The organism is Njordella calcicola (genome assembly GCF_056494125.1).
Map to the genome: position 1 here is coordinate 6,228,521 of NZ_CM151396.1, position 115,343 is coordinate 6,343,863.

General features: G+C 51.6%; 108 protein-coding genes, 1 tRNA gene and 1 pseudogene (1 of these 110 cut by a window edge). 79 read left to right on the forward strand and 31 right to left on the reverse strand.

Annotation, left to right across the window (positions count from 1 at the left end; all coding sequences use genetic code 11):
- Positions 1–140: 140 nt before the first annotated feature.
- From SH302x_RS23970 to SH302x_RS23980, 3 genes are read right to left on the reverse strand one after another with little or no spacing between them, the layout of a single operon-like run.
- Positions 141–365 (reverse strand): hypothetical protein, encoded by a 225-nt coding sequence (locus tag SH302x_RS23970; protein WP_479365403.1) that lies wholly within the window; start codon positions 363–365, stop codon positions 141–143.
- Positions 362–619, reverse strand: coding sequence for a hypothetical protein (locus SH302x_RS23975; protein WP_479365404.1), 258 nt, complete (start codon positions 617–619; stop codon positions 362–364). Before SH302x_RS23975 ends, SH302x_RS23970 begins: the two co-directional genes overlap by 4 nt.
- A 6-nt stretch (positions 620–625) precedes the next feature.
- On the reverse strand, positions 626–1,549 hold the full coding sequence (locus SH302x_RS23980; RefSeq protein WP_479365405.1) for an exonuclease/endonuclease/phosphatase family protein: 924 nt from the start codon (positions 1,547–1,549) through the stop codon (positions 626–628).
- 215 nt (positions 1,550–1,764) lie between these two features.
- On the opposite strand from SH302x_RS23980, the gene SH302x_RS23985 reads away from it, so the two are divergent.
- Together SH302x_RS23985 and SH302x_RS23990 are read left to right on the forward strand one after the other, a co-directional pair.
- A complete protein-coding gene (locus SH302x_RS23985) occupies positions 1,765–2,061 on the forward strand; it encodes a hypothetical protein (protein WP_479365406.1) in 297 nt (98 codons plus the stop codon).
- A gap of 97 nt (positions 2,062–2,158) precedes the next feature.
- Complete coding sequence (locus SH302x_RS23990) at positions 2,159–2,992, forward strand: DNA adenine methylase (RefSeq protein ID WP_479365407.1); 834 nt, start codon at positions 2,159–2,161, stop codon at positions 2,990–2,992.
- Here SH302x_RS23990 and SH302x_RS23995 read toward each other — a convergent pair.
- From SH302x_RS23995 to SH302x_RS24010, 4 genes are all read right to left on the reverse strand, one after another.
- Positions 2,989–3,915 (reverse strand): hypothetical protein, encoded by a 927-nt coding sequence (locus SH302x_RS23995; RefSeq protein ID WP_479365408.1) that lies wholly within the window; start codon positions 3,913–3,915, stop codon positions 2,989–2,991. The two genes, SH302x_RS23990 and SH302x_RS23995, sit on opposite strands and share 4 nt — an antisense overlap.
- The gene (locus tag SH302x_RS24000; RefSeq protein ID WP_479365409.1) at positions 3,912–4,322 is read right to left on the reverse strand and encodes a hypothetical protein; all 411 of its coding nucleotides are present in this window, start codon (positions 4,320–4,322) and stop codon (positions 3,912–3,914) included. The genes SH302x_RS23995 and SH302x_RS24000 overlap by 4 nt, the downstream gene beginning before the upstream one ends.
- Positions 4,323–4,468: 146 nt before the next feature.
- Complete coding sequence (locus SH302x_RS24005) at positions 4,469–5,149, reverse strand: hypothetical protein (RefSeq protein ID WP_479365410.1); 681 nt, start codon at positions 5,147–5,149, stop codon at positions 4,469–4,471.
- Positions 5,150–5,217: 68 nt separating this feature from the next.
- On the reverse strand, positions 5,218–5,601 hold the full coding sequence (locus SH302x_RS24010) for a hypothetical protein (protein WP_479365411.1): 384 nt from the start codon (positions 5,599–5,601) through the stop codon (positions 5,218–5,220).
- 493 nt (positions 5,602–6,094) lie between these two features.
- On the opposite strand from SH302x_RS24010, the gene SH302x_RS24015 reads away from it, so the two are divergent.
- From SH302x_RS24015 to SH302x_RS24115, 21 genes are all read left to right on the forward strand, one after another.
- Positions 6,095–6,427: a hypothetical protein gene (locus SH302x_RS24015; RefSeq protein ID WP_479365412.1), complete on the forward strand. Its 333-nt coding sequence runs from the start codon at positions 6,095–6,097 to the stop codon at positions 6,425–6,427.
- A gap of 95 nt (positions 6,428–6,522) precedes the next feature.
- Positions 6,523–6,921 (forward strand): hypothetical protein, encoded by a 399-nt coding sequence (locus SH302x_RS24020; protein WP_479365413.1) that lies wholly within the window; start codon positions 6,523–6,525, stop codon positions 6,919–6,921.
- On the forward strand, positions 6,918–7,145 hold the full coding sequence (locus SH302x_RS24025) for a hypothetical protein (protein ID WP_479365415.1): 228 nt from the start codon (positions 6,918–6,920) through the stop codon (positions 7,143–7,145). Before SH302x_RS24020 ends, SH302x_RS24025 begins: the two co-directional genes overlap by 4 nt.
- A 210-nt stretch (positions 7,146–7,355) precedes the next feature.
- Positions 7,356–8,147 (forward strand): PD-(D/E)XK nuclease-like domain-containing protein, encoded by a 792-nt coding sequence (locus SH302x_RS24030; RefSeq protein ID WP_479365416.1) that lies wholly within the window; start codon positions 7,356–7,358, stop codon positions 8,145–8,147.
- Positions 8,147–8,989, forward strand: coding sequence for a hypothetical protein (locus SH302x_RS24035; RefSeq protein ID WP_479365417.1), 843 nt, complete (start codon positions 8,147–8,149; stop codon positions 8,987–8,989). Before SH302x_RS24030 ends, SH302x_RS24035 begins: the two co-directional genes overlap by 1 nt.
- Positions 8,990–9,028: 39 nt before the next feature.
- Entirely contained in the window at positions 9,029–10,030 is a 1,002-nt protein-coding gene (locus SH302x_RS24040; protein ID WP_479365418.1) for a coiled-coil domain-containing protein, read from the forward strand.
- Between the two features lie 15 nt (positions 10,031–10,045).
- Positions 10,046–10,276 carry a carbon storage regulator gene (locus tag SH302x_RS24045; RefSeq protein ID WP_479365419.1) on the forward strand — a complete coding sequence of 77 codons (231 nt, stop codon included), beginning with the start codon at positions 10,046–10,048 and terminating at the stop codon, positions 10,274–10,276.
- Positions 10,239–10,586 carry a hypothetical protein gene (locus SH302x_RS24050; protein ID WP_479365420.1) on the forward strand — a complete coding sequence of 116 codons (348 nt, stop codon included), beginning with the start codon at positions 10,239–10,241 and terminating at the stop codon, positions 10,584–10,586. The genes SH302x_RS24045 and SH302x_RS24050 overlap by 38 nt, the downstream gene beginning before the upstream one ends.
- A complete protein-coding gene (locus SH302x_RS24055) occupies positions 10,583–10,819 on the forward strand; it encodes a hypothetical protein (RefSeq protein ID WP_479365421.1) in 237 nt (78 codons plus the stop codon). The genes SH302x_RS24050 and SH302x_RS24055 overlap by 4 nt, the downstream gene beginning before the upstream one ends.
- A 73-nt stretch (positions 10,820–10,892) precedes the next feature.
- On the forward strand, positions 10,893–11,693 hold the full coding sequence (locus SH302x_RS24060) for a hypothetical protein (RefSeq protein WP_479365422.1): 801 nt from the start codon (positions 10,893–10,895) through the stop codon (positions 11,691–11,693).
- Complete coding sequence (locus SH302x_RS24065) at positions 11,680–12,027, forward strand: hypothetical protein (protein ID WP_479365423.1); 348 nt, start codon at positions 11,680–11,682, stop codon at positions 12,025–12,027. The genes SH302x_RS24060 and SH302x_RS24065 overlap by 14 nt, the downstream gene beginning before the upstream one ends.
- Before the next feature lie 5 nt (positions 12,028–12,032).
- Positions 12,033–12,105, forward strand: a tRNA-Met gene (locus tag SH302x_RS24070).
- Positions 12,106–12,263: 158 nt separating this feature from the next.
- Entirely contained in the window at positions 12,264–12,497 is a 234-nt protein-coding gene (locus tag SH302x_RS24075; protein WP_479365425.1) for a hypothetical protein, read from the forward strand.
- Complete coding sequence (locus tag SH302x_RS24080) at positions 12,497–14,347, forward strand: DNA cytosine methyltransferase (protein WP_479365427.1); 1,851 nt, start codon at positions 12,497–12,499, stop codon at positions 14,345–14,347. The genes SH302x_RS24075 and SH302x_RS24080 overlap by 1 nt, the downstream gene beginning before the upstream one ends.
- Positions 14,341–14,502 carry a putative quorum-sensing-regulated virulence factor gene (locus tag SH302x_RS24085; RefSeq protein WP_479365428.1) on the forward strand — a complete coding sequence of 54 codons (162 nt, stop codon included), beginning with the start codon at positions 14,341–14,343 and terminating at the stop codon, positions 14,500–14,502. Before SH302x_RS24080 ends, SH302x_RS24085 begins: the two co-directional genes overlap by 7 nt.
- A gap of 222 nt (positions 14,503–14,724) precedes the next feature.
- Positions 14,725–15,813: a phage Gp37/Gp68 family protein gene (locus SH302x_RS24090; RefSeq protein ID WP_479365430.1), complete on the forward strand. Its 1,089-nt coding sequence runs from the start codon at positions 14,725–14,727 to the stop codon at positions 15,811–15,813.
- On the forward strand, positions 15,810–16,415 hold the full coding sequence (locus SH302x_RS24095; RefSeq protein WP_479365432.1) for a hypothetical protein: 606 nt from the start codon (positions 15,810–15,812) through the stop codon (positions 16,413–16,415). The genes SH302x_RS24090 and SH302x_RS24095 overlap by 4 nt, the downstream gene beginning before the upstream one ends.
- Positions 16,412–16,810: a DUF1064 domain-containing protein gene (locus SH302x_RS24100; RefSeq protein WP_479365433.1), complete on the forward strand. Its 399-nt coding sequence runs from the start codon at positions 16,412–16,414 to the stop codon at positions 16,808–16,810. Before SH302x_RS24095 ends, SH302x_RS24100 begins: the two co-directional genes overlap by 4 nt.
- A 4-nt stretch (positions 16,811–16,814) precedes the next feature.
- Entirely contained in the window at positions 16,815–17,087 is a 273-nt protein-coding gene (locus tag SH302x_RS24105; RefSeq protein ID WP_479365435.1) for a hypothetical protein, read from the forward strand.
- 13 nt (positions 17,088–17,100) lie between these two features.
- Positions 17,101–17,937 (forward strand): hypothetical protein, encoded by an 837-nt coding sequence (locus tag SH302x_RS24110; protein WP_479365437.1) that lies wholly within the window; start codon positions 17,101–17,103, stop codon positions 17,935–17,937.
- Entirely contained in the window at positions 17,921–18,535 is a 615-nt protein-coding gene (locus SH302x_RS24115; protein ID WP_479365439.1) for a hypothetical protein, read from the forward strand. The genes SH302x_RS24110 and SH302x_RS24115 overlap by 17 nt, the downstream gene beginning before the upstream one ends.
- A 55-nt stretch (positions 18,536–18,590) precedes the next feature.
- Here the strand turns inward: SH302x_RS24115 and SH302x_RS24120 are convergent, their stop codons facing one another.
- Positions 18,591–19,265: an SHD1 domain-containing protein gene (locus SH302x_RS24120; protein WP_479365440.1), complete on the reverse strand. Its 675-nt coding sequence runs from the start codon at positions 19,263–19,265 to the stop codon at positions 18,591–18,593.
- 55 nt (positions 19,266–19,320) lie between these two features.
- Positions 19,321–20,013 carry a hypothetical protein gene (locus SH302x_RS24125; RefSeq protein ID WP_479365441.1) on the reverse strand — a complete coding sequence of 231 codons (693 nt, stop codon included), beginning with the start codon at positions 20,011–20,013 and terminating at the stop codon, positions 19,321–19,323.
- 741 nt (positions 20,014–20,754) lie between these two features.
- Between SH302x_RS24125 and SH302x_RS24130 the strand changes: the two genes are divergently transcribed.
- The 32 genes from SH302x_RS24130 to SH302x_RS24285 all read left to right on the forward strand — a co-directional run bounded on the left by SH302x_RS24130 (position 20,755) and on the right by SH302x_RS24285 (position 57,148).
- Positions 20,755–21,210 (forward strand): DNA-directed RNA polymerase subunit alpha C-terminal domain-containing protein, encoded by a 456-nt coding sequence (locus SH302x_RS24130; protein WP_479365442.1) that lies wholly within the window; start codon positions 20,755–20,757, stop codon positions 21,208–21,210.
- Positions 21,211–21,312: 102 nt separating this feature from the next.
- Positions 21,313–21,984, forward strand: coding sequence for a hypothetical protein (locus SH302x_RS24135; RefSeq protein WP_479365443.1), 672 nt, complete (start codon positions 21,313–21,315; stop codon positions 21,982–21,984).
- Positions 21,981–22,487 (forward strand): hypothetical protein, encoded by a 507-nt coding sequence (locus tag SH302x_RS24140; protein ID WP_479365444.1) that lies wholly within the window; start codon positions 21,981–21,983, stop codon positions 22,485–22,487. Before SH302x_RS24135 ends, SH302x_RS24140 begins: the two co-directional genes overlap by 4 nt.
- Positions 22,484–23,314, forward strand: a complete 831-nt coding sequence (locus SH302x_RS24145; RefSeq protein WP_479365445.1) for a hypothetical protein — start codon at positions 22,484–22,486, stop codon at positions 23,312–23,314. Before SH302x_RS24140 ends, SH302x_RS24145 begins: the two co-directional genes overlap by 4 nt.
- A gap of 3 nt (positions 23,315–23,317) precedes the next feature.
- On the forward strand, positions 23,318–23,671 hold the full coding sequence (locus SH302x_RS24150) for a hypothetical protein (RefSeq protein WP_479365447.1): 354 nt from the start codon (positions 23,318–23,320) through the stop codon (positions 23,669–23,671).
- A gap of 7 nt (positions 23,672–23,678) precedes the next feature.
- On the forward strand, positions 23,679–24,392 hold the full coding sequence (locus tag SH302x_RS24155) for a hypothetical protein (protein WP_479365448.1): 714 nt from the start codon (positions 23,679–23,681) through the stop codon (positions 24,390–24,392).
- On the forward strand, positions 24,393–24,632 hold the full coding sequence (locus SH302x_RS24160) for a hypothetical protein (RefSeq protein WP_479365449.1): 240 nt from the start codon (positions 24,393–24,395) through the stop codon (positions 24,630–24,632). It abuts the gene before it with no gap.
- Positions 24,629–25,489, forward strand: a complete 861-nt coding sequence (locus tag SH302x_RS24165) for a hypothetical protein (protein WP_479365450.1) — start codon at positions 24,629–24,631, stop codon at positions 25,487–25,489. Before SH302x_RS24160 ends, SH302x_RS24165 begins: the two co-directional genes overlap by 4 nt.
- Before the next feature lie 32 nt (positions 25,490–25,521).
- Positions 25,522–26,115: a hypothetical protein gene (locus SH302x_RS24170; RefSeq protein WP_479365451.1), complete on the forward strand. Its 594-nt coding sequence runs from the start codon at positions 25,522–25,524 to the stop codon at positions 26,113–26,115.
- Between the two features lie 9 nt (positions 26,116–26,124).
- A complete protein-coding gene (gene terL / locus SH302x_RS24175; protein WP_479365452.1) occupies positions 26,125–27,555 on the forward strand; it encodes a phage terminase large subunit in 1,431 nt (476 codons plus the stop codon).
- Positions 27,543–28,121, forward strand: coding sequence for a hypothetical protein (locus SH302x_RS24180; protein ID WP_479365454.1), 579 nt, complete (start codon positions 27,543–27,545; stop codon positions 28,119–28,121). Before terL ends, SH302x_RS24180 begins: the two co-directional genes overlap by 13 nt.
- A 3-nt stretch (positions 28,122–28,124) precedes the next feature.
- Positions 28,125–28,868: a hypothetical protein gene (locus tag SH302x_RS24185; protein WP_479365456.1), complete on the forward strand. Its 744-nt coding sequence runs from the start codon at positions 28,125–28,127 to the stop codon at positions 28,866–28,868.
- Positions 28,869–29,100: 232 nt separating this feature from the next.
- The gene (locus SH302x_RS24190) at positions 29,101–29,331 is read left to right on the forward strand and encodes a hypothetical protein (RefSeq protein ID WP_479365458.1); all 231 of its coding nucleotides are present in this window, start codon (positions 29,101–29,103) and stop codon (positions 29,329–29,331) included.
- 243 nt (positions 29,332–29,574) lie between these two features.
- Positions 29,575–31,164 carry a phage portal protein family protein gene (locus tag SH302x_RS24195; protein ID WP_479365459.1) on the forward strand — a complete coding sequence of 530 codons (1,590 nt, stop codon included), beginning with the start codon at positions 29,575–29,577 and terminating at the stop codon, positions 31,162–31,164.
- Positions 31,165–31,187: 23 nt separating this feature from the next.
- On the forward strand, positions 31,188–35,345 hold the full coding sequence (locus SH302x_RS24200; protein WP_479365460.1) for a sigma-70 family RNA polymerase sigma factor: 4,158 nt from the start codon (positions 31,188–31,190) through the stop codon (positions 35,343–35,345).
- The gene (locus tag SH302x_RS24205; RefSeq protein ID WP_479365461.1) at positions 35,338–37,941 is read left to right on the forward strand and encodes a hypothetical protein; all 2,604 of its coding nucleotides are present in this window, start codon (positions 35,338–35,340) and stop codon (positions 37,939–37,941) included. Before SH302x_RS24200 ends, SH302x_RS24205 begins: the two co-directional genes overlap by 8 nt.
- An 80-nt stretch (positions 37,942–38,021) precedes the next feature.
- Positions 38,022–38,405, forward strand: coding sequence for a hypothetical protein (locus SH302x_RS24210; RefSeq protein WP_479365463.1), 384 nt, complete (start codon positions 38,022–38,024; stop codon positions 38,403–38,405).
- Between the two features lie 36 nt (positions 38,406–38,441).
- Positions 38,442–38,654: a hypothetical protein gene (locus SH302x_RS24215; protein WP_479365464.1), complete on the forward strand. Its 213-nt coding sequence runs from the start codon at positions 38,442–38,444 to the stop codon at positions 38,652–38,654.
- Positions 38,655–38,719: 65 nt separating this feature from the next.
- Positions 38,720–40,243, forward strand: coding sequence for a hypothetical protein (locus SH302x_RS24220; RefSeq protein WP_479365466.1), 1,524 nt, complete (start codon positions 38,720–38,722; stop codon positions 40,241–40,243).
- Between the two features lie 86 nt (positions 40,244–40,329).
- On the forward strand, positions 40,330–41,022 hold the full coding sequence (locus SH302x_RS24225; RefSeq protein ID WP_479365467.1) for a hypothetical protein: 693 nt from the start codon (positions 40,330–40,332) through the stop codon (positions 41,020–41,022).
- 87 nt (positions 41,023–41,109) lie between these two features.
- On the forward strand, positions 41,110–42,156 hold the full coding sequence (locus SH302x_RS24230) for a hypothetical protein (protein ID WP_479365469.1): 1,047 nt from the start codon (positions 41,110–41,112) through the stop codon (positions 42,154–42,156).
- Positions 42,157–42,170: 14 nt separating this feature from the next.
- Complete coding sequence (locus tag SH302x_RS24235; RefSeq protein ID WP_479365470.1) at positions 42,171–42,677, forward strand: phage protein Gp36 family protein; 507 nt, start codon at positions 42,171–42,173, stop codon at positions 42,675–42,677.
- 4 nt (positions 42,678–42,681) lie between these two features.
- Positions 42,682–43,377 (forward strand): hypothetical protein, encoded by a 696-nt coding sequence (locus tag SH302x_RS24240; RefSeq protein WP_479365472.1) that lies wholly within the window; start codon positions 42,682–42,684, stop codon positions 43,375–43,377.
- Positions 43,378–43,395: 18 nt separating this feature from the next.
- Positions 43,396–43,800, forward strand: a complete 405-nt coding sequence (locus SH302x_RS24245) for a hypothetical protein (protein ID WP_479365473.1) — start codon at positions 43,396–43,398, stop codon at positions 43,798–43,800.
- Positions 43,793–44,209, forward strand: coding sequence for a hypothetical protein (locus SH302x_RS24250; RefSeq protein ID WP_479365475.1), 417 nt, complete (start codon positions 43,793–43,795; stop codon positions 44,207–44,209). The genes SH302x_RS24245 and SH302x_RS24250 overlap by 8 nt, the downstream gene beginning before the upstream one ends.
- A 94-nt stretch (positions 44,210–44,303) precedes the next feature.
- Positions 44,304–46,781, forward strand: a complete 2,478-nt coding sequence (locus SH302x_RS24255) for a hypothetical protein (RefSeq protein WP_479365476.1) — start codon at positions 44,304–44,306, stop codon at positions 46,779–46,781.
- Positions 46,781–49,207 (forward strand): hypothetical protein, encoded by a 2,427-nt coding sequence (locus tag SH302x_RS24260; RefSeq protein ID WP_479365477.1) that lies wholly within the window; start codon positions 46,781–46,783, stop codon positions 49,205–49,207. Before SH302x_RS24255 ends, SH302x_RS24260 begins: the two co-directional genes overlap by 1 nt.
- A gap of 362 nt (positions 49,208–49,569) precedes the next feature.
- A complete protein-coding gene (locus tag SH302x_RS24265) occupies positions 49,570–50,286 on the forward strand; it encodes a hypothetical protein (protein ID WP_479365479.1) in 717 nt (238 codons plus the stop codon).
- Positions 50,287–51,094: 808 nt separating this feature from the next.
- Complete coding sequence (locus SH302x_RS24270; protein WP_479365481.1) at positions 51,095–52,342, forward strand: DNA methyltransferase; 1,248 nt, start codon at positions 51,095–51,097, stop codon at positions 52,340–52,342.
- 250 nt (positions 52,343–52,592) lie between these two features.
- A complete protein-coding gene (locus SH302x_RS24275; protein WP_479365482.1) occupies positions 52,593–53,036 on the forward strand; it encodes a hypothetical protein in 444 nt (147 codons plus the stop codon).
- 177 nt (positions 53,037–53,213) lie between these two features.
- Positions 53,214–54,749 carry a hypothetical protein gene (locus tag SH302x_RS24280; protein WP_479365483.1) on the forward strand — a complete coding sequence of 512 codons (1,536 nt, stop codon included), beginning with the start codon at positions 53,214–53,216 and terminating at the stop codon, positions 54,747–54,749.
- Entirely contained in the window at positions 54,746–57,148 is a 2,403-nt protein-coding gene (locus SH302x_RS24285) for a hypothetical protein (protein WP_479365484.1), read from the forward strand. Before SH302x_RS24280 ends, SH302x_RS24285 begins: the two co-directional genes overlap by 4 nt.
- Here the strand turns inward: SH302x_RS24285 and SH302x_RS24290 are convergent.
- Positions 57,120–57,977 carry a hypothetical protein gene (locus SH302x_RS24290; protein WP_479365485.1) on the reverse strand — a complete coding sequence of 286 codons (858 nt, stop codon included), beginning with the start codon at positions 57,975–57,977 and terminating at the stop codon, positions 57,120–57,122. The genes SH302x_RS24285 and SH302x_RS24290 overlap by 29 nt on opposite strands.
- Before the next feature lie 54 nt (positions 57,978–58,031).
- Here SH302x_RS24290 and SH302x_RS24295 point away from each other — a divergent pair, with 54 nt between their 5' ends.
- The 4 genes from SH302x_RS24295 to SH302x_RS24310 all read left to right on the forward strand — a co-directional run bounded on the left by SH302x_RS24295 (position 58,032) and on the right by SH302x_RS24310 (position 62,070).
- Positions 58,032–58,592, forward strand: a complete 561-nt coding sequence (locus tag SH302x_RS24295; RefSeq protein ID WP_479365487.1) for a hypothetical protein — start codon at positions 58,032–58,034, stop codon at positions 58,590–58,592.
- Positions 58,582–60,240: a hypothetical protein gene (locus SH302x_RS24300; RefSeq protein WP_479365489.1), complete on the forward strand. Its 1,659-nt coding sequence runs from the start codon at positions 58,582–58,584 to the stop codon at positions 60,238–60,240. Before SH302x_RS24295 ends, SH302x_RS24300 begins: the two co-directional genes overlap by 11 nt.
- Before the next feature lie 136 nt (positions 60,241–60,376).
- The gene (locus SH302x_RS24305) at positions 60,377–61,015 is read left to right on the forward strand and encodes a hypothetical protein (RefSeq protein WP_479365490.1); all 639 of its coding nucleotides are present in this window, start codon (positions 60,377–60,379) and stop codon (positions 61,013–61,015) included.
- Positions 61,016–61,491: 476 nt separating this feature from the next.
- Positions 61,492–62,070, forward strand: coding sequence for a hypothetical protein (locus SH302x_RS24310; protein WP_479365492.1), 579 nt, complete (start codon positions 61,492–61,494; stop codon positions 62,068–62,070).
- A gap of 19 nt (positions 62,071–62,089) precedes the next feature.
- On the opposite strand, the gene SH302x_RS24315 is transcribed toward SH302x_RS24310, so the two are convergent.
- From SH302x_RS24315 to SH302x_RS24335, 5 genes are all read right to left on the reverse strand, one after another.
- The gene (locus SH302x_RS24315; protein WP_479365494.1) at positions 62,090–63,067 is read right to left on the reverse strand and encodes a DUF5677 domain-containing protein; all 978 of its coding nucleotides are present in this window, start codon (positions 63,065–63,067) and stop codon (positions 62,090–62,092) included.
- A 128-nt stretch (positions 63,068–63,195) separates the two neighbouring features.
- Positions 63,196–63,699 carry a hypothetical protein gene (locus SH302x_RS24320; protein ID WP_479365495.1) on the reverse strand — a complete coding sequence of 168 codons (504 nt, stop codon included), beginning with the start codon at positions 63,697–63,699 and terminating at the stop codon, positions 63,196–63,198.
- Positions 63,700–64,219: 520 nt separating this feature from the next.
- Complete coding sequence (locus SH302x_RS24325; RefSeq protein WP_479365496.1) at positions 64,220–64,723, reverse strand: hypothetical protein; 504 nt, start codon at positions 64,721–64,723, stop codon at positions 64,220–64,222.
- A 227-nt stretch (positions 64,724–64,950) separates the two neighbouring features.
- Entirely contained in the window at positions 64,951–65,388 is a 438-nt protein-coding gene (locus tag SH302x_RS24330) for a DUF4339 domain-containing protein (protein WP_479365498.1), read from the reverse strand.
- Positions 65,389–65,436: 48 nt separating this feature from the next.
- A complete protein-coding gene (locus SH302x_RS24335) occupies positions 65,437–66,186 on the reverse strand; it encodes an energy transducer TonB (RefSeq protein WP_479365499.1) in 750 nt (249 codons plus the stop codon).
- Positions 66,187–66,460: 274 nt separating this feature from the next.
- On the opposite strand from SH302x_RS24335, the gene SH302x_RS24340 reads away from it, so the two are divergent.
- Complete coding sequence (locus SH302x_RS24340) at positions 66,461–68,851, forward strand: TonB-dependent receptor (protein WP_479365501.1); 2,391 nt, start codon at positions 66,461–66,463, stop codon at positions 68,849–68,851.
- A gap of 72 nt (positions 68,852–68,923) precedes the next feature.
- Here the strand turns inward: SH302x_RS24340 and folP are convergent, their stop codons facing one another.
- Positions 68,924–69,775 (reverse strand): dihydropteroate synthase, encoded by an 852-nt coding sequence (folP, locus tag SH302x_RS24345; RefSeq protein ID WP_479365502.1) that lies wholly within the window; start codon positions 69,773–69,775, stop codon positions 68,924–68,926.
- A 146-nt stretch (positions 69,776–69,921) separates the two neighbouring features.
- On the opposite strand from folP, the gene SH302x_RS24350 reads away from it, so the two are divergent.
- Positions 69,922–71,175, forward strand: coding sequence for a BaiN/RdsA family NAD(P)/FAD-dependent oxidoreductase (locus tag SH302x_RS24350; protein ID WP_479365503.1), 1,254 nt, complete (start codon positions 69,922–69,924; stop codon positions 71,173–71,175).
- A 136-nt stretch (positions 71,176–71,311) separates the two neighbouring features.
- Complete coding sequence (miaA, locus tag SH302x_RS24355) at positions 71,312–72,292, forward strand: tRNA (adenosine(37)-N6)-dimethylallyltransferase MiaA (RefSeq protein WP_479365504.1); 981 nt, start codon at positions 71,312–71,314, stop codon at positions 72,290–72,292.
- Positions 72,293–72,329: 37 nt separating this feature from the next.
- On the opposite strand, the gene SH302x_RS24360 is transcribed toward miaA, so the two are convergent.
- Complete coding sequence (locus tag SH302x_RS24360) at positions 72,330–73,049, reverse strand: response regulator transcription factor (RefSeq protein WP_479365506.1); 720 nt, start codon at positions 73,047–73,049, stop codon at positions 72,330–72,332.
- Positions 73,050–73,347: 298 nt separating this feature from the next.
- On the opposite strand from SH302x_RS24360, the gene SH302x_RS24365 reads away from it, so the two are divergent.
- Both SH302x_RS24365 and SH302x_RS24370 read left to right on the forward strand, forming a co-directional pair.
- On the forward strand, positions 73,348–73,938 hold the full coding sequence (locus tag SH302x_RS24365; RefSeq protein ID WP_479365507.1) for a sigma-70 family RNA polymerase sigma factor: 591 nt from the start codon (positions 73,348–73,350) through the stop codon (positions 73,936–73,938).
- Positions 73,922–75,823 carry a protein kinase domain-containing protein gene (locus tag SH302x_RS24370; protein ID WP_479365509.1) on the forward strand — a complete coding sequence of 634 codons (1,902 nt, stop codon included), beginning with the start codon at positions 73,922–73,924 and terminating at the stop codon, positions 75,821–75,823. Before SH302x_RS24365 ends, SH302x_RS24370 begins: the two co-directional genes overlap by 17 nt.
- A gap of 63 nt (positions 75,824–75,886) precedes the next feature.
- Here the strand turns inward: SH302x_RS24370 and SH302x_RS24375 are convergent, their stop codons facing one another.
- Genes SH302x_RS24375 through secG form a run of 5 tightly spaced genes read right to left on the reverse strand, consistent with a single transcriptional unit; the run spans position 75,887 to position 78,862 of the window.
- Positions 75,887–76,450 (reverse strand): flavoprotein, encoded by a 564-nt coding sequence (locus SH302x_RS24375; protein ID WP_479365510.1) that lies wholly within the window; start codon positions 76,448–76,450, stop codon positions 75,887–75,889.
- Positions 76,451–76,468: 18 nt separating this feature from the next.
- Entirely contained in the window at positions 76,469–76,732 is a 264-nt protein-coding gene (locus SH302x_RS24380) for a DNA-directed RNA polymerase subunit omega (RefSeq protein WP_479365511.1), read from the reverse strand.
- Positions 76,717–77,319 carry a guanylate kinase gene (gene gmk, locus SH302x_RS24385; protein WP_479365513.1) on the reverse strand — a complete coding sequence of 201 codons (603 nt, stop codon included), beginning with the start codon at positions 77,317–77,319 and terminating at the stop codon, positions 76,717–76,719. The genes SH302x_RS24380 and gmk overlap by 16 nt, the downstream gene beginning before the upstream one ends.
- Positions 77,316–78,206 carry a YicC/YloC family endoribonuclease gene (locus SH302x_RS24390; RefSeq protein WP_479365515.1) on the reverse strand — a complete coding sequence of 297 codons (891 nt, stop codon included), beginning with the start codon at positions 78,204–78,206 and terminating at the stop codon, positions 77,316–77,318. Before SH302x_RS24390 ends, gmk begins: the two co-directional genes overlap by 4 nt.
- Before the next feature lie 17 nt (positions 78,207–78,223).
- Positions 78,224–78,862: a preprotein translocase subunit SecG gene (gene secG, locus SH302x_RS24395; RefSeq protein ID WP_479365516.1), complete on the reverse strand. Its 639-nt coding sequence runs from the start codon at positions 78,860–78,862 to the stop codon at positions 78,224–78,226.
- 284 nt (positions 78,863–79,146) lie between these two features.
- Between secG and SH302x_RS24400 the strand changes: the two genes are divergently transcribed.
- The 4 genes and pseudogenes from SH302x_RS24400 to SH302x_RS24415 all read left to right on the forward strand — a co-directional run bounded on the left by SH302x_RS24400 (position 79,147) and on the right by SH302x_RS24415 (position 85,048).
- Positions 79,147–80,325, forward strand: coding sequence for a right-handed parallel beta-helix repeat-containing protein (locus SH302x_RS24400; RefSeq protein WP_479365517.1), 1,179 nt, complete (start codon positions 79,147–79,149; stop codon positions 80,323–80,325).
- A gap of 157 nt (positions 80,326–80,482) precedes the next feature.
- A pseudogene (locus SH302x_RS24405) lies at positions 80,483–81,436 on the forward strand (Rpn family recombination-promoting nuclease/putative transposase); the annotation flags it as partial.
- 241 nt (positions 81,437–81,677) lie between these two features.
- A complete protein-coding gene (locus SH302x_RS24410) occupies positions 81,678–83,711 on the forward strand; it encodes a DUF1588 domain-containing protein (protein WP_479365519.1) in 2,034 nt (677 codons plus the stop codon).
- Positions 83,712–83,713: 2 nt separating this feature from the next.
- Positions 83,714–85,048 (forward strand): DUF1552 domain-containing protein, encoded by a 1,335-nt coding sequence (locus SH302x_RS24415; protein WP_479365520.1) that lies wholly within the window; start codon positions 83,714–83,716, stop codon positions 85,046–85,048.
- Between the two features lie 52 nt (positions 85,049–85,100).
- Here SH302x_RS24415 and SH302x_RS24420 read toward each other — a convergent pair whose 3' ends face one another.
- A complete protein-coding gene (locus tag SH302x_RS24420; protein ID WP_479365521.1) occupies positions 85,101–86,501 on the reverse strand; it encodes an undecaprenyl-phosphate glucose phosphotransferase in 1,401 nt (466 codons plus the stop codon).
- 369 nt (positions 86,502–86,870) lie between these two features.
- Between SH302x_RS24420 and SH302x_RS24425 the strand changes: the two genes are divergently transcribed.
- From SH302x_RS24425 to SH302x_RS24440, 4 genes are all read left to right on the forward strand, one after another.
- Entirely contained in the window at positions 86,871–87,611 is a 741-nt protein-coding gene (locus SH302x_RS24425; protein ID WP_479365523.1) for an ABC transporter ATP-binding protein, read from the forward strand.
- An 83-nt stretch (positions 87,612–87,694) separates the two neighbouring features.
- Positions 87,695–90,559 (forward strand): Gldg family protein, encoded by a 2,865-nt coding sequence (locus tag SH302x_RS24430; RefSeq protein ID WP_479365524.1) that lies wholly within the window; start codon positions 87,695–87,697, stop codon positions 90,557–90,559.
- Positions 90,560–90,660: 101 nt separating this feature from the next.
- Complete coding sequence (locus SH302x_RS24435; protein WP_479365526.1) at positions 90,661–92,625, forward strand: DUF4340 domain-containing protein; 1,965 nt, start codon at positions 90,661–90,663, stop codon at positions 92,623–92,625.
- A gap of 33 nt (positions 92,626–92,658) precedes the next feature.
- Entirely contained in the window at positions 92,659–93,138 is a 480-nt protein-coding gene (locus tag SH302x_RS24440; protein WP_479365528.1) for a hypothetical protein, read from the forward strand.
- Here the strand turns inward: SH302x_RS24440 and SH302x_RS24445 are convergent.
- Genes SH302x_RS24445 through SH302x_RS24455 form a run of 3 tightly spaced genes read right to left on the reverse strand, consistent with a single transcriptional unit; the run spans position 93,133 to position 95,932 of the window.
- Positions 93,133–93,888, reverse strand: a complete 756-nt coding sequence (locus tag SH302x_RS24445) for a response regulator transcription factor (protein WP_479365529.1) — start codon at positions 93,886–93,888, stop codon at positions 93,133–93,135. The genes SH302x_RS24440 and SH302x_RS24445 overlap by 6 nt on opposite strands.
- A complete protein-coding gene (locus SH302x_RS24450) occupies positions 93,881–94,855 on the reverse strand; it encodes a sensor histidine kinase (RefSeq protein ID WP_479365530.1) in 975 nt (324 codons plus the stop codon). The genes SH302x_RS24445 and SH302x_RS24450 overlap by 8 nt, the downstream gene beginning before the upstream one ends.
- A gap of 54 nt (positions 94,856–94,909) precedes the next feature.
- Positions 94,910–95,932, reverse strand: a complete 1,023-nt coding sequence (locus tag SH302x_RS24455) for a ThiF family adenylyltransferase (protein ID WP_479365532.1) — start codon at positions 95,930–95,932, stop codon at positions 94,910–94,912.
- 265 nt (positions 95,933–96,197) lie between these two features.
- Between SH302x_RS24455 and SH302x_RS24460 the strand changes: the two genes are divergently transcribed.
- Complete coding sequence (locus SH302x_RS24460; protein WP_479365533.1) at positions 96,198–97,178, forward strand: glycosyltransferase family 2 protein; 981 nt, start codon at positions 96,198–96,200, stop codon at positions 97,176–97,178.
- Here the strand turns inward: SH302x_RS24460 and SH302x_RS24465 are convergent.
- Complete coding sequence (locus tag SH302x_RS24465; RefSeq protein WP_479365534.1) at positions 97,175–99,391, reverse strand: protein kinase domain-containing protein; 2,217 nt, start codon at positions 99,389–99,391, stop codon at positions 97,175–97,177. The two genes, SH302x_RS24460 and SH302x_RS24465, sit on opposite strands and share 4 nt — an antisense overlap.
- Before the next feature lie 16 nt (positions 99,392–99,407).
- Here SH302x_RS24465 and SH302x_RS24470 point away from each other — a divergent pair, with 16 nt between their 5' ends.
- Positions 99,408–99,539, forward strand: coding sequence for a hypothetical protein (locus SH302x_RS24470; protein WP_479365535.1), 132 nt, complete (start codon positions 99,408–99,410; stop codon positions 99,537–99,539).
- Between the two features lie 73 nt (positions 99,540–99,612).
- On the opposite strand, the gene SH302x_RS24475 is transcribed toward SH302x_RS24470, so the two are convergent.
- Positions 99,613–102,330, reverse strand: coding sequence for a TolC family protein (locus tag SH302x_RS24475; RefSeq protein WP_479365536.1), 2,718 nt, complete (start codon positions 102,328–102,330; stop codon positions 99,613–99,615).
- 562 nt (positions 102,331–102,892) lie between these two features.
- Between SH302x_RS24475 and SH302x_RS24480 the strand changes: the two genes are divergently transcribed.
- From SH302x_RS24480 to SH302x_RS24495, 4 genes are all read left to right on the forward strand, one after another.
- Entirely contained in the window at positions 102,893–105,412 is a 2,520-nt protein-coding gene (locus SH302x_RS24480) for a U32 family peptidase (protein ID WP_479365538.1), read from the forward strand.
- Between the two features lie 436 nt (positions 105,413–105,848).
- Positions 105,849–107,339: a DUF3375 family protein gene (locus SH302x_RS24485; protein WP_479365539.1), complete on the forward strand. Its 1,491-nt coding sequence runs from the start codon at positions 105,849–105,851 to the stop codon at positions 107,337–107,339.
- 46 nt (positions 107,340–107,385) lie between these two features.
- Positions 107,386–108,033 (forward strand): DUF4194 domain-containing protein, encoded by a 648-nt coding sequence (locus SH302x_RS24490; RefSeq protein WP_479365541.1) that lies wholly within the window; start codon positions 107,386–107,388, stop codon positions 108,031–108,033.
- Complete coding sequence (locus SH302x_RS24495) at positions 108,030–111,491, forward strand: ATP-binding protein (protein ID WP_479365542.1); 3,462 nt, start codon at positions 108,030–108,032, stop codon at positions 111,489–111,491. Before SH302x_RS24490 ends, SH302x_RS24495 begins: the two co-directional genes overlap by 4 nt.
- 58 nt (positions 111,492–111,549) lie before the next feature.
- On the opposite strand, the gene rimI is transcribed toward SH302x_RS24495, so the two are convergent.
- On the reverse strand, positions 111,550–112,068 hold the full coding sequence (gene rimI / locus SH302x_RS24500) for a ribosomal protein S18-alanine N-acetyltransferase (RefSeq protein WP_479365544.1): 519 nt from the start codon (positions 112,066–112,068) through the stop codon (positions 111,550–111,552).
- A gap of 158 nt (positions 112,069–112,226) precedes the next feature.
- Between rimI and queA the strand changes: the two genes are divergently transcribed.
- A complete protein-coding gene (gene queA, locus SH302x_RS24505; RefSeq protein WP_479365546.1) occupies positions 112,227–113,303 on the forward strand; it encodes a tRNA preQ1(34) S-adenosylmethionine ribosyltransferase-isomerase QueA in 1,077 nt (358 codons plus the stop codon).
- A gap of 21 nt (positions 113,304–113,324) precedes the next feature.
- On the opposite strand, the gene SH302x_RS24510 is transcribed toward queA, so the two are convergent.
- Together SH302x_RS24510 and SH302x_RS24515 are read right to left on the reverse strand one after the other, a co-directional pair.
- A complete protein-coding gene (locus SH302x_RS24510; RefSeq protein WP_479365547.1) occupies positions 113,325–114,143 on the reverse strand; it encodes a 3'-5' exonuclease in 819 nt (272 codons plus the stop codon).
- Positions 114,144–114,211: 68 nt separating this feature from the next.
- On the reverse strand, positions 114,212–115,343 hold the 3' portion of the coding sequence (locus SH302x_RS24515; RefSeq protein WP_479365549.1) for a cysteine desulfurase family protein. It continues 44 nt past the right edge of the window; 1,132 of the gene's 1,176 nt are visible here — the last part of the coding sequence; its start codon lies beyond the right edge, outside the window — the gene reads right to left on this strand; it ends in the stop codon at positions 114,212–114,214.

The following is a 115,343-nucleotide window of genomic DNA, read 5'->3' on the forward strand; positions in this document are numbered from 1 at the left end:
TGAGGAATGACCGGGCGCTTGTTGATGTGAGCTTTAGTAATAATACAGTTGGCTTACGGAGTGTCAACATGCGTGCATCCGCCAAACGGGAATTCGATTGCTTCGCTGGGTGGCTGTGTCGAACTACCCGGCACGCAACGTTAGTTGGCGTCTGCTATTCGTACATTTTCGGAAGTGCCAAGTATTCTCAGCCCTAACTTCTCGAGGTCCAGCATCACCTGGCGCTTGAATCGATCGAGCAGCAGCTCACAAGCCTGCTCTGGTGTGTAGTGATCGCCAAGCCATTGATCATTGGCGTAATCCTCCAGAAGCAATTGAAGCGTTTTCAGTTTCAATTCACCATCGATTACAGCGGTAAAACTCATTGCTCCTCCATGTCGTCTATTAGTATCAAATGCCGAGCAGCTTCTTGGAGATGCGATTCGAGAAGCACAGCCTCGTCATCTATTTGCTGAATAGCGATTGCCCATCGAAAAAGCGAACCATAGGGGACATCTAATGTGTTGCTGATTCCGCGCGCCTGCTGGATCAAGACTTCTGGTACGCCAACCAGGGAGATCGACACTGTCCCGCAGTGCTTTGCAACACGTTCGATACGCTTTCTGATCTTTGGGTCCATGGTCCCTTACTTCACTATTGTCAGCACTGGCCTGTGATCACTTGTGGTCTCATCGTCAGGGAAATCGCCAGGCCGCACAATGTTCTCGACTTCGATGTCCCACTCTCTGGCACCGTTGGCCACGAAGACAAAGTCCAGCATCGAGTCAGGGTAGTCGTCCACTCCATCTTTGTTCCGATCGGCCCAGTTGGTATCGATCCATTCTTTAGGCTGCTTCCATTCGAAGATTCTATCTCGCAGCATGATTGAGAAGGCTTCATTCCCGGTCTTCGTGATGAAGGAATAGTCCATGTTGTAATCGCCCACGGCGATCACTGGCAAAGTCTGGTTACGTGCCCAGTCCACTAGCGTTTGTGCTTGTAATGACCGGTAGTCGGCATTGCCACGCGCTAGATGGTTATTCATGACGTAGAACTTGCGGCCGCTGAACACTTCCTCAAGCAGAACTATCAACGGTGCTCGGTGCCCTGGCTTTGCAAGATCCACATCATTGAACTCCTTCAACTCGATTTTTCGAACTCCTTGGAATTTGGTCATGTCCCAAGTAATCACTAAGCGGTCGTTGTTCCCGGTTGTTCCCGCAGCTCCAATGCATCCATCGAAAAAGAACTTGAACCGATCAAGGCTTTTGGAAGGAACCTCAGACAGTGCGACGATTCCAAAATCCAACTGCGACCGCATCTCCGTTAACTGCTGCATGATCACGTCTGGATCACTTCCATCTGACTCGATGTTCCATGCGAGAATCGTGATAGGATTCGTTGAGGCGGAAGACTCGACCACCATCGAAATATCCAAGGTGGGACCGCTCGTATCAGTCACGGTCACCGTTGGGCTTGGCTTTGGCTCCTTGGCCCAAGGTGATTTGAATTTGACGTTATCGCATCCGACAAGTAGGGCCAGCGAAAGGCACAGGACTAAGTTTCTCATTTTGCGCATTGTATCAAACGGTACTGGTTACCCATGACCTGGTAGTGAGTAGCTAGACCAGGAGCAGGGTGGAGGTTTTGTGGGTAATCGCAGCCTAAATATGAAAGCAGCAGGTTTCCGTCAAAACAAAATTTTCTCAGGTGTGACCAGACTTGTCAAAAGGCCGATCAAAATCGAGTCAATCGAGAATATCAACGTCTGTCTTGGGGGGCATCATGTATCAAGTAAACTGGCTGGATCAGCAGGGAAAAGATCAGTTTGTGCGATCGGCGTCTTGGAAGTTTGCCAGTGAGATGGCCAAACAGCTCCAAGCCGAGGGGAACCAGAAAGTCACGCTTACGGCCATCCGTCGCGACGTCTATGAAGTTAATTTACGAACCATGCAAACCTGGGAGATCGCCCGTAATAGGCTGCTGAGCCGGGTAACTGCTGAGATAAAAGAGTTCCTGTCGGACAACCCTGACGTGTCGCTGCTGATCGTGCCACCGAAGCCAAGACGAAAGACCGGTTAAGCGAACACAATAGTCGAGGTTGATACGTTCATCTAGACTACGGAGCGCTGATCGAGTATAAGCTGCGCATATAATTGACTTTGAATAGGAGCTTAGAATGCTGAATAAAGAACAGTTTGTGAAGAATAGCCATCCACTGAAGTGGCATGGGGGGAAAAGCTACCTTGCCTCATGGATAATCAGTCAATTTCCAGTTCACACTCACTATGTCGAGCCGTATTTTGGAGGAGGCGCGGTTTTGCTGTCCAAGCCCGCGCGGTTTATTGAAAAACATTCGGAGGTAGTGAATGATGTTAATGGCGATTTGATCAATTTCTGGTCAGTTCTCAAGGACGACGGCATGTTCCAAGAGTTCTGCCGCCAAGTCAACTTGACGCCATTTTCGGAAGAGCTTTGGGAAAGCACCCTTAACGATAACTCCACTGCCCCTTTACAACGCGCGTTAAATTTTTTCATTCGATATCGCCAATCGCGACAGGGCTTAGGTAGCGACTTCGCCACTTTATCAAAAACTCGAACCCGTCGCGGCATGAATGAGCAAGTATCCTCGTGGCTATCGGCGATCGATGGATTGGGAGATGCACATGAGCGATTAAAGCGAGTGGTGCTTCTTAACACCGATGCGTTACAAGTGATTAAAAAGGAAGATACCGAGTGCACATTTTTCTACCTTGATCCACCATACTTGCACTCTACACGCACCGCTATCGATTGCTATGAGCATGAGATGTCGGTTATTGCCCATCAGGCATTGCTTGAGACATTAGCTCACATCAAGGGGAAGTTCCTGCTTAGCGGTTACCCAAGTGACTTATACGAGTCATATCGCAGTCGTTGCGGATGGCAATTAGACACCGTTGTAATTGACAACAAAGCAAGCAGCAGGAAGGTAAAGCTGCAAAAAATTGAATGCTTGTGGAGAAACTATTAAGCCGCTTTAGCGCGGGGAACATTGAAAATTGGTCGAAGTGACTTCACTAGTTCTCCCACCACAGGCTTAAGAAGATTTTTGTTTGGCAATTGCAAGTATTGGAACTGCAATTCGCCTGCTGGCTTCCAATAAGTGCTAAGCATTGCATTCTTAATCGGAGTTCCCGCATGTATTTCAAGCGACTCCCTAAGAGTTTCACTACCTTGAATATATAAATGACGCTCGCCTTCTTTTAGCGAGAAAACTCCCAAGCTAGGAGGAACGTTTAATACTTCTTCTTCATCGAGTAGGACGGTGTTTTCGAAAGCAGGAAGGGATGCCGGTACATTCGCCTTTTTATACCCTCCTGCCTTACGTATTCGAAGCAATGCCCAGCGGTAATCAAACCAAGTGTAGCCCGGAGTAATCTTCCGAACTCTCTCAAAGAAAACTGCCGAAATCTCTGGATCACTAAGCAAGAAGTCAACGCTCGCGCCGGTCTCATATCGCAGTTTTGAAGCAGTGAACTCACAAGAAAATGCGATCCTGTTAAAAATGCCACTGTCCCAAGTGAAACGCTTTGAATCGAGATCTTTAAGCAAATTCGCCTTCCTAGCATTAAGCAGAATCAAGTTAGCTTCACGAATTTGCGAAACTGTAGTGAGTCCGCATTCCGCCATGAGGGCATCATTGTACCCCTTGTCCGCTACGTAAAAGTCAACCGAACGTCTATCGCCATGTCGGGCCCTAACTGCGAGAAAACATTTGATCAAAAAATCTGGCGCTACAGTAGGTTTGTCTTTGGTTGTTCGGCTGTGATGTAAAAGTTGCTGATATTGATTCTGATCTTTCAGCGCTCCAAAATATCCGTGCCCGGGAGTCACGCGACCGACGATCTCAGAACCTAGAACTTGGCTAATTGCGTAATGGTTTAGTTCAGTCATGACTGATCTCCGCTTCGGTAGTTGCGGATGCGATGAAAAACACCTTCTATAATGACACCGATTTCTCCCTGATCGGTCCCCTTCCCCATTCTATGCAGAAAATCTGCCAGTTCGCTTATTTTTTTCAAATCTTGAGCGGATTCTTTGGAACCGTAACTATGAAGCAAATGGACTTGCTCTGACACAACTTCCTCGGATTCCTCGTTATACCAAGCGCCTTGGCTCGTTATTAGCGTCGCCCCTCCAAACAGTTTTGTAAGAAGTCGAATCCCTGCATCCAACCACATTTGGCTGTCTAATAGATCGGTACTATGCTTGTCCTTCGTCGGGATAAACAACACAACTAGAAAAGGATTCGAGAGATCGGACTCAATTACTTTTGCGTAATCAACATCTGGAGATGTCATTGTAGACTTTCTAATTTTGCTTGGCTTCTAGGCTTCTGGTGACTTTTAGCAACTTTTTCTGCCGCTCATTGACTTCGGCTTCGTACCTCCTCCTTACTCCGCTTTCTCATGTAATTCCATCAGACTGCTATTCTTGCCTCTACGGCTCACTTCTGCTTCAGCAGCCGCTCGATCTCTGCCAGCGCCTCTGGGTAGTAGTCCGGGTGACGCTGGAGGTAGCCCTGAAGTAGAACTAAAAAACGTTCTGCCTCGGCAATACTGCCGCGGTCTTCCAAAATGTGTTTCGAAATTTCGATTGATTGATCAATGTCCCGCTTGGCAATCATGGATTGCAACCAATTCTTCTCATCTGGAGACACTTCAAAAGCAATATTCTCAGCGTAAATACTCCGCGGAGATTCGAAATCCGCCTCTAGAATTCCCGTGTGCAGCGTCATTGATTCATTAGGGTTGATTCCTCCCTTAATTCGTATGGGAATAGAGGCAACCGAATCGGGCAACGGTCTATCCGTTCTGCGATACCGCACAAACAGCGTCATGGATTCCTGTACCGACTTAGACACGTTCAAAACCTGTAGATCGATGACCGTCCCTGTGCTAGGCCGCCTATTGGAATCAATCAATCCAATATGATGATAGGCTTGCTCGATCTTGCACCACGGATCGCCAACAGGTGCGCTTTGCTTGGTCGGTTCTGCAGATACAGCTTTAGGCTCGGCAGCTTGATTAGGGTTAGGCTTATCTGAGGCAACTTGCAGTTGAAACAACACGAACCCGGCGACACACAATAATGCAATCGCGATTCCTGCGACTAGCGGCAGCGGCATCGATCTCGCCTGAGGATCAGACTCAATTGCTTTGTTTATCTTTGGCGGAAGCTTTGGGCTTTGCGCGTTCACTCTTTTTTGCCCCGCTTTGGCTGTGCTAACTCAGTAATGTGCTTGGACTGCGTTTTGCCTTGCTGCCGCTTAGCGTGACCTTCGGCAAGTGCGTTTTTCTTGGCGGTCGATCTGGGCTTGAGCTGGCCGATAGGTATTGGCGTTCCAAGTTCGGCCGCGCTACGCGATTCATCTGCTTTCGCCACAAACGATCTTAATGCCTTCATGGCTGTTAGCGCGCTTGCCCAATTGTAGCAAGCGAGTTGATCACCCTCTTGCGATCTCGCAACGCTAGCCGCAATCTGCATTTTACTTGCAAACTCTGCGAGATCTGCAGCGAGCGACTCGAACTGAGACGCGGAAACCGCAACTGTTACTTTTGCTTCTGGGATACCTGCCATGCTCAAAATGTAGCCACCGCGAAAAAAGTTTCCAGACGTAACCCTGCATTAAATAATGACTTACGTGCAATCACACGCGATACGCTTTTCATTTACTTGCAATCTATATTGCATTTACTAGTGATTGCGGTAATATTCCATCATCATGGTTACACGAATCAACAAATCGAGCAAAACACGGGTAAGTCGGGAATACCTCCTGATGTGGCGTTTGGCCAGGCTTTTGGGCCGTGGCGGAATGCGAACTATCGAGCGTGCAATCAACGGCGACTCGAAAGCTCTTAATCGAATTGAGCGGTTGGCTTACACGCCGCGGAAGCGCCCCGCAATTGTCGCCTGGCTGGAAAACGTCAGGGCCAATGTCGGGCAGTTAACGGAATGAACACGGATTTTCAACATCACCAGACCGGACGTTTGTTGATGTGAGCCCGGCGCAGCAGCGGTTCCTGCTGCAATTCAATGGTGGTTTCGCAACAGTCAGAGGGAGCGACAGATGTCGTACGACAAGTTTCTAGAAGTGGAAAGCGACTTGAATGACCAGCTCGCTTCCTTGTTGGCTAGTTGCAGAGAAATGGTCGCATTGCATCACTTTTGCGAGACGACCAAGGCGAGGCAAGTCACGGTTGATCCCGTTTGCCAGCCGCACATCGGCGGCTGCCTTGAGCATGGCTTTGCTGGCGATGCGATGGTCGAGATGGCGATCGATTATGTCGATTCGCGAGCTGGCCTGACTACTGAGGAGAACTGGGAGTTAATTTCGCAGGTCCATGTATGGGCTGCGTGGGTGGATGCTTTAGCAATTCAGAGGGAGGTGCGTTGTGCTTAATCGCGACGAAGTGGCAAGAGTGAGCTGGGACGATGACGTGCGGAATGCCAATGAGCTTATCCGCGTATTGCAAACCTACCTCGAAGGTGAAGACCTTGAGTTCACTACGGGAGATCGCCATAGCGTTGACTGGCAGCCGGTTGAGGAAGTGGCTGACATCCGCACGGGCAGATGCTTCCGGATCGGATCACGACGGGGGGTGTACTGTGCGCGTTGAGGTAGTAGTCACATTTGCTGGAGAAACCTTTTACGTTCCGGAATGCTCGGGCAATGTAGCTAAGCAATCGCTGATGCAGTTGCTCAATGCTTCGGGTGCTATGCCTTACTGGTTACTGGCCCGTGCGATGGATGTCATTGATAGAGGCATTCGTCGGCGAGACGTCGGTGTAATTGACTTCCAGAAGATCAATGGCGGTTCGGTAATGGTCAGTTTCGTTAGTCAAGCGGAGGCGATTGCTTCCATCCTTAAAGCTAGAGCGGGGATAGCGGCATGAGCGATTTGAATGATGGCGGGCCAGCGTTCCCGGAATCTGGCGAACGTGGTAAGTCGGCAAGTGGTGAAGGTATGTCGCTCCGCGATTACTTCGCAGCCAAAGCAATGCAAGGTTCATTGGCGTGCAGCGACGCTGTTCATGACATCGATTTGTTTGCCAAGCTGTGCTACACGTTTGCGGACGCAATGCTGAAGGCGAAAGCTAAAAGCGAGGATGCGGCATGAGCGGCGAATACAAAACTCCAACAATGGACGACCTGAAGAATGGGCCAATCGCTTGCGAGGCAAGGGACTTCGATGATCAATCTTGGGTCGCGTGTATTTTGACATATGTGTACCAGAGCAAGGTGAACCCATTTGTTTGCGTTCACGACAATGGTTTTATTTGCGGCTACGCCCAATGCCGAATCGAGGAAAGCAAAGAAGGAACTAAAGATGAGTGAGGCAATGAACTATCACGATCGGCAAGAGTTGTCGTCGACGCAAGTTGCGGCATACCTAAACGACAAAGTGGAATGGTATCACCAGTACGTCGTCAAGGATTGGGAACGCTTCCAACCGACTGCAGCAATGAAGTTAGGGACAATGATTCACGAGATGATTGAGCGTGGAGGACCAGACGCAATCAAACTGACTCCAAGGCCTGATGGCTTGGACTTGCGCACCAAGGCAGGCAAGGCATTCTACGAAGAAATGGAGGCGTCTGGGTTCTCGATTGTGACCAAGGATGAATACCGCGCTGTTCAAACAATGTGGAGTCATCTACGTCTGAATGATTTCACTCGTGGCCTGATTGAGTGTGGCCAAAAGGAAGTAGAGCACTACTGGCACGATGCGGAGCTGGGGCACTGTCGTTGCAAAATCGACGTCGTTTTAGGCTCGTACATGGCCGACTGGAAAACGACAAGTTGCAAGAGCGAGAGGTCGTTTGTAATGGATGTTGTCGAACGATCATACGATGTGCGGCTAGCGTTATATCGTCGCGGATTTCGTGATAAGTACGGCACTAACCCGCTGATTTACGTTGTGTCGATTCGAACAGGCGGTGGGTATCAAGTGATGCCCTACCGATTGGATGAAGATTGGCTTGATGACGCAGAAGCCAGACTTTTGATGACGGTGGATGAAATGCGTCGTTTCAATTTGGAAGAGTTTGTCAATCAAAGCCCACAGTTGCTTACGCAGCCGAAGTGGGCTCCACAGTTTCAATTCGAGGAAGCGATTTAATGAGTACAGGAATTATTGATTCACCAGCACCGGCAAACGCAATGATCGCCGCTCAAAGCCAGGGCCATGCCGTGCAATTAGCGGCGGCAGTCTTGGACAAGCAAGTGATGACCGCGAGGCAGTTTCCTCGGTCTGTATCGCGCTTCAAACAAGAGGCTGAGGACTTGTTGTCGATTGACGTTGAGACCGCTCGCAGCGCTGAATACAAAAAGCCAGTTGGCGGCGGCTTTGTCAGCGGTCCATCGGTACGGCTCACAGAGATTGCTTCTATGTGCTGGGGCAATTTGCAAGTGAAGCTTGACGATCCCGTTGTGACAGAGACTAGCGTTACAGTAACGGCTACTGCTTGGGATTTAGAGAAGAACGTCACGCAACCGGGGCTAGCATCTACGTCCATCATAGGCAAGTACGGTCGTTACGCCCAGCACTTGATCGAGACAACTGTCTCAGCGACGGCTTCTAAGGCTCGTCGCAACGCAATTCTAGCGGTGATTCCTCGGGCGTACATTCAAGACCTGCTCGAGACCGCAAGAAAGATTGCGGAGAAGAACCAAGAGCCTTTGGAAGTGGTCCGAAAGAAGATGCTTGAATTCTTCTCTTGTTCACATCGAGTAAGCAGCGAACAAGTGTGCGAGTTCTTAAGCGTCAAAGGCGTTGACGATATCACGCAAGCTCACGTGGCCGAACTGCGTGGTGTCGTGACCGCCATCCAAGAGGGCGAGCCGGTGGAAGCTTTCTTCGGTAAGGCTGAGAGTAAGGCTGAGATCGCCAAGCGAAAGCTGGAAGAGCGCAAGGCCAAGGAATCGGAAGCTACGTCCAAAACAGACGTAGAAACCAAATAGTTACCTGTTTAGTTGTTGTTTTATCGAGGGAGTATCAAGGTGAGCACTGTAATTGAATCCGAAGCTACTGCGACCGTGGATTCTATGCCGGTCGTCATGCCCGTAAGCGAGACCGTGATCGCGAACATGCGAAACAGGTTTGCAGGCCTGAAGGCAGACGACTCGAAGGGTTACGAGAATGTTCGGCAAGGCATTGCGACCTGCCGAACGGCTCGCGTCAACATCGAAAACAAACGGGTGGAGCTTAAGGCCGATGCTCTGGCCTGGGGCCGAAAGGTGGATGCGGAAGCAAAACGACTCACGGCATTAATTGAGGAGATCGAGGAACCGTTGAAGTCAGAAAAGCTTCGGGTGGACACGGAGAAGGAGCGAGCCCGGCGCGAAAAAGAAGAAGCCGAGCGTCGCCGACTCGAAGAAGAGATCCGCCAGCGAAAAGAGGCTGAAGAAGCACGGATACGAGCTGAGCGTGAAGCGGCCGAAGCGGAAGCTCGCAAACTACGTGAAGCGGAAGAGGCTCGCTTGGCTGAAGAGCGCAAAGCCTTGGAAGCTGAACGCGCCAAGCTGGCCGAAGAACAAAGGATCCGCGAAGAATCCGAACGCGTGGCTCGCGAAGAGGCTGAAGCTAAGCAGCGAGCAATTGATGAGGAGAATCGCCGCCAAGCCGAGGCCCTAGCAGTTGAACGTCAAAAGCTGCAACAAGAACGCGAACGGCTGGAACGCGAAGAATTTGAACGGCAGGCAGTGATCCGGGCGGAGCAGGAAGCCAAGCAGCGCATCGAGCGCGAAGCTCTGGAAAAGGCCCATCGTGAAGCAGAGTTGGCGAGATTGGAACAAGAGCGACTTCAACGAGAAGAAGCTGAACGCAAACGCGTTGAAGCAATGCGACCGGACGTGGAAAAGATCAATGCGTTTGCAATGACAATACGCGACTGGGCGGGACTGATGCCAGCCGTTGAGAGTACGGAGGCAATCGACTTGGTTATTCATTCGGTCAATCAGTTGGAGCTGATTGCGCAAAGTTTTGAATCATTCACGGCTTAGGCCACGGAGTTAGGAATGTTAGTGCTTGGAAGGCGTATTGATGAGTCCGTTGTCATCGGCGGGAATATTACTGTGATGGTGTTGGAAATTCGCGGGGACAAAGTGCGGTTGGGATTCGATGCGCCTGCTGGCGTGTCGATCGATCGCGAAGAAGTCCATCTACGCAAGCTCCTTGAACAAGGTCATCAGTCCGATGGAGGGTCTACGGATGGAACAGCTTCAGTTGTTCACCGAAGTGCGACATGACGGCCACATTGACTATGTTCCCAACATCGTCAGGCATGATGACAAGCAAACCGCACACTTAGGTGCCAAGCATATAGCACCAAAGTTGGCAGGCTTACGAATGCAGTTTATCGAGTCGCTGCGAGCGCGTGGAGGCCCGAGTACTGCCAATGAAGTCGCGCAGGGCAAAGAGTCCTTGCGTAAGCGTTACAAGGAATTGCTAGATGCCGGCTTCATCCAGGAGATGGGGCTAAAGAAGTGTTCGGTTTCTGGCAGCATGGCAACTTCGTATTGGCTGAGCAGCTCGGCCGCAGGGAAAGGTGAAACATGACCTCGATGGAAAAGCAATGGGCAGAAGAGACGGCAGATGTTCAAAAGGATCTGTGCAAGGAGCTGGGTCAAGAGGTCGCTGACTTGATTTATCAAAAGTACACAAGGCTTCCTGTCATGTGCGTGGCCGGGGTTTTGATGCAATTGGTGCTTTCGTATTGCGAAGCCAAAGGTGTTTGTGTGATTTGTTTTCTGAGGTCGTTTTTGCGGGCAGTTCGCCCAGGAGGGAATTAACTAGGGCAGGTTTTCGGATTAAGGAGCGGCAGCGGTTGTCGCATTACTAAACCACAAAAAGGATTAAGTTGAAATGTTAAAAGAATTATTCGATTCGATGGTTGATCACTTCACAGCCGAAAGGCGATTGTTCCCGCAAGAAGTGGCTACGCTGAGTAAGCGTAGAAGGCTGTTCTGGGACTCTAGCAAAAATGAGACGTTTGTAGTCGCAAAAGAGTATTCTGACGCCCGGCACAAGTTGCTGTCATTGGAGTCGCTCATTACGTATGCGCAAGCCAAGCGGCCTATGTCTCAACGGGACATGGCCTTCGAAAGTATTGCCTATGTTGGCGAGAAGCAAATTGTGTTTGAGGCGGTCGAGCACGATGAAGCTGTAGTCGTGTCGATGGCATTACAGCATGATCCGGTGTTTGCATTACTCCAGAAGTTGCAGTCACGTCCTTCAGTGTCACAAGCTGAAGCAATCAAGCATCTTCGCACAGTCTTAAGCGTATCCCCTAGTTCATTGCGTGCCCTGGATGCCGTTCGCAAATTGAAGATTGCGACAAACAGTGAGCATGAAAGCGAGCAAGGGAATGTCATCGCGAAGCTCGGTAAGTCGGTCACCCAGAACGCTTCTGGCGTTGATACGCTTCCAGAGTCGATCGATGTCCCAACATCAGTGTTCCTCGGAATAGGGGGAGCTTCCTTCGATGTCCGCTTGTATTTGTCCGTGGACTTTAACAACCCTGGCTACTTTCTGTTCGAGCCCAGCGAGAGCGACCTGTTTGCGGCCGTTGATGCCTGCCGCAAAGAGATTGTACGGACTCTTGAGGACGCCTTTGCTGATCATGGCATCGCAGTTTATGAAGGAGATTACTGTGTCACATGTTAGCAAATTGGACTTGGAAGATCTGCACAAGCTCGACGATGGCTTGCTGGCAGAAGCTTTCAAAGCAAATCTTCGAGCGCTGATCAGCGACCTTTACGATCGCCCAAACGATGATCGAACGAGGAAGTTAACTTTGGTGTTGTGCTTTGAGCCAGAAGCTAACCGCGGCGACTTAGATAGAGTCAAGCTCGAGTACAAGGTGACGCATAACATTGCAGGCCATGAAGGTCGCGAGTGCGTCTTAACACCTAGAAAGCTAGGTCGCGATCTAGAGCTGATGTTTGCAAATGAGGGGACTGATGCACGTCAACCTCATTTACCGCTGGATGATGAGTAGTTTAACGCGGGGTAGAGCAGAGGTCAGCTCGCTAGGCTCATAACCTGGAGGTCGCCAGTTCGAATCTGGCTCCCGCTATTTAGTAGTTCTTGGCCGGGCTACTGATGCCTTGTCGGCTTGTTGTCGGCAAGGCTTTTTAAATCCTGTTTAAGACGACTTCAAGGAGCGAGTGAATGATGAGTGTCAGTGATTGTGTAAATAGGATCCAGGAGTGTTTTGGGAAGTGCAAGTTTCTCGTGATAACTGGCGCTCTGGTCCGCGTGCAGATTGGCCCACGCGTCTATGACGTGGAATTTCATCATACGTTTGAAGTGCAAGAAGCCATAAATATCCCAAGTAGCTACGTATGGGAGAACGAACGTACCAAGTTTTCTGATTGGCATGAAGCGGTACTGAACGGCTTAGGACGTCTGGAATCAGGCGCAATGGTGGCCCGTGATCATCAGACAGTAAGTCAGGGAGCGTTTTAGTGTTCAACGAAATCATTGTGGATAGCTTTGCAGGTGGCGGAGGTGCTTCTCTGGGAATTGCTTGGGCGACAGGAAAAGCCCCCGATATTGCGATCAATCATGATCGAGATGCTATCAGGATGCATGAAGCAAACCATCCTGACACGTTGCATGTGCTTGAAGATGTTTGGAAATCCGACTTAAAAAAGCTTGTTGGACGCAGGAAGGTAGGATTGCTTTGGCTTTCTCCCGACTGCAAGCACTTTAGTCGCGCAAAGGGTGCCAAGCCTGTCGAGAAGAGAATTCGGTCCCTAGCCTGGATCGCATGCAAGTGGGCAAAGCAAATTCAGCCAAGAATCATCATGCTGGAAAATGTGCGTGAGTTTGCTGATTGGTCGCCTTTGATTCCAATGCTTCGTTGTAAAGAATGCGACTGGAAAGGGACGGAGGGGCAGGCTGTTCTAATGAGAGTGAATCGAAAATGTCCACGATGCGATAGCAAGAAGCTGCAGACGACCGAATCGATGATTCCCGATCCAGCACGGAAAGGATTGACGTTCAGGCGATTCATTGGACGGCTGAAGAATCTTGGATACAAAGTCGAATGGAAAAACTTAAACGCGGCGGACTTCGGAGCGCCAACGAATCGACGGCGTCTATTCTTAATCGCCAGGCGTGATGGAATGCCGATCGTTTGGCCAGAGCCTACGCATGCTGCTGCTGACAGAATCAACGACATGCCGCTCTTCGGTTCCCTGAAGCCATACCGAACCGCAGCGGAATGCATTGACTGGTCAATTCCATGCCCTTCTATTTTTGATCGTAAAAAGCCGCTTGCCGACAAGACGCTGCGGAGAATTGCGTTAGGGATTAAGCGGTACGTGCTGGACAATCCCATGCCCTACATTGTTCAAGTTGCCCATGGCGATGGAAAGAACGGACGCTGGGGGAACGGAAGTCGATCGACTGATGAGCCTCTCGGCACAGTGGCCGCAAGCCTAAACCATGCACTCGTTACGCCAGTTCTATCGAAATACCATGGTTCAAAGTCTGATGTAGATTCTCGATGCAGCAGTCCAGACGATGCCTTCAGGACTCTGGATACTCAGCCCAGGTATGCTTTGATTTCACCATCGCTTGTTTCAATTACACATGATGGCGAGCGCAAACCACTTGGGCCCGAGGAACCGCTTCCGACGATCACTACAGCTCACCGAGGGGAAATCGGCTTGATTGCTCCCGTGTTGACCAAGTTTCGAACAGGCGACAATGGCCAATCCATAGAATCGCCAATGCCTACGGTTACCGCCAACAGTTTCGTAAAAAGGCCAGGCAGGGCAGCTCCGATAGGCGTGGTATCGGCTTTCATAGCTAAGCATTTTGGCGGCAATGAAACTCCAGGAAGCGACTTACGCAAGCCGTTGGATACGGTGACATCGAAAGATCACAATCATCTGGTGACCGCAAATTTAGTTCGATTTAATTTTGATGATGCCGGCGTGGATATCGATCAGCCACTACCGACGATCACTCAAAACAATCATGCCGCACTTGTTTATGCATTCTTGACCAAATACTTCGGCACGGCGATTGGATCTAACGTTTTAGATCCATTCCCCACTGCTACAAGTAAGGATCGCTGCGGTCTGGTCACTGTAACGGTTCTAGGTGAACCGTATGTGATTATTGACATTGGCATGCGAATGCTCAGTCCTAGGGAACTTGCCAGAGCTCAAGGCTTTCCAGACACATACCTCTTGACTGGAACCAAAACATCACAAGTGGCACGAATAGGGAACAGTGTCTGCCCGATGATGTCGAAGGTTCTCGTGGAAGCAAATTACGCAAGAAGGGAGTGCCACGCATGTTAGTCAACGACGACACGATCATGACGTTCGGGAAGTACAAGGGCCAGAAGCTAGGCGACATCCCTGACGACTACTGGATTTGGTTTCTCGAGCAAGCATGGTGTGACCAGCATCCGGCGCTTGTGAACTATGCGAACTTGTGCGTGGAGGATGACTGATGGCTGAAACAGAATCCGAACGAAGATTGAGGTGCCTCAAATCACTGCAATCAACTGATTGCCCAGGTTGCTGCGGTCCTAAGCCAAGCAGGAAAAGCGTTTGCGGCAAATGTTGGCGCAAGCTGCCGAGGACTTTGCAATCCAGCTTGTATCGACTAATTGGGCGTGGTTACGAGGATGCGTTTGATAAGGCGTTGGCATATCTACTCGTAGGAAACAAAGATGGCTGAGAACACATTAATCAGTTGGGCGACGCATACATTCAATCCTTGGATTGGATGCACCAAGGTCAGTCCCGCTTGCAAATACTGCTATGCCGAACGCGATATGGATCATCGTTTTGGCAGAGTGGCTTGGGGGCCAAGTGGAACTCGCGTTTTAACAAGCGATGACAACTGGAAAAAGCCGTTGAAGTGGAATCGGGAAGCGAAGCAGCTTGGCGTTCGGCCTCGTGTGTTTTGCGCATCGCTGGCGGATGTGTTCGAGGATTGGGACGGCGAAATGCTAGATCACGAAGGCAACGCGCATTTCACACGCGATGGCGACCCGATGGACTTCGTGCGATCGCCGGATGTGGCTGGTTCCTACTTGGATGACTACCATTACACAACCATGGACGATGTTCGCGATCGCCTGTTTGCGTTGATCGACGCTACACCGAATCTTGATTGGCTGCTATTGACCAAGCGACCCGAAGACATTCGTAGGATGTGGCCCACATGGCCAACCGGTTTTCCTGCTGACGGCAGTGGAGGACATGGCAGCGGCGCGAGGTATCTGAAAAACGTCTGGCTAGGGACTTCCGTCGAGAACCAAGAGTACGCTGACAAGCGGATACCTGAACTGCTGAAGTGTCGGGACTTGTCGCCAGTGTTATGGCTGAGTTGTGAACCGTTGCTTGGGCCGATTGATCTTGATTACCCGTTGTCGTTGTATCCTGACGGACCTCAGTATTGCTGCAGTGGATTCGAATGCGGATGCCAAGGACTGCCATGTGAACCACCAGCTTACCTTAACGGCAATTTCGGAGGAGTTGATTGGGTTGTCGTTGGCGGCGAAAGCGGACCAAAGGCTAGGCCAATGCATCCTAAGTGGGCGAGGTCAATTCGTGACCAATGCGGTAACGCGGGTGTGCCTTTTCATCTCAAGCAGTGGGGTGAGTGGGGGCTTGCAGGCACAAGAGGGGAGTTCTGTTTTAATCCAGGGGCAAGTGTTCACGATCTTGTCACTATGGATCGAGTAGGTGTCAAGCAAGCAGGTCGCATGCTTGACGGCGTCTTGCACGATGCATTCCCGGAGGCGCAAAGATGAGCACTATCAAAGAGCGGCCGATCCTGTTTTCCGCACCAATGGTGAGAGCGATCCTTGACGGTCGAAAGAGTCAAACGCGGCGGATCATGAAGCCACAGCCAACGGCATTCTGGAATGATGGACGGCAACCTGTGAACCTTCCGTACGACAGAGAAAGAGACAAGGTAATTCGATGCCCATATGGCATGGTAGGCGAGAGGTTGTGGGTGCGCGAAAAGTGGCGACTTGCAGGTGCTCACTTTGCTGAAAAGTTGTCCAGCTACGGCGATAATGCGTTTATTCTTAGTGAACATCTTGCGTTTGCTGCTGACGAAAACGAGGCGGATTACGCTGGAACATATCGTCCATCAATCTTCATGCCTCGCTGGGCCTCTCGTATCACACTAGAGATCACGGGCATTCGAGTTGAGCGACTGAATGACATCAGCGAAGGGGATGCGGAAGGTGAGGGTGTCTCGATTGATGGCATAGGCACTCCAGGTGGACCAACGCGCATTCATCAGCGAGCGTTCAAGATACTGTGGAATAAGATCAACGGTCCCGGCTCCTGGGATGCAAATCCCTGGGTTTGGGTTGTGAGATTCAAGAGGATCGAGCCATGAAGGATCTATCCCGTCTTGGAACTGCAACGGTTACCAAAGTACTTGCCGTCAACATAGAAGATATCGAGCCCGACAAGCCAGCTCTGCGCCACAAGTATCACGCGGTCAGAACTGAGAACGACGGCATCAAGTTTGACTCGAAGCTCGAAGCAGACTTCTACGGAAAGCTAATGCAGCTTAAGAAGAGCGGTCACGTTATCCAGTTTTTGCGACAAATACCGTTCTACCTGCCTGGAGGCGTGAAGTACGTTTGCGACTTCCAAGTGTTCTGGAGCGACGGCAGGGTGGAATTCATTGATACCAAGGGAGTCGAGACACAATCGTTTCGTGCGAAGGTGAGAATCGTTGAATCGCTGTACGCTCCCATTCGAATCACCATAGTGAAGAAAGCATGACATCATGGCTGCCAACATGGAGCAAATTGATATCGCATGCTTGGAGTATGTATCGGCCGAGCGATCTGCCGTCGATGCGAACACGATTGCGCTCGAACTAGAGCGACTTTCAATACATGCGCCACAATCGTGGCCGCTAGCAACCGCAAGGGAATGGATGGCCGCAATGCAGCGGCTAGTCGATGCGACGAAACTGCATTGGGTGAACGACTCCAGTATCGCACTGATGCCGCAAGAAGCTCCCACAGCCAAGCCGCATCAAATGAGTTTGTTTTAAGGGACTAAATGCAATGGCGCGGACGAGACCCCCTTCATTCGATTTCTACCCCGATGACTTCATCAGCGGTACTCAGAGCATGCATCCGCTAGCGCGTGGCATGTACATTACGCTCTTGTGTTATCAGTGGTCGTATGGCACGATCCCTGATCCCAGCAATGTGCGGCTAATGATGCAGGTCACCGGCGCGATGCCTGACGAAATTGGCGAGCATCTTCCTGAATTGCTCAGGAAGTTCGAAAAGCAGCCAGACGGCACCTACGTAAACGTTCGATTGCGCAACGAATACGTGCGAAAGGTCGCCATTTGTCAGAAGCGTCGTGAGAGTGGAGCCGCTTCTAATTTTGGCAAAGCAAAAGCTTGTGCAAATGCTGATGCAAATGCACAAACAAAAGCGGATGCAAATCTGGAAGAAGGAAGTAGGAAGAAGGAAGTAGGAAGTAGGAACGCTGGAAGCAAGGAAGACGGCGCTGGGAAGACTAAGAAAAAACTAGGCATGGATGCTGAAACCGTCGGAGTGTGGAAGCTTCCGGACGGTTTCGATACGCAGGAGGTGCGAGAAGCGTTGTTGGCGTTCGAAACGATGCGTCGCGAAAAACTAAAGCGACCTATCGCAGATCGGAATGCATCGAGCAAGGTTTTCAAGCACTTCGACAGCCCAGAGCATTTGCTTTACGCACTGGAGCTTTGCACTGCCGAACAGTACCAGGGGCTGAAACCTGATTACCGACCTCCGGCAAAATCAGGCATTTCTAAGACTGCGGGCCAACCAAAAACCTTTACGCAATTGTCGGTCGATAACACACTTCAAGCAGCAGCAGAATGGGCAGCAGATGCACAAAGAACATGATCACCAAGAGTTTGCCAAAGCAGTATCGGCGCTCTTCGTCGCCTTCCGCGCTGAAGCCACAAAACTGCACCTGGAAGCGTACTGGATCGGACTAAGCGATCTGACAGTCGACCAATTAAAGCAAGCGGTTTCGCGTGCAATACGCGAAAGTGACCGCCTGCCGACTCCAAGCGAGTTGCGAAGACTGTGCGGTGTCCTTGTGGACGATGAAGCAAAGGCAATCGCAGCTTGGGGTGATGTCCAGCGTGCAATACGTCTTGGACCGTACAAGCATATAGACTTTCAAGACAAGCTCATCAACGCGGCAATCCGAAATCTGGGCGGATGGCCTACATTCGTCTCCCGGTTCACAGACGCAGATTCAGAAAAGTGGGTTCGTCTCGAATTCACCAAAGCGTACCGGCACTTAGCAAATTCGAAAGTCTCCGGTGAATCGATTCTTCCGCTGCCAGGTCTGAATCAAGTCCAGCTCGTCGGCGGTGAGTTGCAAGATCCGGTCCCAATCGCGATATCTTGTTGCGAAGACCGCAAAAAGCTCGCTAATGCGGGGAAGCCACTGGTGGGGACGGGGATGGAGGTCGTTAAGCGAGCAGAGTAAGGGTTTATTGGTTCTAGCTTGCTCGCGGCGAATTTTCGAACGCTAGCAGCAAGGATTATAATTGTTCGAGCATCTTTCTACTCTCAAGGGACAATTTTGTGATCGGCACAGTGATCTCGCGGCCATCTTCACGCCTTAGTATGACTTCCTCATCCGTTTTGCGTACGAAGGCGGCCCTTGTAGAAAACTTGCCGTTTGCATCGGTCCATGTTCTAAATTCCGCTTGGCTTTTAGCTTTTTCTTCTGGTTGATGGGTTGCAATTTCGAAGGGTGCGGTCTTGGTTTCGTTGACGTGGATCTTGTCATCAAGCGGAAGCGGGTTTTCAGCGCTTATTGTGCTCATGGGCTTTACACTACCCCTCTCGTCAGGATCGGTAGTCACATCAGGCTCCTGCGATGCCACTACCGAGTCGGTAGACTTATCTTGGCTGGTAGAAGATGTCTCAAAGGCTGGACTCGCCGTGGACGGCGAATTTTGTCTCGTGTTGCTTACTTCTTTATCAGTGTGTAAAGAGTTACTGAGGCCGAGAAGTCCGCCAACCATTACAAAAACCGCGATGACCCCTATGACACCAATGCATCCAATGCAACCTAGAAGCCCTAGAAGCCCTGAAGCCTTCTTGATCACATACTCGCCCTTGCAATGCCTGCAACGGGTGACGATGCCATCGGAACTCGCACGATGCTGATTCTTTCTTCCGCAGTGCGGACACAGTGAATACGCTGCCATGAAAGCCTCGCTGTTTGTTTTTTTAGGTTAGACCGATATTGTTTATATGAATACCCTAGCGTTCTGTTCGCAGCGACTTGCTGAACGAAGGAGTAAGGTGTGGCAATTGCAGAGGATCGATGTTCTTGCGATGCTCAATAAACTTCAAGAGCAAGTGCTGGGCAAATTCCATCGCATCCATAACTTCAGAATACGTACCTCGTCGGCTTGCGTGCACTCTTCCGTGCGCTGCGCGATCGTTTCGAACGTTTTCCAATGTCCTGATCTTGTCAATAATCCTTTTGCTGGAATCTTTTGAATGAGAAGGAGCAAAAAGCTCGTTACAGTCCACGCCACGATCACTAAATCGTTTATGAACGTGTCCGTCATCTTTATTGAGAGTGCCTCCGTAAATGGCCTCTACAACCTTGTAGAAATTGTGAAGAGCATTTTCAAGTTTAACACTCTCAGAGATGGAAGTTGGCGATTCGGCAATAGAATCGGGCCCAAACCATACGTCGATGACATTTTCTATTGAATACAGTGCCTCGCGGTAGAATAATAAAGCGTATAGCAAAACATCGTCGTCGTATACGATGTCAACGAGTTGCCAGATCTTGGCGTCAACTTTCGACTCAAATTTAGTCTCGCCTAGAACTGAGTACTTAAGGTAATCTGCAGATTCCCCCATTCTATGCGAACAGAGTGCTAGAAACTCGTTTTCTGTGAATGTTCGAGAATCAGGAAAGTCATTCTCATCAAGCTTCAACAGTCTTAAGAATCTTTCAGTGTTTCTGCAGATGAAAGCCATGGATGCATCGATTGTGTCTACGATTCGTTCGGGCGGATAGTTTGTGTCTTGGCATTCGACGTGATAACGGCCTTCCCTTGGCGCAAAACCCACTAGCATTACCTGCCTTCCTTTATCCATGGAAATCCGATGAGGATGAGGAACTACTGGTATATCATCTGGTTCTGAAACGATGACTGGCCGCAAAACGAAATGCTTTAGTTGTCGCATTGCAGTTAGGTAGTCCGCCACTATTATATCGCTCGAGGATACCAAAGGACTAAGCGGCAACTCTGTAAAAAAGTGAGCTGTCATTTGAGTTAGGATATAGTGGGGCATTCTTCGCAATCTTTGAAACGCGATTGGAACTTCAGGACAGGCTTCTGACCCAACTTCGCATCCAGTATATCTAATCCAACCGCGTTTAGCACGGGCCAGATATGAGCACTAGATAAGTGCCGGTTTTCGCAAGAGAAGTAGTACTGCAGACTTCTCTCGGATGGTTTGCCTCCGCACATCTTGGAGATCTTGTATGGCGTCAGTTTGAGCCGTTTGGCCCTGGAAATGATTCGTTCTCGTAGTGTGTCCATGGGGTAAAACGTACCGAATTTCTGTTCGGCGTGGTATTGCGAACAGTCGATACGTGTGTTCGAATCTAAATATCTAGATATTGCAACATGATTGCGTGATTTGATACTTCTTTCTGCTGGGAGCTAGAAAATGTTGCGTCCATCTGAGCGTGGAAAAGGTGTGCGGTATGTTCAAGGGATGGCAGCATTGGTGGATGCTGCAGGCGGCGAGGTGGCTTGGCGAAAGATCGAGATCCATGTTGCCAAAAATGAGCGGTCGCGAGCGATCGAGGTGCTAGACGCGCTGATTAGGGCGGTCCACAAGCCATCGACTGCCGTCGCGGAGCTGACCGACCCGTTTTCCTTCATCAGCGACGACATCAGAATCAACAACGCTCTTGAACAGGCGGGGTACGACACAATCCAGTCGGTCTTGCTGGCATCTGATCGGGAGCTGATGAAGATTCGCCAGTTCGGAGTAGCTCAAGTGGCGATTGTTCGCAACGCATTGATTGCCAAAGGTTTCTCTAAGCCGCCGTCCATCGCATCGAGCCTCAGGACTGCGCGACAAAATATTATTGCAAACCAGTGTTCAACGCATTCTTGAAATATGGCAGAACAGGGTAGGTGATGCCCAGCAGGCTCGGAACGCAGGGCCGTCACAATCGTGGCGGTCCTGCTTCTTTCACTTACTCACAGTAGCGTTTCGATGGCCAATCCGAACGATTCAACTCATACGATTCGATATGAGCAGCCTTCCGTGCTTTCGTCGATCCCCTTCAACAAAGCTGCTCAGTTCGTCCTCGGCGCTGTGATCATTCTGATCGCTGTGAAGCTGTGGTGGGCTGGATGGTTCTCCATGTTTGCCATGCACAATGGCTTGCAACTTTGCGGACCTGCTGTCGATGGGCAACCAATGCAGTCAACCGGTTTGCTGGTCATCCTGTTCGATTCGGTGTGTTTGGTTGGAATCGTAGGCTTTGCTTTAGTTGGATTTGTTTGGCGGTCTATTGGTCCAATTCTCGGCGGTTTTGCGGAGTACTGGGCTCAAACGACCGCCTGGGCAAGGGCCAGAGTCGCTGGTGACACGGTAGCAGGTGCGAAAGCTGAGGCAAACGCCTCGAACATCGCTAGCAGCTCGCCCATTGTGGCCAGAATGGCTGATGGTTCGGCGCTGACGCAGCGACAGCTTAACGCGGAGTTGCACAAGCGGCTGATAACCCTCGAACTCAAAACCAGAGACCTATCGTTACCTGAGCCGCCAGCGCCGCCCAAGAGCGATGCTGAGCGAATTGCGGAGCTAGAAGCCAAGATTGCTGAGTTAACGGCACCAAAACCAAAGCCTCGTAAAGCTTCTGCAGCAAAGGCGGTGCAATCGTGAGCGCAGACGAACTAGAAATCTTGCTGGATGTCGATCAATCCGCTCCAGTCTCGCGCAGCCCTTCAACGGTTGCGTCTTCAGCTACTGGCAAGTGGTCGTGGGTCGCTTGGATCCTCCTTGCTGGCGTTTTGCTTTGGCAGTTTCGCGGATGTGCTAACAGCATCCTACCAGTCATTGACGACAAAATCGCGATGGAAGGGCCTGCTTTGCTGGTTGCAGTCGATGGGAAAGCTATGAATCGCCTGACTGATGGCCAGGCGGCTGCGTGCAACTCTCAACGCGTTCAAACGTGGTGCGAGTCGAACAAGGTTGCATTCCGTCGATATGACGCAAGTGACGATCTGAGCAAAGAAGACAAGCTTTGGCAGGACATGATGAAAGCGGCCAAAGAGGGAAGTGTCCCCAATTGGGTGGCAGTTGACAAAAGCGGCCGTGGTTCTGTTTTGGATCCGCCTGCCAGTGTGAATGAAGCGATCTCGTTTCTGGAAAGGCGATTCAAGTGAGCTACACAACCAATCTCGGCTCTAACCCTTTAGTCATCGACGAAAGTAACGCGGCGGAATACGCGGCGATGGTCAATGATGGCCAAATGGCCGCTGGTTATGTCGCCCGTGACTATCGCGCCCATCCATTTGGGTCAGTAGCGGAGCAATTCTCCGGGGAAATTATCCCGCGATCGAAATGGGATGATTTGATCAAGGCGCAAGAAGATAACCAATCGAGCCCATGGCATACCTTCCAAGGCAATGGAGCGCCGATTCTCGACCAGAATGGCTTTGGCTACTGCTGGATGTACGGCACCATAGCCTGCTTGATGAATCGTTATCAAGCCCAGGGAATCGAGCTGGAAGGCGGCGGACTATCTGCCGTCTATCCGGCATCGTTAGGTAAGAACTTCGCCAATCAAGGCGGCTGGGCAGGTGAAGCGCTCGGATACATTCGGCGTTTTGGCGCGCCTACGCTGGCTCTCCATCCTGAGCATTCACAAGACCGCCGATACTTTAACGACCCCAAAGTCAAAGAGTCCGCAGCTCGTCATGGTCATGCTGAATTTGTTGAACTGCCGTCCAATAACTTCGACGTGATGATGTCGATCCTGCTCAATCCAAAGAACCCTCTTCCAGTCACCATGGGTCTAACTTGGTGGGGGCATTTAGTAGCTGGATTCCGCGGTGTAAAGATCGATTCGCGCACCTATGGGGTGCAAGGGCCCAATAGCTGGAAAAAGACTTGGGGCGACAACGGTTGCTTCGTCCTAGCTGAATCGCGAGCAACGGCTTACGAATCGATCGCGGTTAAGCGTGTCATCCCTCGATCGCAAAAGGCATAGCAAATGAGTACCAACGAGCTATTCAACCGAATCAATGCAGGCGTGAGCGTAACGCATGCAGTCAACACGCAAACGCGTGAATCTGTAGGCGGCCAGCACAATGGCCGCGGTATGCATATCTACTGGCACGGTAAGGGAAATCCAACCGGTGCTGCTCCGATTAACGTGCTGGTCGCTACGGCCCAACGAATGGAGCATTTGCAATCAACCACTTCGGCCAACGACAACAATGCGAAAGCTTTGTTCAAGTTGCTGGAGGCTATTGATCTACTTGCCGGCACCCACGAGGTGACTGGCGATCCACTCGAAGCGTCGCAACTGGGCGGCGCTGGTTTCGTTTCTCCCCCTTTGGAGTAATTCAGCCATGAAATGGCCAAAAGGTTTATTGTGTTTTGTCCTATCGCTCGCGATGTGTCCGCTGAGCGTTGTTTATGCGATCGATTTTGTAAATGAGCAAAACTATGAAGCTCCCGAGCTTGATCCGACGGAGGAAGTCTTCGAGACCACCGATCGCGAGCTGCGTCAAGCTCCTGCTCCAATTCCTCCTGTTCTTGAATTGGTGTCTAAGCTTATTGCGCAGCCTGTGGCAAAGGAAGTAGCGGAAGTTGAGCCCCTGCAAGGTCCTTCGTTCGATCCGATAGAGCGGCGAGAAACGATCGACGATGTGCAACCAAGAAACGATGGTGCGATTAGGGCCCTGACGGATAGAGTTGCCAATCTTGAACGCAGGATGACCGAAGCCGAACGCAAAATAGAGGCGATCATCTCGGTCAAGAATGCCAAAGGTGAAATCAGTCAGCAGAAAGTAGAGATCGACATTGTGCAAGGCTATGGGGCCTTCGAGGTGCCTGAAGGTGGGAAAGTAGTTGCCGTGAACGGTGTACCCATTAATCGTTCTACGCCAAGTACTTCATCGTCCCAAGTGTATCAGGCGGATGCGTTTGTCTTATCGCAACCAAGACTTAGAGCAAGGGAAGTCAAGATTGTGCCTGCCGTCAGTCGCTATCGCGTCGGCACTGACGGTTGCACCTACGACGCGTTGACAGGCCAAAAAATCAGTTGCCCTGTGAGGCGGTAGATGCCCAATCGTGACTACACCAACGGCTGTCCCGTCTGTGGCGTGTCCCATCCAGGGCGCGGCCACAAGTGTCGCCGCAAAGACATTGAACGCGAAGAGCGGAATATGAGGCGCAAGGAACGTCAGCGTGAGGAAGCGCCCGAACGCACCTTTCATCGCCGGTTGGTTGAGGCAGAGCACTTAAATGCGTTTGATGACGATGAACGGTTCGATCTAGAAGATGTAGGTTATTTCTTATGAGTACTGCTGTGGAAGAAAAAGTGAAGCAACTGACTGGCAAAGCTGCGATGAAGCTGGTATTCGACTTAGCGGCCGCTATCGAAAAGTGGAACGCGTCGGATGTTAACGTCGAGTACGAAGGCCAGATCTACAAGGATATCAGCGAAGCGCTAGACACTGCAATTCGTCGCAGTTGCGATGGTGTCCTGGATGCTGACGTGGATCCTTCCGCTTATCGAGCGGTCATGGCTCTGGACAACGTGTCGATCGCCTTTCAGCGATATTTGATGGCCGCGTCCATGCAACAAGCGCGACCGGGTGGAAATCACAATTTGATCAAGTCGCTAAACGCCATTATTGAACTTGCAAAGCCTCGCCCAGCGCTCGCCAGCCCGCGGCCAGTGGAATGGTACTACAAACAAGGCGTCTCCGAGCGTCAGATCGCCATGACGTTTGGTTGGTATGACGAGGCAGGCGAACCCGATGGCTGGAAAGTGCAGGAAGAGTTGGCTAACCCAGGTACTCATTTCGATCCGAAGAAGTGGCAGCACCCAGCCCTGCGGGCGGAGCAGAACGCGGCTGCGGAAATGTGGGCGGTTCATACTCGCAACCATCGAAGGTTGAGCGAGCCGGAAGAACCAAGCGCTCCAATTAAGGACGTCGAGTACTACATTCAGCAAGGTGCACCGGTCAAGCAGATTCTAAACCTCTTTCCACAACTATCGGAAGAGGATGTCACCGAGTTAATGGCAGCGATGCCGCAGCGTTCAGCTCCAAGCCCTTCGGTCGCAGGGAATCACATTGCGGCAACTGAGAAGTTTCTCGCCAACGCTGACCGCCTGAAGCTTGATGAGCTGAATGCTGATCTGGTCAAATAGCAAACCATCAGATAGAGATTGCAGCGTGATAGATGATCCAGGGCGGGAACGACGGCGACAACCGAAGGAAGCAAAACGCTAGACTTGAGCGACTGCCCGCCGTCAAGTCGCTCTACCTCGCTGGCCATCCGCTCTACCAGATTGCAAAGCGACTCAATCTCAGTAAGCAGCAACTTGAAAAGGACATCAAGTTACTGCGCAAACAGTGGCTCAAGGATGCTAAGCTTGCCTCTTCCGAAGTCATGGCTGCGGAATGCGCGAAGCTGGACCAGATCGAACTGGAAGCCTGGGAAGCTTGGGAGCGATCAAAGCTACCGACACGCAAGACGATCAAGCGATACTTCCAACAGTACAACAAAGAGCTCGATAAAGTAATCGATCTGACTGAGACGCGAAGGGAGATCAGCCAGTCGCTGGGCGATCCACGATATTTAGATCTTGTACTCAAAGCCGTTCAGCAACGGTCTAAGTTTCTGCGATTGGAAGATCCCGACAGCGAAGTGGCCCAGCAGGCGATCACTGTCGAGGTTGTGGTCGAGTCTCCCGACCAAGTGGCGAAGATTATCAACTATCAAGAGTTTGAGACAATTCAGGCGGCTGCAGTCCAGCGATTACCAGAGGAGTAGCCGTCAACCATGGTTGCTCTAAACGTCAGGCCGATTCCGATCAGCCCGCCGCAAAAGCGGTTTCGAGAATCTACAAAGTGGCTGCGCGGTCTCTGTGCTGGTCGAGGATTTGGCAAAACGAAGATCGGATGCATCGACGTCTTATTTCGCGCCAAGCCGCGTGAGCCGTGGATGGCGATTTCCCCTGACAACAACATGATCAGGGAGACCACTCTCCCGACATTCATCGAGACTGCAGAATTCACTGGCCAATATGTCCGCCATGTTGTAAGCCCTACGCCGCGGGTTTGGTTTCGCACTCGATACGGTGGCATCGCTCAAATCGTTTTCAAGGGAGCGGAGAAGCCGGATAAACTTCGCGGACCGTCGAAAGCTGGCCTATGGTTTGACGAGGCGAGCATCATTTGCAAGGAAGCCTTCGATATCGGCATAGCTTGCTGTCGTTACCAAGGCAAGATGGGCCCTGTTCTGGCAACTTTCACGCCACGCGGGTTTAAGCACTGGACGTTCGAAAGTTTCTTCCAAAGGGTCGATGATGACGATCTATGGAAATACTCTGAAGCGGAACTGCGATACTTCCAGAGTCGGGGATATCTTCCCAAGCATGATACGGAGCTGATCCACTGCAGCACGCGTGAAAATCCGTTTGCGCCACCAGAGTTCTACGACCGGATCGCCTCGAACTATTCCAGTATGCTGGCGATGCAAGAGCTAGAAGGCGACTTCATCGAAATCAGCGGACTCATCTTTAAGCGGGAATGGTTCAATAACCGCAGCGTCGATGGCGTACCGCGCGATGCTATGCGAGTACGTGTCTGGGACAAAGCCGCGACGGCTGATGCCGGGTGCTATACCGTCGGTTTGCTAATGGCCCGGGACCGCAATGGCAAGTTCTATGTCGAGGATGTCATCCGCGGTCAATGGTCTTATCTGAATCGAAACCAGCTGATCAAGGAAACTGCAGAGCGGGATTTTGTGAAGTATGGCGGGACCGTCTTAACCTATATCGAGCAGGAGGGCGGCGGCGACGGTAAGTCGGTGATGGATCAGCTGATCATGATGCTGGCCAAATTCCCGGTATTCAAGATCAATGCAGGCGGTGGGCAATGGAAGACTAAGGGTGCAGTTCGACTCCCAGGTGATGTGAAGATTCGTCGCGCCTTGCCGTTTGCAGCCCAGTGCGAGGCTGGCAACGTGCACGTGAAGAATGGCGCTTGGTGCTCTGACTTCTTGGAAGAACTAACAGCGTTTCCAGAATATGCCTATGCGGACCAAGTGGACGCTGCCTCGTACGCGTTCAACTGTTTAGCCAATATGCCGCAGGAGCATCTGTTCGCTTCGCGCGATATTGTAAGCAAGATGGAAAATGCTTACGGTGAGACTTTGGAACTGGAAAACGATTCGATAGCTCGCTGGGGAGATTTGCCATGGCGTCGGTAATGGGCTTGTACTGTGATTTCCATGGTGTGGAAGGTGTCGGTGTCGAGTGCACAAAAGACCTGCAGCCAGGCGTGAATATTGCTTGGGCAAACGGGCTGTCGCGGTTCTATCGCAACGATGAGTTGCGTAGCTACAAGGTCGAAAAGATCTCGCGCGTACTGCCGATCGCTGAAATGGTGAGCGAGATTCCTCCAAACGAAGAGTTGTCTGTGCCATTTGCACCCGCTTTTCCTGTGCCGCAGCAAGTCAGTCATGCAACGAACGAGTTTACGAAATCTGAGCTGTGGCTTGACGAAACGTCGTCGCAGGTGCCGCCAAAGGCAACCAGCGAGACTGATCAGACGGAATCCCAAGTGCCGCCGCCAGCCAGCAGCGACACCACTGAGCAGAACACGGAATTCATTAAAGATACCGCATTCGAAAATGCATGGATCAAGGACTTTTTGACAAAGAATGGTGTCGAAGTCACCAACAAGTCCGTGATTGAAGCTGCTGCAGCCGAAGGCATGAAGGTTCAAAGCGGGCAAGTGACGGCAATCAAAACGGAACTGGCTACGGTTAAGTAAGCAATGTCCCGTCTTGTAGCTTTAGCCGCTGAACTGAGGGCACTGCTAAGCGACTGGAGGCGAGTCGAAACGGCAACGCAAGAAGCTGCGCAATTCTTCGATGAGGAGGAAGATGTTGAAGAAATTGGCGGTCGTATTCGCCGCGGTGCAGAGCGTTCACTCGGCCAGCGTGGTTACTCTCGGGCAACTCGCTCCAATGAGTGGGAGTATCTAAGAAACGGGCTGCGTTTGGTCAATTCCAGCAACGTTTATGGATACGCCTACGACGCTACTAGCGCAAGGATGGGAGTTCTGTATGTCCAGTTCTTGGACTTTCTTCCTAAATCGCTTGGTGGATCTGGAGAGCGATCTGGACCTGGGCCGGTTTACGGCTACTTTCACTTTCCGCTTTCCAAGTATCAACAGTTCGAATCCATGGCGGCCGTCAGTGCAGGTGGGGCAGTCTGGGATTTCTGCCGCGAGCGCGGGACTATGCACGGGCATCAGCATCCATACCAATTGATTCAAGTGTCCGGCGAATATGTTCCGCGAAAAGCAACTAAGTGGGGACTGCGCGGGATTGATCCAGAGACTGGCAAGTCGGGACGTACGCCCGCGGCCATAGGACTAGGGCGGCGAAACCAAAAGGGAGAGCAGGCACGTCTGCAGTTACCTAGCAGGGAATGGGGTGAAAGTCGCAAAGCACTGTCTGCGAGAAACAGACCAAATCGCGGCGAACCGGATAGGGGAGAACCGAATAGGGGATGAAAATGCCATATATTCCAAATCAGGGTTGTTTAGGCTCCTCGACCGCATATGGTGCGATGCAAGCGCTTCGATCCATGCGAATGATGCAAGCGATGGCCTTGATTCAATTGACGCAAAATTCAGTGATTCCGCCAGCTCCAAAGCGCGATCGCGTGGTACATGTTGGGATTGACTGGTCAGATGCAGAACGGAAGCGGCGGAGAAATAAGCTTTTAGAAGAACTAAGGAAACAATGACTATACCGAAAACGCTGGCTGCCGTGATTTTGTGCATTGCTTTATTGTCTTTGAGTTGCAATAAACCGAAGCCCGACAAACCTGACCTGCCGCCGAGAAAGTATGTGTTGCTGAATAGCTCTAGGCCTACGCACTGGGATCAATCGCAATGGGACATACTCGATTCGTATTTGAAGCGGATCGATGAGTTAGAAACACGGGTGCAGACATTAGAGGCATCACCATGACAATGTGCGAAGAGAGCGATCCTGTAACTGAGAAGTGGATTGCACCTACCAACGGTTATTGGCTAATTGTTCTGATAGTGTTGTTGCTTTTAATCTTTCAATTGAATCGAACACCGTAGTGGTCTATCTACTACCCAACCGCAAAATCGGTTAAACAAGGATCACACAACACACTAACCGACGAATTTACGGAACAACCGAGATTCAGTAAGTGACGAGATTATCGCTCACGCTGAGGCTTGCATGTTCCAGACTTTTGACGATCCCTACGACCCTAACACCACGCCAGCAGAGGTCTTCCGCAATGGGAAAGATCCTGCGGCCAGTTGGGCAGGCGCTCCGCCGAACTTCGGTCAAGAAGACCTGCCGCAAATCTTCACTGTTTCGGGTTTGGTTGGTTTAGCCGGGCGAGCTTACCTAAACGCTGACGAAGCTCTACGCCACTCTCCCGAGAACTCAAGGCGTATGCGAGCCGACTGCTCGGTCATGGAGTGCATAGAAGCACGAATGCGAGCCGTGGCGTTGCTCAATTGGCACATTGAAGCGGAGATACCAGAGTCTGCTGAGCAAAAAGCACTGGTCGAACAGATGACGGCAATTGTCACGCGGACTCCCAGGTTTATGCAATTGCGTTACTGTTTGCAGAACGCGATCTGGTACGGACGTTATGGCGCGTCGCTGCGGTTTCGCAGTACTCCGATTCGAGGGCAACGACGCAAGTCAGTGCAACAGTGGTTACCACGCAACGGCGATAAGCTCGTGTTTCGGTATGATGATGGTTCTCCAAACTACGAACCGGACCAAGTAGGTATCAAAGTTGGCAGCGCTGGCCAAGTCAGCAAGCATCTGAATCGCCGTCAGATCGAAGTCACTGAACACGGTATGGTCTACTGGTTCAACTGCGAAGAACGCAAACGTGTGATTGTTCACAAGCACACGATCGAGGATGGGGACTTTGACGACGTACTGAGCTCTGGATCGGTGCATGGGGTTGGAATTCGATCAAGAATCTATTGGACATGGTACGCGATGGTTGAGTGCCTGCAGCGCGTACTCGAGTATTTGGATCGCTCTGCCTTCGGTGTTGAACTGTGGCGATACCCAGCCAATAATCCCCTCGCAAAACGTAAAACGGAAGAGGCTGCAAAAGGCGCTGTAGGTGGCGGTCGATCGGTCATTTTGGTTCCGGCCTATCCAGCCGAACAAGGCGATCTCTACGGAGTCGAACATATTGAGCCCGGACTTGGTGGTGTGGACAAACTGCTTCAAGTAATCCGGGAGTACTTTGGGCACAACATGAAGCGGTACATCCTAGGTCAAACACTAACCAGCGAAGCCGAAGCAACGGGCATGGGGTCCGGTGTGGCTGAAGCCCATATGGCGACATTCCACGATGTGGTTTGCTACGACGCTCGCAACCTTGAAGAAACAATGACGGAAGATTTCCTACGTCAAATTCAGCTATGGAACTTCCCTAAGACTGACGATGTCTTCTTGCGGTTTGTGGTTGATACCGAAAGCCCCAACGTTAAGGAACGCTTAGCGGCTCTTAAGTCGGTCTGGGACATGGGTATGGCAATCAAAGCATCCGACATCGCTGACGCGGCAGGTTTATCGTTACCAACCGAGTCCGACCACAAAATTTTCAATCCTCAGCTATACCAAGCGATTGAGCAAGCCCAAGCGATGCCCACCGGCGGACTGCTTTTGCCGTCTAAGCCTGGCCAAATGGAGCAGCTCGTGCAGCAAGCACTACAGCAGGCCCGATCGAATCCCAGTCTGCAGAATCATGACGGTCCGCTTGATTTAGCAGACGATCACCTGTCCCTGTAATTGCCTCTATCGAAGTATTCATCATGAACATTGCTGAAGCTGTATTGCGTGCTTGGTCAACCCAACCGCGCGACAGATACGAAACACCTAAAGACCGTTGGGTAACAGTCGGTGGTGAACCTGGCGCTGATGGACGCAAGCACGGTGGAACGCCAGTGCTGCTGGATCCAGAAGGAAAGATCAAGGCTGGGATGGGTGGAAAGTTCGATGGCAAGACGCTGAAAGATGCGCTCGGAAGCTCGCAGAAAGCCAAAGACAATTCGGTCTCCGATCTTTTGCAGAAGTGGCGACCGCTGGTCATCAAGATTGGTGGGGCGATGGGTTTCCGGTCTGACGATTTGGATGACTTCATAGCGGAAGTCATGCTCCAGGCCTGGAGGCATCGTGATAAGTTCGATGACAACAAGGCATCGTTTCAAACATGGCTCGGATCAGTCGCCAAGAATGCGGGTCTCAAAATCATCGAACGTGGAAAGGCGAAGAAGCGGGGAGGCGGGAAAAGGAACGTCAGTTTGGATGTCGACTATGGTGACGGGCAGACTCTTGCTCAAACCATTGCCAACAGACCGGAAGGCAAAAGCGATGTTGCTGAGCAGATGAAGGCATTGAGGCCCATGATTGACAAGTTACCTACTTCACAGAAACGAGCAATTGAAGGGATGTTGGCTGGCAAGTCGATGTCAGAGCTTGCGAAAGAAATAGGCATTAGCAGTCAAGCGGTGTCATTCGCACTGAACCGTGGAATTGAGACTATCAAGCAAGCAGCACGTGGCAGCGACAAGTATGTCGCAGTCTGCGAAGTTGAACGCTATGCCAAGAAGCATATCAAGAGCTCGCCGGGGCAGCAGGAGTTTCACTGGATCACTATTGGCGGAGAGCCAGGCCCAGACGGCAAGAAGCATGGTGGCCATCCCGTGCAAATTGATACAAAGGGGGTTATGCATACGGGGAAATTCGCTGGACAATCGCTGCAGCAAGCATTTGGCGGGACCCATTCTCCTGCAGGGCAACGTGAAGCCGTGCGAGGCAATGCGCAAGGACTGCCTGGAGTGACCGGACGGGTAGCTGGAACACCGCAAATGGCGACGCCCGATACGCTGAAGCCACATCCGAAGTATCCCGACAAAAAGTCTCAGATGATCGCGGATCTCGAGAACGCGGAAAACTTCGGCAGTTGGAAACATGCTAAGCAAATTCGCTCGGAACTCGATGAACAATTTCCGGGCTGGGAAGATGAGAACGAATTGCTGCAGCCTAAGCACACGACGACGCCACAATCGAATCTGGAAAGCAGCAAGCAGCCAGCGATGCATCCAAACCTGCAAGGTTATGTCGGGGAGCTCCGCCAACACATTGCAGCGATCCCGCAGGGGCAGGGCTACACGCCGCGCGATCCGAAGTTGATGGCACAGGTCAAGGCAAAGGCCGATGCACTCATGGAGAATGCGAGCGACCACTTGCCCCCAAAGGATTTCGCAATGCTGCAGAACGCGTATGCAGCTAACTTCCCAAGAGATCTCGATGAAGAATCCGAAGACATTGCAAAATCGAGAAGAGCGGATGAGTTGGCATATCGAAAGGATTTTCCGAGGAAGCAACAACCAGTTATTAAGCAAAACTTAAATACTGAATCTCCATCCCTCGTAGAACCACAGCGCACGGTAGCCAACGATTCCGCGAAGGCTGGCGACCAGCTCGGGTTATTCGGTCAAGCTACCATAAAGACTGAACCGTTCAAGAAGAAGTTCACGCCAGAAGTGCTAACAAAGGGCAAGCAGGTCGGGCTGTTTGATACTGCTGGAGATTCCCGACAGAAGCTTTTGATTGATGATGGCGTCGAGTCTCGGGATATGGTGTATCAACCGGAGGGGAAACCTACGGAGATACCGCCAAACCCAACGGAGTCGGCGAGCAAACCTACGGAGCTGGAAAAGCCATTCGACGCAAAGGCTGCAGTCGACGAGTTGCGAAAGTCTGGTCAAAGCCTAGTGCAGTTCGCTAAAGCAAAGAATTTGACGCCAGAGCAACGCAAGGCCGCGTTTGAAGAATACGCTCGACAGAATGAAGAATCGCGAACACCAAAGCCGCCAAGCGACGCTCGCGCTTCTGCGATGGAGAAAGCCACTTTCAAGCCGCAAGTACTGGGAAAGGGTGAGCCTTCAGGAGAACCGCAGGCCGACCCTGCATCACAAAATATACTAAACCCAAAGTCGGTCATCGAGCAGTCGCCGGCAATACTTAGGCCAGAGGATGAGCCTGGGCACACAAAGGCAGACGAAGCGTTTGCGGGACGCATTCAGGATTTTGGCAACAAGATTGGTGGCGCTAGAAAAGACCGAGCGACCCCAACCGGCCCAAGATCGAAAGCGCCGAAGACGGAGCAGCCAAACAAAGGAGAGGGGTGGAGGAATCGGTACGTCGTATCCAAGATAGAGAAATCTCATCGCAAAAACGAAGAAGGCAAATACGCAATCTATGACAAGAAGACGAAAGGATACTTTGGCGATCATAAGCAAGTTGGAGGTTTGCACGATTCGGAAGAAGCAGCGTTAGCAGCAATACCGCTTGTAGAAGTTGCACGAAACCATAGGGTCGTAAACGTTGCACGGCACGGTGAGCCAGAGAACTACGCAATTCGGCGAGAGGTCGCGCCTGGTAAGAATCCAGTAATCAAGGATGGGTTCAAGTCCTACGAAGAGGCCATGCAGCATCTGGCGAAAAACCCAGAGGAGATTATCAACCAGAAGACAGCGTTTACGGATGCGATGATTGCGCCGGAATTGTCAAAGGTAACTCGTAAAGGGAAAGAGCACAGGCCTAACGACAAGCAAGCAACTCCTGAAGACTTCAAGAAGTACAACTTCTACGGCGTGGAGTTTGGTAACTGGAATAACAACGCGGAAACGCGGCACGTTCTGAACCACGCGCATGATGCGTTTGAGGATCTATCGAGCGTATTGGGTATTGACCCGAAAGCATTGTCGCACGGTGGCGATCTAGGGCTCGCGTTTGGGGCAAGAGGCCACGGACTGCAAGGGGCGAAGGCGCATTACGAGCGAGATTACGGCGCTTTGAACCTAACGAAACTGAAAGGCGCAGGCTCGCTTGCTCACGAATGGGCGCATAGTTTAGATCACTATTTGGCAAGGCAATCGGGAAAAGCTGAAGCGGGCAGGGCAGGAAAAGACGAAAGCGGGAATGCCAAGTTTGACGCTAGCGGCAGTCCGCATCGCGACTACGTAAGCCACGGCCACTACGGCAAAACTCATCCAGAATACAAGCTGAAAGAGAAGTTTGATAAGGTCATGAGTGCGATTCAATACAAAACTCAAGACTTTACTGAGGACGCAGGACGGCACGATAAATTGCATCAGCGTCTAGTCAAAGACCTGCATAAGCACTTGGATAGCTTTAGTGAATCCCTTAAGAGGGACTACTCTTCCGACAAATATGCACCGTTCCGTGGGGCGAAAAATCGAGTTCCGCTGCCAGCAGAAAAGCAGAAAGAAGTCGATGAAATAATCAGTAGGCTCAAGACGGCCGCGGAAACGCATGGTGAATTCGGAGATTCAACACCTGTGAATGAGCAAAATTTTACATCCCCTCACTTCTTCAAAGATGTCCATCGATTAAACGAAATCTACAAAAGCCATCGAGGGAGAAACGGGTACTCAATTACAAAGTCTGGCTACAGTCAAAAAGTAGGCGGTGCGATTGCCGACATAAATTTCACAATGAGTCACTTGAGAACCAGTAAGAAGCAGCTGGATAGTGCTAATGCGGGTGAAGTTAAGCAAAAGAAAGTCCGTACAGACTTCCACAACATGGGCAAGCGAATGGACCAAGGAACAGCCAAGGACTATTGGAGCGAACCGCACGAAATGTTTGCTCGCGCTTTTGAATCGTATGTTTACAACAAGCTGAAGAAAAATGGGCACAGCAACGATTTCCTCGCGAACGAAAAACACAACGATCATCCGTGGTTGAAAGCGTTTGGCGTGAAGCCTTACCCTGAAGGAGACGAAAAGGAATCGATCGACGCAGCGATGGATGAGTTTTTTGAAGAGTTCAAGAAGCACAAGCATATCGAGCCAAAGTCAAAATACTCACTTGCTCCTCACATTATCAACCGCCTCGTAAATCGGGCATCAGCTCGCTATGGAGTTCTTACCAATGCATAATCAACAAGTTATAGATCGGTTGGTATCGCATGCTGCTCAGCGGTACGAACTCAGTCAAGCTCAGCGCGAGGCTGGCAACTACAGAATGAAGCACGTCCGATTGCATGGTCTCGATATCTCGATCGAAACATGCAAGGGAAAGCGCCGCCGACCTGAGTGGCCAGCAATGCCTTGCGATTATGGATACATCAAAGGCACCATGGCTCGGGATGGCGATCATGTAGATGTATTCTTGGGACCGAATCGTGATAGCGAATTGGTTGTGGTTGTCGATCAGGTAACAGCGGCTGGTCGATTCGATGAACACAAGTGCTTACTTGGCTTCACCAGCGAGTCGGAAGCGGTCGAGTGCTATAAGTCGGCCTACACGAAGGATTGGAAAGTCGGACCTGTCACCACGATGACTATCAAGCAGTTCAAGAACTGGCTAAAAGACGGCGATACGAAAGCACGTCTTGCTCCTCAAGTATCTCGCTACGCTGGAAAGACTCAATCCGGTTTCGCTTTTGCCGAAATGGACCACGAACCGGTATCAGCCAAGAGTAAAAAGGGTTCGCTTGCTGGTGTGCACAAGCCAAATGGTGATGGCTATCGCGTCATTGGCATTTCTCGAGATATACCGATCTGCATGAGATGCTACCGTATGGATCTCGACAAAACCATTATGGTCCAGCCTTTTGAAAATGGCTTGCCTTCAGGGGAAATCGAGTACTACGGCTCTGACTGTGTTGAGAAGGTGCTAGGTCGGAGCTCCAGTGTAATCATGCACGAAGCGCTAATGGCGGAGCAAAAGAAGCTTTCGACACGCCATCAAGTTGATTCCTTGGCTGAACGCTACGCAACGTTGCGCGATGATCTAGTGTTGAACGATGTGCCGCTGGTCGATCGATATGAATACCGCAATCCTGCCCGTCGAGCACGTGATCGACAACTTATGTCCAAGCACCGCGCGATGGTGAGCAAGCAAACGGAATGGAATGAATCCGATCATCCACGGCACGTCGCTGGTACACAAGGAGGCGTCGGCGGGCAGTTTGCTCCGAAAGATGATGTATCTTCTGCAGGAATACAGATCCAGTCCGCCAATCGTCCAGGACACATTGTCAATCAGAAGCTCGCCTCCCATGTCGATGGACTGAAGCAAGTGCAATATGAGCCGGGAGCCTTGAAAGCTAGTCCGCCTCAAGGAAATGCTCAACAGCCGGTGCAATCAACTCGCCTGAGATCTCATCAAGCAGAGCGAGTGGACGAAAGCCACGAGTTGCACTTCAGTAAGCTTGATCCGGAGAGTCGCCAGAAGTTGCACGATTGGCATCATGCACTTCACGAAGCAGTACGGCCTTCGCGTGAAGCAGCTCGCAATGTTCCCGAAGGCCAGCGAGGTCATGCATTTGAAAAACACTGGCAACAAATAGACAAAAGCGAGATTCACGAGCTACTTGGCCAAATGAACCAGATGGATAGAGAGCACCGAATGGCAGGCGGTGAAGGGCTCGCGCAGTACGTGAATGCCAACCAGTTGATTCCTCGAGAAATCGCAGAACGGCTTAAGAGTGGTTCTAGGTTCTTTGATCCAAAGCGACTTAAAACCAATATGTCGAGCACGCCAAAGCCTGTGGAGCAACCTAAGCAGAGCGAAAGCCTGCAGTCGCATCCTCTGGCTAGAGAGTTTGGTTTGGATGGGTACCCAGTTGGTCCTGATGGTGTGCCAATCGTGTCGCCTAAAGATCAGAACGGGTTTGAGCGACTGGTTGCGATGCAACGTAGAATAGGAGTGGAAAAGAATAAGCCAGCATATTTCGGTGAGAATCCGTTACCAATACCAAATGGCGAAAACACAGAAGCAACGCAGCCTGTTTCAAGTGATATTCCCCATGCAACAGTGACACCTACGTCTGCGCCTGGGATGGATACTGGTGACGAGTTTCTCAAGCCCAAGTCAGGATTCGATGATCTTGCATCAAGCATCAAGCGAGCTATCGATCTAAACCAGCAATCAAAACAGTTCAAAGTGAGCAAGGTTGGGCACCGAAAAATTGACGACTTGATCAAGCAAGGAGCAGGTCCACGGCAACTCACGGACGAAGAGCATGCAGCACTGAAAAACAGCATTCTGGATACATGGCAGGATTTGGCCAGTCGTGCATCGGAACACAACAACATGCTGAGCACCCTGGAGAATCAGTTCAACGGCTTGCCTGGGAATCGATCCGGCTCGCTGACTAATCTGATTCGCAAAGGTACCGACGTCTCGAAGATTCCCAATTTTGATGTGCTTGTCGAGACAGCCAAATCTCAGTTCCCTCATCTCCTTTCCCATCAACGTGGCGAGTCGGGCACTGGTAGCGACGAAGAGGGGCTGACGCAAGCTCTTCTGTCTGGCAAGCAGGCGGTTCCAAAGCCATGGGCACCAGAGGTGTTTCTAGCGGCTTGGGAGCGAAGTGGGCGCGAGATACTCGGCGAGCAGGAGACGGAAGAGCAGGATGATTTTGATTCGCTGTGGGACGGCCAATCGGGCTTAACAGGACGAGACGATGAAGTGGTCCCGTTTTCCGTGCAATTTGACAAGGCCTGGGAACTGGCTCGGGCAGGGTGATATTCCATCGCACAATCAAATAGATTACGAATTAAAGGCTGAGCACCCAGCCGCGTCCTCTTACTATCGAGTTTATCAAGATGTCGTTTTCTGCATCAGTCGGTATCAATATTCAGTCTTCGGATTTCTCTGCAAGCGAGCAAATAAGCATCCAAGGTGAAGCAAAAAGTGTATTCATTGAGACGATTGCTCCGAGTACAACCAACCGCGAGATTTCGTTGGGCGTGGATGTAAGTGAAGCACAGTTGATTGCCGTGCGATCAGACGTCGCTCTGACCATTAAAACAAATAGTTCCTCGGCTCCTGATGACACTATTGTGCTAGTAGCAGGCAAGCTGCAGTTCTTCTTCGCAGGGGCATTTTTTGAAAATCCGTTGACTGCAGATGTGAATTCGATTTTTGTCACTAATGCAACTACATCGCCAGCCTCACTGCAGTTCCTGGTGATTCAAAACCTAGTGTAGCGCTAGTTATTCAGACTTGACAGGGAAAATTAAAAGGTGCACAACACACTAACGGCAAAACATTCTGACGCGAAACGCGTGAATGACGCAGCCCGACGCAAAGCAATCGAACTATTTGAACGTGAGATTGAGTTTCGACTTCAGCAGCCTAATTTTTACGGCAATGTTGGCGTCGAGATTGTCTTTCAGGATGGTGTAGCTGTAGTGGCTGAGCCGCAGTCCTCAATGACTTGCAAAAAATTCGAGTAATCTAAAGTTTTGTCGGCACCGAACAACGGACCTGACGCAACTGCCTAACACGAAGCAGTACGTACATGTCCGATGTGATTCCAAATCATCCGCAAAACTCTTCAATGCGACCGCTGCCGCAAGAACGCTACGCAGCTTTTGTTGCGCGTGCACATCAACATCTGTTGCCATTGATCCCAGATCCTGATCAACGGAATCATGCTGTATGGGACGCATGGTCCCAGGCCCACGGTGATTCCCATGGAGACAGAGCGCGTAAGCTTTTTCCTTCGGATAAGTACCGAAATGTCTCCAATGTTTGCTATTTCTACGAGCATAGTACAACTGGCCGCGACGGAGCTCCAGTTCGCTACAGCGTCAAAGAACTCGGTGACATTGTCGATGAGCACAATGATCGAGCCGACACAAACAGCTTTTCTGCTTTGACGAATGGTCATACGGTGGACGGCATAGTCCCCGACCATATGCAGCCTAAGGTTCTTGGGTACGTTGGGCCATATCGACTGGGCATGGTCGGGTATGACAAACCAAAGTTTGCAGTGTTTGCTGATGAGCATCACGAAATCGAGGCAACGCAAGTACTTAATCGGAAGAAGCGACGAAGTGTCGAAGTAAACCGCTTCCGTGATGGTCGACGCCCTTACTTTGATCCGATCGCAGCCCTGGGTGCGGAGTCGCCTCGCCTGGCTCTTCCAATAGCGCAGTACAGTTCCCAGGATGCATTTGTGGAGCGCTATCAAATAATGGCTCCTGCGATGGTGAGCGGCTCTAACACTTTTATTCCTAGTGACGATCCGCTTAAGGAGCGCCACGAATCACAAAATCAACCGGAGCAATCGACGATGGGGGATGGTCAAGAACAACCGGATGCTGGCGGTCAAGGTTCGGAAATGGTGTCGATGATCGTCAAGGCGATTCAGAGTACACCAGAAATGGAATGGGTTCGCCAGCAAATGCAGCAAGGAGCTGCTCAATCTCAACAGCAGCCGGGCGTTCCGGGTGCGCAAGGTGGCATGAGCGCGACTGGTTCGCCGCCGGCTACTCCTCAACAGCCTTCACAGCAATACGGTTCTAATGCCATGGGTGCAAATCAGTTCAATCCAAATAGTCAATACAGCAACCAGGAAGCGGATGTGGACCGCTACAGCCAGTTGCAGGAAGAATTCCGCATTCTTCAAGATCGATACTCCATGCAGGAAGAGGCTCGAAAGGAAGACTTAAAGGAAGTCGCGACTTTGCGTCGAGCAGTTGCTGCCTTGGAATCTGTAAAGGTCGATTCAGACCGTCGCGAGCGGATTCGCTCCCTGGCAGATCAATACCAGATCGATAGCGAAAAGGAGTTTGCGAGATGCTTGTATGCTGAAGGCGCAGAGATGAGTGACGATCAGTTCGAGACTCACATGCAATTGCTGGCGGACTACGCTCCCCAGAAGCGAGATCCTTACATTCCGCAAGGTAAGATCGGGACCAGCGGAAGCAACAAAGATAAGTACTCGGAAGAGTTTTGCCGTCGCGTTGTGGACCGTGCTACCGAAGAGGGCAAATCCTTCGACGAAATGGCCAGAATCTTGGAAGCGGAGAACGCCTAAAAGGCTTGACGAGCTGAAAAGAATTAGAGCCGACCTGCTGGGCGTCTTAAGTTCAATTTGCAAACTGTAGTTATTAGGGTGAAAGAATGTTTCCAGTAGCATTTAAGGCGAGCGGCAACGTAAATCGTAGTCGATTCGTGAAAATGAGCGGCTCGCACACTGTTGATCTTTCGGGTGCTGCTGGCATTCCGATTGGTGTTTCACAAGAGGGCACGCGCGAAGCTCCAATTCCAGGCGCTTCTACTTTGGCGGCTGTGGACGGTGATCAAATCAAGGTCTACGGTCATGGCGAATGCTGTTTGCTTGAAGCTGGCGGCGTTGTGGCGGCGGGCACTTTGCTGAAGCCTGACGCAGATTCCGCGGGCGTGGCAATTGTTGGTGGTGAGCCATACTACGCCCAGGCGCTGTCGGCAACCTCGGGGCCTGGCGAACTAATCAGCGCTTACTTGATTCGTGGAGTTGCGCCGCGGCCAACGGTGGCAGTGGTCGCCCTAGGTAGCGTTCAAGGCGATGCAGCTCCTTTGCAGGGTAATTCGCTCAATACCGTGAGCGCTGCAGATAACACCAAAGGTGTTCGTCTACCACCTGCGGAAGAGGGAATGTATTGCGAGGTCTACAACGAGCACGCAACCAATGGATTGAAAATCTACCCTGCCACTGGTGATGACATCAACGACGGCACCACCAACGCCGCCATCACGATGGAAGGCAAAACAATCGCAGTACTTCGCGCGATTGACAACACCACGTGGACCGCAGCGTTCACTGTGAACACTTAGTCCGAAACCCTTTCAAACACATATCGTTTTTTGTTCCCATAGCGAAGACCGAACAACGGACTCGCGGCAAGTGATGGAGAAACCATTATGGCCGCAGGCCCAGTTACACAAGTTGGTCAAAACAACACGTACATCAAAGATCATGAGTCCTCAGGACGAATGATTGTTGACTTTTCGCGCAACAAGGAAGACTTCTCAGTCAATAAGTACGTGCAGTTGCGCCCGGTCCCCAAGCAAACGGGGTTCTACTTACAGCTTGATCAATTGCAAGCTGGTCGGATCGTTGGTGGTAACATCGACGATTATGTCTGGCCGGATGGACATGACCGTCCTGACTACAACAATGAAGGCGTCGAGTTCAACTGGAAAGATTTCCAGACTGTCCGCCGAAACATTGGCCACAAGCTTGGAAATCTAGCGGTTGACCAAGCGTCTTGGAATGTGGAAGGCGCACAAGAACGCGCTCAGTGCCAAAAGGCGATGACCCTTCGAACTAAGATGGTGCATTCCGCTTTGAATGCATCGGCCAACTGGGATTCGACGCATTTTCAAACAGCGACCGCAATCGCTGGCGGCCTCTGGTCTGCGGCTTTGTCGACGACTCCGTTTATCAAGAAGTCGATTAACTATGCCGTGAACTTGATCACAGAGGACACCCTAGGCGTTGTGAAAAAGAAGGACCTTCGCTTAGTGATGGGGCCAAGGGTCGCGACTGCAATTTCCGAAACGCAGGAAATCATCGACCTGATCAAGCAATCGCCTGAAGCCTACAACATGATCAATCAGGGCGCAAGCCGATGGTCAGAGTATGGCCTTCCGAACACTTTGTACGGTGTGCCTATCGAAGTGGACGAAACCGTTATTGTCACAAGCCCGCGTAATGCTGCAAACGTCACCAAATCGTTTGTGTACGGCAATAACGAGGTTTACTTGATCTCGCGTCCCGGCGCGTTGGTAAGCAAAGCTGGCGGACCAACCTTCTCAACCGTCACATTGTTTGTGCACGAAGAGATGACGGTTGAACGTGACAGTGATCAGTACCATCGCCGTAAACGCATCAACGTCGTAGATGATATTGGCGTCGGTATGACGGCTCCGGCTGCAGGTTTCGCATTCCGCAACGTGCTTAGCTAATAACGGGGTGCGATGTGGCATATGCAACGGGTGCAGATCTGGTTGTTCGGTATGACGTAGACATCATTGGGGCTTTGGCGACAGACGCTCGCGAGCCCCAAGATGATAGCTTCGTTCCGAATCACCCCAATGTCGGAGCTGCACTGAGAGATGCCAGTGGTGAAATCGACGTCGCGCTGCTTGCTGGTGGACGTTACACACCAGAGCAGTTGGCGACCCTTGGCGGGTATAGCCAGAATCACTTGGTTCGCGTGACATGCGACATTGCAATGTCCCTTTTGTATAAACGCCGCGCTGATTCTCGACATGAGGAGGCTGCTGCCTTGATTGCCAAGCAAGCGCGAGAACACCTGCAAGCGCTTCGTCGCGGAGAGAACGTTTTTGGACTGACTGAACTAACGCATGCAGGCGTAATTGACCTCGAAACAGCACGAGCTGCTGAAATCGAAGCATTGAATTTGTTGCCATCGAGGATGGGACGATTCTTCCCATACACTGACCAACGCACTCCGAGAGGCTAAAGCGATGCCAATCGTTCGAGAAAATGATTATGTAGTCGTGCCGGGTAAGGTAGACATTTTTGTCGCCTTCAGCCCATTCCGTACGAACGCGCAAGGAGAACGGACGACAGAGAATCCGAACTATGGCTATGAGAAGCTTTACAAGCTTGGGGAAAGCGAAGATTCCATTCGTGTTTCGAAACAGCCCAGTATTGAGGGCGTTGCGGGCGATCGGCATGGGGGACGGTCCGGGCCGCCGATTGAGCGGCAATTCTTTGGAATGAGCGTAAACTTCGAGCTCAGCATGTCGCGATGGGACGAAGTCGTGGTTGCTGAATTTGAGCGTCTGGGTGGTCTTCTTCCCCGCGCAGGTCGAATACCACTGAATCGAGTTGGTGCTCTGCTGCAGAAGGAATATGGCGTCCGCGTGCTACTGTTTTCTCAGCGTTCGGTGGCTCAGTCAATCAATATCCCGTGCTGTACATGGGCCGGTCCTCATACCATAGGTAAGGGAACAAAGTTTTCACAATGCTCCATGGCGTTTGAAGGCAGTCGAGTTGATCGCGGTTCATGGCAGTCTTTCTATCAGGCCAAGATGGTAAACGAGCTGTACAACCGAGACATTCGCGGAATCGACGAAGTTTACTTGACCCAACTTGGTATCAATCCCGGCTTGATTGCGCAGTATGCGGCTGAGATCGAGCTCGCGGTTGACTTCTAGAAGCAAAGGAAATCCGCTTTGTTCCTGATTGCACAAACGCTGACGAGTACCGACGTCGCGTTGATAGTGGTTTCCTTGGTAATGCTTGGGCTAGTAGTTCTGATGGGCTGTTGGTCGATCTGGCGTGAGCTGTATGTGCGCAAGCTCCACGAATCGGACACGCTGATGGCCCGCGACATGGTGCGAACGCTAGTCGATGTGACAAACACAATCGAGCAAGCGATCAAGACGGTGGAGAACTCGACCGTCATTACTCGAGAAACGAAGACAGAAATCCTTAACGCTTTTAATCAAGCAGAAAATCGCATCATGCAGATGCTCCAGCGGATTGGAGACACAAAGCAATTTGTGAATCACTTCACAGGGCATAACACTTGTGGTGATGTCGAGCAAGCCGCTGGAGAGATGAGAAATCATGGCTAATGAGAACGGCGTAGTGTTTCATATCAATGGCAATGTCAATCAAGCCGCTGCCAAGATCATCAATAAGGATGCTCATGTTGGTGACGTCTATAACAACAACGGCGTTCCTACAATCGAGTCAGTCTTTGCTCGCATCGAGCAAGCTATTCCACCGGAAGCGCAAGAAGATACCGTCTTACCGTTGCGAGCATTAGCCTCGCTACCAAAAGAGGAACAAGAGTCCGATCAGAAGAAGGAGGAGGCTAAGAACCTTTGGCAAAGGCTCGCTCCGTACAAAGGCCAGATTGCTAAGGGTCTGCTGTCTTTCGGTGAGGCCGCTATCGCCGCGATCGCCTCTTCGAACCCAGCAATGGTTGGCCTCTTGGCCTTGCTAAAAGCAGTAAAACCAAAAGACGAAGAAGCCGAATAGCCTTAATCAATCGTCCCGAGTATTACGCTAGCCCCAAAGTGAAACCCTGCGAGTAATCATGATCGACCAAAACTGGAATAGGGCAATTGAGTAGATGGCAACAATCACATCTGCAGCATCTGGGAACTCCAATAGTGGCTCAACGTGGGTTGGTGGCGTTGTGCCTACCTCAGTGGATGACGTAGTTATCGCTGGGCATACGGTCACCTTAAATGCCGACCACACCTGGAACTCCCTGCTGCTTAACAACACAGCCTCGCGAATCAATCCCGATAATGGTCCCAGAGTCCTGAACATAACCACCTTCTGGCGACATTCTGCGGCCGTTGCGGCTTCAGCGTGTACCCCGCCGACTGGGTGCAATTTCACTGTGAATCTAGGGATGTTCGACCACACCACAAATCAAACGCAGTACGTTTTTGGAATCACAAATGCCAATACCGCATTGACGATAAACAGCAATGCTGCAGTGCCCGCTGACGGCAATCTGTTTGATCCTGCGGGTATAAGTACAACTTTGCTTGTGACCTGCACCCAGGCTAGTAGTAGCGTCACGGTCAACGGGTTTTTCACAACTCCAACCGGTGCTGCCACCTTGTTTAATTTCACCGCAGGTACTTTGGTACATAATGCGAACCAGCCAAGCGATTGTATGCTGTCCGCTACTAACAAATATTTTCAATGCTCTGGCACCGGAGTAATCAATGCAACGTTGACTGGCTTCATTGGTCGCGCTGCAGTCTCGACAACCGGATTCGTGACCGTTGCAAATGCTAACGCCACAGTCACCGTCAATGGCGATGCATATCTAGCCGTTGCTGGTGGACTGGGCGCACTGTTGCATGTTAGTGCTGGCACCCTAATTCTTAACGGAAAGCCATCCCATGTCGCAGGTACCAATACGCTGACATGCTGGATCGCTGGCGGAACGTTTCGCTGGGAAAACCAAAGTCATACGATTTCTTCCGGCGAGTCCTTCACGCTCTATGCTAGCGCGGGTTTATTGGACATCGACAATCTCCTTGTTGAAAACTACAACAAATTTGTCGGTGTTCTGACCGGCTCTGCCGCGTTTTCTTCTGGCGGGTTTACGGTGACAAGTTACGGCGATGCAGTGGCGGCAATGAACTTCGTCGACGGAACGTACATCAAAGCCCCGTCACCTAATCCTACGCTTCCTCCGATCAATAAAGTACAAGCGGGTGAGGTCTATGGATATGGTGCGAGCCCGCTCGTCGGCGTCGGCCTCATCCTCGATGCAAACCTGGCCCCAGCTATCGCCTCCGAAGTAATTGCTTCAAGACCAATACAGCGTATCCTAGACAACTCCAATCGATCCAATCGCCGATACATTAGTATCGATAACAGATCGCGACTGATTAGCTTCGGGGATTCACTTACAATACAAGCAGGGGCTGGCAACTATGCGGCATTGCTTGCTACGGCCTTATCCCTGAGTCCTCATACAAACTTAGCTGTTTCAGGGCGTGGGGCGTGGAACCAAGCTAATTCAGCTCACGCAGGCATCACGAATAAAGCCACGTCTTTAATTACATGGATGCCGGGAATCAACGATTTGTGGCGTTCGACAAACTACCAACGGACTATCCGCAAGTACCTGAACTGTACGTATTCCATGCTGTTGAGCGCCTGGGGTGATGCTTACGTCAATTCATCGGATGTAGCGGTAGTAAAAGCAGGGTCTGTTGGAGTTTACGCCCCTCAGTCTGTAGGCGGCCGAAACTTGAGCAGTGCTAGGCTGACACAAAACGACGGCTCTTTCACTTGGACGTTTTCGGGAACGGGCTTTGGTATAGGCTTCATCGGGGAGGATGGTACCACGTATAATTCGTTCGGCTCTTGCTCAGTGGCAGTGGATGGACGGGTAATCGATATAGTTAACCTTAACCGATGCTTTGACGCTGTAAGTGATGGGGCAAACGACAATGGACGTGGGCCGGTGGGCAAAATCTACGTTGGGTTAAATGACGGTGAGCATACTGTCGTTGTGCAAAGTCTGGACGCATCGAGGTCTATTCCGGTGGATTACTTTTGCACCCTGCTTAATCCAGCAATCATGCCACCTATTCTACTCTGCGAAGTGTCGCTGATGACTGCCGCTGGATATGTTACTTTCGGCGGAGTTGGCAGGTCAGATTTTACGCGGCAGTTGAATGCTTCAATCCGACACATCGTGGATGATTTAGCATCGGCGGGACTGCCGATTGGACTTGGCGAAATAAACGATCGGTATTTAGACATCTCGACACAGACCAACGATGGTTTGCATTGGACTACCGATGGACACGCCGCAGTGGCAAAAGGATTGCTTGAATCGATAGAGTCGAACGCTAATCGTTGGATGGAGCAAGCGAGGCCCGCACTAGTGCATGAAGTGCGTCGCGGATTTCGTACCGCTGCCCAAGATGCCGCCGCGGATGCGGCGATCACAGATTCCATAGCATCCCTAGAGATCGATGTCGATTTAAGCCCGATCGCCGAAAGTCTAAATCAGGTTCAGGCTAGATTAGCCCAGATCCAAGCGAAACAAAAAGTTCGAGGGGTGAAGTAATGAGCGCAATTACGAAACGATTCTCGGGTGACACGGCTCTCGCAGCTATCTTGGCTGCGAAGCAAAACGGGACTGTATTGTTCCTTGGCGATTCGATCACAGCTCAGATGGAGTCGCGTTGGTGTCGATTGTTCTCGGGCAATCTCAAGGGGTGCATCACTCCCGATACGATCTCATTTAGCTTCACACCCACGGGAATTGCGTCTTCGTCGATTTACGATCTAGGATGGAGTCCTATCATTGCGCGTAGACTGGTCGGTTCAGGTGCTACGACCATCGCGGATTCGACGGGCCTGAAGCTGAATAACCGAATATGTGCTGGCGTGGTTGGATTCCGTGTTGCTGGTAGCAGTGCCAGTTCGTTTGAGAACCAACGCCAAGTGGTCGGATACGATTGGTTGGCAGAGTCGTTGGCCGTTGGTCCGGTCGTCGTCAAGATCGCAATCATGCGTACGCCGGACGGTTTTCAAAATGCTGATTATTACTTCCATTTGCGGGATGGAGTTGCAAGCAAAGTCGACAGCCCGTTTGTGAGCTTCTATGCCCCGACTCCGACACTTGACTGGGTGTCGGTCACAATCCCCCAAGGCACCACTTTTGACGCGACCAATGGGATTAACTACGAATGGAAGGTCAGAGCCAACACTGCGACCGAGAGCGGCAAGGAAGCGATAGTATTGGGACTGGTGAGCATTGAACGCCAGGCGGCAGGAACCATTGCAGGCGGCATCGGTATCGGATCTTCGACGGTGGCCAACTGGAACAGCTATCCCGTGATCGTCGATGACATTCTAAAACTGATCAACCCTGATACTGTGGCGGTCTTGCTGGGTCAGAATGGTACAACCAGCAGCGGTCAACACGCGACTGCCATGGGTACTTTGTTGAATCGTTTTGAAGCTGCTTTGCCGAGTGCTGGGTTTGTGCTTGTCTCAACGCATGCCACACAAACTGGCACGGGTGGCGAAGCTGGCGAAATGATGCACGTTGCGGGCAACGAAACCGCTGCCGGTCAATCGCGACTGCATTTGAACTTGCAGCGAGCATTGCCGCGTTATGAAGTGCTTTACAAGAATGACCGGCCGACCTGGTCGGATATTCCTGCAGGCTATCGAATCTATGCTGGTCAGGTCGTACGTCAGTCTGCGGGGGTTTTCTACGTCTGCCGGCTGAATCATACTAAGACAGCGACGCAGCCATCCAGTGATGCAACCAATTTCGTAGGCCCGGTAAACATCACCGAAGGCGGATTGACGACGTTGAACCCTACAGCATCGACCGTCAACCAAGCGATCAACGATAGTATTCACTTGTCGGAATTCGGCACGCTGGTCGTTTTGGCGACGCTGTCGGCTCTGGCGAATGAAGCTTACACGGCATCACTGGCCGTGTTCCCAGACAAGGCTTTTGTGCTCGACGCAGCTGGACCATACGGCCCGACTGGCAGTGATTTCGAGGGGGAATTCTCGCTTGGGGAATACAATTCCACTCCAACGTTTAAAGGGACCGTGCAGTTCAATCAGCAATTGATCGGAAGATTCAGTCGCCTAGATCCATCCTTGGATTTAAGTATCGGACACGTGATTCGGTTCTATCGAAATAACCAGACCTATGTGTGGCCCGTCTTGGCGATCAGTTTCTTCGATGAGACATACGTTGAATACATGACGGAGGTTCCTGCTAATTTCGGCGTGGGCTCATTGCAGATCCAACTAGAAACAAATGCTGGTGAAGTACTCGCCGTTCATGAATGGAGAGTCGGCCCCGTGACTCGCACCGCAAGCCAGGACACCGAAGCAGAAACAGAACAGACAAATGTGATACTAGCAGGCTTTAATGGTGCCGGAGCATTCGCTGTTACTTTCCAAGTACGCTCGGGAGCTAAAGCTGTATCCAACGCCCGGATCACCATTTTTGATGGCGCACTTGTTGTAGCGGCGATCAACACACGCACCAATGGAAATGTGAGTTACAACCTCGATGCAGGCAACTACTCGTACAACATTTCCGCAAATGGATATGCCTCGATCAGCGGCCAGTCGCTGGTGGTATCCGAAAACGCAAACGTGCTTGTCGAGTTGGAATCGATTATGTTGCCAACTCCTGACGCTCCCGGCCTCTGCACAGTTCGTTGCAACGTAGTTCAAAGCGATGGTTTCCCCCTGGTTGGAGCTCGGATCACTGCCAAATTACTTGAGCCGAATCCGACGGTTGCACAGTCCCTTGTTTCTCGAGCAATCCTGGACGGAGTGACGAACGCAGATGGCTTTGTCGATTTGACACTGATTCAGCGGTCAGCCTTCACGCGGGGCGGAATCTATCTCGTCGAGGCGTTTGACAGCCAAGGACGACGGATCCACGAACGAAAGGTCAGTGTGCCTTCCAGTGCTTCGGCCTACTTGGCGGATGTTGCGAACGCTCCATGATACTGGCATTTGGAAAGAAAGCCACGGCATGAAGCAATCGGGACACTGACGATTGCCAGCGGTGGGAGGGAGTTTGTGGCGGTTCGATGTTCACATGCTTAATCTAGCTCGTTGCTTCTCGTGAGGCCCAAATGTCTGTCCAGTTCCATATGCGAGGGCGTTCGAAGATTCGCCAATTTTCAGATTCTACGGTACGGCTGTGCGATGCGGTACTAATCGTATACTATTACTAGGAAAACGCCGTTCAAAGGCGAGCGAGGTATTTTTTGAGGAATCTACTTGTTATGGAATCGAATTCAACAATCAGTGCGGTTTTCAGGCGATGCGTCCAAGCGATCGAATCCAGCGTGCTAATCCATCGAATGAGCCGTGACGATAAAGAATTTCATTTTCAAAACTGGTTCAAGAACCGACTCGAAGAAACGGGAATCCTGTTCGAATCTCCAGGCAGAAACAGCTTTCCAGATTTTAGCATCGTTCAGCACACGGAAGGTTATGAGCTTAAAGGACTTGCGTACCCTGGTAGGGATGCATCCTACGATGCGAATAGCCAGATGCCAAAAGGATTTCACAATGGAAGAACCATCTACTACGTGTTCGGACGTTATCCAGGGCGGCCCGATGGAAATCAATATCCAGTTCTGGATCTAGTAGTTTGCCACGGCGATTTTCTTAATGCAGACCACGAGTATGTCCACAAAAATCGAAGCGTAAAGTGCTTCGGAAGCTATGGCGATATCATGATTCGAGACCGCAAAATGTACGTGGTGCCCACACCGTTCCGGTTGATTGACGGGACTGCGCATAATACGACTCTGGTTCTGCCAGCAGATCAAACTCCAGACGACGATCTTTTTGAGGTCGGTGATCTCCAACGACAAGAAGCAAAACAGTTGATCGTTGGATATGCATTCAACTTAAAGACTAATGAAATCAGGTCTGAAATGATTATGAATCCGAATGCAGGTAAAACCCATTCTTTCAAGGCTTGGCGACTAAAAGGCTCACCAGCAACTGAAGTGGCAATGCGGAACATCTCTTCAGACGAAATTGCTGCCGAAGTGGATGCCGAAGGATGACTCGCTTTCACATGGAGGTCCCGCAATGCGTCTAATCGAGACAGACAAGTTCCCATTTGAGTTCCTTTCTAATCTTGGCGAGCGTGAAAGTTGGCGGAAGGAAATTCACCGTCCTATCTACCACGTTCACAAATGGTGGGCGAAACGACTTGGTTCTGTTTTTCGCGGAATTCTACTGGGCTGCAAACTGGGAAGTCGCGCCAATCTCGAACGCGATTTTTATTTGATTCACAAACCTTCCGAGACGACGGTCTTCGATCCCTTTATGGGATCAGGTACCACAATCGGAGAGTCACATAAGCTCGGATTTATCTCTTTTGGGAGGGACATTAATCCAGTCGCCGTCTCTTCTGTACGAGTTGCCTTGGGAGAGCTTGACATGCGAAAACTAGAAAACGCATTCCAGTCCATCGAGTGCGACATTGGCTTGCGAATTAAGTCTTTTTACAAAGGCGAAGACGACGTCGGGAAGTTCGAAGTGCTCTACTATTTTTGGGTGATGCAGGTGGATTGCCCCGCTTGCAAAATCCCTGTCGATCTATTTTCATCGTACGTTTTCTCGCAGAATGCATACCCGAAAAAGAAGCCAGAGGTACAGGTTGTGTGTCCGGAGTGCGGTCATATCTTCGAGGGAGTGTATCATAAGCACAATGCGACGTGTCCTTGCTGTTCATTTTCATTTGACCAAACGCATGGGCCTGCGAAAGGCTCTAAGGCCCGATGCTCTAAATGCACAAAAGAGTTCGCAATTGCATCCACAATCAAAAGCAATGGAGCTACACGACCATCCTATCGGTTATACGCGAAAATGGTCCTCAGAGAAGACGGACGCAAGTGCTATCTGAGAGCTTGCAACGGAGATACGTATGCGTATCAGAACTGCGCACGAGAGCTTAAAAATGAACTCATAAATCGGAATATACGAATACCTGACCTTGGACTTGCGGATGGTTACAATACGAGGCAAGCCATCGGTTATAATTTTCTATGGTGGAAGGACTTCTTCAATGATCGGCAACTCCTTGCGCTCGGCCTGCTGCTCTCCGCAATTCAACGACTAGAAGACCGTGCTGTAAGGGAAGCCATTCTAACGGTTTTTTCCGGCGCTCTTGAGTTCAACAACATGTTCGCATCCTTTAAAGGCGAGGGAACTGGTGCAGTCCGACATATGTTTTCGCATCACACATTAAAGCCAGAAAGAACTCCCATCGAGGCCAACGTGTGGGGCACTCCCAAAAGCTCCGGTGGTTTTAGCGGGTTGTTTAAAAATCGCCTAGGTAGGACGGCCGCATATCGTGCTTCGCCGACAGAGATCCGTGCAAACGAATCAGCAAAGGTATGCTCATTGCCGTTTTCCGGTGTATTAGCGGAATGGAACTCTAAGTCCTTGCGTTCAGAAAGGGCCATTGCACTTTCTTGTGGAGATTCAGCCAGAACTGGATTACCCGACAAGTGCATAGATTTTGTTGTAACGGACCCACCATTTTTCGACAATGTTCACTACTCGGAGTTAGCAGACTTCTTTCATGCTTGGCAGCAACTAAGCGAGTTGAGCTTACAGAATTCGTCTACTAGGGATGTAGCCGAAGTTCAGGATGTTGACTCAATTCGATTCGCCAGAAAGCTCACGGATGTATTTCGTGAAGCCCACCGTGTCCTGAAAGATGACGGGCTGTTAGTTTTTTCCTATCATCATTCGCGTGCTGAAGGATGGGAAGCGGTCGGTAACGCGATTCTTAACTCCGGTTTCGTGGTTAAAAATGCGCATCCAGTTAAGGCGGAGATGTCGGTTGCAATGCCAAAAAGCCAGGCTAATGACCCGATCCAGTTCGATGTAGTAATTGTATGTCAAAAGAAACCAGGGAAATGGCAGCCCGCATCGGTGGCTAGTGCAGTCGAATCTGCAAATGACAAGATCATTCGCCTTATGAGTGCAGGATTCAAATTAACAAAGAACGATCAGCGGGTTGTATTGTTTGGGCAGTTGCTTACGACCGTGAAAACAACTTCCGATCTAAGCAAGTTAGACGAACTCGCAAGCCCTCAGCTTGCCTGACTTGCTTCTGCGAACGGCTTCGACTTTTCATTTGCGAATGCGTTTGGATGGGAACGCAACCGGGAGAACTTGAAGACGTACGGTCGGCGAAAAATCGAGGAGGGAAAATTCGCATTCGGCGGTTGACCAGCTAAATCCGGAAAGTAACAGCGTGAACAACTGCAGGCACGGCTGATGTGTTCAGCATTTCCCCAATTAGTTAAGCTCACGACTTACGGTGGTTTGTGGCTTTAGTTCACCGGGAGAACTCATGCAGATTTACATATCGGCCGCCATGCTGATGGGCCTTGTCTTAGTGATCGCGAGATCGATTTCCATTAGGCAGAATCGCCTTCAGTCAAACCGTGGGTTGTTCTATTTCGACGATGGAAAGCATGTTCGGGCTGTGGATCCAATCACTGCCTTTCGAGCGTTGGAGCAGCACAAGGAATACATTGCTGAGCGACACCTGAAGCGTGCCTGGGAAGGCGACATGGACGCGATTCGCATTTGCGTGGATGCATGCCGGCAAGCTTTTGGGGTAGTACCATTTGTAACAAAGTCGAAGCCCGGTTTGTCGGATCGCGAGTGCCTGGACTTGCTGGATTCGTTCTATCTATGGATTGAGGATGTAAAAAAAAAGAGCATGCTTTTTGCGAGCTCGCTGCCGTCTATGGAGTCGACATCCGACGAGTCAGCGGTCGCAAACGAGTAGCACTGTACTTCTTTCGTGAACGCGCTTTATACCGAAAGGCCTTTTCGGTTTCTATTGGCATTCGGACGCTGGCTCACGCTATCACAGGTACACCAATGGAATCTGAGTGGTACATAGCCCAATCTGAGACAGAAGAACAAGCTCTGTACATGATGCAGAAGGACGGAGGCGGTAGCAATGGATAAGCTTTATCTGGAGCGGTTGTACGCTCACTATCAAGCAGGCCATGTAAACGATAGTGGCAAGACCTCACCACTTCTGCAGATTGCCAATGCAACCGGTAGGGGGCTTACCCGTGATCAGTTTGAGAAGCTGGCCTCGGCCGTTGGACTTGTCCAGGCAAAGCGCGACGACAAGTCAATAACGACCGCCGAATATCAAGAATCTCTTTGGTCAATTCCACGTGTGTTCAATGCGCAGAATGGGCGGCCAGTAAATCAGATCGACCGCGAGAACCGTGATCGCGTGACACGATCGCAGGGCGATGTACCACTGCCGGATGCAAGATCGGCTGAAACCTTGGTGCGAAGTGCGAGCGAAGCCCCCAACGATACCGAGGAAGAGTCGGGAGTTGCTCCACGGGTAAGCACGTCTTCATCCGTGGTCGACAAACTCCAAATGGGATTAGATGCCTGGGGAGTCGCGGGCGATGCTGTGATTCCAGGAACCGGTGTGGCCGCTGATGGAATCAATGCAGGAATATCTGTCGGCAGGATGTTTACGGACCCGAAACGAGCTGGTACGCATCTATTCAATGCCGGCGTGAGCGTTGTATCCATGATCCCGTTTGTTGGGGACGCAGCGAAGCTTCTTAAGTACGGTCGGCAAGGCGTTAAAGGAATGCGTGCTGCTGGAAAAGCGGCTGGAAAAGTCGGAGCCGAGACAGCCGAAATTGCCGCGAAGCGAGCTGCTATCGACGAGGATATCGCACAGAAGATAGCTGAGCATAAGGCATTTCGCCAAAAGCGTAATATGCCCGTCAGTGAAGATTACATCAACTCACTGGAAACGCTGCGTAAAAGCAAGCACAACAGCCTAGGTGGAGGCGGTAGTGGCGGAGATGGCGCGGAGGTAACTTCGGGGATATTCTCAAGCGTCTTAGGTTCCCTCGGGATTGGTGGAGGTAGTGGATCAGGGCAAGGCGGCGGTAGCGGCGGCAGTGGGGGGGGCTCGTCGATTATGAGCGGTGGCTTTTTCGGAAGCATCGGTGGCAAGGCGCTGGCCGGTGGCGCAGTTGTAATTGGAGCTGCAGTTCTCGCGCTCAAAAGTTTTGTGGGTTGGCTAGAAAAGGTCGACGAGAAGGGCAAAGCACTGCTGAACAGCTATGACCACCTGAAGGAACTCAACGGACAAGTCGCCGGTGCCTATGAGCGACTGGATATTGATCGCAGGCAACGCTCCATCGGAATGGGTCGATATCTGGGCGGGTCGTTATCCAATATGGCGGGTGCCCAGAGCAAATACGAAGATGCGATGGAGGAATTGAAAAAGCCTTACGAACGCTTTGGAGTCAACATGCAAGCAATCCAAACGAAGGCCGCGACCTTTGGCGCTGAGATGCTGCATAAAGTGGACTTTGTTGGCAGTTTGCTCAACTACATGAACGGGTATCTCGAAGCTTGGTTTAGCAGTCCTGCCGCAAATCAGGATACACGGTTGGGGCAGGCAATGGATCGTTACAGCACTTATTTGAAAGATCAGTTTAACTTATGAGCGGCACATGCGTTTTTTACAACGGCGTCTACATGCGAGACTGCGAACTGCACGATTGGGAAACCGTCGTAGAGATGGATCCAAGCAACACGGATCTGCTTTATGCAAAGCATCGCATTACAGTCAGTTCGATGCTGGTGGGGTTTATTAGCAGGAATGGCATGAAGTACATCAACGAATTGCTGCCGTTGAACCCAGCTGCGATTCACGTTGGAAATAACGCCGAGTCGAGCACCTTCACGATAGGCTCTCAAATAGTGGCCGTGCAGACGTTGCTGCAACAACCCAGAAAGGACTTTTGGCTAGCGATAGACAACCAAACGGATAAGCAGCGACTCGAATACTTGGATCGTTTAAGGGAGCCAACAGCGGAGGCAAAGAACCAGTCGTCGAATGACAGGGACGAGCCGTTTCGGCTTGTAATCGCGGCGGCTCATGAAGTACTCCAGGTTGGACAGCAGGAAGGTACTATCCGTAAAACCGAGTCCTATGGAAAAGAAATTGGCGACCAAGATGACCTTCCAGAGCTGAAGCCTGCCGTCAAACGCAAAGACGTTTTGGACCTGAACAATGGACCTCGGCCAATCAGTGTGAAGGTTGATCAGATTATTGGTGGGCAGGCAATGAGAGTCAGCTTCACTATCGAAATTTGCCGCTTGGTGAAGGTTGATAAATATGGTGAACTGTCCGACACAGATCCAAAGAATTTGCCTCCAGCTCTTGATGCTTCTAAGGCGGTTGGCGTTATGTCGAACCGATGGTCTGTCACTGAATCTATGGATGAGGACTGGCGCACATCCGTGACGGTTCAAGGGACTCTGATTGTTAAAGATCGAAGCAATAAGCCAATGGCAATGCGACTGATGGCGCAGCCACTAATGTTTCCTTATGCGAAGCTCGCCAATCGTAGCTTCTCGACTGACCCGACGGGCTTGCGTCTGGAATATAGCTATACGATGAAGGAACACGGAGACGCTCCTCCTCCGCATATTCCAAACTGGGAGGCGACATATTCGGAAGAGGGCATGCAAGGAGGAATAACGAATGCGCAGGTTTCTTGCCGCATCAAGGGAACTGTGCTGGCTCCAAAAGGCGCAATCAATATTAATGGCCAGCAGCAAAACCGACGCTGGACGAACCAAGAGTACAAGCGATATATGCTTGCGATCATGTGGCGTATTGCGCAAAGCAGGTTGCAGTACAAGCACAAGAAGTTTAACGAAGCAGACCGAGATCCAATGACCGGCAACTTTGGCCAAGTGATAATAATCAAGAGCGTCCGAGTTGTTGAATTGATTGCGGAGAACGATCTTCAAATGATAGTGTCTGCGCAGATAACGGAAAATAAAGAGATCGATTCATTCGGGCTGCGTTTAGGGCAAATGGGAACAAGAATCAAATTTAACGATTACGATCCGCGTTGGTGGCCGATTCCGGAAGCTTATCCGTGGGATCATGAAGGCGCAGCAAAATCGTTGAAGGAGTACGGTTCATTTTACGATTGCTATTTGCAGGAGCCGACAAAGAATTGGCACGCTATGCCGCGTGGCCCCATTCCTCCGGCACAGCAAACGCGCCTTGGCGCGAACATCCCGAAAAGCCCCGTCATTCCTGATCAGCCAGACGGCTCGGGAAGCGTAACGATCAATCCTCCAGGTCCCGAAACTCACGTTTCGATTGTTATTAACAACAGCTTAAACCTGCCTGAGATTGTGTTTTCCGGCGTTAGTGAGCAAGATTTTGGGCCGGGAGTTCCGATGTCGATCGTGGGCAATGGGCAGTCAGGCGTGGATAGTAATCCGCTCTTGCGCGCTACATTCGCAACATTCAAAGCTCAGAACCAATTCAACGTTGATCAAGGTGTAATTTCCGTACCCCTATCAAAGCCTCGGATCGTGCGTGCCCAGCCGCGTGAGGGGGAGGCCAGCAGCGACACTCCGTACTACGAAATGAACACTGCTAACATCCGTCTCTATGCACCGCAATCTCAACGAATTGTGCATATGATTGCAAGTCGCATTGATGACGAACCATTGATCCCCAGTTCGCTTGAAGTGATCGAAAATGGTCAGATCCTGGACTATCTCCTGACGTCGCAGGTAGTCTTCGATTCGCCGCAGCTCACTGACACGGGCCTGAATGCTATTCGGTCAGTAGAAGCCAAGTTCACTTACGCAATGAGTCGGCCGGTGAGAAACGACGGGCAAATGCCCAGCTCGGGACAGTACCAGGGCGACCGCTATGTGATCATCAAAGATCCACGAGTTAAATCACTCGCCACTCAGAACATTCCGGCCCCGATGACGCATGATCGACAGAACAGCGCGTTTGGCCCTGGATTTTTGGCAGAGAACACCCCTGGCAGGCAGCTTAATCTGAATCCGGAGGCGACTGGTTAGCGGAAAGAGCCGGATTTGAATACGGCAGTCCAGGGTACGGAAATTCAACTCGCTTCCTACCTCCTAGATTGTCGTAGTGGGCTTTATGGATCAACATGCCATCGACTTCGAAAAAGTGACAGCAGTGCGGGCATCGTACATTCTGTAAATTTCGACTTGGGGGTACTTTACTCTTCTGTCGGCACAAGGGGCACCAAATCGTTGAAATAGCGACGGCGTAGCGTTGGTTGATAATTGGATGAATCGCCCATGGCTCTCTGTCTTTGTCATCGCCACAGTCTACGACTATTTCAGGCTGGGGAGGGACCACCCAGGGAACGTTGATTATTGAGCGTGTAACGTTCACGAGCGGCCCTTTCGGCCTAATTCCCCACTGGTCGATCAGCGCTGATTCGATCGCGAACGCTTCTTTGTCGTTCTTGCATACCGCGAGGAGCGCGTAACGCTCCTGCGTCGATCGGAGCAGCAATCGCAGGATCTCGTCATCCTTTGCGCTGGCAGTCATGATTGTATCGGTAGTTGGATGATCCTTCAGGAAGTGGGCGTGAGCATAAATGCGCTGGGCTCGTCCCTTTCCAATGTAGAACGGCAGGCCATTTGGAAAACAGATGGCATAGACGTAAGGCTTGTTACCGACGTAGTGCGACCAGTAGCCAGCCTGCTGGTACGTCATCAGCATTTTAAGTGGGGCAAGTGGTGGCACCTCATATGTCTCATCGAAATGAAAGCCGAAGAGCCCGGAGCATGCAAAACAAGCATAGGGCGGATCGCCCAGCCAGTGAGCTGGAGGCAGTTGGATCGGTGTTTCACAATGGGGACATGCAGGCATGGCCTTATTCTAGCCAGTATTCAACGCATTTAAATATTTGGTTAGTTTGGTTCCATGAGTATTTTGAACCCAGATTATTTGCCCAGCCTGCGGACCGGAACGTATGACGAAGAGATCCTGGACGCGTTTGCGGCTAGGCTTTGCGAGATCCCCGGTTTGAACAATGGCACTGTTGTGGTTTCCGACCAACCTGTGCCGTACGAGTGGCCCTTTGGCAAATTTGGGATCACTGTCAGCCAAGAGGATGGTCGGTTTGACCAGCGGTCGTTTTCCGGTGGCGGAGCAGATAATTTGCTTGAAGATTCCACAGTAGTTGTGGCTATCTATGGAAATAGCAAGTTACTAGACCGAAGCGGTAGGTCTGAAGTGGCGGTAAGGAGCCTTAGACATTGGAAACGCATAGTTCTGGCGTACTTGTTGCGACAAAACCCGCATCAGAGGATATCGCAACCATGGGAACCAGTTATCAGCAGCAAAGCATTGCTCAGCGCTCTTCCTACGCCAAGTCGCTGCAGCTCCATCCGGGACGTTCCGAATAAGGAGGGTTGGACAGGGCTGGAGTTGCGGTTCAACATCGAATTCCACTGGAGCTTGGTGTTATCAGATGGCAGCTGAAAGCAGCATAACGATTGACGGTGAGGCAGCAGTGATCGATGCCAATGGTGACATCCAGGCGTTTATTGATCGTTATTTGCCAGTGCAGGATTGGCTTTTCAATCGACATCAGTTGCCCTCACCAATTGCCAATCCTTTTGAACGTTCCTCCGATAATCAGTGGTGCAAAAGTCCGCTGCCCAAACTACCTCCCTGTAAACTCAATCAATTGATTTGGCCAACGGGTGCTAGTCGATATGCTCGCGCGCTTCTACTTGTAGATTACTATTCTTTTGTGCGGATCATCCAAACCGCTTGGAACTACAAGCCGCCAAAGGCGAGTGGATCGGACGATGAAGATGCACCGCAGAAGGACTCTTGGCCAGAAACTATCCCAGATGCTTGGGTTCCCGACTACAAGCAAAACAAGGCAGTCAGAGTCAAGTTTTTCGGCGATGATACGGTCCGAATCAAGAACGAAGATTTCAATGGCAACGAGACGTTCACCAGCCAGCCACACGTGTTTGAAGCGGACATGTTTGTTCTGTCACCGCTGCGAGTACCTGCGTTTGGTGTAGGGCTATTTGTGCTGCCGTTGGTTGATAAACGCTACTTCGCTCGTCAAAAAACTATTTCGCTGATTTCTTCTGACGTCGCCTCTTATCGTCCAATGCTCTTGAAGATTGGAGAAGAATCGAAGCTACTTCCGAAAGTCGAAGAGGTGCCAGCAGAATATGGCCAGCCAGACAAACTTCTGCAAGGAACTCCCTGGCCAAGTTGTGACCTGTTTGATGTTCTCACGCAGAGCGTTGGAATGCGTAGTGTTTACTGGCCAACTGTGCAAAAGTCAAAGAAGAGTTCCGCTAGCGCAGCTTCAGATTATCAACTTGAGACAGTATCGGCAGAGGTGAGCGTTGAGCGTCGAGATCGCAACATGGCGAACTCTTTGCAGATCGCTGGGGGGCCGATCGGTTCGGCCGGTGTGTTCGACAGACTGCGCATTCGATACTACGGCAGAGACGGAAAGCCAAAGGAAAATGCGATTGGGTTAGATGGTCCATTACATGGCGCGGATTCCAGTGGCTTGGATATTGTGATTTGGAGCGGGTGGGACGAAGTCGCTGCCAGTGCTGAATCGAAAATCAACGAGTACGCGTCAAGATTTCGGGACGACTTGCGCGGATGGCTTAAGTCAGGAGGAATCTACACGTTTCAAGGTCCAGTGAATTACGAGCCCAGTGGCTTTGATGACTACTACTCGATCGAGCTCTTTCGTGATGCCTCGGGGCAAATAGTATTTCGCAGCGTAATTCACGAACTGCCGCCTGTTGTGCTGCCTGACGTTGTGCTGCCCTGCTGCAATCACGGTCTCTACACGTACACACTTTTGAGCGATTGGGGCCCGACGGTCGATGGCAAGTCAGGTTTCGCATGGCCGGTTGCAAAATGCAGGGTTGCTCCGTTGTGGCTAGATGGAGCTGGACCAACTATCAATAATCCCAGCGTGGATGGAATCAATTACATAATGGGAGATGAGGAGGCAAACTATCAACCAGTGATCAACGACGTTCTAGAGTGCCACTCGGACATGACAACGAACGATCGAGGAGTGTGCGTCCGACGTGGTCGGGCTTTCTACACGATTGACACGCCTTGCACAGGAGACTGATGGCATGGCAGGTCGCAGGAGATGTTGTTGCCGGCAGGGTGGTTGCGGTGCGCCATGCCATGAAATCATATATCAAAGTTTAGATTTAGAGGTTCTAGGAGAGTTTGGATACTGCGGCGACCAAAGTACCTCGATTTTGATTGAAGACACAATACCGAACTTCCTGAGCTTTACGCCTTTTCCTGGCGGGTGCTTGCGACAAATCAGCTTATTCGATTTGTGCGAACTGCCATATTACGAGCAGAGTTACACGAAGCAAGGAAGCTTTTCCCTTGGCCCAGAATGCTGCTGTGTAGTTGTCCAGTTTTTGCCTTACAGGGCTCTTGCTACACAAATCACAGTTGAGGCTAACTCGTCTGGTTTCTACCGGATCACCGTCAACTTCTCTGGATCCTACGGTTTCAAACGCCACATATTTAATGACGGGGCATATGGGGAAGGTTGCTGTGGGCAGGCTGCAAGCGGCCGCAAGACGATCGAGGAATTGCGTGCGTTAGATATTGTTGGGGGTAATGCGGATTTCAGCCTCGCAGGCTTCAAATGGGAAGGAACTGTGACCGAGTGCGGCTCACTGCTCGAGCAAATGGAACTTGGTAGAGTTTTTGGCGAGGAAGTGTTCGAGTCTACGCTTGGCTACCACACTATCCTTCCACCTGAGATTCGTGAGTTCTGTCCACCAAAGGGAGGGAGCTTGTCATTTCCTCCATCATCGCCAGTTTTCGAAATCACTGACGTGTTTAGTATCGCAGGGGTCAAATGGAATCTCACGGTATGACTTGTGACGCTTGTGGAGCGACTTTACCTCAAACGAGATTCCGGCCAGTCTGCAAGTGCGGTGAAGGTCGAAAGACTGTATCGCTAAGGCCCGTGGAGGACATCCAGACATGCATCCACAGAGGCGAATTGATCGGTAATGCAAACTGTGGTTGTCAGGGCAAGTACAACGTGCATTGGTGCAACTTGCTGGACGGCCATTGCACGCCGCAGACGCCAGGAAAGAGTTGGCGCACGATCGATACCGCGCAAGGCAAAATTGGGCGAGTCGGGAAGCTGGAACCATGCCGACACTGCAAACACAGAGCTACTCTTCAATTCGTAGGCCTTGGTAAGCAACCCAGACTGCATGCCCCAGTTGCAGTAACAGCACTATCGCCCAAACTTCATAAGCTGGAGCATCAACAGCGGTGCCTAGATACGTGGCTCAGACTAGGACTCGAAATTTTCGTCAGGAACACTTTGGAAGAGATAGATATGCTGCGGCCTTACTTTCCGCAGATCTCACGTTGGATCGAAGATAACGACACTACAACTGCTTACACCTACCCGACGCAGAAGATCGTCAATTTAGCGAGGACTGCAGTGGAGATCGATAAACCAGTACTGCTCATCAATAGCGACATCGAGCTGTACGGCGATCAATCGTGGATCCAATTTGACGAGCTGAACCAATTCGTCGGTATCAGGTGGAACTATGTTGAGTGCCCGCAGCTGGCGAAAGAGTTTCAGTGGGGGCTCGATGCATTCACATTCACGCCGCGCCAGTCGGCCTTACTGCCCGTCGATATGCCCTATGGGATTGGTCAAGCGATGTGGGACTACGCTGTGCCAGCGATCATGCACCATTATGGAGTAGCAACCAATTTGTTGCACAGGCCGTTTCTTTACCATCGCAACCACGCGCAGAACTGGAGCGAATCAGGTTGGCACTTGGGAGCCAATTGGCTAGCGGATAATTTCGGTGTGCGTATTAAATGGGGAAGCGTGGACTATCGCCAGTCGTTGGAACCAGGTTATCAATATGAAGTCGATCGTTACCAGGCGATCCTCTAGCTCGAGATCTATCTGCCGCTCACTTAATTATCCCTTGGCCGACTTCAGTTATTTCCACATTCGGTATCGAGTGAAGGATCTCTTGCCATTCGTTCACTTCAAGTCTGGAGAATGCTTCAAAATTCGAAGGCAGCCAGTGTTCAATCATCTTTGAGATGATGTCTCGGAACGATTGATATAGGATATGAAACTGCTCCTTGAATCCTTCTACAGTTTTTATCGGCTTCAGTTCTGCATAACCTCCCCGCACCTCAAGATGGCTTCGCCACGCATTTGAATGTACTTGCAATGAAAGTTTAGAATAAACGGTATCGTAGTAAGCCAAATCTCCCAGATCGGTAGCGATACTTTTGATGGATGTTTTGCCTAATACTGTGTACCAGTATGGGTCATACTTACCTTTGCGTTTAGAATCGAATTGTGAATTGATTGCCGCAAACCCTGGGCTCGCTAACGCCGTTTGCAGCTTAGAAGAGTCTTTTTTTGCATTGGCGATGATTTCTTGGGATTGAACCGAGCAAGGATCATCTATTAACACTCTAAAGGCGGTCTCCCGCAGTACATGTTCGTAGTCCAAGAATGCTTGCGTCCCTGGAATTGTCCTGTCACACCAGTTCTTTTGTTCTCTTAAATAACCAACGTAGAAATGTCGGCAACGGTTGATAGTGTCTTCTTTTAGTATCCAGCAAAGAAACCAACGACATTCCAATAACGTTCTCAATGGCACATTTGCCGCAGGTAACGCGCCGTTACTCCAGAGGATTTCCAGTGCGTCAGCAGCCGTAATAGCGTGTTTGCAGAAATGCCCGAGGACAACAGCCTCTCTGATTTCACCTTTCCCGGCCGCCAAGCATCCAACGAGAGTTTGGAGACTATAGTCAACCATAAGCCTAAGAAATTCTAACTGCTTACCGAAGCAACGCTTCATGTCCTCTGCAACGGCTTCACGGTCGTTTAGGCTTCCCACGACCGTCATCGCACGCGCAATCTCTATCATATTGCCTCCTGTTAAAACGCTAGAATTTGCTAGATTGGAAATCGGAACTTATAGCGGAGGAAAATTTGGTTCTGTGACGACAAACAATCACACTCATTTCAGCCAATGAGACACTGACCCCAAGGACGCTACTTTACATCTACCGTGCAACAGCCGTTCGGAGCCTCGTTAGCACTTCGATAATCGAGAGCCTGCTTAAGCATCTGGTGTGACCTCCATTGAAGAAGGTCAATCTCGCGTACATTCGATCCGTAGCGATCTGTGACAAGTAGTACGAGTGCCCAGTAGACTTGATCCAAAAGGGTCACCGCGGCAGCGTATCTATCTAAACGCGATTCAGATAGCGGATTGGTGTCTTCCACCTCAACGCACCAAACAGTGCGGGAGTCTCTGTCGATTACTACAGCGTCCGGCGTAGGCGGGAAATCCTCTCGAAACATGTTGGCGACAGTCTGTCCATCCTCCACGTCGATTTCCCAGTTGCAATAGCAATCGGACTGCAACGCATCCTCTCTGATCGTTTTGAAGACATGCAGACGTACATTCTTCTCTAAACGAATAGCTGTTGGTGGTAGCTCAGTCGAAGCAATGGCCCGGTCGGCTGCGAATCTTTCCAGTGCCTTACCCATCATTGTTCCTTTGGCGTAGTAGAAGTTGTGATACCAAAATGAGTGAACGATCGATATGTCAACAAATTGTCCCTAATCTATCCGAAAAGTAGGATAAACAGGTCAGTCCAGACGCTACAACTTTGGAGAATCCAGAGGTTGTTTGAAGTTTTTTGCTTTAGGAACCCGTCGCAGGTCCGACAATTTGGGAGACCTCTTGTCTATCAAAACTCCGTCCCCTAAAAGTCCCCGTTCACTACCCTATAAACGAGTTTTCCACCCCTCAATTGACTGTCGAATTGCCAGATTTCTAGGAAATTTCGATTTATTTCGTCTATGGCATGCAAGAGGTCAGGGGTTCAAGTCCCCTATTCTCCATTTTAGAAAACCCAGTAGGCCTTAAGCGATTACTGGGTTTTTTCGTTTTTTGCCGTCGGTTTGGCAGGTCTTGCAAATGGTCGGCAGGGAACTCCAATCGACCACAATCGTCCGGAGTTGGTGCAACATTTGGTGCAACGGTCCGCATCAGACTCGTGTTTGACTTTCAGTCGATCAATGCCTTTAGAAGCACCTTGACTTCTACGCCGGCTTTGTTTTTGAATGTCCCTGTGTAGGTAGGTGGAGTGTTTTTGACTCGCAGCAAATTGTGCGTGCCGTTAAACCGGTCGTCTGGTGCTTTCGTGATATCCATACGAGCCCTATTGCCAGCATCAGTATACGTTCCAAGCACAACGCCATCTTTCATGACCCGTCCATCCTGCGCATAGAACGTTGTGGATCCAAGGGCGACTCCTTCTTTGCCGAGAACAGTTATCTCCCATTGAATACCATTCAGCTCACCTTCCGGATTGGTCGGCTTGTCATTGCTGTTTTTTGCCAACTGTCGCTTGAGTTCATCGCGTTCTTTACGTAACGCTGTCACTTCGGCACGCAGTGCTTTGATCTCTTCACGCAGCGCTTCAATTTCTGATTTGTCCTCGGCCGTGGCAGGTGCGGCGAGAAGCAGGCAGACAGACAATGCGAACATGAATGCGACTAACGATTTCATCAGCTTACCTCCGAAAGATTCGAAAAACATCAGACTTAGATGGCGGCCTTGGCAATGCAAACTTCGCAAATGCAACAACAATGGCGCAAGCGGCAACCGGTCAGTACGGATTTCCGCCAAGCTCATTCTATCGTCGAAAATGCGATCTGGTAGAAGAGTTAGCTTGGTCTCGACCTGCGACTACAGATATCACTCATTGAACGCTTACGACTAGCTGTGTTTGTGTGCTACTGCTGATCGGCGATGTGTTTGATGTCGGCCGCCACGTCGAGCATGAAAAGCACAAGTTCTTTGGTGAACAGCATAAAGAAAGTTGAGAGCCCGATTGAAACTAGCGTAGATATTCCGAAAAGTGTGTTCCCTGGGAAACCAGTTGCTGCTCCCGCTGCGATGAGTGAAAAGCCACCGATGGCCCCAACCACCATCAACACAACCGCCAGTACGCCTAACGCTTCAGCAAATGACCTTAGGGTTCGATGGCTCCTAACTTGATTTGATTGAAGCTCGGCCACTTCGACAATAGGTACCCAGTCCGAAGACTCAAACTTCCTAACGAGCGTGTCCTGCGTAATGAATCCCCTAAGGAGTTTCTGTTTCAGTTCATTGCTGGAGAACGGCCCATATTCAATTTCGGAGAACTTTATAAACCAACGTTTACCGCGCATTCTTTTCCCTATCGACTTTTTGCAATGAACCCCGCGGACTGCTTCGATCTACAGCCGAAATCGTATCGGCAACACTTCGCTGGAAGCGACGGGATATCCGTTTCGCCGAGCGGGAGATCCTTTCCACCTTCCAACGGCCTCGACCGCCGCCTGATCTAGACTGCGGTGGCCGCTGCTGGTAACCACTTCCACGCCCACGACCACGCCCTCCAAATCAACACTTAGCCGCAGCGTAACCGTGCCCTCCCAGCGATTGCGATAAGCTTCCTCTGGATAGCTTGGCGGCGAATTGTTGGAGAAATCCGCCGCTTGATCGGGAAAGCCAACCGTTCGAATCAGAGGCACGAGCACACTGACTGCGGGAGGAATGTCCGTCAGCGAGCTACGCGGCGGCACCACCGAAGTAAGCTCGGGCAGGTCTTCCGCAACTTCCAACATGTGTGGTTCGCTGATTTTCTGAGGCAGCCATGGCCGCGGCTCCGTCAGCGGGCGGTAATCCACAATCGCTTGGTCCGCTTCGGTTTCTGGCAATTGCGCCTGCTTGGCCAACTCGACCTGCTGCGGCTCGAAGAGAGCTTGAGGCTCGATCTCAACGACGCGGTCAGTAATGTCCTCGCTGCTTAAGTGAACTTCGGTGGCAATCACTGTCTCGGTAGGCGACAATTCAATTGTAATAACATCACGGCTACCGGAGGCCTGAAAACGCTTGGTGACAGCCGCTGGTGCAAAGTACAGCGCAAGGGCAAGCGTGCTGTGAATACTCAACGAAACCAGACTGGGCTTTAATAATCTCAACACGGCACAGTGATCGTCTAACGACCAGAAATAGCTTTACAAACGTTCGCCACGGACAGCTTAATCCTATCGCCTCGCACTGCCTGCGTAAAATGTTGGACAAAAAACAGTCTTGTTCCTCTGGCTCAAGTCGTTGCTGGCGGTTTTTTCGGCCTGTAACAATTGTGCTCATGGAAGGGCCTCTCGGATTGCGATGAAAGTGCTGACGCCAATGCAGGTGTAGCCCAGGGAACGGAGCGATGGCAAATGCAGTCATAGACGCGTACAGGAGACTACTATGAAGCGAACGCTCGCCAGCCTACTGATCAGCAGCTTGGTTTTTGCTGATCTTCACGCTCAGGAAGACACCTCCGTACTTCGCTTGGTGCAAACTTCCCCCGCCGAACCAACGCTTCCAGAAATCGAAGTGCGACCGCCGCAACTGGATCCAAGTCAGTCGGCAAACTCGGCTGATTCTGCAGCCATTCCCAATCTCGAGTTATCCACACCGAACATTCCAATGGACAGTTCGGGCATCAGCCCAGCGGACTCCTTTGCTAGCAGCGGCGCTTCGGCCCCGGCACTTGCCAACGACCTTCAATCCCCGTTCCGCTTCGGAGAAAGCTTTCCATCGCTCAGCGCGCAGACCTTTGGTGGTACCGCCAGTAACCCGACGGGGTTGAACAGTATTCTGCGAGGAGAGTCGGACCTGTTTTCTATGCCGCAGTTAGCGACCATCGTTGACCGCGAGACATTGGATCGGCGTCAATCCAGTACGATGTTTCGCGCTCTGCAAAATGAGGTCGGCGTCTTGCTTCAACAGACCGGCAATGGCCAATTGTCGCCCTTTATTCGCGGCGTCACCGGCCAGCAGGTGTTGATCTTGGTCGATGGCATTCGCATGAACACCAGCATCCTTCGACCTGGCCCGAATCAATATGCGGGGACCATCGATCCTGGCATGGTCGATCGAATTGAAATCATTCGTGGTTCAGAGTCTGCCCTGTGGGGAAGCGACGCGATCGGTGGCGTTATCAACATCGTCACACGCTCTGCCGATCCCTTGCGTGGAGACTACTCCAGCCCCAACTTCAGTCAACTTTATAGTACCGCAGAAGCCTCTTCCTATACGCGGACTGGTTTCAGCAGTTGGTATGGAGCGACCGGGATCACTGGCGGCGTTTCTTATCTGGACGTAGGCCGATTGGATCGCGGCGGTGGCTTGGGAAGGCAGCCCGCTACCGATTATGACCAGTACGCGGCCGACATCAAGTTGCAACGGTTGTTGGGCAGCGACCATATGGTGACCGTCGCGTTGCAACATTTTGAACAGCAAAATCTCGCTCGCAGCGATCGCTTCTTGCCCTTTGTTCTGGGGCCAACCCCCAGTGGAAATGTCCCGACGCAACGACCTACTTTTTTTGACCCTCAACAACGCAATCTTGGTTACCTGCGTTTTGAAGGTTTGCTCGACGATGAACTGCTCTTTGCCGATGCCTATTCGGTTACTTTCAGCGGCATGCGCATCAAAGAGGGCTCAGTCACCGATCGTTACGCCAACAACTTGCCCACCTCCTTACCAACGCGGCGTGAAATTGGCGAGTTCAACAATTGGAGCATGGGGACCATCGTGGCGTTCAGCAAAGACATGAGTGAGTGGGGGAAGGTCAGTTATGGAGCCGACTACTACGCAGAGAATATCGATGCTGTCCGCACTCAAATCAACAACCCGACATCGCCCAATGCCGTCGCTTCTCGCGTCGACCCACAGTATCCGGACGATGCTCAAGCAGATCGCGTGGGAACTTATTTAGCGTGGAGTGTTCCATTGACGGAACGATTGGATTTCAATACTGCAGTTCGTTACGAAAACATCAATCTTTCGGGGACACCCAACTTTGATTCCCTAGGTCCTTTGCCTTTTGAACGAAACTATAACGACTGGATAGCCAACGCAGGTCTTTCGTATTTGCTGACCGAAGACATTCGTCTAATCGGCGGCTTTTACGAAGGCTTTCGTGCTCCGACGATCGATGATTTGACGGCGAACAAGGTCTCACTGCAAAATAGCGAGTCGGTACCGTTGCTGGGCAATCTCGCGATTCAGCCAGAGCACAGTTATACTTATGAAGTTGGATTCAAATTCAATCGCGAACGTTTCCGTATGCAGGTCATTGAGTTCTGGACGGACTTTGACAGCTTCTTGGCCAGGGAGAGCATTAACAATGTCGACTTCATCACCAACCAGTCCGCCTACATCAATGGTACCGAGCTGAATGGCGAATACTTGTTGACCAATAACTTATCGCTATACGGAAACTTCAATTACACTTATGGCCAAGTGACAACTACCGGTGCGCCGATGTCGCGAATTCCGCCGACTCAAGGCATCCTCGGCTTGCGACTCAATGCACCGACGCAACGTTCTTACGTAGACGTCTACACCTGGATGGTCCGTCGAGCAGATCGTTACGATGACACCAACCTCAATGATGTTCGCTTTATTCCGGGTGGTACTCCGGGTTACGCCACGTTGAATTTACGGACGGGCCGCTCGTTTGGCCAGCGCAATCAAAACGAGCTTTCGTTATCGCTGGAAAACATTACCGACAAGTACTATCGTGTGCTGGGCAGTGGAGTCGACGGAGCGGGTTTCAATGCGATCTTTGGCTACCAGTACACGCACTAAAAGTTGGTCGCTGTTAGCAACTCGAAAGTTCGTTGATCGGTTGTGAATATGCGGCTTTGAAGCTGGACAACGTCAAGCTTGGGCCATTCCGCCGCAAGCGATGAAGGTGGTGAGAGCTTGTTTGGTAATCGCAACATCATGAACACGCAGGACCTGAATTTTAGCGCGTGCTAACAGCAACGAAATCCCCAGCGTCCCTGCCGCACGGTCCAGTGACTTGTCACCTAAGAGCTTAGCGATAAACCCTTTGCGAGAATGACCGATTAGAATTGGTCGCCCTAGTTCATGAAATCGCGCCGCATTTCGAACCAACTCAATGTTATGCGCATGCGTTTTGCCAAACCCGATTCCAGGATCCAAGCAGATTTTTTCGGGAGCGATGCCAGCTTGAAGCAGTCTCGCATCGCAGGCACGCAAGTACTGCAAAATATCCTCGGTCACGTTTTCATACTGGGGATTATCTTGCATAGTTTGAGGTGTTCCCTGCATATGCATAGCGCAGATTGCAACCCTGCTGCGCGCGACCGTTTCTAACATGGCAGGATCGCCGACTAACCCGGTGACGTCATTGACAATTTCCGCGCCTAAATCAATGGCTGACTGTGCGACGATCGATTTCGAAGTGTCGATCGATATCGGGATAGCTAAACGGCCTTGCAGCCGTTCTAGCACTGGTGCAACGCGTTGTACCTCTTCGCTGGGCGTCACGGGCGTTGCATATGGCCGAGTGCTTTCGCCGCCGATATCAAGAATGTCAGCCCCTTCGTCTTCCATACGCAGCGCTTGGTCGACGGCTAGCTGATTGGTGAAATGCTGGCCGCCATCGGAAAAACTATCTGGGGTCACATTGAGGATACCCATGATGAGTGGAGAATGCTCGCAGGACAGGGTACGGCTCTTCAGTTGCCAGCTCGTGATCGTCATAGGAGTGTGTGCGAGGTTTAGAAGTACAAGTTGATAAGTAAGTGGCGACTTTCGTCATTCTACGGATACCGGCCGATCAGATTATCCTTATGCTGTTATGCATACCAGTTGAGAGAATCCGATCATCGAATGGGCATAAGGAAACCGTGGAAGCAAAGTTTGACTGTGTGATTGTAGGCGGCGGGGCGGCGGGTTTGTGGGCAGCGGGAACTGCGTCAGCTCGTGGTCGCAAAACACTGGTGCTCGAAAAGAACAATAAGGCGGGCGTCAAGATTTTGATGTCTGGTGGAACCCGCTGCAATATTACACATAATTGCAGCAGCGCTGAAATCGCACAAGCGTTTGGACCGGAAGGTCGTGCGCTACTCTCGCCGCTGAGTCGGCTTTCTCCCAGCCAAGTCATTCAAATTTTCCATGATCTGGGCGTGCCGACTAAGAGCGAGCCGGGAGGCAAAATTTTCCCAGTGAGCGATTCAGCCGTCGATGTTCGTGACGCTCTCGTCCGCCGAGCCACTGACGCTGGAGCATTGGTCTACACGGGAATTGCAGTCAGTGATGTTAGTCTTAACGAAGATGGCTCGTTTTCGATCGTAACGCAGGAGCAAACTTATCAGGCCCAATCAGTTCTGATCTGCACTGGCGGACTGAGCTATCGAGAATGCGGGACTACCGGCGATGGTTACCCTTGGGTTGAAAAACTGGGCCATACATTAGCCGACCGCCGTCCGGCTCTGGCTCCACTGGTGAGCCAGTCGGAGATTTGTAAAGCCTTGCAGGGTACGACGCATGACGATGTGGCGGTACGAGTTATTCCGTTTGCGGATTATCCGAAGAAGGTGGCCAAAGATCGTCATCACTATCGAGGCGGCTTTCTGTGGACGCATTTTGGTTGTAGCGGCCCGACCGCGATGAATCTTTCAAGATGGGTCTCTGATTTGGAAAGCTATCGCGAAAGCAAAATAGTTCTTGATCTAGAACCTGACACAAAACTGGATTCGCTCATTGAGTGGCTTAAAGAAGGCAAGCAGTCGTCCAGATCCAAGCAGGTCAAAAACTTTCTGCAGCAGAGGTTTTCGCAGCGAGTGACCGAAGTAGTACTGCAGGCATGCCAGATTGCCGAGGCCACCCCGATGGCGGAACTCGCATCCAACAGCATTCAGAAGGCGGCAGGGATGATCAAGGCGTTTGAGCTACCAATCCATGGCACCCGCGGCTATCCCAAGGCGGAAGTTACTGCTGGCGGGGTCGTCTTGAACGAAGTTGACTTTCAGACCATGCAAAGCAAGAAGTGCCCCGGCTTGTTCCTGGCTGGGGAAATTCTCAACCTGGACGGCCCCATAGGCGGGTTTAACTTCCAAGCCGCCTGGAGCACTGGCCATACCGCTGGGCTGCACATGTAAAGGCTCAATACCGCGACACCGCTAAGTTATCGGCATAAAAAACTCGCGGGTGACAGTAACGGTGCAGTTTTGCTTAGACGAAATTGCCGAGCTTGCTAGAATAAGGCGGGTCCCGAAATTCCGCTAGAGTGAGATTATGGAGAAGTCGAGTAACAATCCTGCAAATATGGCCGACTGGTGCTTGCCTCCAATGAAAAACTGCTGGTTTTTAACAGGGCCAACAGCTTCCGGAAAAAGCACCGTTTCGCTTGAGTTAGCCAAACGTCTAGACGCGGAAATCATTTCGATGGATTCCATGGCCATCTACCGCGACATGGACATCGGTACTGCCAAGCCCACGCTAGCCGATCGCAAATCGGTCGCTCATCATATGATCGATGTCGTGCTGCCCACCGACGATTACAGTTTGTCGCAGTACGTGACGGCCGCTCACAGGCAGGCCGACGAGATTCGCGGTCGCGGCAAGCAGGTGTTGTTTGTGGGCGGTACACCGCTCTACATGAAAAGCTTACTGCGAGGGATGTTTCTGGGCCCACCGCCGGACGAGCAGTTTAGGGCAGAGATTGAGCAAGACGTTCGAAAGTTTGGATTGGATTGCTTGCGGCAGCGTCTAAAGTACGTTGACCCGCTTTCTGCATTCAAAATTCTGCCCAATGATCAACGCCGAATGACGCGAGCTTTGGAAGTTGCCAAGGCAACCGGGATACCGCTGAGCCATTGGCAGACGCAATTTGAACGAAACGCCCGCGACGCCGAGCACCGCGTTTTTGCACTTAGCTGGCAACGTGGTGATCTTCACCAACGTGTCGAGCATCGCGTTCGCATGATGCTGGAGCATGGTTTGCTGGCGGAAGTTAAGCTCCTTCTCGAGAAATATCAAAGGCTTAGCAAAACAGCGATGCAGGCTGTTGGCTACAAGGAACCCATCGCGTTTTTGAATGGAGCCATCGACGAAGGCGAAATGCGGCAACAGATCGTATTTCACACTCGCCAATTCGTGCGTCGCCAAGAGATGTGGTTGCGATCTATGCCGGAAGTGCGTCGAATCGAGATCGATTGCGAGTCAGACTTGTCGTCCGCCCCCGATCGAATCCTGCAAACGCAGGGCTATTGTTAGTCCAAACTCAGTCACTTGGCGAACTCAAGCTAGGTTTCTAGACCAAGCTGTTGAGGGAACCGCCGAAGCGTACGAAGTGCGGATCCTGTAAGAGATGGCCGAGCATGGGACCACGAGTCTGCGTACGCATCTCCTGAATGGCTCGGAATTCCCCCAACAAGAAGGTCACATCGGGCGTGGCGGTCACGTGGAAATGCCGCAGAATCTCGGACCGCTCTTTTTCGACCAATCGTTGCGACACGCTCAATTGCAACGCGATTATCTTGGTCGGGACACCTTCCACCATACATTCCAAAATCATTTTTTGGCGGCTGGTTAGTTCCATCAAGATTTCCTTGATGCTGTTGTAAATATTGTCCAACTGCAACTGCTTCTGATCCGCCTGCAAGGCAAACATTGCATAGTCCGCCAGCTTGGTCGACGAAGTAGGCTTTCGCTGCACCGTCACGGCTCCGCCTTCCATCAGAAGCAAAGCGGTTTCCACGTCGATCTCTGCGACATTAAAAATGATTGGAATTCGGCAGTAGCGCTCGTTCAATTCCTGCTGTAGCACCGTTGCAGATTCGCCACCGATGTTCAGTTCCGTAAGGATGGCGCAAGGTCGTCTCAATTCCCCGATGGCGAGAAATTCCGAGATAGACCGGTTAAAGACACTGGAGATTCCCTGCCTTTGTAAGATCTCGTTTACCCCCTCGTACTCCGACATACTGGCGTCGACAATGTACAAGGTCGGCTGTCGTAGCGCTTTGGCTTTCATGATCAGGCTTTCGAGTTGGCGATGCTAAAACTGATGGCGCAACAGGACCTCAAGACAGGCTCACCGCATGTTCCCAGGCCCAAATCACCTACGGCGACCACACTTCGCCGGCGATTTGGTTGAAAACTGAATCTAATCAAGTCGACTTCCCCCAAACAGACTTTAAACGCTGTTATAGTGGACTACCACATCAATATAGCGATTCTTGGTTCGCGAAGATTACAGACAAATTCAAGATTTCGACAGAAATTCCAACAATAGAACCCAAGCCTTCATTTTTTTGACGACGAGGAAAATCTTGGCTGCCGAAACTCGCATTAGCCTTATCCGACTCCTGCAGGATCAACCTACCGATCAAGCGTGGCAGGAGTTCGTCGGCATCTACAGCACCTTGATCGGCGGTTGGCTGGCCCGCGAGGGCGTACAACACATGGATGCAGAAGACGTACAACAAGAAGTCCTGACGGCCGTTCTGCAGAACATTAAGACGTTTGAACACAACGGCAGGATCGGCGCGTTTCGCAAATGGTTAAGGCTGATCGCAGCCAACCGCTTACGCCGCCTGTGGGCTAGCAAAAGCAAACAAGAACGCGAAGTATGTACTGTTGATCTTTCCACACTGGCCGGACAATTAGTCGACGATGAAAGCCGGATTAGTGTGCAATGGGATCGCGAACATGACAACTACTTGATTGAGAAGTTGCTTGAGAAAATATCTGATCGATTTACCCCGACCAGCATCAGTGCTTTTCGGCGAGTGGCATTGCAACAAGAGCCTGCCGAACGTGTCGCCAAGGAACTGGGCCTCAGCTTAGGCGCGGTCCGCGTTGCACAACACCGAGTTCTCAAGGCTTTAAAAGCGGGAGCCGCCGATGCAGCCACTGACTGAAACGCAACATTTGGAGCCCGCTGTACTCCATGCTTGGCTTGAAGATTCGCTAACTCCAGAAATGGCCGCCACGGTGGAAGACCATTTGGAAGCCTGCGATGATTGCGCCCTCCAACTCAATTCCCTTTGCGAAGCTGGCGCAATGGGACTAACTAAGTTTTTTGATGCGCTACATCAACCGTCGCAAGATCACGAAACCATCTCCGCAGATCAAAAAGCGTATCTCACCGTTACGACTGCAGAACACATTTCACAGACCGCTGCAACAGAACTAAAGAATTGGACCAATCAGAACAAGTGGCAGCGGCTTGAGCTGCTAGCCCATGGTGGAATTGGTGAAATATGGATCACAAAAGATCTCCAGTTTCGACGAAAGGTTGCATTGAAGAAACTGCGAGGGGAGTTCGCTCATTTCCGATCTGTACAAGAGCGATTTCTGCGCGAGGCAAAAGTTACCGCTCAACTCAACCATCCCTGCGTTCCACAAGTCTTCGACCTGTACGAGAATGGCCCCGATAGCTTTTACGTCATGTCGCTGATTCAGGGAGCGACCCTCCGGTCCCAAATCCAATCCATCCACACTCAACATCCCATTCACGCCACCGATCCTCTAGAGCCACTGCTTCGATTGCTGAATTACTTTGTCTCTGTCGCGGATACGATCGAATATGCGCACAAGCTTGGTATCATCCATCGCGACTTGAAAAGCGACAACATCGTTATTGGGGAACATGGGGAGGTTACCGTCGTTGATTGGGGACTGGCCAAATACATCGGCGAATCGGATTGCGAAATTGAAGCAGCGTACGGCGATGATCGGATCCATTGCCAAACGACGATTGCCGGTGCCAGGCTAGGCACCCCCGCGTTCATGGCCCCCGAACAAGTCACCGGTGACAACAAACATCTGGACCAACGCACGGACGTCTACGGACTGGCAGCGATGCTTTATGAAATCGCGACAGGTAATGTTCCCTTCTCTCGTTCCATCACCGAAGAAGTTTTTGATGCGATCCTGACCCAAGTTCCACCTCCCTTTTCGACTTGGGGAAGCTACACGTTTGAGGGCCTCGAATCGATTTGCCGGCGCGGTTTAAGCAAAGATCCGAATGACCGTCAACAAACCGCAGGCGAGATTGGTGCCCAAGTGCGTCGCTGGCTGGCAAGCGAAGTATCGCGGAAACGCAAATCGGAGGAGCGCGAATACTTCTTCTCGTTCACCAATGATTTAATGGCCATTCTCGACGATAACAATGGCATCCGCTGGGCGAACTCTGCTTGGGAAAGATTGCTGGGCTGGTCCCCTGAATCCTTGGTTGGTAAAACCCGATTTGACCTCACGCACCCAGATGACATGCATAAAGCAACGCGGGTCCTAGAAGGTCTGCAGCAAGGCACATTAACCGACAGCGACGAAGTCCGCGTCAAATGCAAGAATGGTGGCTACAAGTGCGTACACTGGACTGCCGCTCGCATCCCCAAGGAAAAGATCTCGTATCTTGTGGGACGCGACACCAGCCAACTGCGCCGCCGGGAATCCAGTTGGAATCACATGTTGGATATCTCTACCGATGCGCTGTTGGTCTTGAACAACCACCTTTTGATCTGCTATCACAATACGGCGGCCGCGACACTGCTACTGGGCGAAGACGGTTCCTTAGAAGGGCGTCTCCTGTCGGACTTCTTCCCGGAAGAATACAAGCTAGTGCAGTTGGCCGTCTTGCACTCAAGCATGATGGAATCTGAAAAGTCACACCACTTGCCTGAATTCTTTCTCCAATCTGACCTCGCTGCTGCGTCAAACCGCGTGGTCTCGCTGAAACTGCAATGGTTCATATTCAACCAAGAACAGTTGGCTTCCGTTTCTATTCAAATCCACCAGTGATCATTCGCCATACTGGATTGTAACGCGGGAAAATCGGCGTGGACACTCGCAGAGAACGAGAGCCTAGTTCCAAAGCGAATACAGAGCCGCGATAATTTCTTCCGCTTCGACCATCCGACCTTCCCCCACGCGTCGACAGCTTAGCCAGCCCGAGCCAGGACCAATCAAGCGAACGCCATCCTGCTGGAGCAACGCGACGTTTCGCTGGACGGCAGGCTGCTGCCACATGACATCGCTCATCGCTGGCGCGAAAAGCACCGGCGTCTTAAAACACAAGTAAAGTGTACTGAGCAAATCGTCGGATAGCCCTTGCGCACAAGATGCTATCAACCGTGCGGTCGCCGGTGCGCAAACATAGGCATCAGCACCATCTGCCAATTCAATGTGAGCCCCCAGTGGAAAACGTGGGTCATAAATATCCGTCACCGGAGCGAACTTACACAGCGCAGCAAACGTTGCTGGTCCGATGAACTGTGTCGCCGCAGGAGATAGCGCGACACGCACATGATGCCCGTCCTGCACCAGTTTGCTCACCAAGCTCGCGGACTTGAATGCGGCAATCCCACCGCTGACTCCAACTACTATCCGCCGAGCTGTCATATCGATATAGCCAATGGCTGCGAGCAATTAGAAATGGCCAACGCCCTAGAAATCGCCAATATCCATGTCCAGCATTTCGCCGAGGTCTTGGCTGGCACCGGTCATGCGGACTTCGTCCGACGCGTTCAAATAAATCTTGTCTTGCAGGATCTCTTGAACAGCGATTTCCATCTTGTCATCGGTATGGATATCCACCAAAGGCCGACTGCCACGATTGAGCTGTACCAAACGCTTTTGAATCAGCGTAGACAACTTAAATCGGCCGCCAACCTTGTTGACAATCTCTTCTTCTTTTAGCTCTTCGAGCATTGATCCAATTCCTCGCTATACTTAGTCAGCAAATCACATAATTCAGTTACGGTACAATCGACATCTTGATTGATGACCTCATGCCGATACCAATGCATTTGAGTCATTTCTTCGCGAGCGACTTCTAATCGTCTAGCGATCGCTTCGGGCGACTCTGTCCCACGAGCCGCCAGTCGTTTTTGCAGCTCGTCGATCGATCCCGGGTGAACAAAAATGGAAATTGCATTGGGATAAATGTCCAGCACCGATCGGGCCCCGTGAACATCAATCTCCAAGATTACCCACTTTCCGCGTTTCCAGCCAGAGCTAACCACCTCATGCAAGGTGCCGTACCAGTGTCCGCGGCCGAAAACTTCCTTGCATTCCAGGAATTCGTTGCTGGCCCGGCGGCGCGCAAAATCTTCTTCCGATAAGAAATAATAGTCACGGCCGTTGATTTCGCCACGCCTGGGCGGCCGGGTTGTCGCAGAAATACTCAGCTCCAAAGGCAGGCCGCAGTCGCGCAGCAGCCTTCGCACGAGCGTGGATTTGCCTGCACCCGATGGCCCCGAGATGATAATCAATCGATTTGGCTGGGCGTTTGTCATTCCACGTTCTGAACCAGTTCTCGTAACTGTTCCACTCTAGCTTTGATATCAACCACGGTGGCAGCAATCACGGAATCGTAGGATTTTGACCCTATTGTGTTCACTTCCCGATGCAACTCTTGGATCAAGAATTCCAGCTTACGGCCGGGCGATTCTTCCTCTTGCAATAGCTCTCGGATTTGCTTGGTATGGCTGCAAAACCGCACAATCTCTTCGCTGATGTCCGAGCGATCGGCATACAAAGTCACTTCACGAATAATATCGGACGGCTCAAATTTCGCCCCCAGCAGGTCCAATGATTTGCGTACTTTGCTTTCAAGTCTAGCTTGATAATCGCCAAGCTGCCGAGCCGAACCAGCTTTTATAACGTCAATTCGCTGCTCAAACTCATCCAGCGTCTGCTCGAACTGAGCGGCCATCGAAGCCCCGTCACGAATGCGCATCAACTGCAAGTCGGCCGTCGCAGCCTCCAAGCAATCGCGCAGGACTGACAACTGCAATTCTTTTTGCTCTGGAGTTAAGTTACCGACCGGTGACCCACCGACAATCACGCCCGGCAAAGTCAGAAAATCACCCACCGGCATCAAGTATGACGCTTTATGTGCCGCCTTCAAAGCATCTTGCAAATAGTTCCCTAACACATCGACGTCAATTGCCGCCACGTTTGGCCGAGGCATACCACCGACGGAAACAGTAACCGTTAACGAACCGCGACGGATCGTCTTCCGAACAATCGATTCAACCTCCGCTTCGAGCGCTTGTGCGAGGTCGTCTAATCGAGTCGATACCTTCAGGAACCGATTGTTGACTGCTCGAATTTCAACGGAAACCAAGCCCGATTCGAATGGCCGCGTTGCTTGACCTTGGCCGGTCATGCTGATCAACATGCGAACTCGACTTTTGGTTATGGTTGTTGTTGGGCAGATGGCTCAGTTGCAGGATTTTCCGATGTAGGCGTTTCGGCAGCCGGTTCATCGACCACAGGTGTTTCAGCAGCCGGTGCTTCTGAAGCGTCATCCGAGCCCGCCGAGCTATCTTCAAAGGTCAGCGGCGTTTCGTCGGCAGCTTGAATCTCAGCCGCAGGCGATTGCGGCGATGCAGTTTCCTCAGGAGTTTGTGCTGGCAAAGCGGAATCCGCGTTCCGCAGCCCCAGCGGATCGAACGCTTGGCTGGCATCGCTGCCAGCCGGTCCACCCATGGATGAACCAGCGCCGCCGCCCATGCTGCTGCCTGCCGTCGTGTTGACAGATGTATTCGAAAGGGCCGCGCCTGGATCAGGTTCATTAAAGTAGTAGACGGCGACAGCCGCCAAAACGATCCAAATGCTAGCAGTCACGATGGTGATCCGCGTAAAAATATCGCCAGCCTTGGTCCCAAACGCACTTTGGCCACCGGGGCCACCCAAAGCACCGGTCAAACCGCCGCCACGCCCCTGCTGGATCAAGATCAGCAGAATCAAAAACGTCGACAGCAGGAACAAGGGAATCCCAAACAAATACTGGGAAAGTTCCGCGATTGGGAATACGAATAGCTGGATGGGCACCGCAGCCACCTTCAATAAAATGCGAAAGTTACGGCATTCCGCTGCGCAAGCAACGCCCGCGACGGAAATCGAAAGTCGCGTATTCTATCGCTGGGCTGTCACGATGGGAACAGGATTTTGACTTAATTCCTTGCTTGGCGGAACTTGTTTTCCAGGCAGTCAGCCCCGCTGGCCCGTTTCGTAACTGCCGGTACGACTGTGATTTGCTAAACTATGGTAGCGATTCCTTGGTCGCACTCCCGCCACTCACCCCCTCCCTGAGTTCTTTGCTAGAGAATCAAACTATGAACAAATCTTTCGTATTATGTCTACTAGCTAGTGTGCTGCACGTCGCTTTGCACCACCCCGCAACCGCTCTGTCCAAAGAGTATACGATTGCCAGTCGCGAAGAGCTGCAGGCAGCGACCAAGTCGGCGGTGGCCGGTGATTCCATCCTGCTGGAGGGCGGTCGCTATCGCGGCGGCCTTTCCATCCAAGGCTTGCAGGGTACTGCTGCTGCGCCAATCCGAATCGCGGCCAAGTCGTTTGAGAACCCGCCCATTTTCGAAGGGGGCGGCAGCGTGCTGCACTTAAGCCAATGCAATCATGTTGAACTAGACGGACTGCATCTCCAGGGAGCAACTGGGAATGGGATTAACGTCGATGAAGGCGGCGCCAAACGACCTCCAAGCCTTGGCTTGGTATTGCGTAGGCTGACGATTAAGGACATCGGCCCCAAAGGCAATTGCGATGGCATCAAGCTCTCGGGGCAAGACCAGTTCCTTGTCGAAGACTGCCTCGTCGACAGTTGGGGCAACGGCGGTTCTGGCATCGACATGGTCGGCTGCCACCATGGAACGATTCGCAACTGCACGTTCCAGCGACCAGCAGAACAAGCGACTCAAGCGATGGGCTCCAATGGCGTGCAAGTGAAAGGCGGGTCCGCTCAAGTAAAAGTGCAGGGCTGTCGATTCCTGCACGCTGGTGGCCGTGGTGTCAATATCGGCGGCAGCACTGGCCTTGATTTCATTCGGCCATTGGATGCAAATCATGAAGCAAAAGATTTGCTAGTAGAAGATTGCGTCTTTGTCGGTGGCCAAGCGGCGTTTGCGTTTGTTGGTGTCGATGGAGCCATCGCACGTAACAACGTGATCTATCAACCGACTCGCTGGGCCATCCGCATCTTGCAAGAGAACCGCGATCCCCGCTTCGTCCCATGTCGCAACGGCGTCATCGAAAACAATGTCTTCGTCTTTCTAAGCACAGCCATGGTCGAGGCGGTAAACATCGGACCAAATACGCAACCAGAATCCTTCACGTTCACAGGCAACCATTGGTACTGCGAAGACAGGCCGGATCAGACGCAACGCCGCGTCCGCTTGCCCGTCGAAGAGCAATCGCCTAAGTATGGCGTCGACCCTCAATTCGTCGACCCAGCCAACGGCAACTTTGAACGAAAGCCTACGTCGCTGACGCAGCATTAACGTGAATCGTCGAAACGAAACGCACGGCCTACAACCACGGTGGCACCATGTCCCCCCCCAAAAATTCCAATTCCGATTCGGCCTCAACCGCTGAAGCTTCCACTCGTCAAGAGAGCATCCAGTCACCTCACGATCGGCTCGTAATCAAACGCTACAACAAATCGATGCCGCTCGAACACTGCTCGCCAATCATCTACCGAAAGAGATTGTACAACATCTAAAGCTCCAATCGCTGGCTCCCGTTGACACAAGCTTCATCGATCCCAACCTCAAGCGAAGGTTTGCAGATCGACTCTTTCAAGTCGAAGTTGCAGATGAGATCGTTCAGGGCTTGGGCATGAAGACCAAGTACCTTTATATCTTCGTTCTGATTGATCACAAAAGCACGGACGATCCCAATACGCTGATTCAGATGCTCGGATATATCGCTCGCATTTGGGAGAATGCTCTGGCGAGCAGCAAGCCGATCGTACCAATATTTCCGTGGGTGATTTACAACGGCGTTGGGCCGTGGCGAAGCAGCCGCAGTTTGGCCGAACTGATTCCGGTACCCGAGAGTTGGAAACGGTATCTCCCCGCTTTAGACATGACCATTTTGGATGTAGGCCGCATGGACGATCATGCCATGCTGGGTGAGCCGATTTTGCAAGTTGCGTTGACGCTGTTAAAATATGGGCGTGATGTCAAATTGGAGAGTGCCTTGCGTCTGTTGTTTGAATTGCTTTCCCGAGAGTTAAGCCCTCAGAAAGTGAAAGATGTATTGGATACGATCCGAGTTTATGTGATTTCGGTAAATGCCGTAGTAGGGGAAGAAAAGATGAGCGACTTAGTTTCTGAATTTTGGCCCGTTCAACCCGAACCAGGCTCCGTGGCTGACCAATTGATCAAAAAGGGGGAGGCCCAAGGAATCGCGTTGGGTGAAGCTCGCGGTGAAGCTCGCGGCGAGGTTCGCGGAGAAGCTCGTGAGAGACGCAATACGATTCGGATACTTCAGTCGATACTCGGAGTTCCCGAATCTTCTGAAGAAGAGCTTGTCGACAAGAGCGCGGAAGCACTGCAGGCGAGAATCGACGAGCTGCGAACTCAAATAAGTAATCGATCTGCGCTTTGATAGAGCTTTGATTAGCTCTTTGCCTCAATCGATGTTTCGCTAAAGGCAATTTTCAATTATCATGATAGATTGTCCCCACCAAAATATTTGAGATAACTTGGCTTTTAAAGCCGAGCCCCACCCCAGCCATGGTTTGGATAAGCGGCCGATGATGCACAGCGCATCACGTATGCATGCAGTCCAGCCAATTCCCGCCTTTCAGCATTGCGAAGTCTAGCCATCGCTTCACTTACAATGCTTAATGATCTCCCGCATCCCTTCCAAAACAATCGTTGAATTGATGTCGATTTCTCCTGCCGATCCATGGTGCCGTAAAGCGTGTTGTAAAAAGCCGCACACTTGCGACTTGATGCGCCGCATCGACGCGAATACCCGTCGCGTCGCCTGCGGATGGCTGGTGCTTGCGATCGCCGCTTCCATACCAGCGAAATCGATCGGCCAAGAGCCTATGGAGCTATCGCATGCGGCAGCCACTGAAGTTCTACAACGATCCTGTGCGGAGTGCCATAGCGAGAAAGGTTCATTTGACGTTCATCGCTTGCAGAACCTGTCCGCGCTGACCGAGCATTACGATGAGTGGATGCGTGTTCGACAAAGACTGGCCGACCACTCGATGCCTCCGGAAGATTCAGGTGAGCTTGAGATCGCGATGCGTCTGCAGCTTGTCGACTGGATCAAAAATGCAACTCGGTCTGCAGTGCTCGAGCAAGGCGAACAAGCTGGCCCGCCTCAGTTCCGACGCTTGGCACGTCATGAGTACTCCAACACTATTCGCGATTTGCTGGAGACACACTTCGACGCAGGACACAGCTTGCCTCAAGATTTCGCGGGCGGCGAAGGCTTTAATAACGCATCCGAGACGCTAATCATTTCGCCGATTCATGCCGAGAAGTACATTGACGCCGCCACCGAATCGCTGGAGTACGCATCGCGAGATTCCAAAGCTCGCGAAAAGTTGTTCGCGATTACGCCCAATGAAACAATTACAGAAGAGGATGCGGTTCGCGAGAACTTGCGACGACTGGCCGATCGCGCGTTTCGCAAACCTGCGCTGCCCGAACAAGTGGATCGCTTCGTTGAATTGTACAAGGACGCTCGCCATGATGGACTGGACTATCATGACGCCAGCTTCTACGCGATGCGCAGTATACTGGTCTCGGTCGACTTTCTTTTCCTGGCAGAAACAGCTCCGGAACATGTGGAAAAAGCGGAACCATTGACTGACCACGAACTCGCATCACGCCTGAGCTATTTCCTCTGGGCGTCCATGCCAGACGACGAACTGCGGAAGATTGCTGACGAAGGGAAATTGCGTGACCCAGAAACTCTGCAACAACAGACGCTACGATTAATCACTAGTCGAGGAACTCACTTGAACGATTCCATGGTTCAATTCGTAGGCCAATGGCTGGGGACCGACGATTGGGGGAATTCCAAACAACCGGATAAAGCGATTCATACGTGGATTCAAGAGAACCATATCTCGTCCATGCGAAACCAACCGGTCTATCTGTTTGAAGCCATGCTGCAATCCAACGCTAGTCTCTTGGATTTGATCGACGCCGACTGGACGTACATGACCGGCGATTTGGCAGACATGTACCGGGTAAAACGCGCTAAGCTGAAGACGGAGAAAGGCGAACTGCAGCAACATTTGAAGAAGGTATACTTGCCAGAAGAACTTCGCAATCGCAGTGGACTGTTGGGCTGTGGAGCGGTCATGAGCGTCTCGGCTTATCCGCGCCGCACCAGCCCAGTGCTGCGGGGCGCTTGGGTGCTAGACAAGTTGTTGGGAATAGAATTGCCCCCGCCTCCACCCAACGTGCCTCCGCTGGAAGAATCCGAACAGGTTGCCAAGCAGCAAACGGTTCGTGAACGACTAGAAATGCATCGCGCCAATCCGACTTGTGCGACCTGCCATGACCGAATTGATCCCATCGGTTTTGCACTTGAAAACTTCGACGAACTGGGGCGATGGCGCGAGAACGACCTTGGAGGCAAAGTCGATGCAACAGCCGAGCTGGCCGACGGGACAGAGATTGAAGGGCTCACAGGTCTGAAAACCTATTTGCTTGCAAACAAAGAACAATTTGTACGACATCTGACAGAAAAGATGCTGGGCTATGCATTAGGCCGCGGACTTCGGCCCTCAGACTTATGCACCGTCGAGAAAATTGTCGAACGAGTTCAACAAAACGATTATCATGCACAAGAGCTGGTTCTTGGGATCGTGACCAGCGAACCATTCCTTAACAAGAAGCTTACGGCGGAGTGAACATGCGAAAATTACATCGACGAACGATCCTGCGCGGTGCAGGAGTAGCCTTAGCCTTGCCGCTTTTGGAAGCGATGCGGCCAGCGGCCAGCGCGATGGGCGCAAACGCCGAAAAGCAACCGGTTCGATTCGCGGGACTGTTTTTTCCTAATGGAGTGCGTCCCGATCGCTGGACACCTGCCCAGACCGGTTTTGAGTGGACGTTGCCGCTGCAGTTAGAACCGCTCGCTCCGGTCAAATCCGAAGTCTCTGTCATTTCGGGGTTGTGGCACCAAGCGACGGAAAACCAAGGCGATGGGCACTACGTCAAAGATGCCGCTTGGCTGACCGGTCGCACGATCAAAAAGACGACCGGTGTCGACTTGAATAGTGGCGGCATTTCGATGGACCAAATTGCAGCCCAGACACTTGGCAAGTTTACGCCGCTGCCATCGTTGGAACTAGGCACAGAACAAGTGCGCTCTGGTATCGACGCGGTGGTGGGCTACACGCGCGTCTATGGTGCTCACATCGCATGGCGACAACCGACACAGCCGCTAGCCAAAGAGATCAATCCACGGTTAGTGTTTGAACGTATGACGATGATCGCCAGCGGCAAGAGTTCAGGGAAATCCAACCGCCCCTTGCTGGACTTGGTCAGCGAAGACGCCAAGCGTCTGAGCCGATCGCTGGGTCAAAATGATCGACAGCGTTTGGAGCAGTATCTTGAATCAGTCAATGCGCTAGAGCAGCGACTGGAAACCATGGAATCGCGGTCCGAGCAGAGCTGGAAGTCACGTGTCGATTTCGCCTTACGTCAAGCTCCGCCAGATTCGCCAAAGGATCATACTGAGCGGACGCGGCTGATGCTGGACATGATCGCGTTGGCTTTCGAAGCAGATATCACACGCGTATCAACCTTCATGTTCGGGAACTCCGTGAGCGATATCAATTTCTCGTTCCTTGAAGGCGTTGAAGGTTCGCATCATGATATCTCGCACCATTCGAACGAAGAAAAGAAGCTGGCTCAATACGAAAAGATCGTGCAATGGCACGTTGCACAGTTCGTCTACTTGTTGGAAAAGCTGCGATCGATACCAGAAGGCGACGGCAACTTGCTAGATAATAGCGCGATCATGTTTGGATCTGGTTTCCGAGATGGCAATGCCCACAACCCTAGAGACCTACCGATTCTCTTGGGCGGTCGATCCGGTGGAGCGTTGCGAGCCGGTCAACACGTCGCGTGCACCATGGACAATCCGATGTCGAATTTGTTGCTGACAATTCTAAATGCGATGGGAATCCCGGAGACGAGCTTTGCAGACTCATCAGGACTAGTTGATCCGTTGCTATCGTAAGGCTCAAGCTGGGAACTGTTCCAGATTGTTGAGCCGCACGCAGACCGATGCGTTAATAGGCTTCGCCACTGAAGACGACTTTGAATGTTCGAAACAAGATGCGAATATCCATCCACAGCGACCATTCTCGGATGTAGCGATGATCAAATTGGACGCGAGCTTCCATCTTTTCGATCGTATCGGTCTCGCCACGCGAACCGTAGACTTGAGCCATACCGGTGATGCCAGGCCGTACTTTATGACGCATCATATAACCGCGAATCAACTTTCGGTATTGTTCGTTATGAGCTGAAGCGTGAGGTCGCGGCCCGACCAGCGACATCGTCCCGGTCAAGACGTTGAACAATTGCGGCAATTCATCCAGCGATGTACGACGCAGGAATGCGCCCACTTTGGTTACGCGCGGATCATTCTTGGTGGCTTGCTTGACCACTGGTCCGTTGTCGCAAGTTTTCATTGACCGGAATTTCCAAACCAGGATTTCTTTACCGTCCAATCCATATCGCTTCTGTCGGAAGATAATCGGGCCCGGTGAACTTAGTTTGACAGCTAGGGCGCAAGCTAGCAGGATGGGGCTGAGTAAGATCAACGAAACAAACGAAACGGCGACGTCAAAGCATCGCTTCACCCAACCATCTACGCCGTAGATCGGTGTTTCAAAGACGCTGACCACGGGCAGGCCGCCGAATTCGGTCCATCGTGAATGCAACAGCTCGAACACGAAGAAGTCGGGAACGATATAAGCCGACGCCGTCGTGTCGGCTAGTTCGTCCAGCAATCGCGAGATGCGTTTCTCAGCACGCATGGGCAGTGTGATCAGCACCGTATCGATCTCGCCATTGCGAGCGGACTTTACCAGTTCCGCTAGCGATCCCAAGAATGGCGGCAGATCCTCGCCCACTTGGTTGCGTCGTTCAATGTTACGGTCGTCGAAAAAGCCAACAACTTTGAAGCCACTGTGGGCATATTCGGTCGATTGCTTGGCCACGTGAATCGCCAAATCGCTGGTTCCCGCAATCGCGGTACGACGCACTCCCATGCCTCGGCCGTAGAAGTATTCCACAATCGAACGTAGGATCATGCGGGCTTGCATCAGGATCAAGCCGCCGAGCATAAACCACGCCAGCCCGCTGGAGCGAGCGAAGGTGTCGGTCAGGCGAGTCATGAACCCGAACCCGGCGGTTGCTGACAAAGCGGCAATCCAGGAAACAGCGATCATTCCCAGTTCCAGTTCGCGACTCATCGACCGCACCTCGCGGTAGATGCCGCTAAATTCGCCGATAATGAAGTACGCTAACAGGGCGATGGCCGCAGTTGACCACGTCGACGAATGGATCGACTGGCCGGAGAGCGACTGAGCGAGATAAGCACTGCCGAAGATGGCTAAGCCGTCGATCAAACGATTTGCGGCGGGCTGCCAGGACTGAGTTCGCCGGATGGAGTAAGGAACCATAGCGGATGTTTACGCGACCTTGAAGGATGACCAAAAGGGGGTGGGTAAGCCGATTTCTCAGGGGAATTCGACGATTTCCCAACCGTTTTCGCGAAAGCTTAGGTCGCTCGCAACGCAAGGCAAATCAAATTTATCAAGCGGGGCGATGAGTTCGCGGCTATTGAACCCGACGGGACACCCGTCCGTAAGCAAAACGATCTGAGGCAGGCCTCAGCTTCGACCAAAACCTGCCGCTGGGTGAGAGTTTCGTGAGTTTGCCGCGTCCGCGTACACTAGCGAAGGGCATTGAAATCGTTAAACTCTGCACTCCCGTCAGTTATCTGGTGGATTATTACAGATTATTTACCGTAAACCAGGAATGAAGAAACGATGGCATCCGGTAACGAACGAAAGCCGATGATCGAGGCGATTGGGCTCTCCAAGTTCTACGGTCCATTTGCCGCAGCCCGAAATATCGATTTTGTGGTCACCGAAGGAGAATTGGTGGCTTTTCTGGGGCCCAACGGAGCGGGCAAAAGCACGACCATGAAAATGCTGACCGGCTATCTGGCTCCCAGCGAAGGGCAAGCTCGGATCGCTGGCCATGACATGTATAAGGACCGCATCGCTGGCTCACAGCGTCTGGGTTACTTGCCCGAAAATGGGCCGCTGTATCCTGACATGACGCCGCACAGCATGCTGGCCTTCTTCGCCGACGCCCGCGGTATGGATTCCGCTCGCAAAAGCGAACGGATCGAAGCGGTCGTCGAACTGTGTGACCTAAAAAGCGTGCTGCACAAAGCGATCAGCAAACTATCCAAAGGGTTCCGCCAACGTGTCGGCATGGCGCAAGCGCTGTTGCACGAGCCAGACGTTTTGATCCTGGACGAACCCACCGCTGGCCTGGACCCCAACCAGATTCGCGAAGTCCGATTGACGATGAATAAGCTTCGCGAGACGAAAACGATTCTGCTCTCTACGCACATCCTGCAAGAAGTAGAAGCGATGGCCTCTCGCGTCATCATGATTAACGAAGGCCGCAAGGTCTTCGAAGGTACCGTTTCTGACCTGCGCGCCGTTGAAGGTGATCTTGCAGACGCATTCCACCAACTAACGACAGCTCCGGTTTGATTGTTCCAACTCGCTTGGAAGTCACCCCTGCTCAAGTTCCTTCGCAACTCCTTCGATTCAACGATTCTGACAGATATTGAAACATGGCTGCACTGGCAATCTTAAAGCTAATTAGTTACGACATCTTTTTTCTTGCGATCTTGTTTGGTTTAGCCGCAATCCTGGCCAACACTCGCCGAGCGGCCTACGCGGTGCTCAAACGCAACTTCTTTGGCTACTTCGCAAATCCAACAGGCTACGTTTTCTTGTGCTTGTTCGTACTGCTGACCAGCATGGCGGCATTCTGGCCGCATTCATTCTTCAGCGATAACATCGGTTCGCTGACGCAGTTGAACAAGTGGTTCGTCTACATCATGCTGTTCTTCATCCCGGCAATTACGATGAGTATCTGGGCTGAAGAGCGTCGTCAAGGCACAGACGAATTGTTGCTGACACTGCCAGCAGATGACTTTGATATCGTGATGGGCAAGTACTCTGCAGCCGTTGCAATTTTCACCAGCTCCTTGCTGTTTTCGCAGATCTCGACGTTTATCGTGCTCTGGTCATTGACGATGGGCGAAGTCGACACGGGCTTGTTCTTTGTAAACTACTTAGGCTACTGGTTCATTGGTCTGGCGATGATTTCGATCGGTATGGTCGCATCCTTCCTAACCAACAACTTGACAGTTGGCTTTATTCTAGGCGCGCTGTTCAATGCCCCGCTGGCCTTTGCCCAGCAGTCCGATGTCATTATTCCAAGCGACTTCATCGCACGACGTTCCAAGAGTTTTTCATTGCTCGAGCAGTTCGATAATTTTGGACGCGGTGTGCTCAGTTCAGCGTCGATCGTGTTCTTTACTTTGATCGCAGTCTTCGGGCTGTATTTGTGTATGGTGCTGGTTGGCAAACGACATTGGAGCGGTGGCAAAGAAGGCAACAGCATGTTCTTGCACTACTTGGTGAGAACGCTTTTGATCGCCGGAATCGTCATTGCTGGCAGTGAACTGCTAAAGAACAAAGACTTGTTCCGCTTCGATGCCACCGAGGGCCAGGTTAGTTCGCTTTCGGAAACGACCCGCACCATGATCAAGAGCTTGAAGCCTGAACGCCCCATTGTGGTGGACGCATTCATCTCGGCGGACGTACCCGAGCAATATGCAAAGGTTAAATACGAAGTGATCTCGCTGCTAAAGGAGTTTGAATCGACTGCCAGTCGAGGTGGCGTGCCTGTGGAAGTTCGCATCAATGGTGATATCGAACGACGCAGCGAACAAGAGGAGTTTGCAAAACAACAATTTGGCCTCGAGCCACGCACGGTTCAAGTCCGCGAACGCGGGGTCTTTGCTGATCGTCCAATTTTGCTGGGCGCAGCATTCCGCAGCGGCCTAGAAAAAGTCGTTGTGCCTTTCTTTGAACCGGGAGTGCCTGTTGAATACCAACTGGTCCAAGCCATGAACACGGTCAGTCGTCCAGCTCGCAAGAAGCTGGGCGTGCTGCGAACCGACGCACAAATCACCGGTGGCTTTTCCCAGACATCGATGCAACAAGTCCCGCGGCAGCAGATCTTGAGTGACTTGGAGAAGCAATACGAGATCGTCGATGTTGATGCCAACAGCCCCATCGACACGTCGCTGTACGCTTGCTTGCTGGCGGTTCAACCTTCTTCATTGTCGCCAGAGCAGATGACGAATTTCGTGGCTGCTGTCGAAGCGGGATTGCCTACCGCCATTTTCGAAGACCCCATGCCAATGGCGATGCAAATGCCCGGCACTGGCGAACCCAAACAAGCTGGCAATCCAATGTTTGGCGGCGGACAGCAGGTTCCCAAAGGCGATATTCGCAATCTTTGGAAGGCGCTGCAAATCGATATCCCAGGCAAGCCAAACTTTACCGGCAGCATCAATCCCAACTTGGTGTGGCAACGCTATAACCCGTATCCGATGTTGATGCAGTTGCAACAAGCGACGGACCTTTGGCTTTTTGTCCGCGATGATGCAGCCAACGGCATTGATTCATTGAGCGAACAAAGTGAGATCACGGCCGGACTGGAAGAGATTATGTTTCTGTACGCAGGCGCAGTGCAGCCTGCAAGTGGTGCCACGATGAAGATGACGCCATTGGTTACCACCATCGAAAATAGTGGCATGATCTCGTTCGATGATGCCAACATTCGCACCAACGATTACGAGCAAGTGCGAATGCTGCAAGGACCTGCCATCGGAGGTCAAAATATCGCCATGATGATCGAAGGACCAGAACCAGAAGCCGCACCCAAGCCAGCCGAAGGTGAAGCGGCCCCGCCGCAAAAGAAGCCGATTCGAGCGGTCTATGTAACCGACGCCGATTGCATGTCGGACGTGTTTGTGAACATCCGCAATCAGCCGGATCTGTATGGGGACTTAAACTTCCGCATGCAAAACGTCAGCTTCGTGTTGAACGTCATCGACGTCTTGTCCGGCGAACTGGATTACCCCAAGGTTCGTCGCCACGTCCCAACGTACGCTACTCTCCGACTGGTGGAGATGCAAGCTGAATCGGCTCGAACCGTGGCCGCAGGCCAGCGCCAAGAGTTCGTGAACAAGTACAACGAAGAATTGCAAGCCGCCGAATCGGAAGTCACCAAGGTAGAGCAAGAGTTCCAGAAGAAAGTCGAAGACTTGCGCAGTAAAGGTATCGCCACTGTCGCTCAACAGAAGGACTTGCAAAAGGCACTTCAAGAGTACCAAACCAAACAAGCTTTGCTGGTCCGTGGTTTGGAAGTCAAAAAAGAACAGCTCAAACGAGATCGCGATGAGAAGATCTCCAAAGTAGAAGCTCAAACCGATCGCGAAATCCGAGACATCCAAAACAAATACAAGATGTTGGCGGTATTCATTCCGCCGATTCCACCGTTGTTGGTGGGAATCATTGTGTTGGTCTCGCGACGACTTCGCGAACGCGAGGGCATCAGCAAGACACGCTTAAGATAATTGTTTTTAGATTGGCTCATTGTTCGCGACCCACCGATCTGCTGCGGCCGCGAACCTGCTATTGATCCTTTTATACTACCGTTTAATGTTGGAACCAAATCGTGAACGAAATTAGCAAAACTGGTATCTTCGCTGGCGTCGCTGCCGTTCTCGCGCTGCTTGCTTATGTGACGGAGACACCAACAAGTTCAAACATTGAAGATGAAGCGCGGCAGCGAGTGGGCGAGGTGCTGTTCCCGGCCTTTGATGACTCATTGAAAGTGGCCAACCTAAAAATCGTCAAGTATGACGAGAAGCTTGGCACGCATGAGCAGTTTGAAGTCGCACAAGATTCGCAATCCGGCATTTGGATTCTGCCTTCGCACGACTCATACCCTGCGGACGCTCAAGACCAAATGAGCAAAGCGGCCAACAGTTTGATTGGCGTGAAGATTCTGGCATTAGCTTCTTCTCGCAACGACGATCAAGCGATGTACGGCGTGGTAGAACCTTCGCCCGATAAGACTCAAATAGGGGCCTCAGGCGTTGGATACCTAGTTCGCATGCTGGACAACAAAGGCGAACGACTGGCTGACCTTGTGATTGGAAAGAAGGTGACCGGGTCGCAGACGCAGCGATATGTTCGCGTTCCCACCAACGACCAAATCTACATCGCTGAAATTGACCCCGTGAACTTTCCAACCGATTTTAGCCAGTGGATCGAAAAGGATCTGTTGCAGTTAAGCAGCACGGACATCCGCACTCTGGACATTCGTAAATACGACATCGCGATTCAAGGTGCGTCGGCTGGGTTGGTGCGAGAGTTCGATGCCGTTTTGAATTACAACACCGAAGACGGAAAATGGAACGCAACCAAACTTGTCCAATACAATCGCGGAGTGGACACCCCACGCGTACTGGCTGCTGATGAAGAAATCAATGCCTCCAAACTAAACGCCATGAAGACCGCTTTGGATTCGCTGCAAATCGCCAATGTGGCTCGCAAGCCAGAAGGCTTGGCGGCGAACTTGAAAGCAGATGAGAAACTGATGCAGGACCAAGCGTCAATGCAGTCGATGCAATCCAAAGGCTTCTTCGTTCCCCAGAATCAAGAAGGTAACGAAATCTACTCTTCCTCAGGTGAATTGCTCATCTCGCTGAAAGATGGCGTGCAGTACCTTTTGCGATTTGGGGATACAGCCGATACCACGCTGAACAGCGGCAGCGAAGAATCGCAAAGTGTCGAAGACAAAGCCTTTTCGCTGAACCGTTACTTGATGCTGACAGCTCGGCTTGATGAGTCGCAAATCCCAGAAGTTGAACTGCAAACGGTCCCGCAAACTGTAGAAGAAATGGAAGCGATGGAAGCCGCGCAGAAGGCCGCTCAAGAGCCTCCTATGCAAGAGGCGACACCAGACAAATCCAATGTCCAAGCGATCCCTCCTGCGTCGGACGAAGAACCTGCGGCTGAGCCCGCTAGCGAGACACCCGCTGAAACTACCTTAGAATCCGAACCTGCGGCCGATGAAGCCGTGGAATCGGAACTCCCCGCCACCGAAGCCGATGCCCCAGCCCGGTCCGCGCAGCCGCAAGATGGTAGCAGCCTAGCTCGCACTCAAACTCGCTTGGTAGCCTTCCAAGAAGAGTCCGAGCAAACCGCTCCCCCTGCAGGAGATGAGCCAGTCGCTGCAACTGAATCTGAGCCTCAGCCAGCAAGCGATACGCCAGCCGATGCAGCGCCGACGGCTGATCAGGCAGCCGCCCCATCCGATGTTCCCGTAGAGGCGTCTGGCACCGAAGAGACGCCTGAGGAAAAACAAGAACGACTGGAAGCTCTTCAGGAAAAAATCAATAAAGCAAACCAGCGAAAATTAGACGAACGTAACGACCGCTTGGAAACTGCCAAGAAACGCGTGGCCGCACTCAACGCAAGATTCGCGGAATGGTATTATGTCATCAGCGAAAGCCAATACGAGAAGCTAAGCGTTTCGCTAGACGATTTGATCCAGAACAAGAATGCGGCCAACGGACCGTCGTTCAACCAACCGCCGGGCGGTCTGCCTAACTTCGGCGGCTTTGGCAACTAAGGCGTTTGCGGGTTACCCTGACCTTTGGAGAGTATGATGAATCGATGGGTCGAAATTGCGTTCGATTGCTTACCGTTGCGTAGCGTCGCGAGATTCGACGCACCGTTGGACGCAGATGCCGACACCATCGCCAAAGCCAATCGAATTAAAGCCGCTGTACAGACTCACGGCTCCCACAACACGTATTATCTACATAATGCAGAGTGCGTCTTTCATTTCACCAACGACGACTCGAAGGGTTTGGTAGCTTTCGATTTTGAAGGGGTCGTTTGCACTTGTCCAAAAGATCAGACCGCGTTGACCGCTGCTATGACCGTCACGCTGCGCCGCGAGGATTGCAGTTGGCTGAACCAGGCGATCGTCGATTGGCTGAAAGAATCAGTTCAGCACGCGGTGTTGGTCGAGTTCAATCGATTCATCGAAGCGGGGGATTTACAAAGAACGGCGCAGCGCATCGCCGCTCTTGAGCGTGAGATGGAAGATCGCCAAGGCTTTGTTGGGATGTATCTATAACGCTTCGACTTCAGGATCCTTGACAAAACGATAGCCTGCGTCACGCAATGTCAGAAAATGACGTGGCTTGGCCGGGTCAGGCTCAAAGACCTTTCGCAGACGCATCATGAATTGGTCCACGCTGCGAGTTTGCATTTCACCTGTAACGTCCCAAACATTGGACAGCAACTCCTGGCGTGGGATCACGCGTCCTTCATTCCTCGCGAAATAGGACATGAGCTGCATCTCTTTCGTCGTCAATTTGACCTTCTTCAGTTTGACGGAAACCTCATGCGTTTCAAAGTTGATCTTGGCGTCACCAAATTCCAAGTGCTTGCCGTAAGTATCCGAAGTGTCGGTGATTCCAGATCGCGGCGTGTTGGTCGGCGGTTGCTTTAACCGCAGCAGGTTGCGCACTCGGGCCAAAAGTTCATCCAGATCGAACGGTTTGGTAAGGTACTGGTTCGCTCCTACATCAAACCCCCGCGTACGATCTTCGGACAACGAACGTGCGCTCAGAATCAAGATTGGCAGTGTTAAGTTCGTAGTCCGAATCGATTCGCAGATTCGATAGCCGCTCATGCCAGGCAACATCAAGTCCAATAAAATTAGATCGAAAGCGAAGTGGTCCGCTTCGTACAATCGCAGGGCCGTAGGTCCGTCGGCCGCTAAGGTAACGCGGTAGCCTTCCGCCTCCAAATTGTATTTGATCGCAACTGCCATGTGCTGTTCGTCTTCAACAACCAGGATGTGCTTTTTAGCGTTAACCATAGTGTTCATCACCGCTCTCGTCAGTAGGATGCTCGACGCAGGAACTCAATCTAGCGTTTGGAAGCGAAACGACAACTTGCGTCCCTGGTTGCTGCTCCGGTTCATTGACCACGACGGTTCCACGCAAGCGACGCAAAATCAACTTCACCAGATACAACCCCAGTCCAACTCCGGGCTTGGTCCGTTCCAGTTCGCTTCCGATGCGATAGAAACGTTCAAATACTTGCCGCCGACGATTCTTCGGCACCGACACCCCGTTGTTCTCTATGGTAGCAATCATCTCCGATGAATCGGACAATACGCATTGGATGGTAACTTTCGGCGGAGAGCCAGCGTACTTGACCGCATTATCGATGAGATTTCGAAACACAATCTCCAAGTCGACTCGGCGCCCTTCGTACTCGATCGGATCAAGCTGCATCGCGATGTTCTCCGCAGCAAATTCATGCCGATGACAGACATCGGCCACGCAGGCTCGAATCAGCTCATCGATGCGAATCGTCCCAGGCGGTTGTAAAGCTTTCTTTGGTTGATGCGTAATCCTGGCGACATCGAGTAATTGAGTGATTAGCTGGTCTAAGCGATCGACCTCATGCAACATGGAGTGATAGAACTCTTGTCGTTGGCTTTCGTCAACCGAACGCCGATTCAAAGTTTGAAGATATAGTTTCAAGGAGGTCACTGGGCTTTTTAACTCATGCGTAACCGCGTCGATAAAGTTGCTTTGTCGGGCAGTCAAATTGTGCTGTTTGATCGAGAGGATCAAATAGAGGATCACTCCAGTCAGTACCAAAGCAAACATCACCGAACCGATACTCAACAGAGTCCAGTACAACGCTGCGGAATTCTGGCTTTCTAATGCTCCGAAAACATTCAGCAGGACCCAGCCGACAGTCAGTCCGACGATCAAAACGATCAAGACGACGGCTAAAGTAATTGGCCACTTGAGACTCTTACGCTCAAACATTGCACTCAACCTGTGATCTTTTGCATCCCAATTTGCGTTTTCTTGCACGATAGGTTAACTGCCTATCCATTCCGCGATGAGTTTTCGCGCAACGATTGGATCTTCGGTACCACTCACGATCGTGCGACCATCGCGAAAGACAGTCAATTCATGCTCCTGTAATTTTAGCCGAAAGAAGAATGGCGTTAACTCATGATGAGCCGCGTTATGCCGTGCCGCAAGTTCTGGCAAGTGGACTTGCTGTCGTCTGCCGTCTGTTACTTGCACTGCGTTCCTTCCACAAAGCACATCGGTCGTCCGGGCGTAGTTGCCATTCAGGAAATCACGAGCGCCGTTGCACGCTGGACAATGCGGGCGTAATTGCTCTGGGTTCGCTCGAAACGTTCGGTAACTGGCGTCCCACGTTTCCATGGACAACCATTCGCTGGAGATCGATTCACGGCCTTCCACGATCAGTTTCATCGCCAGCAGCGCTTGCATCGATGCCACGATTGAAACGCTAGGCCCCAACACTCCCACCGAATTGCAAGTTTCCATCGCGTCGACACTAGGCATATCGGGCAGAATGCAGCGTAGGCAACACGTAACGTTCGGCACGATCGCCATCACCTGACCACTGGCACCGATCACACCACCGTGGATCCAAGGCATCTGCTGCTGCTGCGAGACATCGTTGATCAAGTATCGCGTCTCAAAATTATCTGTGCCGTCGACCAGAAGATCGCAACCGTCAACCAGTTCCAAGCAGTTGGAGGATTGGAAATCGACAATGTGGTAGTCAAGGTCGATGGTCGAGTTGATTTGCGACAGTTTCTCGTAAGCAGCCAACGCTTTGGGGCGTCTGGCGGCCGCGTCTGCTTCATCGAACAAGCTTTGCCTGGGCAAGTTATCCAGTTCGACCCAATCGCGATCGATCAAACGCAGGTATCCCACACCAGCCCTGCACAATCGCTCGGCCACCAAAGTCCCCAACGCTCCAACGCCAATGACAGCGACCCGAGCTGCCGCAAGTTTCTTTTGGCCGTCCTGACCTATCTTGTGATAAGACTTTTGTCGTCTATAGCGATCAACGCTCATGAGGTTGGTTGTCTAAGGCTGGTCTTGGAAAACGGATGCGTTCTGCGTCACACGTAGCGTTCTTTCCGGTCGATTCTAATGCAAGCATACTATCGAGCAAACTTTCAAGCTGCTTGCAGGCCCGGAAAACCGTAGATTGCGTCTAAAGTCAACGTTTTGAGGAAGGAATTCCCGAACTTGGTCGGGAGCCTGAGGAGCGATATTGCACGCAAACAGACGTACTTGCTACTCTCCCAGCGGCAATTGTATGGCAACTGAGGGCATTATGGTACGTTCAATATCGATCGTCGTTCCACTTTACAACGAAGAAGACAATGTTTGTCTGCTGGTCGACCAGATCCGCCAGACCGTGGATCAACTGGACTGCGAGACCGAGCTGATCTTTGTGGATGATGGGTCGCAAGACGCTACCGTGCACAGACTGGCCACGCATGCCAGCGACGACCCTCGTGTCAGTATCGTGCGATTCCGTAAAAACTATGGTCAGACAGCGGCCATGCAAGCCGGGTTGGAAGCCGCGCAAGGCGAAGTGATCATCACAATGGATGGCGATCTGCAGAATGATCCAAGCGATATCCCTATGATGCTTTCGAAGATCGACGAAGGATACGATCTAGTCCATGGCTGGCGGCGCCATCGACAAGACACGTTTATTAATCGTAAGCTGCCTTCAAAAATTGCAAACTGGGTCATCTCCAAAGTGACCGGTTTCCCAATCCATGACTTGGGCTGCACCTTAAAAGCGATCCGCAGTGAGATTGCCAGCGAACTTGAACTCTACGGCGAGATGCATCGCTTTATTCCCATCCTTGCTCATTGGCGCGGTGCCAAGTGTATTGAAGTCGAAACGAAACATCATCCACGTCGCTTCGGCAAAACCAAATATGGCATCTCGAGAACGGTACGAGTGGTGCTTGATCTACTGACCGTCAAGTACATGCTGGATTACTTTACATCCCCCATGAAGTTCTTTGGCCGCATCGGACTGGCGTTCGAGGGCATTGGCGTTGCAGTCGCCGCAGTGGTGGTGATGATGAAGCTTTTTGGCGGAGTGGACATGACTGGCAATCCACTGTTGCTACTGAGCGGACTCTTCCTGCTGATGGGCGTGCAAGTCTTGTCCGTCGGACTGTTGGGTGAAGGGAACACGCGTCTATACTACGCCCGCAACGGTCGTCGGCCTTTTGCCGTCCGTGAGCAGATTCGTTTGGGCCATCACAAGCCTCGCATCCATAAAGCAGCTTAGTCATTCTTCATGATGAATGTCTGCTCCAGTTCCAGGCTAGAACCTTGCTTGGTTTTCAAGCCGGTTGCTTGATAAGTAGTTCTCGCGTGCGGGCCTGCTTGCGAAGAATCAAGACCGCTGCTGTTGCCCGCTTGGGCAGCGCGACGACGTTCATATGCGGACCACCATGCATCCGCATCTGCTAGCGTCCAATCCTCAGCATGTGGGCATCGCATCAAGCTGGCAGCCAAGTCGCGTGCAGTTTGCGGTCGACGCGCACGTGACTTCTCAAGGCAGCTCAGGATCACGTGTTCAAGTTCTGGAGAAATCTTTACGCCCGGCCGCTCGCTGGGCGGAATCGGCGATTCTGTAATATGCTTTTGTAACAGTTCGACCACCGAGTCGGCATCGAACACCGTGTGCCCCGTAGCCAGGAAATAGGCGACTGCACCTACCGCGTATAAATCGCTGCAAGCGTCAATGAGTGTCGGAGATTGAATGGCTTCTGGAGACAAATACAGGGGTGTTCCTGACAGACTATTTTCGCTGTTGAGCTTTTGCTTCTCCGGACTAACTTCGTAGACCAAGCCGAAGTCCAACACTTTGATCACATCGGATTGTCCGCCGCGGCGATTCAACATGATGTTAGCTGGTTTAATATCGCGATGGACTAAACCGTACGTATGCGCTTCGTACAATGACCCGCAAACTTGTTGCAAAATGTAGATAATCCTTGACTCGGGAAGTGGACCAAACTGCTCCACCAGCGACTGCAAGTTGATGCCATCCAAGTACTCCATTGCATAGTAAAAGATGCCTTCAGGAGTTCGACCGAAATCATAAACTGCGATCGTGTTAGGATGATTTAGCTGACTGGTGATTTGGACCTCTCGCTCAAAACGTTCTACGGCCGAAGGGGTCATGGCATCGATATTCAAGAGTTTGATCGCAGTCGGACGCCGCATCATGGCATGGTAGCCTTTATAAACTACCCCCATGGCGCCTTCGCCTAATTTGGTCTCAAGTCGATACTGGCCTAGCTCTTGAGATTCAATGACGGCCTTTTGCGCTTCGCGTTTCAAACGAGAAACAATGAGCGTAAAGACAAAGATCGCACCGGAAGCCAGGACCAGCAATGCATACAAGGTCCAGAAAGTTCGTTGCAAAATATACAGCGGTCCAAACGCTTCCGAAGCATCCATTTCTGTGACGACGCCAATGTCATGTTTGTTCAACCACATCCAAGCGCCAACAACCATAACGCCCCGATAGTCGCGATAGCCATCGACATCGATGCCGCTGGCACCGGAGGCTAAGGATGCTGCCATCTTTGTGAGCGGCATTTCGCTGCGGCGCATTCGCGGCCGATAGCCGCGCGTCATATCGCCGCCAGGGTCGCGGGCTTGCATCTGAAGGATAGACTTTGAGCTTGGTTGGTCGGACAGCAAGCCATCGAGAATTAATTGTTCATCGAAACGACTGCTGCTCATAAACAGACCGTCACGATTGATCGCATAGGTTTCTCCCGTGCGACCAATCTGTCCTAATCGAAGAATCTGCGAGAAGCCGTCTTCGGGATTAATGCGAAAAGCCAAACAAGCGATGGGCTGAAAATTGTTATCGCGAATCGGTGTGCAAACCAGCATCGTTGGAACCCCCGCCCGTTCGATGCCATCTTCATCGCGCAGAACCACCAAACTCGCAAAAGGCGTTGACACCACCGTCTCGCCGTTAACCGTCCGCTTCAAGATCTGCTCGAACTGATTCAAGTTCGTTTTGCCGATCAACTCCGCACTCGACGAAGCGATAACGCGAAAGTCACGAGAGATTACGAAGTAGCCTTGATAGTTGTAGGCAGCCAGAGCGGGAAGCAAGCGATCGTTTAAGGATTCGATGTTCGATCTGAGATCGCTGTTAGAACCGTTGGCATTCGCTTTATCATCCTCTAGCAACTGGTAAATCAGCGTGCGGACTTCGATATCTCGGGACGTAAGTTCTGCGTTGGCCGTCTGCGTTTCATACCAAGTCTGCAGCATCGCGGTTTCGACGCGCAGCAGCGATTGCAGTTGTTCTCGCAAATTCTGCTGCATGGTCGATTCGATGGCGGATCGGACGTAGAAGCCAATGCTGGAGAGCACGAGAAATGCAATGATCGGCCAGACCCAAACTTGACGACGCAAGAACATTCGCGTCTGGGAAATGGACCGTCCGAAAACGGTCTTGGCAAATGTCATGTGAGCGGGTTTCGCCATGGAGCTGGCTGGGCTAGCTCGCTTGGATTTGAATATTTCGCTCAGCTTCATCGAATCGCCAATGGTCACAAATTTACCGATCGGGCCGTCGACGCTTACCGCAGTCGATCAAGCCAACTATTTTCAGTAAAGCTTAACTATTGGAAATTACAAGAATTGTGGCTCAAGAACCGGGCAAATTCGCTACTTTGACTACCAGATCTTCACTCAACTCGCAGTGGGCCAGCCGGTTGTACTGCATTGGGGATAATCGGCCCCGCCCCGTCGACTGAGCCGTCGATGGGCGCAACCGAGACTTCTGGCAGCACTTCGGCCGGTGCGGCCTGGATGGGCTCGGCCAGAATCGGCTCTAAATCGAACGGGGTTCCAGCAACCATTCCACCGTTCAGCAATCCGCCAGACATGATGGTTTCGCTAGTGATCGGACCTGGATCGACCCACAGGCCTTCACCATCCACGCGAGCGGTCCCGAGATCCTGATTCAGGTTACGCCGCTGGGCTTCGTAGTTTACCCAAACACCGATCAAGGTGTTTTGAGCGTCGAGCAGTGCTTGCAACGCTTGAATCGAGTCACGAGCGGCGGTGGGACCCAAGCCTTGTTGCAACGCCTCACCAATCGATCGGATGTCGGTATTGAGCGTAATCTGTTGGGCCGCGATCCGTACTGCATAGCGTTGCAATTCGAAATTGAACTGATTCAATCTCACGCTGCGCAACTCGTTGCGCAGCGTGCGCCAAATATTGTCTTCATACTGATAGTAACTGCGTTTAGCTTGTTGGTATTCAACCAACACTTGGCGATACTGATTGCGTTCTTGCAATCGAGTCAGCGGTGAATCCCATTGCAAGCCGGCTCGTAGTCGGCCAGTATTGTTACGCAGCGAGAAAGGATTATCGTTGCTGTTTTGAATATCGCCGCTAAAGGTGATATCCAGGAAGCCTTCCAACTGATCGGCGACCACTTCGATCGCACGCCAGCGATCCACCAATGCCGCGCGATTGTTCATCCAGTCCAAACGGTTTGCGCGAGCGATATCGATCGCCTCCCGTGGCTCAATGTCGACTTCTGGCAACACTAAGCTTTCAGTCCTAGCTCGAGCTTGAATCACCTGCAATGCTAGTACATCGTCACTGATAAGAGCCAACAGATCTTGGCTCTTCAGAATGGCTTTGTCTCGAACGGCTTCAAATTGAGCTCGCGCTTTATTGTTTTGTGGCAGCGTATTATCCGGCTGTTGCAGCGGCGGGGCTGTGTTGGTCTCGGCCAGCGACTCAATGCTTTCAAGCAGTTCACGATAGCTGTCAACGTACTTCTTCAAACGCTGTTCGATACGCTCAATTTCGACCGACAAGACTCCCGGCAATTTATCGATTTCATTATCGGCAAACAAAGCTGCGTCTAGCCCCTTCGCAGGGAGAATGGAGCAGATGGCATCCCGCTCGTCATTCAGGATACGTCGCAGGCGAGCAAGCTGTGATTTGCGACCTTCAATGGAGGATTCGAGCCTGCGAATGTCACCTCGAATCTGCGGCAGATCTTCCTCAAACAATGCGTCGAGTATGATCTTGATCTTCTTGTCATTGCCATACAAATCAATCAGTTCATCGCGGACTTTGTCATTGAAGTTTAGTACGCGGTAGCTGCCCGACTCCTCGTCGCTAACTACTTCGCTCAATCTCAAAAGTCGTGAGTTATTCTGCCCGACCGATGATCGCAAATCGCTGGTATCGTTGCCGCGTTTGAGAAGCTGTGGCGAGACAATATCAAACTGGTCCAATAGAGGATCTTTGATCTCTACGCAGATGTAGGGCGGCAAGCCCATGGTGGTCTTGAAGGTATCTAATGATGTTTCATACTGAGTCTGCAGATTGAGCAACTGGTTCTGTGCGTTAATCAGCGTTTGTCGCGTTTGTGCAACTTGCAGTTCCTGCGATGGAATTTCTTGCTGAGTGTTGGGGATCTTCAACAACTGTTCGTTAAGCTGATCTTCGAATTGCAGAAGCACTTGGCGCAAGCGAGTCGTGTTTTCAAGTGTATTGCGAATCGTTAGCTGATCTTGCAGCAAACCGAGGTAACCACCAGCTTGGGGAATCGCTGTTGCGGCACCAAATCCACCGCCACCGCCGCCACCCAAGTTAGCACCAACGGCACCGAAGCCACCGCCCAAACCGGTGAATCCTTGCAAGCCTGCACCACCAAACAACCCCCCGCGGCGACTGGGCGCTTGCTCATTGGCTCGACCGATCGAAAGCGTCAACGCGAAGCCAACTCGATATCGCTCATACTGGCGCACGTTAGCCAGCAGCGTTCGTTCGGCCAACGTCAGTGTTTCCATCACGCGATCACGCCCAGCGTTGCGAAGCAAAGGCTGGAACAGGGAGAAATCCAAAACCGTGTTGGCCGACTGCGTATCAGGCCCCGACAACTGCCACGTCAGCGAGTTCGCTAGCCCAGCGGCGAATGTTGCTCCCGTGGTCATCGTACGCTGGAAGCCAAGCGGTCGCGGACCGCGACTGAATGTCCCCGCGCCAAGCACGGTACTGCTTTGGCCCGCGTTGCTACGTCGCGCAGGTCCGGTCGACGTCAAATCCACGCCGTAGCCTGCAGAGAATTGATTGTCAAACAAGAACCGTTCGCTACTGACGTCCAATGCCGACAAGAACAAGGTTTCGATGGCCGACTGATAGTCGGGTGAATGAAGAATCGCCAGCTTAACCGCCGTATCCATGTCCAGGACTAAAACACCACGTTCATCTAGTGGCAAGAACTGCCACCAATCCGGTGATTCGGCCGTGTTGGTGCGACCGTTGATGTACCATAACGGATAATGCTTCTTACCATCGACCACCTGCATATAACGATGTGACGTTGGATCGTCTTCAGGCATTGGTGGACGGTCAGGGTTAAACGGGTCAAACATACGCGATGCTCGATCCACTTGCACATTTCGAATAATCGGCGTCCCTGCCGTGTCCACCTTTTCCGAAATCAGCGCGCTGGTTTCCAGGTCGGCCCGCGTGCGATGATGGGCTCTGGTACACCCATGCGAAAGAAGCGTACAAGTCGTTAGTAAAGCCACTGAAAACCAGCTTCTCGCCATTCGACGCTTACGTCGTTTTGCGCTAAGTGCACGATCTCGAGATTGGCTCCCGATTGCGTTTGAGCAATTGCTGGTACGTCGATTCATCTGCGGAATTCCGTCGGTGAGGTTGCACTGTTGTACAATGAAGGCGGTCCAATAGCGGTTCAGCCGCTAATGACCTTTCAATCTTGTGTATCGGTAGAAGGGGTAGTTCATTCAATAACGATTCTTCCGCAACTGCGCCTTTTCGCGAAACTGCCAGCTTTACCAGTTTTAACAATGCTGCGATTCTTTCACTGGACAACCTTAACGATTGAAGAAACAATGCAGACAGCGAGAACGATGCATACCCGATCTGGAATGCAGGTTTCGCAAAGCAATCTAAGAAATTTTCTATAAAATGTCCCAACCTCTTCCTGCATCACCAGAGCTTCTCGCACCCGCCGGCGATTGGGACTGCGCACAAGCAGCTATCGCTTACGGTGCTGATGCGATTTACTTTGGCTTGAACGTCGGATTCAATGCTCGGGCTCGAGCCACGAATTTCCACCTTGACGATCTACCGCAACTCATGCAGCTTCTGCATCGTCATGGGATGCGAGGCTTTGTGACGTTGAACACGCTGGCCTTTACCGAAGAGCTAGACGAGTTGGAAAGAAACATCCGTCACATCGCTCAGGCAGGCGTTGATGCGGTGATCGTTCAAGATATCGGCGTGGCACAACTGACTCGCAGTATCGCTCCGTCGCTGGCCATTCACGGCAGCACGCAAATGACGATCACTTCCGCGGAAACACTCGCGGGCCTAGCCGATCTGAACCTGGAACGGATCGTGCTGGCACGCGAACTTTCCATCAAAGAGATTCGCGACATTACCAGTAAAAGCTCGATTCCAGTCGAAGTGTTTGTGCACGGTGCGCTATGTGTTGCCTACAGCGGTCAGTGCTTGACCAGCGAGTCCTTGGGTGGACGATCTGCCAACCGTGGCCAGTGCGCTCAGGCTTGTCGGCTTAATTATGAGCTGATTGTCGATGGTCAACCTAAAGACCTTGGCGATAACAAGTACCTGCTGTCGCCGGTAGATCTTGCTGCTTACGATCATGTGCCGCAGTTGATCGAGGCCGGCGTGGCATCGTTCAAAATCGAAGGTCGACTTAAGTCGCCCGAGTACGTCGCTAATATCGTCTCGCATTATCGACAAGCGATCGATGCTGCGATGGCCAAGCAGCCCAAACGCATGAGCGAGCAAGATCGCATGGAGATGGAGTTGAGTTTCTCGCGTGGTTTCGCTCCCGGTTGGTTAGAAGGCTGTGACCACAAACGTTTGGTCCCAGGACTCTCCAGCAACAAGCGCGGCGTAGAAGTGGGTGTGGTCACTCGCGTAACAGGTGAACGATTGCATGTTGACTTGCAACATGGATTAATGCGTGGTGATGGTATCGTGATGGAAGGGGACCGCAGTGCCAACGCGGAGATCGGTGGACGAGTTTATCAAATCTATCAGAACCGCAATCGTTGCGATGAACGTACTGCTGGCCATGTCCAGTTAGAGTTGCAAGCGGGTATCGTGCCTCGCGACGTGGACTTGGTTGGCCGTAAAGTTTTCTTGTCACATTCTCCACAGCACAGCAAGAAGTGGCAAGTGCGTTCGACGGAGAAGAATGAGTGTGGAAAGTTCCCGCTGGAAGTCGCCGTGACAGCCGTCGCTGGCCAACCGTTGAGTATTATGGTTCAAGCAGGTCAAAACAGTTTCAATCTAACGGGTGAGCAACCGTTGGAAGTAGCGAGAAAGCATCCGGCGTCTGTTGAGCAATTCGAGCAGCAGTTTTCGCGACTTGGCGGCTCACCCTACTTCTTAAAAAGCCTGGCGGCTCACATCGAAGGCCAACCGATGACGCCACTCAGTTTGATTGGCGAGATTCGCAAGCGAATGTTGGAATCACTAGAGGAACAGGTCGACTTCCTGCGTCCCCATCGCTGTGCCGATGGCTTGCAATGGAAAGCCTTGGTTCAATCCCCGTCGGCCGCTCAGCCCGCTGCCTCAGAACACGTCGCTGCACCGCAGTTGTACGTTCTGTGCCGATCATTGCCTCAAATACAGCATGTATTGGAGCAGGGAGTAAAGCAGATTTACGCGGAGTTCCATGATATCCGTCAATACAAGGAGGCCGTCGAGCAAGCGCATGCGGCAGATGCTCAGATTGCTTTAGCTCCTCTGAGAATTCAGAAGCCCGGCGAGATGGGGCTGATGCGGTCATTGCTCAAACGCCAAGCGGACCAATGGCTGATTCGCAACTTGGCGACACTCGACTTTGCAGCTCAAAACCAAGTGGCAATGGTCGGCGATTTCTCGCTGAATATTACCAATCCCATCACCGCCAATTGGTATTTGAACAAAGGCCTAAAACGCATTACCGTGTCGTATGATTTGAATCGGGACCAGTTGCTGGACCTGGTACAATGGTTGCCGGCCAACAAACTAGAAGTGGTCATCCATCAGCATATGCCGATGTTTCATATGGAGCATTGTGTCTTCTGTAGCGTACTGTCGCCGGGCACCAACAAGACAAATTGTGGACGACCTTGTGATCACCATGTGGTACACCTGAAAGACCGCGTCGGCACCGACCACTACTTGGATGCGGATATCGGTTGCCGCAACACTTTGTACAACGGCCGAGCGCAAAGCGGCGCGGAAGCCGTGCCAAATTTGATCCAGCGCGGCGTACGACACTTTCGCATCGAGTTGTTGCCCAACACTCAATCCTCTGAGATCACGAAGCTTGTTGGGCTATATCGTAAACTACTGCAAGGCCAGCTAGCTGGGGCAGATGTCTGGAGGGAACTGCGAGCTGACAACCGCATCGGCGTAACACGCGGGACGATGGAGCAAAAGAGAAACCCTTTAGCGATTCTTTGAGCCAACATGAGCACTGCACCAAATCCAGGATTCCACAGCACTGAGTCATATAAGACCTTGGGCAATTCTGATGTCTGATGCAACGCACTGCGGCTTGCTTCTTGCGCAAAGTACTTGAGGAGCTTGACGACGTTGTATGGCTGGAACCGATTGACTGAAATTTGGAGCTACGAGAACTTTACCAGTGAGTAAGTTTCAGTGCCGAAGCCCTTCGCGAAGAAGGCTCGCATTACTATTGACGATCGCTCGGACAGCCGCATGCTGGCTAAACTCGCAGCTTTTCCAGGCAAAATGAAGCGATTTTTCTTAAAAATCTGGTCAGGCAGGCGGTTTTCGGACCAAACGTGTCAATCAAAATGACTTAATAGACAGCGGACTGAATAAAATCAGAGTTCCAGTCGTTTCGTCATTCCAGGCCCACTGGGCCCACCCGTTCATGCAGCTCACTTGGCTTACATCGTTCTTTGAAAATAGCCCCATCATCGGCTTGCTGCGCGCAAAGCACGCGCCGTTGATTATCGACTTCTTGTACCGCGAATTCAAAGCTGGCGGTGCGGTGGTTCGCGGCATGTTTGAGCTGACCGAATCGCTGCGGCGTTACCTGGATCATCTGCATGAATCGCAACCGGACGTTTTACTGGACTCGCCCGAGAACTATTTAGCCGATTGGTGCAGTGCCAAGAAGCGATACCTACGGCGGTTCCTGGATGCGGCACGCGATGAACCGCTGTATGAACTTACATCGGCGACCGAAGACGTACTCACTTTCATTGATGAATTATCGCGTCGGGACCATCGCTTCGTTGGTACCGAATCACGCTTGCGACGCATCATCGATACTTTGAACGATCTCGCCTTGGGAGCATCGGCGGATGTCGAGCGTCGCTTGGAACATTTGCGGGCTCAAAAGCAAGCTATCGATTTGCAGATTGCAGAGATTGAATCTGCGGGTGCGGTCACTACCTATAACCCAACTGCGATTCGGGAGCGATTCACCGATGCGCTTTCGGACTTGGTGAATCTGCAAGGAGATTTTCGCGCGGTCGAAGAATCATTCAAGGACATCACACGCGAAGTTCAAAAGCGGCAGCTTTCCACCGATCTTACGCGTGGGCAGATCTTAGGCGAGGCCTTGGACGCCGAAGATGGGCTCAAGGGTGAAGACCAAGGCATCAGCTTTGACGAGTTCGCGAGGCTGATCCTGTCGCCTTCGCGGCAAGAGCATGTCGAACAGATCATTGCACGTGTGGCCGAGATCGAAGTACTGGCTGGCGAACGTGAAGGGCTGAAGAGAATCCGCGACATGGTCCCAGCACTTACCGCCGAAGCTCGCAAGGTGCTGCGGACGTACCAAAGCCTTTCCACCACGTTACGGCGACTGCTTGATCGCGATGTAAGATCAGAGCGACAACGGCTTACGCAGCTATTAAGCGACATCCGTACGATAGCGGTTAAACTCGCCGATGACCCCAATCGCGATTCTTTAGTTGAGCTCTACATTGAAACCGAACTGGACATTGCGTTACCTACGGAGCGACCATTCTGGCTGCCTCCCAACGAGTTTAATACGGTCGATTTGAAGGAGCATTTGGCCGATGATCACGATCGCGTCCTGGCCTTCACTGATCTTGCTCTCCTCAAGACGATTGATTGGCAAGCGTTGCGGACGAAAATTGCCAACGCTGTTGAGAACTCGCAAGAGGCGACTTTGGCGGAAATACTAGATCGCGATGAAATGCAATACGACGCCGTCGAGGTCTTGGGTTTAATCCAAATTGCACACGAAGACGGCTGCGAGATCAACCATGCTTGCGTAGAAGAAGTTGTAGTGAAACATGCCGACGGAAGCATATCGACGCTTGCTATCCCACGTGTTGTCTTTCGTGCCAATGCAAAAGCAGCCGACGTGCAGACAACTTCACATTGACGATGAATGAACCGTTTTATTAACAATCGATTGATTACCCTATACGATGAGTGACTTTTACGAAGACCAAGAACCTCGCGCGACCAAGCCGGAAAGCTTAGCGGCCATCCGACTGCTACAAGGGGTGGTTTATAGCGATGAGCCGCAGCCGTGGAGCCAGATTCTCACTTATCGCAGCGACCTAGAAGACTACTTTGCGCGTATTGGATTGTCTTTGATCGTCGACGAAGCGGACGGTTTCGCTTACTTACGGCAATGGACCGACGAAGAACGGGATGCGATTGGCGGCAACTTGCCACGTTTATTTCGCCGAACGCCGCTGACCTATGATGTCACGCTTTTGTGTATCCTCCTGCGGGATGAAATGCGACGCTGGGAAGATGAAGACCTAGATAATGGTCGTTGTACCGTAACGCTCGATGCTTTGCATGAGATCTGGAAATCGATGCAACCTACTTCGCAAGATGATGTCCAAACTCGCAAGTCGTTGGAGGCAACCATGAAGAAGCTGGAAGCGATGGCGTTCGTGCAAAAATTTGGCGGCGAAGGCGAATACGAAGTCCGTCGCATCATCAAAGCGCGATTGCCGCTAGAGAAACTGGACTTGATGCTCCAGCAGATGCGTGCCTATCTCGACAAGAATCAAGCCCAAGACCGTATCGTCACTCAATCACAAGGAAGCGAAGTGCTATGAACGATCATTTGGAATTACGTAGCGAACGGCCCGGCATTCGGCTCCATCGAATCGAAATGTATAACTGGGGCACCTTTGACAGCAGCGATGGCGGAATCTATATCGCGAGACCAGAAGGCCGCACGACATTGTTGGTGGGGCGGAACGGAGCTGGAAAGTCGACTCTGGTGGATGCGTTGCTGACGTTGCTAGTCCCCAATGGAATTCGCAATTACAACGTTGCGGCTGGCGCAAAGAAGACCGAGCGCACCGAACGCACTTACGTGCAAGGCGCTTGCGACCAACAGTTGGGAGCCGATGATGCGCAAGTTCGAAAGCTGTATTTACGCAGCGGGAATCAATTCTACAGCGTCATTCTGGCGTACTTCTTCGACGAGAATGTGCACAGCGGATTTACGTTGGCACAAGTGTTGTATCCACGCGGCGATGGCTCTATCGACAAGGTCTTTGCTATCGGGGAAGGTGACAAATCGATTGCCAACGACTTGCAAGGACTGACCAAATCCGAGGGGCTGTTAGCCACGCTCAAGTCCCGTGGGTTCCGAGCTACTAAGACCTTTACCGAATACCACGAATGGTTTCTGCGCCGTACCGGTGTCAAGCCACTGGCGATGGATATGTTCAATCAAACGGTAGCCGTCAAAGACATCCGCAGCTTGAATGCCTTTATTCGCAGCCACATGCTGGAGTCTACTGGCAGCAAGGAACGTGTTCAAAAGCTGATTGAGCATTTCTCGGAATTGCGAGCTGCGCATCGACAACTCGTCAAGATCCGAACTCAGCATGATCTTCTGGTGCCTATTGAACGGCACGGGCAAGAATACCAACAACATCAAGACCAACTGACGCAGGCTGAGCGATTATCCATCGCGGCAGATGCCTTCTTTCGAAACCAGACCGTTCAACTTGCGTTGCCCAAGTTGGCGATCTGTCAGGAGCAGCGACTGGCTCAAGAGGCTCGTCGCGATGAACTAGGCAACCGCGCTAAACAAGCGAATCTTGAAGCACGCCAAGTCCAGAACGATATCGATGTGGCAGGCGGAGAACGCCTCAGAATGATCCCCAACCTACTTCAGGTTGAAGCGACAAACTTTAAGCACAAAGATGAACGACGCAAAGAGTTTTTGTCCGGCGTCCAAGGTGTCCGGTTGGATCAGACCCGTTTGAAAGAGGCCGAATCGATCGCTAGCCGCAATGGATTTGACTTGTTACGCCAAGCGATCTTGCAACGGCAAATGCTGATTTCCCAGCAGTGGAAATCAAGTAACGATGACCGTGATTTGCTGGTGATTGAACGCGGCCACCTGCTTTCTAAAAAGCGAGAATTGGAAGACGAGCTAGAAGTGCTCTCACGCCGTCGCACGAACTTGCCTGGCTGGTTAGCCAGATTGCGGACTCAACTGTGCGAAGACTTGGACCTGAACGAAGAGGACCTACTTTTTGCTGCTGAGCTCATCGCAGTGCGAGATGATCAACAAGACTGGGAATCATCGATTGAGATGGTCTTAAACGGATTTGCAAAGACTTTGCTCGTACCAGATCGCTTATACCGACGCGTAAGTACATATATTGAACAAACGCGGCTCGTCGATCGCGCTAAACGAACCAGCCATAGTCAAGGCGAAGGACTCAAGCTGGTCTACTGGCGTGTGGGGGCTCCCGTCGATGCCTCAGAAAATGGTGATCGCTTACACAGTCGGTCGTTGATTCGAAAGCTTCAATTCCGCGAAGGCCATGACCTTACTTCTTGGGTTAAGGATCATTTGCAAGCTCGATTTGACTATCGTTGTTGCGAAACCATGGAGGAGTTTCGCGAAGCTCCACGTTTGGCAGTGACAATCAATCGCCACAGCAAAGTAGGCGATTCACGGCACGAGAAAGACGATCGAGATAGAACGCTGGACCCTAGAAATTATGTTTTGGGGTGGAATAACCAAGCTAAAAAACGTCGTTTGGCGGATGCGATCGCAAATCTCCACATGCAAATCGAGGCCTTGAACCAGCAAATCCTCGTGCTGGATGACCAAGCCCGAATGCTGAGCGCTGAATCGAGCGTCATTGACCGATGCCTATTGGTGCAAACGTTCGATGAAATTGATTCTGGGACGCATGCTCGTACGATCGAAGAGCTGAATCGCGAAAAGGCGGCCTTGGAATCAGCCAACGATAAAGTCAAAGTCTTGAAAGAAAAGCTCGCGACTCTGGAAAAAGAAATCGAGACGCTGAATCAACAGCGAGACGAAGTCGTCCTGATCTTGGGCGTGCTGAACAAAGAGTATGGAGATGGCCAACGGTTACTGGAAAATGCGAGGTTGAAGATCGCGCAATGGAAAGCCGAACGTCGTTGGGATGCATTTGAAGCAGTCTTTGCTGAAGTGGAACAAGCGCTGGGAGAGGAATCGCTGGTCTTTGACGAATTGTTTGATCGCGAAAGAGAATTTCAATCCGAAGTCACCTTGCGGATCGAACGTTTGCGTAAAGTCATCGCACCTGTGGCGGAACGGTTAACCCGCGCGATGGGGGACTATCTGAAGAAATGTCAAGAAGAACGTGACGATTTGGATTCGTCGTTGGCGTCGCTACTCAGCTTTATGTCAAAGCTTGAACTGATTCGTCGCGAAGGTCTGCCGCAACATGAGCAACGCTTCAAAGATCGCCTCAACGATACCGTTTCCAAAGAAATGGGACTGTTCAATAGTAGCCTGATGCAAGAAGGTCGACACATTCAAACCAAGATCGATGAATTGAACGAAGCGCTGCGAGAGTTGCCTTACAATTCTGGTACTTTCATGCGATTGGATATGCGACATGTCAAAAACGCTGAGATCAGTGAATTCAAAAACGCCCTGCGGTCGTGCCTGGATAATAGCTTTGACAATTCGCCCAATGCGAATGAAGCTCGCTTTCTGAGGATCGAAAAATTGATCAGTCGATTGAGCGAAGATTCGACTTGGCGAGATCGCGTGATTGACGTTCGAAGGTGGTACGATTTCGGCGCTTGTGAGATTGATATCGAAACCGGCGAGCAACGCAGTTACTACGAAGACAGCAGTGGCCAGTCCGGCGGTGAAAAAGCGAGACTTGCATTTACAATTTTGGTTGCCGCGATCGCTTATCAATACGACCTAGACCTCACAGGTCGCGATAATGGTGGCTTTCATTTTGTCGTTGTCGATGAAATGTTTTCGAAGATCGATGATCGGTTTGCTGTCTATGCATTGAAGCTTTTTGAGCGGTTTGGATTACAGTTGCTGATTGTAGCGCCGCTGGACGCAAAAGCCCGCGTCACCGAACCATACGTACAACACTACTTGCAAGTCTTGAAAGATGAGAAGTCGTATCGGTCACAACTGGTGAACATGACCGCGCGTGAGTATGAAGAGGTGCTTGCGAAAGCAGGCCAAGTGCCTTCAGCAGAACTGATCGGCACTGGCCCACGACGAAAAGCACCAAAGTAGACTTTGTTAAAGACATACAGAATATAGCCGACCATGGCCAGCAAGACTCGTTTGTCTTTTAGCCCGCCAAGCGATGTTCGCGATCGGGAGCAAGCGCTTCACTGGCCACTGGGCTGTATCGGTATTGCATCAGATAAGCGTCTTCGGTGGTGTCTTCGTAGAAATCGCGAAGGACGCTGATAGCGCGAAAGCCGATGGAACGGAAAAACAGTTGCGCGTGCAAATTGCTTTCGCGCACTTCCAACATGATCCGATTACGGCGTTGGAATGCTAGTTTCGCTATGAGTTTGTCAATCATTGTGCGTCCGACGCCGTGGCGTCGAAAGTCTTGATGGACAGCGAAATTCAGAACATGCAAACGATTCTTGTGCAGTTCGTAAATCATGAAGCCGACAATTTCTTCGTTACGTTCGGCAACCATTCCAATGCAGTTGCGTTGACGCAGACAACGTATAAAATCGTCCTCGCTCCAAGCGAACTCAAAACTCTGTCGCTCGATTTCCAAGACCGATTGCATGTCTCGGCGAATCATCCAACGGATCTGAACGCTTGCTTTGCTTTGATCAACTTTTGGCATCACTGGCTCCTTCCTGGCCTCACTTTTCTGTCGCCTCTCGATGGGCGGTCCGCTAAGGTAGCAAAGAGAAGAATTCGAACCAAGATCGAAACTGAAAAACGATTCGACTCATTTATTTGCTTGCTTAGAAAGTTTAACGTCGACGACGCTCCCGCTTCATGAATAATCCGAACGAAAAACAAGACCAACTCGATCAATATGACTACGATTTGCCTAAGGATTTGATTGCACAATATCCTTCCGAGCAACGCGTGGCCTCACGCATGTTGGTAATCCATCGTCAATCTGGCGCTATGGAACATTGCCAAGTTCGGGATTTTCCGCAATTTGTCCAGCCCGGGGACTCCGTGGTGGTAAATGACACCAAAGTCATTCCCGCGAGGCTGATCGGCTTTCGCACGCAAACCAAAGGCCGTTGGGAAGGCTTGTACTTGCGCTATGATGCAGAAACGGGTGTCGCGGATTTACTCTGCAAGACGCGTGGCTCAATGGCAGTCGGCGAATCCGTTACCGTGCGTGACCGCGAAGGCCGCGAGGTCCAGCAATTGGTGCTGGTCGCCAAGGGAGAAGGTGGGCATGCCTTCTATCGGGCTCAGCCTGTCTGCGATTGGATGGAGCTGCTACTGCGTTGCGGACGCGTTCCACTGCCACCATACATCCGTGGCGGGACGATGGTGGAAGACGATATCGATCGCTACCAGACCGTCTATGCTCGCCGTCCTGGTTCAGTTGCAGCGCCGACCGCTGGTCTCCACTTTACTCCCGATTTAGTGAATGCAGTGCGTGGGGCTGGCGCGGCGTTCCTTGCAGCTACGCTGCATGTCGGCATTGGAACCTTTCGCCCGATTCAATCCAACGACCTAACCCAACACCAAATGCACAGCGAATGGTGCGAGCTGACCGAGCCAGTCGTCAAACGACTGCAAGCCACCCGCAGCGAGGGAGGACGTATCGTTGCCGTCGGCACCACCACCGTTCGCACGCTTGAGAGTGTCGCATCCAAAAACAATGGCCACCTAGTTCCCTGGCAAGGAGAAACCGACCTCTTCATTCGTCCAGGTTACCAATTCCAAGCGACCGATGCGATCTTCACCAACTTCCACTTACCCAAAAGCTCTTTGTTGGTCATGATCAGCGCCTTTGCATCCCGCGACTTGATCATGGATGCCTATCGCGTCGCGATTGAGCAGAAGTATCGATTCTATTCCTACGGCGATTGTATGCTGATCCTGTAAAGCGGAACTCATGCAAGCAATCTATGCCCACGGATTTTGCCATTCCTGCCAGTGGTCCAGATAAAGCTGGTAGGCGGGATGGTCGGCGGCCTGTTCCTCCAGCATCGTTTTCGCCGCAGCAACCAGCGTCGCTTCGCGATTGAGATCGATCAATCCCATGAGCAGCGAGATCCTCAAGAACACAAAATAAGTGTCCAGCACATCGCAGCGACAGTATTCACTGATCTCTCCTAGCTTGCCTTCGCGATAAAGCTGCTGCACCATATCACCTTGGACATCCATCTTGCCCGGCTTGTTGATGAGCATCGCGGCCAAGTTCAAACCACCACGGAACCAAGTGCTGCCAAAGTTCGTTAGCACTTCATGCAAATCGATATGCGAAGCCAAGTTATAGCGGTTTCGATTCTGCTGGAAGGACTTTTCAAAGAGATTGAACCATGCTGGGACGCTGATTCCATATCGATATGCCGCCAGTTCCAATAAGGGTAAATCAAATCCACGGCCGTTGAACGTAATAAACGTTGGGCGTTGGTACGCTTCCCATCCAGTCCAAAAATGTTTGGCGATCACATGCGGACGGTAGTGCGGTTGATCCAACGATACGATCTCTGCCAGTGACAAATCCTCGCGGACTTTGGCAACCACAACCGCTACCGGTATGTGATAAGTGTGCGGGACGAATTCGCTGCCTGATTTCTGTAGAAGCTCTTGTTGAAATTTCTGCATCGCCACAGGGCCCGACAAACCTTCGCCAGGATAGCGGCTGGCAGCAATTAAATCGGCGTCTGCAACGCTCTCTACATCGAATATCAGATACTTCACTTTTTCTCGGTTTGCCATGATCTTCCTATGGTAACTATTTCCATCGCGGCCAACAGCCTACCTCCCATTTCAAAGGTCAGACTCCTTCACACTTTTGCCACTCTCTTCAAACATTTGGCAATCCGCTCGGCGGCCATTTCGATCTCGGAAAGTGTGGTGAATTCCGACAGTGAAAATCGTAACGCTGATTGTACGATATTTTCATCCAGCCCCATGGCCAGTAGGACATGAGATGGAGTAGCTGAACCACTTTCGCAAGCCGACCCAGTGCTGCACGCAATCCCCACTAAATCAAACGCCATTTGCAAAGCTTGCCTGGAATGAGGCGGGAATGCCACGCAGGAAGTATTTACCAAGCGATCAGACTGGTGCCCGATGATGTGGATGCTCAAGCTTTGCGAATTGCAGACTTCTGACAGTAACGATTCAAAGCGGTCTCGCAAGCTACGCATTCGATCAAGCCTAGCGGGATCCTCGGCCACCCGCGCTACCGCCTGCGCAAACCCCACCGGCAGCATGACTGACTCCGTGCCTGAACGAACTGCCGCTTGCTGCAAACCGCCCACAATCTGCGGTTCAAACGGAACAGACGCGCGATGCACCAAAGCCCCGATTCCCACCGGTCCGTGCACTTTATGAGCACAAAGTGTCATGGAGTCAGCCTGGTAGGCTTGGAAATCGATCGGCAGCTTTCCCAAACACTGCACAGCGTCGACATGGAAGCGAACTTCGGCGCGTCGGCACAACTGGCCCACTTGCATCACCGGTTGCAGCACGCCCGTTTCGTTGTTGGCCCCCATGACTGCGACCAACGCCGCAGGTTCCGAGCTTACGCGAGACAATCGATCTGTGAGCCACGCAAGGTCAATCACGCCCGATGACAAACTGGGGATGTATTCAACGCGACGACCGCGTTGATGTGCCAGTTCTGCGGCAGCAAGAACACTCGGATGTTCGATGGAACTGACCATGATCGAGCCAGCAATCGAATCCGGGACACCGAGCACCGCCAAGTTGTTTGCTTCGGTGCCACCAGAACAATACAGCAATCGATCGGCCGTCATCCCTTGTCGACGCGCATGTACGGCAGTGAGAATCACGTCGCTTGCTCGTTCAAGGCACTTGCGAGCGTCACGCCCGAAACGATGTTGGCTGGCGGGATTGGCCAGCGGCATTCGCGCCGTCTTGGCCATCACTTCAATGACATTTTCAGCACAG

What these genes read in the sequence shown, in the direction of transcription:
- SH302x_RS24460 (WP_479365533.1), top strand. Translation starts at nt 96,198, where the DNA reads ATGGTACGTTCAATATCGATCGTCGTTCCACTTTACAACGAAGAAGAC.
- SH302x_RS24380 (WP_479365511.1), bottom strand. Translation starts at nt 76,732, where the DNA reads ATGCTCGAAGAGCTAAAAGAAGAAGAGATTGTCAACAAGGTTGGCGGC.
- SH302x_RS24170 (WP_479365451.1), top strand. Translation starts at nt 25,522, where the DNA reads ATGATCCAGGGCGGGAACGACGGCGACAACCGAAGGAAGCAAAACGCT.
- SH302x_RS24280 (WP_479365483.1), top strand. Translation starts at nt 53,214, where the DNA reads ATGGATAAGCTTTATCTGGAGCGGTTGTACGCTCACTATCAAGCAGGC.
- SH302x_RS24005 (WP_479365410.1), bottom strand. Translation starts at nt 5,149, where the DNA reads ATGCCGCTGCCGCTAGTCGCAGGAATCGCGATTGCATTATTGTGTGTC.
- SH302x_RS24250 (WP_479365475.1), top strand. Translation starts at nt 43,793, where the DNA reads ATGGCTAATGAGAACGGCGTAGTGTTTCATATCAATGGCAATGTCAAT.
- SH302x_RS24100 (WP_479365433.1), top strand. Translation starts at nt 16,412, where the DNA reads ATGAAGGATCTATCCCGTCTTGGAACTGCAACGGTTACCAAAGTACTT.
- SH302x_RS24295 (WP_479365487.1), top strand. Translation starts at nt 58,032, where the DNA reads ATGAGTATTTTGAACCCAGATTATTTGCCCAGCCTGCGGACCGGAACG.
- SH302x_RS24490 (WP_479365541.1), top strand. Translation starts at nt 107,386, where the DNA reads ATGAGTGACTTTTACGAAGACCAAGAACCTCGCGCGACCAAGCCGGAA.
- SH302x_RS24220 (WP_479365466.1), top strand. Translation starts at nt 38,720, where the DNA reads ATGTCCGATGTGATTCCAAATCATCCGCAAAACTCTTCAATGCGACCG.
- SH302x_RS24420 (WP_479365521.1), bottom strand. Translation starts at nt 86,501, where the DNA reads ATGGTTCCTTACTCCATCCGGCGAACTCAGTCCTGGCAGCCCGCCGCA.
- SH302x_RS24190 (WP_479365458.1), top strand. Translation starts at nt 29,101, where the DNA reads ATGACTATACCGAAAACGCTGGCTGCCGTGATTTTGTGCATTGCTTTA.
- SH302x_RS24275 (WP_479365482.1), top strand. Translation starts at nt 52,593, where the DNA reads ATGCAGATTTACATATCGGCCGCCATGCTGATGGGCCTTGTCTTAGTG.
- SH302x_RS24495 (WP_479365542.1), top strand. Translation starts at nt 108,030, where the DNA reads ATGAACGATCATTTGGAATTACGTAGCGAACGGCCCGGCATTCGGCTC.
- SH302x_RS24200 (WP_479365460.1), top strand. Translation starts at nt 31,188, where the DNA reads ATGAACATTGCTGAAGCTGTATTGCGTGCTTGGTCAACCCAACCGCGC.
- SH302x_RS24485 (WP_479365539.1), top strand. Translation starts at nt 105,849, where the DNA reads ATGCAGCTCACTTGGCTTACATCGTTCTTTGAAAATAGCCCCATCATC.
- SH302x_RS24285 (WP_479365484.1), top strand. Translation starts at nt 54,746, where the DNA reads ATGAGCGGCACATGCGTTTTTTACAACGGCGTCTACATGCGAGACTGC.
- SH302x_RS24085 (WP_479365428.1), top strand. Translation starts at nt 14,341, where the DNA reads ATGTTAGTCAACGACGACACGATCATGACGTTCGGGAAGTACAAGGGC.
- SH302x_RS24440 (WP_479365528.1), top strand. Translation starts at nt 92,659, where the DNA reads ATGATGAATCGATGGGTCGAAATTGCGTTCGATTGCTTACCGTTGCGT.
- terL (WP_479365452.1), top strand. Translation starts at nt 26,125, where the DNA reads ATGGTTGCTCTAAACGTCAGGCCGATTCCGATCAGCCCGCCGCAAAAG.
- SH302x_RS24480 (WP_479365538.1), top strand. Translation starts at nt 102,893, where the DNA reads ATGTCCCAACCTCTTCCTGCATCACCAGAGCTTCTCGCACCCGCCGGC.
- SH302x_RS24230 (WP_479365469.1), top strand. Translation starts at nt 41,110, where the DNA reads ATGGCCGCAGGCCCAGTTACACAAGTTGGTCAAAACAACACGTACATC.
- SH302x_RS24010 (WP_479365411.1), bottom strand. Translation starts at nt 5,601, where the DNA reads ATGGCAGGTATCCCAGAAGCAAAAGTAACAGTTGCGGTTTCCGCGTCT.
- SH302x_RS24130 (WP_479365442.1), top strand. Translation starts at nt 20,755, where the DNA reads ATGTTGCGTCCATCTGAGCGTGGAAAAGGTGTGCGGTATGTTCAAGGG.
- SH302x_RS24120 (WP_479365440.1), bottom strand. Translation starts at nt 19,265, where the DNA reads ATGGCAGCGTATTCACTGTGTCCGCACTGCGGAAGAAAGAATCAGCAT.
- SH302x_RS24470 (WP_479365535.1), top strand. Translation starts at nt 99,408, where the DNA reads ATGGAGCTGGCTGGGCTAGCTCGCTTGGATTTGAATATTTCGCTCAGC.
- SH302x_RS24135 (WP_479365443.1), top strand. Translation starts at nt 21,313, where the DNA reads ATGGCCAATCCGAACGATTCAACTCATACGATTCGATATGAGCAGCCT.
- miaA (WP_479365504.1), top strand. Translation starts at nt 71,312, where the DNA reads ATGGAGAAGTCGAGTAACAATCCTGCAAATATGGCCGACTGGTGCTTG.
- queA (WP_479365546.1), top strand. Translation starts at nt 112,227, where the DNA reads ATGAATAATCCGAACGAAAAACAAGACCAACTCGATCAATATGACTAC.
- SH302x_RS24340 (WP_479365501.1), top strand. Translation starts at nt 66,461, where the DNA reads ATGAAGCGAACGCTCGCCAGCCTACTGATCAGCAGCTTGGTTTTTGCT.
- SH302x_RS24110 (WP_479365437.1), top strand. Translation starts at nt 17,101, where the DNA reads ATGGCGCGGACGAGACCCCCTTCATTCGATTTCTACCCCGATGACTTC.
- SH302x_RS24310 (WP_479365492.1), top strand. Translation starts at nt 61,492, where the DNA reads ATGCTGCGGCCTTACTTTCCGCAGATCTCACGTTGGATCGAAGATAAC.
- SH302x_RS23975 (WP_479365404.1), bottom strand. Translation starts at nt 619, where the DNA reads ATGGACCCAAAGATCAGAAAGCGTATCGAACGTGTTGCAAAGCACTGC.
- SH302x_RS24290 (WP_479365485.1), bottom strand. Translation starts at nt 57,977, where the DNA reads ATGCCTGCATGTCCCCATTGTGAAACACCGATCCAACTGCCTCCAGCT.
- SH302x_RS23990 (WP_479365407.1), top strand. Translation starts at nt 2,159, where the DNA reads ATGCTGAATAAAGAACAGTTTGTGAAGAATAGCCATCCACTGAAGTGG.
- SH302x_RS24450 (WP_479365530.1), bottom strand. Translation starts at nt 94,855, where the DNA reads ATGTTTGAGCGTAAGAGTCTCAAGTGGCCAATTACTTTAGCCGTCGTC.
- SH302x_RS24400 (WP_479365517.1), top strand. Translation starts at nt 79,147, where the DNA reads ATGAACAAATCTTTCGTATTATGTCTACTAGCTAGTGTGCTGCACGTC.
- SH302x_RS24045 (WP_479365419.1), top strand. Translation starts at nt 10,046, where the DNA reads ATGTTAGTGCTTGGAAGGCGTATTGATGAGTCCGTTGTCATCGGCGGG.
- SH302x_RS24090 (WP_479365430.1), top strand. Translation starts at nt 14,725, where the DNA reads ATGGCTGAGAACACATTAATCAGTTGGGCGACGCATACATTCAATCCT.
- SH302x_RS24415 (WP_479365520.1), top strand. Translation starts at nt 83,714, where the DNA reads ATGCGAAAATTACATCGACGAACGATCCTGCGCGGTGCAGGAGTAGCC.
- SH302x_RS24445 (WP_479365529.1), bottom strand. Translation starts at nt 93,888, where the DNA reads ATGGTTAACGCTAAAAAGCACATCCTGGTTGTTGAAGACGAACAGCAC.
- SH302x_RS23980 (WP_479365405.1), bottom strand. Translation starts at nt 1,549, where the DNA reads ATGAGAAACTTAGTCCTGTGCCTTTCGCTGGCCCTACTTGTCGGATGC.
- SH302x_RS23985 (WP_479365406.1), top strand. Translation starts at nt 1,765, where the DNA reads ATGTATCAAGTAAACTGGCTGGATCAGCAGGGAAAAGATCAGTTTGTG.
- SH302x_RS24205 (WP_479365461.1), top strand. Translation starts at nt 35,338, where the DNA reads ATGCATAATCAACAAGTTATAGATCGGTTGGTATCGCATGCTGCTCAG.
- rimI (WP_479365544.1), bottom strand. Translation starts at nt 112,068, where the DNA reads ATGCCAAAAGTTGATCAAAGCAAAGCAAGCGTTCAGATCCGTTGGATG.
- SH302x_RS24300 (WP_479365489.1), top strand. Translation starts at nt 58,582, where the DNA reads ATGGCAGCTGAAAGCAGCATAACGATTGACGGTGAGGCAGCAGTGATC.
- SH302x_RS24180 (WP_479365454.1), top strand. Translation starts at nt 27,543, where the DNA reads ATGGCGTCGGTAATGGGCTTGTACTGTGATTTCCATGGTGTGGAAGGT.
- SH302x_RS24465 (WP_479365534.1), bottom strand. Translation starts at nt 99,391, where the DNA reads ATGACATTTGCCAAGACCGTTTTCGGACGGTCCATTTCCCAGACGCGA.
- SH302x_RS24455 (WP_479365532.1), bottom strand. Translation starts at nt 95,932, where the DNA reads ATGAGCGTTGATCGCTATAGACGACAAAAGTCTTATCACAAGATAGGT.
- SH302x_RS24430 (WP_479365524.1), top strand. Translation starts at nt 87,695, where the DNA reads ATGGCTGCACTGGCAATCTTAAAGCTAATTAGTTACGACATCTTTTTT.
- SH302x_RS24095 (WP_479365432.1), top strand. Translation starts at nt 15,810, where the DNA reads ATGAGCACTATCAAAGAGCGGCCGATCCTGTTTTCCGCACCAATGGTG.
- SH302x_RS24060 (WP_479365422.1), top strand. Translation starts at nt 10,893, where the DNA reads ATGTTAAAAGAATTATTCGATTCGATGGTTGATCACTTCACAGCCGAA.
- gmk (WP_479365513.1), bottom strand. Translation starts at nt 77,319, where the DNA reads ATGACAAACGCCCAGCCAAATCGATTGATTATCATCTCGGGGCCATCG.
- SH302x_RS24035 (WP_479365417.1), top strand. Translation starts at nt 8,147, where the DNA reads ATGAGTACAGGAATTATTGATTCACCAGCACCGGCAAACGCAATGATC.
- SH302x_RS24000 (WP_479365409.1), bottom strand. Translation starts at nt 4,322, where the DNA reads ATGACATCTCCAGATGTTGATTACGCAAAAGTAATTGAGTCCGATCTC.
- SH302x_RS24260 (WP_479365477.1), top strand. Translation starts at nt 46,781, where the DNA reads ATGAGCGCAATTACGAAACGATTCTCGGGTGACACGGCTCTCGCAGCT.
- SH302x_RS24315 (WP_479365494.1), bottom strand. Translation starts at nt 63,067, where the DNA reads ATGATAGAGATTGCGCGTGCGATGACGGTCGTGGGAAGCCTAAACGAC.
- SH302x_RS24225 (WP_479365467.1), top strand. Translation starts at nt 40,330, where the DNA reads ATGTTTCCAGTAGCATTTAAGGCGAGCGGCAACGTAAATCGTAGTCGA.
- SH302x_RS24265 (WP_479365479.1), top strand. Translation starts at nt 49,570, where the DNA reads ATGAGCCGTGACGATAAAGAATTTCATTTTCAAAACTGGTTCAAGAAC.
- SH302x_RS24330 (WP_479365498.1), bottom strand. Translation starts at nt 65,388, where the DNA reads ATGCGCGGTAAACGTTGGTTTATAAAGTTCTCCGAAATTGAATATGGG.
- SH302x_RS24325 (WP_479365496.1), bottom strand. Translation starts at nt 64,723, where the DNA reads ATGAAATCGTTAGTCGCATTCATGTTCGCATTGTCTGTCTGCCTGCTT.
- SH302x_RS24155 (WP_479365448.1), top strand. Translation starts at nt 23,679, where the DNA reads ATGAAATGGCCAAAAGGTTTATTGTGTTTTGTCCTATCGCTCGCGATG.
- SH302x_RS24240 (WP_479365472.1), top strand. Translation starts at nt 42,682, where the DNA reads ATGCCAATCGTTCGAGAAAATGATTATGTAGTCGTGCCGGGTAAGGTA.
- SH302x_RS24510 (WP_479365547.1), bottom strand. Translation starts at nt 114,143, where the DNA reads ATGGCAAACCGAGAAAAAGTGAAGTATCTGATATTCGATGTAGAGAGC.
- SH302x_RS24360 (WP_479365506.1), bottom strand. Translation starts at nt 73,049, where the DNA reads ATGAAAGCCAAAGCGCTACGACAGCCGACCTTGTACATTGTCGACGCC.
- SH302x_RS24115 (WP_479365439.1), top strand. Translation starts at nt 17,921, where the DNA reads ATGCACAAAGAACATGATCACCAAGAGTTTGCCAAAGCAGTATCGGCG.
- SH302x_RS24185 (WP_479365456.1), top strand. Translation starts at nt 28,125, where the DNA reads ATGTCCCGTCTTGTAGCTTTAGCCGCTGAACTGAGGGCACTGCTAAGC.
- SH302x_RS24195 (WP_479365459.1), top strand. Translation starts at nt 29,575, where the DNA reads ATGTTCCAGACTTTTGACGATCCCTACGACCCTAACACCACGCCAGCA.
- SH302x_RS23995 (WP_479365408.1), bottom strand. Translation starts at nt 3,915, where the DNA reads ATGACTGAACTAAACCATTACGCAATTAGCCAAGTTCTAGGTTCTGAG.
- SH302x_RS24320 (WP_479365495.1), bottom strand. Translation starts at nt 63,699, where the DNA reads ATGATGGGTAAGGCACTGGAAAGATTCGCAGCCGACCGGGCCATTGCT.
- SH302x_RS24410 (WP_479365519.1), top strand. Translation starts at nt 81,678, where the DNA reads ATGATCTCCCGCATCCCTTCCAAAACAATCGTTGAATTGATGTCGATT.
- SH302x_RS24255 (WP_479365476.1), top strand. Translation starts at nt 44,304, where the DNA reads ATGGCAACAATCACATCTGCAGCATCTGGGAACTCCAATAGTGGCTCA.
- SH302x_RS24270 (WP_479365481.1), top strand. Translation starts at nt 51,095, where the DNA reads ATGGTCCTCAGAGAAGACGGACGCAAGTGCTATCTGAGAGCTTGCAAC.
- SH302x_RS24105 (WP_479365435.1), top strand. Translation starts at nt 16,815, where the DNA reads ATGGCTGCCAACATGGAGCAAATTGATATCGCATGCTTGGAGTATGTA.
- SH302x_RS23970 (WP_479365403.1), bottom strand. Translation starts at nt 365, where the DNA reads ATGAGTTTTACCGCTGTAATCGATGGTGAATTGAAACTGAAAACGCTT.
- SH302x_RS24150 (WP_479365447.1), top strand. Translation starts at nt 23,318, where the DNA reads ATGAGTACCAACGAGCTATTCAACCGAATCAATGCAGGCGTGAGCGTA.
- SH302x_RS24050 (WP_479365420.1), top strand. Translation starts at nt 10,239, where the DNA reads ATGGAACAGCTTCAGTTGTTCACCGAAGTGCGACATGACGGCCACATT.
- SH302x_RS24390 (WP_479365515.1), bottom strand. Translation starts at nt 78,206, where the DNA reads ATGTTGATCAGCATGACCGGCCAAGGTCAAGCAACGCGGCCATTCGAA.
- SH302x_RS24160 (WP_479365449.1), top strand. Translation starts at nt 24,393, where the DNA reads ATGCCCAATCGTGACTACACCAACGGCTGTCCCGTCTGTGGCGTGTCC.
- SH302x_RS24015 (WP_479365412.1), top strand. Translation starts at nt 6,095, where the DNA reads ATGTCGTACGACAAGTTTCTAGAAGTGGAAAGCGACTTGAATGACCAG.
- SH302x_RS24370 (WP_479365509.1), top strand. Translation starts at nt 73,922, where the DNA reads ATGCAGCCACTGACTGAAACGCAACATTTGGAGCCCGCTGTACTCCAT.
- folP (WP_479365502.1), bottom strand. Translation starts at nt 69,775, where the DNA reads ATGACGATCACGAGCTGGCAACTGAAGAGCCGTACCCTGTCCTGCGAG.
- SH302x_RS24025 (WP_479365415.1), top strand. Translation starts at nt 6,918, where the DNA reads ATGAGCGATTTGAATGATGGCGGGCCAGCGTTCCCGGAATCTGGCGAA.
- SH302x_RS24425 (WP_479365523.1), top strand. Translation starts at nt 86,871, where the DNA reads ATGGCATCCGGTAACGAACGAAAGCCGATGATCGAGGCGATTGGGCTC.
- SH302x_RS24210 (WP_479365463.1), top strand. Translation starts at nt 38,022, where the DNA reads ATGTCGTTTTCTGCATCAGTCGGTATCAATATTCAGTCTTCGGATTTC.
- SH302x_RS24475 (WP_479365536.1), bottom strand. Translation starts at nt 102,330, where the DNA reads ATGTTTGACCCGTTTAACCCTGACCGTCCACCAATGCCTGAAGACGAT.
- SH302x_RS24055 (WP_479365421.1), top strand. Translation starts at nt 10,583, where the DNA reads ATGACCTCGATGGAAAAGCAATGGGCAGAAGAGACGGCAGATGTTCAA.
- SH302x_RS24165 (WP_479365450.1), top strand. Translation starts at nt 24,629, where the DNA reads ATGAGTACTGCTGTGGAAGAAAAAGTGAAGCAACTGACTGGCAAAGCT.
- SH302x_RS24030 (WP_479365416.1), top strand. Translation starts at nt 7,356, where the DNA reads ATGAGTGAGGCAATGAACTATCACGATCGGCAAGAGTTGTCGTCGACG.